This window comes from Thiohalorhabdus sp. Cl-TMA (assembly GCF_041821045.1).
Classification (GTDB): domain Bacteria; phylum Pseudomonadota; class Gammaproteobacteria; order Thiohalorhabdales; family Thiohalorhabdaceae; genus Thiohalorhabdus; species Thiohalorhabdus methylotropha.
Window position 1 is genome coordinate 1 of sequence record NZ_JBGUAW010000010.1, and the last position, 114,362, is coordinate 114,362.

General features: G+C 66.3%; 100 protein-coding genes, 2 tRNA genes and 1 pseudogene (1 of these 103 running past the window's edge). 50 read left to right on the forward strand and 53 right to left on the reverse strand.

Features of this window, described 5'->3' with window-relative positions; translation table 11 throughout:
• A partial coding sequence (locus ACERLL_RS14100) for a type II toxin-antitoxin system HicB family antitoxin (protein ID WP_373656744.1) occupies positions 1–351 on the forward strand: 351 nt, incomplete at its 5' end.
• Between the two features lie 1,052 nt (positions 352–1,403).
• Entirely contained in the window at positions 1,404–1,964 is a 561-nt protein-coding gene (locus tag ACERLL_RS14105) for a helix-turn-helix transcriptional regulator (protein ID WP_373656745.1), read from the forward strand.
• 124 nt (positions 1,965–2,088) lie between these two features.
• Here the strand turns inward: ACERLL_RS14105 and ACERLL_RS14110 are convergent, their stop codons facing one another.
• The 7 genes from ACERLL_RS14110 to ACERLL_RS14140 all read right to left on the reverse strand — a co-directional run bounded on the left by ACERLL_RS14110 (position 2,089) and on the right by ACERLL_RS14140 (position 5,780).
• Positions 2,089–2,415, reverse strand: coding sequence for a helix-turn-helix domain-containing protein (locus ACERLL_RS14110; protein WP_373656746.1), 327 nt, complete (start codon positions 2,413–2,415; stop codon positions 2,089–2,091).
• 43 nt (positions 2,416–2,458) lie between these two features.
• A complete protein-coding gene (locus tag ACERLL_RS14115) occupies positions 2,459–2,812 on the reverse strand; it encodes a type II toxin-antitoxin system PemK/MazF family toxin (RefSeq protein WP_373656747.1) in 354 nt (117 codons plus the stop codon).
• Positions 2,812–3,054, reverse strand: coding sequence for an AbrB/MazE/SpoVT family DNA-binding domain-containing protein (locus tag ACERLL_RS14120; RefSeq protein ID WP_373656748.1), 243 nt, complete (start codon positions 3,052–3,054; stop codon positions 2,812–2,814). The genes ACERLL_RS14115 and ACERLL_RS14120 overlap by 1 nt, the downstream gene beginning before the upstream one ends.
• A gap of 191 nt (positions 3,055–3,245) precedes the next feature.
• Positions 3,246–4,259, reverse strand: a complete 1,014-nt coding sequence (locus tag ACERLL_RS14125) for a site-specific integrase (RefSeq protein WP_373656749.1) — start codon at positions 4,257–4,259, stop codon at positions 3,246–3,248.
• A 174-nt stretch (positions 4,260–4,433) separates the two neighbouring features.
• A tRNA-Ala gene (locus tag ACERLL_RS14130) sits at positions 4,434–4,509 on the reverse strand.
• 75 nt (positions 4,510–4,584) lie between these two features.
• Positions 4,585–5,127 carry a hypothetical protein gene (locus ACERLL_RS14135; protein WP_373656750.1) on the reverse strand — a complete coding sequence of 181 codons (543 nt, stop codon included), beginning with the start codon at positions 5,125–5,127 and terminating at the stop codon, positions 4,585–4,587.
• Positions 5,127–5,780 carry a cytochrome b/b6 domain-containing protein gene (locus ACERLL_RS14140; RefSeq protein ID WP_373656751.1) on the reverse strand — a complete coding sequence of 218 codons (654 nt, stop codon included), beginning with the start codon at positions 5,778–5,780 and terminating at the stop codon, positions 5,127–5,129. The genes ACERLL_RS14135 and ACERLL_RS14140 overlap by 1 nt, the downstream gene beginning before the upstream one ends.
• A gap of 146 nt (positions 5,781–5,926) precedes the next feature.
• Here ACERLL_RS14140 and hpnD point away from each other — a divergent pair, with 146 nt between their 5' ends.
• From hpnD to ACERLL_RS14155, 3 genes are all read left to right on the forward strand, one after another.
• Positions 5,927–6,790: a presqualene diphosphate synthase HpnD gene (hpnD, locus tag ACERLL_RS14145; protein WP_373656752.1), complete on the forward strand. Its 864-nt coding sequence runs from the start codon at positions 5,927–5,929 to the stop codon at positions 6,788–6,790.
• Positions 6,791–6,806: 16 nt separating this feature from the next.
• Positions 6,807–7,562: an SDR family NAD(P)-dependent oxidoreductase gene (locus ACERLL_RS14150; RefSeq protein WP_373656753.1), complete on the forward strand. Its 756-nt coding sequence runs from the start codon at positions 6,807–6,809 to the stop codon at positions 7,560–7,562.
• Positions 7,563–7,923: 361 nt separating this feature from the next.
• A complete protein-coding gene (locus ACERLL_RS14155) occupies positions 7,924–9,150 on the forward strand; it encodes a YeeE/YedE family protein (RefSeq protein ID WP_373656754.1) in 1,227 nt (408 codons plus the stop codon).
• A 264-nt stretch (positions 9,151–9,414) separates the two neighbouring features.
• Here ACERLL_RS14155 and egtB read toward each other — a convergent pair whose 3' ends face one another.
• The 7 genes from egtB to ACERLL_RS14190 form a co-directional block, all read right to left on the reverse strand.
• The gene (gene egtB / locus ACERLL_RS14160; protein ID WP_373656755.1) at positions 9,415–10,698 is read right to left on the reverse strand and encodes an ergothioneine biosynthesis protein EgtB; all 1,284 of its coding nucleotides are present in this window, start codon (positions 10,696–10,698) and stop codon (positions 9,415–9,417) included.
• Between the two features lie 76 nt (positions 10,699–10,774).
• Positions 10,775–11,434: an endonuclease III domain-containing protein gene (locus tag ACERLL_RS14165; protein ID WP_373656756.1), complete on the reverse strand. Its 660-nt coding sequence runs from the start codon at positions 11,432–11,434 to the stop codon at positions 10,775–10,777.
• A 131-nt stretch (positions 11,435–11,565) separates the two neighbouring features.
• Positions 11,566–12,306, reverse strand: coding sequence for a pseudouridine synthase (locus ACERLL_RS14170; RefSeq protein WP_373656757.1), 741 nt, complete (start codon positions 12,304–12,306; stop codon positions 11,566–11,568).
• Positions 12,299–12,931: an SMC-Scp complex subunit ScpB gene (gene scpB, locus ACERLL_RS14175; protein ID WP_373656758.1), complete on the reverse strand. Its 633-nt coding sequence runs from the start codon at positions 12,929–12,931 to the stop codon at positions 12,299–12,301. The genes ACERLL_RS14170 and scpB overlap by 8 nt, the downstream gene beginning before the upstream one ends.
• Positions 12,928–13,704, reverse strand: coding sequence for a segregation and condensation protein A (locus tag ACERLL_RS14180; protein WP_373656759.1), 777 nt, complete (start codon positions 13,702–13,704; stop codon positions 12,928–12,930). Before ACERLL_RS14180 ends, scpB begins: the two co-directional genes overlap by 4 nt.
• Before the next feature lie 19 nt (positions 13,705–13,723).
• The gene (locus ACERLL_RS14185; RefSeq protein ID WP_373656760.1) at positions 13,724–14,947 is read right to left on the reverse strand and encodes a tryptophan--tRNA ligase; all 1,224 of its coding nucleotides are present in this window, start codon (positions 14,945–14,947) and stop codon (positions 13,724–13,726) included.
• Between the two features lie 10 nt (positions 14,948–14,957).
• Complete coding sequence (locus tag ACERLL_RS14190; RefSeq protein ID WP_373656761.1) at positions 14,958–15,641, reverse strand: site-2 protease family protein; 684 nt, start codon at positions 15,639–15,641, stop codon at positions 14,958–14,960.
• Positions 15,642–15,912: 271 nt separating this feature from the next.
• On the opposite strand from ACERLL_RS14190, the gene ACERLL_RS14195 reads away from it, so the two are divergent.
• A complete protein-coding gene (locus tag ACERLL_RS14195; RefSeq protein WP_373656762.1) occupies positions 15,913–16,287 on the forward strand; it encodes a DsrE family protein in 375 nt (124 codons plus the stop codon).
• A gap of 77 nt (positions 16,288–16,364) precedes the next feature.
• Here ACERLL_RS14195 and ACERLL_RS14200 read toward each other — a convergent pair whose 3' ends face one another.
• From ACERLL_RS14200 to mfd, 4 genes are read right to left on the reverse strand one after another with little or no spacing between them, the layout of a single operon-like run.
• Entirely contained in the window at positions 16,365–17,054 is a 690-nt protein-coding gene (locus ACERLL_RS14200; RefSeq protein WP_373656763.1) for a CsiV family protein, read from the reverse strand.
• Positions 17,054–18,763 carry a tetratricopeptide repeat protein gene (locus tag ACERLL_RS14205; RefSeq protein WP_373656764.1) on the reverse strand — a complete coding sequence of 570 codons (1,710 nt, stop codon included), beginning with the start codon at positions 18,761–18,763 and terminating at the stop codon, positions 17,054–17,056. Before ACERLL_RS14205 ends, ACERLL_RS14200 begins: the two co-directional genes overlap by 1 nt.
• Before the next feature lie 35 nt (positions 18,764–18,798).
• Positions 18,799–19,965, reverse strand: a complete 1,167-nt coding sequence (serB, locus tag ACERLL_RS14210) for a phosphoserine phosphatase SerB (protein WP_373656765.1) — start codon at positions 19,963–19,965, stop codon at positions 18,799–18,801.
• A 49-nt stretch (positions 19,966–20,014) separates the two neighbouring features.
• Entirely contained in the window at positions 20,015–23,518 is a 3,504-nt protein-coding gene (mfd, locus tag ACERLL_RS14215) for a transcription-repair coupling factor (protein ID WP_373656766.1), read from the reverse strand.
• Positions 23,519–23,705: 187 nt separating this feature from the next.
• On the opposite strand from mfd, the gene ispD reads away from it, so the two are divergent.
• The 3 genes from ispD (at position 23,706) to truD (ending at position 25,998) form a co-directional block, all read left to right on the forward strand.
• The gene (ispD, locus tag ACERLL_RS14220) at positions 23,706–24,413 is read left to right on the forward strand and encodes a 2-C-methyl-D-erythritol 4-phosphate cytidylyltransferase (protein ID WP_373656767.1); all 708 of its coding nucleotides are present in this window, start codon (positions 23,706–23,708) and stop codon (positions 24,411–24,413) included.
• Entirely contained in the window at positions 24,413–24,889 is a 477-nt protein-coding gene (gene ispF, locus ACERLL_RS14225; protein WP_373656768.1) for a 2-C-methyl-D-erythritol 2,4-cyclodiphosphate synthase, read from the forward strand. Before ispD ends, ispF begins: the two co-directional genes overlap by 1 nt.
• 65 nt (positions 24,890–24,954) lie before the next feature.
• Positions 24,955–25,998 carry a tRNA pseudouridine(13) synthase TruD gene (gene truD / locus ACERLL_RS14230; protein WP_373656769.1) on the forward strand — a complete coding sequence of 348 codons (1,044 nt, stop codon included), beginning with the start codon at positions 24,955–24,957 and terminating at the stop codon, positions 25,996–25,998.
• Here the strand turns inward: truD and ACERLL_RS14235 are convergent.
• Positions 25,988–26,551 (reverse strand): Smr/MutS family protein, encoded by a 564-nt coding sequence (locus tag ACERLL_RS14235; protein WP_373656770.1) that lies wholly within the window; start codon positions 26,549–26,551, stop codon positions 25,988–25,990. The genes truD and ACERLL_RS14235 overlap by 11 nt on opposite strands.
• Positions 26,530–27,465 (reverse strand): thioredoxin-disulfide reductase, encoded by a 936-nt coding sequence (gene trxB, locus ACERLL_RS14240; protein WP_373656771.1) that lies wholly within the window; start codon positions 27,463–27,465, stop codon positions 26,530–26,532. Before trxB ends, ACERLL_RS14235 begins: the two co-directional genes overlap by 22 nt.
• A 150-nt stretch (positions 27,466–27,615) precedes the next feature.
• Between trxB and ald the strand changes: the two genes are divergently transcribed.
• From ald to ACERLL_RS14285, 9 genes are all read left to right on the forward strand, one after another.
• Positions 27,616–28,722, forward strand: a complete 1,107-nt coding sequence (gene ald, locus ACERLL_RS14245) for an alanine dehydrogenase (RefSeq protein ID WP_373656772.1) — start codon at positions 27,616–27,618, stop codon at positions 28,720–28,722.
• Positions 28,723–28,848: 126 nt separating this feature from the next.
• On the forward strand, positions 28,849–31,071 hold the full coding sequence (locus tag ACERLL_RS14250) for an ATPase, T2SS/T4P/T4SS family (protein WP_373656773.1): 2,223 nt from the start codon (positions 28,849–28,851) through the stop codon (positions 31,069–31,071).
• Positions 31,068–31,529 carry a chemotaxis protein CheW gene (locus tag ACERLL_RS14255; protein WP_373656774.1) on the forward strand — a complete coding sequence of 154 codons (462 nt, stop codon included), beginning with the start codon at positions 31,068–31,070 and terminating at the stop codon, positions 31,527–31,529. The genes ACERLL_RS14250 and ACERLL_RS14255 overlap by 4 nt, the downstream gene beginning before the upstream one ends.
• Before the next feature lie 66 nt (positions 31,530–31,595).
• Complete coding sequence (locus ACERLL_RS14260) at positions 31,596–33,035, forward strand: methyl-accepting chemotaxis protein (protein ID WP_373656775.1); 1,440 nt, start codon at positions 31,596–31,598, stop codon at positions 33,033–33,035.
• Positions 33,036–33,044: 9 nt separating this feature from the next.
• Entirely contained in the window at positions 33,045–36,287 is a 3,243-nt protein-coding gene (locus ACERLL_RS14265; protein WP_373656776.1) for a hybrid sensor histidine kinase/response regulator, read from the forward strand.
• A gap of 75 nt (positions 36,288–36,362) precedes the next feature.
• A complete protein-coding gene (locus ACERLL_RS14270) occupies positions 36,363–38,741 on the forward strand; it encodes a DNA translocase FtsK (protein WP_373656777.1) in 2,379 nt (792 codons plus the stop codon).
• Between the two features lie 34 nt (positions 38,742–38,775).
• On the forward strand, positions 38,776–39,474 hold the full coding sequence (lolA, locus tag ACERLL_RS14275; protein WP_373656778.1) for an outer membrane lipoprotein periplasmic chaperone LolA: 699 nt from the start codon (positions 38,776–38,778) through the stop codon (positions 39,472–39,474).
• A gap of 9 nt (positions 39,475–39,483) precedes the next feature.
• On the forward strand, positions 39,484–40,623 hold the full coding sequence (locus ACERLL_RS14280; protein WP_373656779.1) for an OmpP1/FadL family transporter: 1,140 nt from the start codon (positions 39,484–39,486) through the stop codon (positions 40,621–40,623).
• Between the two features lie 12 nt (positions 40,624–40,635).
• Positions 40,636–41,979, forward strand: coding sequence for a replication-associated recombination protein A (locus ACERLL_RS14285; RefSeq protein ID WP_373656780.1), 1,344 nt, complete (start codon positions 40,636–40,638; stop codon positions 41,977–41,979).
• Positions 41,980–42,053: 74 nt separating this feature from the next.
• Here ACERLL_RS14285 and ACERLL_RS14290 read toward each other — a convergent pair whose 3' ends face one another.
• From ACERLL_RS14290 to recQ, 3 genes are all read right to left on the reverse strand, one after another.
• Positions 42,054–44,387, reverse strand: coding sequence for a helicase-related protein (locus tag ACERLL_RS14290; protein WP_373656781.1), 2,334 nt, complete (start codon positions 44,385–44,387; stop codon positions 42,054–42,056).
• 169 nt (positions 44,388–44,556) lie between these two features.
• Positions 44,557–45,819, reverse strand: a complete 1,263-nt coding sequence (locus ACERLL_RS14295) for a DEAD/DEAH box helicase (RefSeq protein ID WP_373656782.1) — start codon at positions 45,817–45,819, stop codon at positions 44,557–44,559.
• Between the two features lie 425 nt (positions 45,820–46,244).
• Positions 46,245–48,050 (reverse strand): DNA helicase RecQ, encoded by a 1,806-nt coding sequence (gene recQ / locus ACERLL_RS14300; protein WP_373656783.1) that lies wholly within the window; start codon positions 48,048–48,050, stop codon positions 46,245–46,247.
• A gap of 427 nt (positions 48,051–48,477) precedes the next feature.
• On the opposite strand from recQ, the gene serS reads away from it, so the two are divergent.
• Complete coding sequence (gene serS / locus ACERLL_RS14305; RefSeq protein WP_373656784.1) at positions 48,478–49,761, forward strand: serine--tRNA ligase; 1,284 nt, start codon at positions 48,478–48,480, stop codon at positions 49,759–49,761.
• An 8-nt stretch (positions 49,762–49,769) separates the two neighbouring features.
• Here serS and ACERLL_RS14310 read toward each other — a convergent pair whose 3' ends face one another.
• The 3 genes from ACERLL_RS14310 to ACERLL_RS14320 all read right to left on the reverse strand — a co-directional run bounded on the left by ACERLL_RS14310 (position 49,770) and on the right by ACERLL_RS14320 (position 51,205).
• The gene (locus ACERLL_RS14310; RefSeq protein WP_373656785.1) at positions 49,770–50,141 is read right to left on the reverse strand and encodes a DsrE family protein; all 372 of its coding nucleotides are present in this window, start codon (positions 50,139–50,141) and stop codon (positions 49,770–49,772) included.
• A 96-nt stretch (positions 50,142–50,237) separates the two neighbouring features.
• Positions 50,238–50,420, reverse strand: a complete 183-nt coding sequence (locus ACERLL_RS14315; protein WP_373656786.1) for a hypothetical protein — start codon at positions 50,418–50,420, stop codon at positions 50,238–50,240.
• A 110-nt stretch (positions 50,421–50,530) separates the two neighbouring features.
• The gene (locus ACERLL_RS14320; protein ID WP_373656787.1) at positions 50,531–51,205 is read right to left on the reverse strand and encodes a Bax inhibitor-1/YccA family protein; all 675 of its coding nucleotides are present in this window, start codon (positions 51,203–51,205) and stop codon (positions 50,531–50,533) included.
• 282 nt (positions 51,206–51,487) lie between these two features.
• Between ACERLL_RS14320 and ACERLL_RS14325 the strand changes: the two genes are divergently transcribed.
• A complete protein-coding gene (locus ACERLL_RS14325) occupies positions 51,488–52,519 on the forward strand; it encodes a ChaN family lipoprotein (RefSeq protein WP_373656788.1) in 1,032 nt (343 codons plus the stop codon).
• Here the strand turns inward: ACERLL_RS14325 and ACERLL_RS14330 are convergent.
• Positions 52,493–53,578, reverse strand: coding sequence for a hypothetical protein (locus ACERLL_RS14330; protein ID WP_373656789.1), 1,086 nt, complete (start codon positions 53,576–53,578; stop codon positions 52,493–52,495). The two genes, ACERLL_RS14325 and ACERLL_RS14330, sit on opposite strands and share 27 nt — an antisense overlap.
• Entirely contained in the window at positions 53,575–54,489 is a 915-nt protein-coding gene (locus ACERLL_RS14335) for an AEC family transporter (RefSeq protein WP_373656790.1), read from the reverse strand. Before ACERLL_RS14335 ends, ACERLL_RS14330 begins: the two co-directional genes overlap by 4 nt.
• 234 nt (positions 54,490–54,723) lie before the next feature.
• Between ACERLL_RS14335 and cysG the strand changes: the two genes are divergently transcribed.
• Positions 54,724–56,094, forward strand: a complete 1,371-nt coding sequence (gene cysG, locus ACERLL_RS14340) for a siroheme synthase CysG (protein ID WP_373656791.1) — start codon at positions 54,724–54,726, stop codon at positions 56,092–56,094.
• 93 nt (positions 56,095–56,187) lie between these two features.
• Here the strand turns inward: cysG and glgA are convergent, their stop codons facing one another.
• Together glgA and glgB are read right to left on the reverse strand one after the other, a co-directional pair.
• Entirely contained in the window at positions 56,188–57,648 is a 1,461-nt protein-coding gene (gene glgA, locus ACERLL_RS14345) for a glycogen synthase GlgA (protein WP_373656792.1), read from the reverse strand.
• 15 nt (positions 57,649–57,663) lie between these two features.
• Positions 57,664–59,850 (reverse strand): 1,4-alpha-glucan branching protein GlgB, encoded by a 2,187-nt coding sequence (gene glgB, locus ACERLL_RS14350; protein ID WP_373656793.1) that lies wholly within the window; start codon positions 59,848–59,850, stop codon positions 57,664–57,666.
• Positions 59,851–60,003: 153 nt separating this feature from the next.
• On the opposite strand from glgB, the gene glgC reads away from it, so the two are divergent.
• Genes glgC through malQ form a run of 3 tightly spaced genes read left to right on the forward strand, consistent with a single transcriptional unit; the run spans position 60,004 to position 64,517 of the window.
• Complete coding sequence (gene glgC, locus ACERLL_RS14355) at positions 60,004–61,305, forward strand: glucose-1-phosphate adenylyltransferase (protein WP_373656794.1); 1,302 nt, start codon at positions 60,004–60,006, stop codon at positions 61,303–61,305.
• Positions 61,295–63,004 carry a glycoside hydrolase family 57 protein gene (locus ACERLL_RS14360; protein ID WP_373656795.1) on the forward strand — a complete coding sequence of 570 codons (1,710 nt, stop codon included), beginning with the start codon at positions 61,295–61,297 and terminating at the stop codon, positions 63,002–63,004. Before glgC ends, ACERLL_RS14360 begins: the two co-directional genes overlap by 11 nt.
• A 31-nt stretch (positions 63,005–63,035) precedes the next feature.
• A complete protein-coding gene (malQ, locus tag ACERLL_RS14365; RefSeq protein ID WP_373656796.1) occupies positions 63,036–64,517 on the forward strand; it encodes a 4-alpha-glucanotransferase in 1,482 nt (493 codons plus the stop codon).
• Positions 64,518–64,699: 182 nt separating this feature from the next.
• Here malQ and glgP read toward each other — a convergent pair whose 3' ends face one another.
• The 4 genes from glgP to ACERLL_RS14385 all read right to left on the reverse strand — a co-directional run bounded on the left by glgP (position 64,700) and on the right by ACERLL_RS14385 (position 70,658).
• Positions 64,700–67,267, reverse strand: coding sequence for an alpha-glucan family phosphorylase (glgP, locus tag ACERLL_RS14370; RefSeq protein ID WP_373656797.1), 2,568 nt, complete (start codon positions 67,265–67,267; stop codon positions 64,700–64,702).
• 84 nt (positions 67,268–67,351) lie between these two features.
• Entirely contained in the window at positions 67,352–69,397 is a 2,046-nt protein-coding gene (locus tag ACERLL_RS14375; protein WP_373656798.1) for a M1 family metallopeptidase, read from the reverse strand.
• Positions 69,387–69,578 carry a DUF3330 domain-containing protein gene (locus ACERLL_RS14380; RefSeq protein WP_373656799.1) on the reverse strand — a complete coding sequence of 64 codons (192 nt, stop codon included), beginning with the start codon at positions 69,576–69,578 and terminating at the stop codon, positions 69,387–69,389. Before ACERLL_RS14380 ends, ACERLL_RS14375 begins: the two co-directional genes overlap by 11 nt.
• Before the next feature lie 63 nt (positions 69,579–69,641).
• Entirely contained in the window at positions 69,642–70,658 is a 1,017-nt protein-coding gene (locus tag ACERLL_RS14385) for a lytic murein transglycosylase (protein ID WP_373656800.1), read from the reverse strand.
• Between the two features lie 175 nt (positions 70,659–70,833).
• Here ACERLL_RS14385 and ACERLL_RS14390 point away from each other — a divergent pair, with 175 nt between their 5' ends.
• From ACERLL_RS14390 to ACERLL_RS14400, 3 genes are read left to right on the forward strand one after another with little or no spacing between them, the layout of a single operon-like run.
• Positions 70,834–73,263, forward strand: a complete 2,430-nt coding sequence (locus ACERLL_RS14390; protein ID WP_373656891.1) for a sucrose synthase — start codon at positions 70,834–70,836, stop codon at positions 73,261–73,263.
• A gap of 24 nt (positions 73,264–73,287) precedes the next feature.
• A complete protein-coding gene (locus tag ACERLL_RS14395) occupies positions 73,288–74,154 on the forward strand; it encodes a phosphate/phosphite/phosphonate ABC transporter substrate-binding protein (RefSeq protein ID WP_373656801.1) in 867 nt (288 codons plus the stop codon).
• Positions 74,151–76,604 carry a putative bifunctional diguanylate cyclase/phosphodiesterase gene (locus tag ACERLL_RS14400; RefSeq protein ID WP_373656802.1) on the forward strand — a complete coding sequence of 818 codons (2,454 nt, stop codon included), beginning with the start codon at positions 74,151–74,153 and terminating at the stop codon, positions 76,602–76,604. The genes ACERLL_RS14395 and ACERLL_RS14400 overlap by 4 nt, the downstream gene beginning before the upstream one ends.
• A gap of 36 nt (positions 76,605–76,640) precedes the next feature.
• Here the strand turns inward: ACERLL_RS14400 and ACERLL_RS14405 are convergent, their stop codons facing one another.
• On the reverse strand, positions 76,641–76,949 hold the full coding sequence (locus ACERLL_RS14405; protein ID WP_373656803.1) for a hypothetical protein: 309 nt from the start codon (positions 76,947–76,949) through the stop codon (positions 76,641–76,643).
• Between the two features lie 136 nt (positions 76,950–77,085).
• On the opposite strand from ACERLL_RS14405, the gene ACERLL_RS14410 reads away from it, so the two are divergent.
• Positions 77,086–77,952 carry a RibD family protein gene (locus tag ACERLL_RS14410; protein WP_373656804.1) on the forward strand — a complete coding sequence of 289 codons (867 nt, stop codon included), beginning with the start codon at positions 77,086–77,088 and terminating at the stop codon, positions 77,950–77,952.
• Positions 77,953–78,006: 54 nt separating this feature from the next.
• Here ACERLL_RS14410 and ACERLL_RS14415 read toward each other — a convergent pair whose 3' ends face one another.
• From ACERLL_RS14415 to ACERLL_RS14445, 7 genes are all read right to left on the reverse strand, one after another.
• On the reverse strand, positions 78,007–78,666 hold the full coding sequence (locus ACERLL_RS14415; protein WP_373656805.1) for an ERCC4 domain-containing protein: 660 nt from the start codon (positions 78,664–78,666) through the stop codon (positions 78,007–78,009).
• 107 nt (positions 78,667–78,773) lie between these two features.
• A complete protein-coding gene (locus ACERLL_RS14420; RefSeq protein ID WP_373656806.1) occupies positions 78,774–80,669 on the reverse strand; it encodes an ATP-binding cassette domain-containing protein in 1,896 nt (631 codons plus the stop codon).
• A gap of 28 nt (positions 80,670–80,697) precedes the next feature.
• Positions 80,698–81,330, reverse strand: coding sequence for a protein-methionine-sulfoxide reductase heme-binding subunit MsrQ (locus ACERLL_RS14425; protein ID WP_373656807.1), 633 nt, complete (start codon positions 81,328–81,330; stop codon positions 80,698–80,700).
• Between the two features lie 3 nt (positions 81,331–81,333).
• Positions 81,334–82,284 (reverse strand): protein-methionine-sulfoxide reductase catalytic subunit MsrP, encoded by a 951-nt coding sequence (gene msrP, locus ACERLL_RS14430; RefSeq protein WP_373656808.1) that lies wholly within the window; start codon positions 82,282–82,284, stop codon positions 81,334–81,336.
• A gap of 100 nt (positions 82,285–82,384) precedes the next feature.
• Positions 82,385–82,882 carry a Slp family lipoprotein gene (locus ACERLL_RS14435; protein WP_373656809.1) on the reverse strand — a complete coding sequence of 166 codons (498 nt, stop codon included), beginning with the start codon at positions 82,880–82,882 and terminating at the stop codon, positions 82,385–82,387.
• A gap of 6 nt (positions 82,883–82,888) precedes the next feature.
• Positions 82,889–83,434, reverse strand: a complete 546-nt coding sequence (locus ACERLL_RS14440) for a Slp family lipoprotein (RefSeq protein ID WP_373656810.1) — start codon at positions 83,432–83,434, stop codon at positions 82,889–82,891.
• A gap of 120 nt (positions 83,435–83,554) precedes the next feature.
• The gene (locus ACERLL_RS14445) at positions 83,555–83,890 is read right to left on the reverse strand and encodes a DUF3301 domain-containing protein (RefSeq protein ID WP_373656811.1); all 336 of its coding nucleotides are present in this window, start codon (positions 83,888–83,890) and stop codon (positions 83,555–83,557) included.
• A 117-nt stretch (positions 83,891–84,007) separates the two neighbouring features.
• On the opposite strand from ACERLL_RS14445, the gene ACERLL_RS14450 reads away from it, so the two are divergent.
• Positions 84,008–84,571: a macro domain-containing protein gene (locus ACERLL_RS14450; RefSeq protein ID WP_373656812.1), complete on the forward strand. Its 564-nt coding sequence runs from the start codon at positions 84,008–84,010 to the stop codon at positions 84,569–84,571.
• A 10-nt stretch (positions 84,572–84,581) separates the two neighbouring features.
• Here the strand turns inward: ACERLL_RS14450 and ACERLL_RS14455 are convergent, their stop codons facing one another.
• From ACERLL_RS14455 to ACERLL_RS14480, 6 genes are all read right to left on the reverse strand, one after another.
• Entirely contained in the window at positions 84,582–84,848 is a 267-nt protein-coding gene (locus tag ACERLL_RS14455; RefSeq protein WP_373656813.1) for an EF-hand domain-containing protein, read from the reverse strand.
• A gap of 216 nt (positions 84,849–85,064) precedes the next feature.
• On the reverse strand, positions 85,065–86,435 hold the full coding sequence (locus tag ACERLL_RS14460) for a sigma 54-interacting transcriptional regulator (protein ID WP_373656814.1): 1,371 nt from the start codon (positions 86,433–86,435) through the stop codon (positions 85,065–85,067).
• 24 nt (positions 86,436–86,459) lie between these two features.
• Positions 86,460–87,014, reverse strand: a complete 555-nt coding sequence (locus tag ACERLL_RS14465; RefSeq protein WP_373656815.1) for a hypothetical protein — start codon at positions 87,012–87,014, stop codon at positions 86,460–86,462.
• Complete coding sequence (locus ACERLL_RS14470; protein ID WP_373656816.1) at positions 87,011–88,459, reverse strand: HAMP domain-containing sensor histidine kinase; 1,449 nt, start codon at positions 88,457–88,459, stop codon at positions 87,011–87,013. Before ACERLL_RS14470 ends, ACERLL_RS14465 begins: the two co-directional genes overlap by 4 nt.
• Positions 88,460–88,550: 91 nt before the next feature.
• The gene (egtD, locus tag ACERLL_RS14475) at positions 88,551–89,528 is read right to left on the reverse strand and encodes an L-histidine N(alpha)-methyltransferase (protein WP_373656817.1); all 978 of its coding nucleotides are present in this window, start codon (positions 89,526–89,528) and stop codon (positions 88,551–88,553) included.
• A 30-nt stretch (positions 89,529–89,558) separates the two neighbouring features.
• Complete coding sequence (locus ACERLL_RS14480; RefSeq protein WP_373656818.1) at positions 89,559–90,743, reverse strand: pyridoxal phosphate-dependent aminotransferase; 1,185 nt, start codon at positions 90,741–90,743, stop codon at positions 89,559–89,561.
• Between the two features lie 123 nt (positions 90,744–90,866).
• On the opposite strand from ACERLL_RS14480, the gene uvrB reads away from it, so the two are divergent.
• The 5 genes from uvrB (at position 90,867) to ACERLL_RS14505 (ending at position 94,873) form a co-directional block, all read left to right on the forward strand.
• The gene (uvrB, locus tag ACERLL_RS14485; protein ID WP_373656819.1) at positions 90,867–92,879 is read left to right on the forward strand and encodes an excinuclease ABC subunit UvrB; all 2,013 of its coding nucleotides are present in this window, start codon (positions 90,867–90,869) and stop codon (positions 92,877–92,879) included.
• Between the two features lie 51 nt (positions 92,880–92,930).
• Positions 92,931–93,419: a low molecular weight protein-tyrosine-phosphatase gene (locus ACERLL_RS14490; RefSeq protein WP_373656892.1), complete on the forward strand. Its 489-nt coding sequence runs from the start codon at positions 92,931–92,933 to the stop codon at positions 93,417–93,419.
• Positions 93,406–94,266, forward strand: a complete 861-nt coding sequence (locus ACERLL_RS14495; protein ID WP_373656820.1) for a fructosamine kinase family protein — start codon at positions 93,406–93,408, stop codon at positions 94,264–94,266. The genes ACERLL_RS14490 and ACERLL_RS14495 overlap by 14 nt, the downstream gene beginning before the upstream one ends.
• Before the next feature lie 224 nt (positions 94,267–94,490).
• Positions 94,491–94,578, forward strand: a tRNA-Ser gene (locus ACERLL_RS14500).
• A gap of 22 nt (positions 94,579–94,600) precedes the next feature.
• Positions 94,601–94,873, forward strand: coding sequence for a hypothetical protein (locus tag ACERLL_RS14505; RefSeq protein ID WP_373656821.1), 273 nt, complete (start codon positions 94,601–94,603; stop codon positions 94,871–94,873).
• A 231-nt stretch (positions 94,874–95,104) separates the two neighbouring features.
• Here the strand turns inward: ACERLL_RS14505 and ACERLL_RS14510 are convergent, their stop codons facing one another.
• Together ACERLL_RS14510 and ACERLL_RS14515 are read right to left on the reverse strand one after the other, a co-directional pair.
• Positions 95,105–95,440: a hypothetical protein gene (locus ACERLL_RS14510; RefSeq protein WP_373656822.1), complete on the reverse strand. Its 336-nt coding sequence runs from the start codon at positions 95,438–95,440 to the stop codon at positions 95,105–95,107.
• Between the two features lie 90 nt (positions 95,441–95,530).
• The gene (locus ACERLL_RS14515) at positions 95,531–96,394 is read right to left on the reverse strand and encodes a DMT family transporter (protein WP_373656823.1); all 864 of its coding nucleotides are present in this window, start codon (positions 96,392–96,394) and stop codon (positions 95,531–95,533) included.
• Between the two features lie 137 nt (positions 96,395–96,531).
• Between ACERLL_RS14515 and ACERLL_RS14520 the strand changes: the two genes are divergently transcribed.
• The 3 genes from ACERLL_RS14520 (at position 96,532) to cysM (ending at position 98,275) form a co-directional block, all read left to right on the forward strand.
• Positions 96,532–96,846 (forward strand): MTH1187 family thiamine-binding protein, encoded by a 315-nt coding sequence (locus ACERLL_RS14520; RefSeq protein WP_373656824.1) that lies wholly within the window; start codon positions 96,532–96,534, stop codon positions 96,844–96,846.
• 106 nt (positions 96,847–96,952) lie between these two features.
• Entirely contained in the window at positions 96,953–97,279 is a 327-nt protein-coding gene (locus tag ACERLL_RS14525) for a tetratricopeptide repeat protein (RefSeq protein ID WP_373656825.1), read from the forward strand.
• A 108-nt stretch (positions 97,280–97,387) separates the two neighbouring features.
• The gene (gene cysM / locus ACERLL_RS14530) at positions 97,388–98,275 is read left to right on the forward strand and encodes a cysteine synthase CysM (protein ID WP_373656826.1); all 888 of its coding nucleotides are present in this window, start codon (positions 97,388–97,390) and stop codon (positions 98,273–98,275) included.
• 68 nt (positions 98,276–98,343) lie between these two features.
• Here the strand turns inward: cysM and ACERLL_RS14535 are convergent, their stop codons facing one another.
• The 3 genes and pseudogenes from ACERLL_RS14535 to ACERLL_RS14550 all read right to left on the reverse strand — a co-directional run bounded on the left by ACERLL_RS14535 (position 98,344) and on the right by ACERLL_RS14550 (position 99,598).
• Positions 98,344–98,613 (reverse strand): Rossmann-fold NAD(P)-binding domain-containing protein, encoded by a 270-nt coding sequence (locus ACERLL_RS14535; RefSeq protein ID WP_373656827.1) that lies wholly within the window; start codon positions 98,611–98,613, stop codon positions 98,344–98,346.
• A gap of 127 nt (positions 98,614–98,740) precedes the next feature.
• A complete protein-coding gene (locus ACERLL_RS14545) occupies positions 98,741–99,127 on the reverse strand; it encodes an SDR family oxidoreductase (RefSeq protein WP_373656829.1) in 387 nt (128 codons plus the stop codon).
• Between the two features lie 11 nt (positions 99,128–99,138).
• A pseudogene (locus ACERLL_RS14550) lies at positions 99,139–99,598 on the reverse strand (alpha/beta fold hydrolase).
• A gap of 400 nt (positions 99,599–99,998) precedes the next feature.
• On the opposite strand from ACERLL_RS14550, the gene ACERLL_RS14555 reads away from it, so the two are divergent.
• The 13 genes from ACERLL_RS14555 to gspL all read left to right on the forward strand — a co-directional run.
• Entirely contained in the window at positions 99,999–100,793 is a 795-nt protein-coding gene (locus tag ACERLL_RS14555) for a 3'-5' exonuclease (protein ID WP_373656830.1), read from the forward strand.
• Positions 100,783–102,114, forward strand: a complete 1,332-nt coding sequence (gene rlmD, locus ACERLL_RS14560) for a 23S rRNA (uracil(1939)-C(5))-methyltransferase RlmD (protein ID WP_373656831.1) — start codon at positions 100,783–100,785, stop codon at positions 102,112–102,114. The genes ACERLL_RS14555 and rlmD overlap by 11 nt, the downstream gene beginning before the upstream one ends.
• The gene (locus ACERLL_RS14565; protein WP_373656832.1) at positions 102,014–103,696 is read left to right on the forward strand and encodes an AbgT family transporter; all 1,683 of its coding nucleotides are present in this window, start codon (positions 102,014–102,016) and stop codon (positions 103,694–103,696) included. Before rlmD ends, ACERLL_RS14565 begins: the two co-directional genes overlap by 101 nt.
• Positions 103,697–104,254: 558 nt before the next feature.
• Positions 104,255–105,181: a type II secretion system protein GspC gene (gspC, locus tag ACERLL_RS14570; protein WP_373656833.1), complete on the forward strand. Its 927-nt coding sequence runs from the start codon at positions 104,255–104,257 to the stop codon at positions 105,179–105,181.
• A gap of 42 nt (positions 105,182–105,223) precedes the next feature.
• Positions 105,224–107,158 carry a type II secretion system secretin GspD gene (gene gspD, locus ACERLL_RS14575; RefSeq protein WP_373656834.1) on the forward strand — a complete coding sequence of 645 codons (1,935 nt, stop codon included), beginning with the start codon at positions 105,224–105,226 and terminating at the stop codon, positions 107,156–107,158.
• A complete protein-coding gene (gene gspE / locus ACERLL_RS14580) occupies positions 107,155–108,822 on the forward strand; it encodes a type II secretion system ATPase GspE (protein WP_373656835.1) in 1,668 nt (555 codons plus the stop codon). Before gspD ends, gspE begins: the two co-directional genes overlap by 4 nt.
• Position 108,823: 1 nt before the next feature.
• On the forward strand, positions 108,824–110,035 hold the full coding sequence (gspF, locus tag ACERLL_RS14585) for a type II secretion system inner membrane protein GspF (protein WP_373656836.1): 1,212 nt from the start codon (positions 108,824–108,826) through the stop codon (positions 110,033–110,035).
• 98 nt (positions 110,036–110,133) lie between these two features.
• Positions 110,134–110,598, forward strand: coding sequence for a type II secretion system major pseudopilin GspG (gene gspG, locus ACERLL_RS14590; protein ID WP_373656893.1), 465 nt, complete (start codon positions 110,134–110,136; stop codon positions 110,596–110,598).
• Between the two features lie 56 nt (positions 110,599–110,654).
• Entirely contained in the window at positions 110,655–111,164 is a 510-nt protein-coding gene (locus ACERLL_RS14595) for a GspH/FimT family protein (RefSeq protein WP_373656837.1), read from the forward strand.
• Positions 111,161–111,574: a type II secretion system minor pseudopilin GspI gene (gene gspI / locus ACERLL_RS14600; RefSeq protein ID WP_373656838.1), complete on the forward strand. Its 414-nt coding sequence runs from the start codon at positions 111,161–111,163 to the stop codon at positions 111,572–111,574. Before ACERLL_RS14595 ends, gspI begins: the two co-directional genes overlap by 4 nt.
• The gene (gspJ, locus tag ACERLL_RS14605; protein ID WP_373656839.1) at positions 111,571–112,203 is read left to right on the forward strand and encodes a type II secretion system minor pseudopilin GspJ; all 633 of its coding nucleotides are present in this window, start codon (positions 111,571–111,573) and stop codon (positions 112,201–112,203) included. Before gspI ends, gspJ begins: the two co-directional genes overlap by 4 nt.
• On the forward strand, positions 112,187–113,125 hold the full coding sequence (gene gspK / locus ACERLL_RS14610; RefSeq protein ID WP_373656840.1) for a type II secretion system minor pseudopilin GspK: 939 nt from the start codon (positions 112,187–112,189) through the stop codon (positions 113,123–113,125). Before gspJ ends, gspK begins: the two co-directional genes overlap by 17 nt.
• Positions 113,126–114,362 carry the 5' portion of a type II secretion system protein GspL gene (gene gspL, locus ACERLL_RS14615; protein ID WP_373656841.1) on the forward strand. It continues 29 nt past the right edge of the window, so only the first 1,237 of its 1,266 coding nucleotides appear in the window; its start codon is at positions 113,126–113,128; its stop codon lies off the right edge, out of view.

Here is a 114,362-nt window from a genome sequence, read left to right on the forward strand (position 1 = left end):
AGTAGGTATTCAATCACCGACCGCGCCTCAAAATACATCAGGCTCCGGGGAGGGAGACAATCACCCGAGTCCTTACATCTAGAGGGGATGCTGGCGGACGGGGATCCCATTCCGGGTCAGGCCCCCATTGCTGAGCACCAGAAGAATCCTGTCTATAAGGACGGAACCTGGGCGCTTGTTGAGGTTGACCTCTTCCACCTTTCTGGCGAGGTTCGCCGGATCAATGTATCCCTCCCCGAACGCATTCTCGCGATCATTGACCGGGCCGCCAAGGAAGAAGGGGAGAGCCGGTCTGGCTTTCTAGCTCATGCTGCCTTGGATTATCTGGGGCACCGTCCGCGAGCTCGTTAAGGTCATTGAGCGTCCGGATAGCCGTGAACCACGGGGATCAACCTAAGGTGTTGATGTTTAATAAACTTATTCTTATTGAAAGAAAGCCGAAGCAATCAGGGCCTTTTGCGAAAAATCGGATTTAAGGGGCCCTTCGGGCCCTCTTTATTTCGCCGAGGCTGCATAGCTAAGAGTCCGGATAGTGGGCAGTGGGGCGCTCCAGTGGCAATCTCCCATAATGCAGCTTAATCTCTCTCCAGTTCTACTGGTTGAGATAACTACACTTTTGGGATCTAACCGAGGTTCGTCCCGCACGAGACGGGGCCAAACGGCCGGCGGACCGTTCCGGTCTTTTCGCCGTCTTCCCCTCCTCGACCTCCCGGTTTTCCCAGAACCGTTGGGCTTGGCCCAGCGGATTCAGCTCGCTGTTCGGCGGGGCGAACGTGCGATCGCGTTTCTCTTGCTTCCTGCCTTAGCCGGTCGGCTTCCTGGGCAGCCCCTTCCGTCAATTTGTCGGTTTCCACCTGGGGCCGCTCGGGCCTGCTCCTGGGCAGTCCGTTCGTCCGCGGCCTGGGCGTGGGCCGCGGATAGACCAGACCCGTTGTTTGCACCTTCAGGTTTTTAGGCAGGGGGCAGCTCGGTGTCGGCATCGAAGGCGGACTCCTTGTGTATCTGGGCGCGTAGGAGGGGCTGCAACCAAGGAAACGAGGAGCCCGACAACCCCAGGGGTGGCAGCCCCCGCAGGCCTACAGGTTGTCGACTGACAACCCTGATGAGATGCTGTCAATATCCATCATCTAGGTGAAGGGTGGATGTCGAGGAAGAGGCATTCAAAAAACGAGGTGGGGTATGCCCTGCGTCACGCAGAATCTAGGGGCTGGTGAGTGGATGTGACGGAGGCCATGCCTGGGGGAAAAGGTAGTGCCCCTACAACCTGCAAGAATGCCGCTGCGGGGAGCACTGCATATCCTCTAGCTGGGGCACCCCCAAGAACCCGAACAACCATGCCAAGCAGACCCGGGTGGTGGTGGACTATTGCATTGGCGAAGTTGCTGAGACCAAGGGGTAGGGCCATGAAGGAATACGACTTCAGGTTGAAGTTCCGGCTCGGAAGCGCCAATGAGGATGCCGGGAAGTACCTGGAGGCGCTTGCGGAGGTGGGATGCGACGATGCCTTGGTAGGGGTGGGCCAGAATGGCCGGGTCTCGCTGCACTTCATCCGGGCGGCGGATAGCGCCATGGAGGCCCTAACCAGTGCGGTCGCCAATGCGCGCAAGGCCATCCCGGACGCGAAACTGATCGAGGCTGACCCCGACTACGTGGGGGTAACCGACATCGCCGACTTCTTTGGGGTGTCCCGCCAGAATGTGCGCAAGCTCATACAGAGCAAGGGGGCCTCGTTCCCCGATCCGGTCCATGAGGGCAATCCCTCCCTCTGGCATCTGGCGGATGTTCTGAGGTGGTTCCAAGAGGAGGGACAAAAAGGCTTCTCAAGCGAAGCCCTGGAGGTTGCTCAGGTCACCATGCAGCTAAACGTGCTCAATTGCTGCATGAAAGCTTCTGTGGCTTCTGGGAACGGCTTTTATTTCGATGCCCGGGCGCCTAGTGAAGAGCTACGAGCGGCCATGGGGTAAATCGCCGGCTTGGGTATCAGGAGAAGGGCACCCGCAAGGGTTCGGGTGCCCTTCTTTGTTTGGGCAGGGGAGGATAGGGTCGAGGGGCCAGCTGAGGTGCAAAAGGTGGGGCGCGCGGTGGCAGCTATGGACTTTCGGGCTGGGGTCGCTCCGCGCCTTGGGCTCGTTCATCGCTGGGTACCAGGCGTACCTCGAAGTGGGTTCCTGTGGCCTCCGCATAACGGCGAAGGGTTTTCCAGGTGGGCATTTGACGGCCACTTTCCAAGCGGGCCACTGCTGGCTGGTTGGTATGCATCCGTTCAGCCACTTCGCTCTGGGTGAGGGCGGCCCGTTGCCGCGCGGCGATCAGTTCCCGGGCCAGGGCGTATTCGGGCGCCAAGTCGTGGTAGTGCTCGCTAAACTCCTGGCCTTGGAGAAATTCCTCTTTCATTTCCAGGAGTTTCTTACCCATCATCTACCTCCTTGCTCCGCTCCTTGGCCAGTTTATAGCAGGATTAGTAGTCGACCGGCTCGAGAAGGGGCTGGATCTTGGCCACCATTTCCTCCCATAGGGCCTCTGGGATGCGGGTTATTGGATCTCCCGCGCGGGCGCGCCAGTCTAGAGAGCGCACCTGATCGGCGAGGATAACTCCGGAAAGATTAGGTACGGTATCCAAGGAAACCTCGAATGGATACCCTTTTGCCTGGTTTGTGACTGGGCAGATCAGCACCAGGCCGGTTTTGTGGTTGAAGGCTTGGGGGCTGACCACCACTCCAGGCCGCCAGCCTCGCTGCTCATGTCCGGCCTGCGGGTGGAATCGGAACCAAAGGGCATCGCCCTGCTGGGGCGTTGCAGGTTGGGGGGCCATTACAGCTCATTGCCTTCGGGTCCGCCCCAATCCACTTCCTTGTGGAGGTTTGCCTCGGTAATCCCGTCCAGGAGCGAATCCAGGGAATAGGACGGCCTGGAGCGGGCCGGACGGATTACCAAAGTATGGTCTTCTACCTCGATCTCCACCTCGTCTTTCAGGAGAAGCCCGGACTGCTCCAGCAGGGGTTGGGGGATCCGAACCGCCGCGCTGTTACCCCACTTGCTTACCGAAGACCGCATAGTGATACTCCGCGTTTTTGTTTCTACAATGTAGATCCTACCAACCCCAGCTAAGTTCCGCCAATAACTGATTCCCAAAAGCGGCATGCTGGGGCTTCTGAAGGCAGGACCCCGGGATGCAAAGGCCCCGCCAAGGGCGGGGCCATACCGGGTCAGGAACCCTTTACGGGCCCTTCGCCAGCTTCCCGGGCTTACCCCAGTTTCTGGGCCAGGTCGCTAGCCCGCAGGTGCGTATACCGTTTAAGCATCCGCAGGTCCTTGTGGCCGGTTACGCTCGCGATTTCCATCAGGCCCAGTTCGGTGCGCTCGAAAAACCGGCTAGTGGCCTCGTGGCGCAGGTCGTGGAAGCGCAGGTCCTCGATTTCCGGAATCCCCTTGTTCCGGGCTTCCCGGTTCGCACGTTTGATGCACCGCTTCCAGGCGAGCCGGGCCGCGTTGTCCGACAGGGGGATGACCCGCCCGTCCAGGGAGCGGGGCAGGGCCTGGAGCACCGCGAGCGCTCGGGTCGACAGGGGCACCGAGCGGGCCTCGCCGTTTTTGGTTTCGGGCAGGTGGGCGGCCCGGGTGGTCAGGTTGACGAGGTCCCAGCGGAGGCGCAGCAGCTCGCCGCGCCGCATGGCCGTCTCCAGGGCCAGCTGGATAAACGGTTTGATCCAGGGGCATTCCGCCTGGGCGGCGGCCCGCAGGATCCGCTCCTCTTCGCCGGGCTGCAGCCGCCAGTCCCGGCCCTTGGAGGGGCGGGGCATGCGGATATTGGCCACCGGGTTGGCGATCCCCGCGATGCTCCATTCCTTGCGGGCGACCTCGTAGAGGTTGGACAGCAGCGCCAGGTCGAGGCGGACGGTGTCGGGCCCCACCTCCTGGAGCCGTTCGTCGCGGTAATCGGCCACATCCATCCCCCGGACCTTGCCGAGCGGCCGTTCGGTGATCTTATGGCCCAACAGCTTCCCGATCCGGTAGCTCTCTTGCACCCGGCTCTTCTTCCCCGGGGTCACCTCCCGCCGGTAGCGCTCCAGCGCTTCGCCGAGGGTGGTTTCCTCGGCCTCCGAGGTATCCTCCCAGACCCCGGCGTCCATCTCCGATTCGATTTTTCGCGCCCACTGCTCGGCCTGGGGCTTTTTCGTGAAGGTCTGGGTCTGGTCGGGGTAGCCCCGCCGTCGAACGATGACCTGCCACCGGTTCCCGCGCTTGCGGATGCTTGCCACGGATCTTGCTCCTTTTGCTTTGGCCTGGTGTGTCTCCTGGGACACAGTCTAGGGCGCCGCAAGCCGCTTGGGAGCTACCCCCCTTTTTCGGCGGAGTGTGACAAGGCGGGGTGGGACCAAAAAAAAGGGCTTGCGGCGAAATCCGCAAGCCCTTGATTCAGCGGGGTTTTCATATGGTGGAGCCGAGGGGAGTCGAACCCCTGACCTCCAGAGTGCGATTCTGGCGCTCTCCCAACTGAGCTACGGCCCCGATAGCGGGCGGAAAACGCCCGCTGGAAGGCAGTACTCTAACGAAAGTCCTGGCCCTCCGCAAGCGAAGCGGTGCTCAGGTCTGTACCTGGGGACGCAGTCCCATGAGCGCGGCGATCCCCGCCAGGAACAGGCCGGCCAGCAGGGCGATGGGTCCGATGCCGGTCCCGAGCACGGTCATGGCCCAGCCCTGGTTGAAGACCACGCCCAGGTAGAGCATTCCCGAATGGAAGACGGCGGCGATGAGGAACAGCCAACTGATCACCTGCTTGAAGGCGGAGGGCACGGCCAGGAACATCAGCAGTATGCCGATGACGATATTGGCCATGGATTCCAGGTTGCCGTGAGCATGCGGCCCCCCTTTGATGGAATTGACGGCTTCTTCCTCCACCTTCATCAGGTTGTTCAGGGCCAGCAGTGCCTCTCCGGTCACCACCGCGGGCTCGTCGGCCATCATGAAGCCACTCTGCACCTGCTGTTCCAGGGTGGAGAACCGCTCGGCCTTCTGGCCCTGGGCCTCCGCCACCGGACCGGACAGGTTGCTGCTCATGACCAGCCCGAGGGCGGCTGTGGCCACGAAATAGATCAGGCCGAAAACGATGTTCTTCTTGCCTTCCATCAGCGGATCTCCTCCTCATTTCGGGCTTCCGGATGCGCTTCGAGCTCTTCGGCGGTGAAATACTTCCGCCCGTGGATCATGGCGGATACCAGCGAGCGGCGTTCGGTGACCTCGTGCACGGCCACCATCACCAGGTGGAGTACGACGAAGCCGAGAATGATCCAGAATCCGGTCTCGTGCACTGCTTCCCAGAGCTCGCCGAGCTCCGACGGGCTGGTGAACATGGTGGCGCCGGTGGTTACCTGGCTGAGGCCGACCACCAGGAAGGCCGCATAGGCCAGGCCGGCGAGGGGGTTGTGTGCCCGGTAGAAGGGACGTTCTCCGCGAAAGCCGCGAAGGTAGTGCCGGATGGTGGCGCGAGCCGTCTGCCATTGGTCGGAAGTGTGGGGCAGTACGTCGCGCCAGGATCCGCTGCCGGGCGCGATGAACAGCCACAGGATCCGGGCCAGCAGGCCGGCGCCGAACACGTAGCCGATGCTCGCGTGGATAGTAACCAGGAGATGCTCGCCGTCCTCGGAAAGGCCGAGGGTGTGCTCGCCCATGATCATGGCGCCCAGGGCGAACTGCGCGAGGACGGCAAGGGCGATCCACCAGTGCAAGATCCGCACGACCGGATCCCAGACGCGGCGTCCATAGACAGGCGTGTCCTCCACGGGAGCTCCTTGAGATGGCAGCGAAAATCCCTTCGGGGAAGTATAGGCAGAAGGCGCCGAGCATTGTCCAGCAAAGGTGGACGCCGCCCGAGGCGCGGGCTACCATTGGGCCGATTCCAACCCGCCCCACGGCACCACAGCACCCCATGAATCCGCACCAATACTGCGCCGAAAAGGCCGCGTCCAGCGGCTCGAGCTTCTATTACGCCTTCAAGTTTCTGCCCCCCCGCAAACGGGAGGCCATCCAGGCCCTGTACGCTTTCTGCCGGGAGGTGGACGATGCGGTGGACAACGTTTCCGATCCCGCGGCGGCAGCGGCCCGCTTGGCCTTCTGGCGCGGTGAGGTGGAAGAGGTGTTCGGCGGGCGTCCCCAGCACCCCGTGGGGCAGGCCCTTGCCGAGGCGTGCACCCATTTTCAGCTCGACAAGGCCTATTTCCTGGAGATCATCGACGGCGTGGAGATGGATCTTCATACCCACCGCTACGAGTCCTTTTCCGACCTCCAGCTCTACTGCTACCGCGTCGCCTCCGTGGTGGGACTGCTTTCCATCGAGATCTTCGGCTACGGCGATCGCGGCACCCGGAAATACGCGCACAAGCTCGGCATTGCTTTCCAGCTCACCAACATCCTGCGCGATGTGGGCGAGGACGCCGGGCGCGGCCGGATCTATATCCCCCAGGAAGACCTCCGGGCGCACGGCGTGGCGGAAGGGGATATCCTGGAAGGACAGCCTTCGGAGGCCTTTTCCCGGCTGATGGATTTCGAGATCGACCGGGCCCTGGATTACTATCGACAGGCGCTCGAGGAGCTTCCGGAGTGCGACCGGTACAATCAGCTTCCCGGCCTGATCATGGCCGCCATCTACCGCAAGACCCTGCAGGAGGTGGCGGAGGCCGAGGAGAGTGTCCTGAGGCACGAGATCCGGCTGACCCCGCTGCGCAAGTTTTGGATTGCCTGGCGGACCTATCGCGAGGAGCGCAAGCGGGCCAAGCGGGTGGCAAAGCATTGAAAGGCAGGAGGGTATAGTGACAGGGGAAACGGGAGGCTCCCAGGAAGGCGCCCTGCGGGGGCGGGTCTATCTGGTCACCGGCGCCGGATCGGGTCTCGGCCGGGCAGTGAGCCTGGCCTTCGCGGCAGCGGGGGCCACCATGGTTCTGCTGGACAAGGAGGTGGCCCACCTGGAGGCGGTCTACGACGAGATCGAGCAGGCCGGGGGACCCCAGCCCGCCATCTTCGCCGTGGACCTGGCGGGCGCACAGCCCGAGGATTACAGCAAGCTGGCGGAGACCCTTGAGGAGGAGCTGGGCCGGCTGGACGGCGTGGTGCACGCTGCGGCCATCCTGGGCGCCCTCGCGCCGCTCGAGCACTTCTCCCCGGAGACCTGGGACAAGGTTCTGCGCGTGAACCTGACCGCCCCTTTCCTGCTCACGCAACCGCTCCTCCGCCTCCTCCAGCAGGGGCAAGACCCCACCGTGACCTTCGTCAGTGATTCGGTTGGCAGCGAGCCCCATGCCTATTGGGGCGCCTACGGCGTGTCGAAGGCGGGGGAGGAGGCCTTGGCCCGGATGCTCGGCGAGGAAACCGAAAAGGCCGGCATCCGGGTGAATATCGTGGAGCCCGGTCCCATGCGGACTCCCCTCCAGGAGGAAGCCTTCCCCGCCGCAACGCCGGAGGAGCTGCCCGATCCCGCCGAGCTGACCCAGCTGTTCCTTGAGCTTGTCGCTCCCTCCGGCGCTCCAGCCCACACGCGGCGCCTGACTCCCGGGGATCTGCCCGTCTAAATCTATCCCGCGGATGGGCCCGGTCTCCCGGTTTTTCGGGGGAGCGTTCCAAACGGGCCAACGGTCGGCCGGGATTGTCCGGTTTGGCGCACTCGGCGGGCCTGCGGTTCCGGGAACTCCCGGGCCACTGCCTAGTCAGCGCTGGTATAGGAATTGCAGCTAGGTGCGTGGAGCCTCTCCATGAAGCGGGCGCGTCTTTCTGAACCGGCGGCCCCTTCGCGGCGGGGTTGAATCCCGGCGGCATTCTCGACTGAGCAGGGTTCCGTGGAGAATGCCGATGGGTTCGTGGAAAACAGGTCGCACCCATGCGGCCCGGCCGGCCGGGCCGGAAAACCTAATCCCGGTTTTGAGGTAAAGACGAATGGATCTGTCGCTAACCCAACAAATCCTCCTATGGGGATTTCTGGTGGCCGTGGTGATCGGAGCGGTTGCCAACAAGACCAACTTCTGCACCATGGGCGCGGTGTCGGACTGGGTGAACATTAATGACACCGGCCGCATGCGCTCCTGGCTGTTCGCCATGGCCGTGGCCATTACCGGGGTGCTCATCATGGGCATGACCGGCGTGATGGATCCGGCCATTACCGCCGACGGCAACCAGACCTTTCCCCCCTACCGCACCGCCAACTTCGCCTGGCCCCGCTACCTCCTGGGCGGGCTGCTGTTCGGCGTGGGCATGACCCTGGGCAGCGGTTGCGGCAACAAGACGCTGGTCCGGATCGGCGGCGGCAACATCAAGTCGGTGGTGGTGCTGGCGTTCCTCGGGCTGGGCGCCTATCTCATGATGTTCAACACCACCGCGCAAAAGCTGCTTATCGTGCCCCTGCAGCCTGCCTCCTTCAATTTCGCCGCCATGGGCGCCCCGGACCAGTCCCTGGGCGGCATCGTGGGGGCCTTGCTGGGCGTCTCCGGCGCCACCATGAACTACGTGCTGGGCGCCATGCTGGTGATCGGCCTACTGGCCTTCGTGTTCAAGTCCGTGGATTTCCGCGCCCGCTTCAACAACATCCTCGGCGGCGCGGTGATCGGCCTCGGCGTCCTGGCCGCCTGGTTCGTGACCGCCGGCCCCTTGGGCAAGAAGTGGATGGAAGAGCTGATGTTCGCGGTGCAGCCGCCCGTTCAGCACGCCGCCGCCCAGTCCTACACCTTCGTCTCGCCGGCGGGGGATCTGGGCCGGTGGATCACCGGGGGCTTCGGCACCAACCTCCTCAGCTTCGGCCTGATGGCCCTCGCCGGGGTGGTGGTGGGCTCCCTGGTGTGGGCCCTGGTAAGCCGGACCTTCCGCTTTGAATGGTTCGCCTCCTGGAAGGACGCCGGCAACCACGTCATCGGCGGCTTCCTCATGGGAATCGGCGGCGTCATGGGCATGGGCTGCACCATCGGTCAGGGCGTGACCGGCATCTCCACCCTGGCGCTCGGCTCTTTCCTGACTTTTGGCTCCATCGTCATCGGCGCCGCACTGACCATGAAAATCCAGTACTACAAACTGGTCTACGAGGAAGAGGCCACCTTCGGCAAGGCACTCGTTGCCGGCCTGGCCGACATGAAGCTGCTCCCCAACGGGATGCGCTCTCTGGAGCAGATCTGAAACCGGGCGAACCGGTATAGCATCCTCTCAGCAGGTTGCTCGTGCCAGCCCCCGCTTTTCGCGGGGGCTTTTTTGTGGAAAGACACAGAAAAAAGAAAATGCCAAACCGCCTAGAAAACAACGGCAGGAGTGCCCCAGACCTTGGAGGAGAAGGCGGCACTATTCGCCGTAGGCAGGCTGGAGCCCGCCTCCGGCTCTAGGATTTTGTTTTCGCCGTCCTTGTCGTTTCTTGGCGCGCTTGGCTACTTGATGTTGCTTTTTGGGTTATGAAGCTGAGCGCGCCAACCGGAAGCCCGTAAAAGGCCAGCGGGCGTCGGTGGGGAAGAAATTGCGGTAGGTGGTGCGGATGTGGGAGCGGGGAGTGGCGCAGCAGCCCCCGCGCAGGACCATCTGGTTCACCATGAACTTGCCGTTGTATTCCCCCACGGCCCCTTCCGGGGGCTGGTAACCGGGATAGGGCAGGTAGGCGCTGCCGGTCCATTCCCAGACGTCACCGAGCATCTGCGCGGGCGCCCGGCTGCCCTCCGGTGCCGTAACCGGATGGAGGTGGCCGTCCTCCTGAAAGGCCCCCTGCGGACCGGGGCACTCCCGGGCCGCCACTTCCCATTCCGCCTCGGTGGGAAGCCGGGCCCCGGCCCAGCGGGCATAGGCGTCGGCCTCGAAGTAGCTGACGTGACACACGGGCTCGCTCGGATCCACCGGGCGCTGGCCGCCCAGGGTGAAGACCGTCCAAGAGCCGTCGCCGTCCTTCCGCCAGTACTGAGGGGCCTCCCAACCTTCCCGGCCCACATGGGCCCAGCCTTCCTCCAGCCACAGCTCCGGACGTTGGTAGCCACCGTCGGCGATGAAAGTCAGGAATTCCCCGCAGGTCACCGGACGCGAGGCGATTCGGAAGGGCTCCAGAAAGACCCGGTGCGCCGGTCCCTCGTTGTCGTAGTGGAAGGCGCCGCCGGGATGGCCGATCTGTCGGATCCCCTCCGCAAAGTCGATCCAGACCTGTTCCGGGGCCGTGCGCTCCGGGGCGGTAGCAGGCGTCTGATAGACCGGATCCAGCGGGCTGCAGCTGAACAGATGCTTGAGGTCCATGAGGATCAGCTCCTGATGCTGCTGCTCGTGGTTGAGTCCCAGCTCCACCAGGTCGGCGATTTCCCCCGCCTCGTCGGAGTCCAGGAGGGTGGTCACCGCCCGGTCGACATGCCGTCGGTAGGCATGGACCTCGTCGAGGCTCGGTCGGGTGAGCAGGCTGCGCTGCGGCCGGGGATGCTGCTCTCCGATGCCGTTGTAATAGGAATTGAAGAGCACCCGGTACTGTTCGCCGTATGGCTGGAAGTCCGGCTGGTGGCCCTCCAGGATAAAGGTCTCGAAGAACCAGGTAGTGTGCGCGAGGTGCCACTTGACGGGGCTCGCCTCGGTCATGGACTGGGCCAGGCAGTCCTCTGCGGACAGCGGTGCGCAAAGGGCCTCCGTAGCCTCCCGGACGGCGTGGAAGCGGCCAGCGAGTGTGTCGGAGGCTTGGCCGGAGGGGAAGGGTTCTTGCAGGTTTTCCATGGCTTCCTGATCCGGGACGGGAAAGGGAACAAACCTAAATACAAGGTCTTAGTAATGCAAGAGCAGGACGTCCCGGTCAATCCGGGACTTCTGCAGCGGGGCAGGAGGCGCGCAGGGGGCAGGCGCCACAGCGGGGCTTCGGCTTGCAGTAATCCTTGCCCAGGGCGACGATCAGGGCGTGGTATTCGTTGTACAGTGCGCGATCCGCGGGCAGCGCCTCCTGAAACCGGGTCTGTATGGCGGTATAGGAAAGCCCGGACTCCAGCAAGCCCAGGCGCTCGAAAATCCGGCGGGTATAGGCGTCCACCACGAAGATGCGGTGCCCCAGGGCGTACAAGAGGATGGAGTCGGCGGTTTCCTCCCCCACGCCCTTGACGGCGAGGAGGCGCACCCGCAGCGATGCGGTGGGCTCCCCGGCCAGATGGGCGATGTCCCCATCCGGACATTCCCGGAGCAGGAAGCGGCACAGGGCCTTTAGCCGCTGGGCCTTGACGTTGAAATAGCCGGCCGGACGGATGTGGGCTGCCAGCGCCTCGTCGGGCGTGTCGAGGATGGCGCGTGGCGCCAGGCAGTCCGCCTCCCTGAGGGCGGCAATGGCGCGCTCCACGTTGGTCCAAGCGGTGTTCTGCGTGAGCACGGCCCCCACGGCCACCTCGAAGGGGGTGTCCGCCGGCCACCAGTTCTGGGTGCCGAAGGCCGTGTACAGGGTGTCGTGGATGTCGCGGAAGCTCGCCATGGGATTGAAGTGCCAGCCCGGTTGCAAAAGGGAATACGGACCGGACCCGCAGAGCGGGGTAGGGTACGGTCAGGGGCCCATTCCCGCCCAAGGCGGTCCGGAACCGAAAGCGTGCCGGTACCCGGCGCGTTTCAGCGGTCGTCCTGGCCCGCCGCCCGGCGCAGCCTCGTCACTTCGCCCTCGTCGAGCTCGCGCCACTGGCCGGGCTTCAGGTCCCGGGGCAGGGAAACGGGGCCGTAGCGGGTGCGCAGGAGCCGGCTGACCGGATGGCCCACGGCTTCCAGCAGCCGGCGCACCTCGCGTTTGCGCCCTTCGGTGAGCACCACCCGCAGCTCGGCGTTTTTTCCCCGCGTCGGCAGAAGCTCCACCCGCGTGAAGCGGGCCGGACCGTCCTCCAGCTCCACGCCGCTTTGCAGCCGCTCCGCGACCGCCGCATCGGGGGCGCCCCGCACCCGGACCCGGTATTCCCGCTCCACCTCGCGAGCGGGGTGCATGAGGGCGTTCGCGAGCTCCCCGTCGGTGGTAAGGAGAAGCAGGCCGTTGGTGTTCACGTCCAGACGGCCCACCTGGATCCAGCGGCCTGCTCCGGGATCGGGAAGGCGGTCGAAAACGGTGGGGCGGCCCTGGGGGTCCGAGCGGGTACAGACCTCCCCTACGGGCTTGTGATAGGCCAGGAGGCGGGTCTCGCCGTCCGCTTGGCGGCGGGAGAGCGTTTTCCCGTCAATGGCCACGTTGTCCTCTGGGCCCACTTGATCGCCGGGCGCCGCCACCTGGCCGTTGATGGTAACGCGCCCGGCGACCACCCAGCGGTCGACCTCCCGCCGGCTTGCCACGCCGGCTCGGGCCAGGGCCTTCTGGACCCGCTCAGCCATGGTCGTCCACTTCCGGAGTGCCGGGATCGTCGGTGGATGCCTCGTCTTCCGCGCCGCCGTCCGGATCCAGGTGGGCCGCGAGGGCGGCGATATCGGCCTCCTGGACATCCTTGAGGGGCGGCAGCTCGTCCAGGCTGCTCAGGCCGAAATAGCCGAGAAACTGCCTGGTGGTCCCGTAAAGGGAGGGACGCCCGGGGACTTCCTTGCGCCCCACCACCTGGATCCATTCGCGCTCCGTCAGGGTCTTGAGGACCCCCGAGCTGAGGCTGACGCCGCGGATGTCCTCGATCTCCGAGCGGGTGGTGGGCTGTCTGTAGGCGATGATGGCCAGGGTCTCGAGAACGGCCCGGGAAAAGCGCGGCGGCCGGCTCTGATGGAGACGGTGAATCCAGGGGGTGGTGTCTGGATGGGTCTGAAACTGGTAGCCCCCGCTTGTGTCCACCAGATGCACGCCCCGGTCGGCGTACTCCGCCTGCAGCTCGCCGAGGACCGTCTCGAGGTCCTCCCGCCCGGGGGCGGTTTCTTCATCGAAGAGACGCTGGAGCTGCGCAATGGAAAGGGATTCCTGCGCGGCGAACAGGGCGGCTTCGACGATCTGGCGCAGCTTGGCGGTGTCCCGGGTCATGGCACGCGAATATAGAGTGGGTGGAGCGCCTCCACTTGGACCAGCTCGATCATCTGTCCCTTGGCCAGCTCCAAGAGGGCGAGGAAGGTTACCACCAGGCCCTCTCGGCCCTCGTGGTCATCCAGCAGCTCGGTGAAGCGGTAGGCGGTGGCACCTTCCAGGCGGGCGAGCACTTCGCTCATGCGCTGGCGCACGGTGAGTCCCTGGGGACCCACCTCGTGCTCCTTGTGCAGCTGGCCACGCTGCAGGACCCCCTGAAAGGCCTCCAGGAGGTAGAGCAGGGAGGCCTCGGCCCTGGGGGCTTCGGCCTCCGGATCCACGGGGGCGCGGGCAACGAAAAAGTCCCGTTCCCGGCGGGGCAGCCGATCCAGGGCCTCGGCGGCCTCCTTGAAGCGCTCGTATTCCTGGAGCCGTCGTATCAGCTCGGTGCGCGGATCCTTCTCCTCGTCCTCCTCGTCGGACGGAGGGCGGGGCAGCAGTATGCGGGACTTCATCTCCGCCAGCGTGGCCGCCATGACCAGGTACTCCCCGGCCAGATCGAGGCGGTTCTGGCGCATGAGCTCCACGTACTGCATGTACTGGTGCGCCACCGCCTGGATGGAGATCATAGAGATGTCCAGGCGGTGGCGGCGGATCAGGTATAGCAGCAGGTCCAGGGGGCCCTCGAAGGAGTCCAGGAAGACCTCCAAAGCCTCCGGTGGGATGTAGAGGTCATCGGGGAGCTGTACCAGCGGCTCCCCGTGTACCCGCGCGACGGCCTCGCTGTCGCTCATGTACATGTCCGTCCGAGGCTCAGCGGCCGAGCCCCATGACGGAGCGCGTCTCGGCGAGGGTCTCCTCGGCGACGTACTCTGCCTTGCGGTTGCCTTCCTCCACCAGCGCCCAGACCCGCTCCGGGTCCGCGGCAAGGCGTTCGGCCTGCTCGCGAATGGGTGCCTGCTCGGCGAGCACCGATTGAATAACCGGTCCCTTGCAGTCGATGCAGCCGATTCCGGCGGTGGTGCAGCCTTCGTGGGCCCAGGCCCGGGTTTCCGTGTCGGAGTAGACCTGGTGGAATTCCCAAACCGGGCATTTCTCCGGGGTGCCCGGATCCGTGCGCCGCACCCGGGCCGGATCGGTGGGCATGGTGCGGATCTTCTCCTCCACCGCGTCCGGAGCCTCGCGCAGCCCGATGGTGTTGCCGTAGGATTTGGACATCTTCTGCCCGTCCAGGCCCGGGAACTTGGCGTCGGGTGTGAGCAGCGGCTCGGGCTCGGGCAGGATCTCCCGGCCCCGTCCCTCCAGGTCCCCCAGCAGGCGCTCGAAGTCGTCGCGGCCGAGGTTCGTCTGCTCCTCCAGCAGGACGCGGCCCTGTTCCAGTGCCTCCTCATCGCCGGATTCCCGCCAAGCGGCGCGCAGCTTCTTGAACCGGCCCGCGGCCTTCTTCGCCATCTTCTTGATTCCCGACTCCACCAGGGCCTCGTGGTCGGGCTCCCGGCCGTACAGCCAGTTGAAGTGGCGGGCGAGATGCCGGGTGACATCCAGATGGGAGAGCTGATCCTCGCCCACGGGTACGCCATCGGCCTTGTAGATGAGGATGTCGGCGCTCTGGAGCAGGGGGTAGCCCAGGAAGCCGTAGGTGGCCAGATTGCGGTCCGCCAGCTTCTGCTGCTGGTCCTTGAAGGTGGGAACCCGCTCCAGCCAGGGCAGCGGAGTGATCATGGAAAGCAGCAAATGCAGCTCGGCGTGCTGCTTTACCGCGGACTGCACGAAGAGCACGGCCTTCCCGGGATCGATTCCCACGGCGAGCCAGTCCACCACCATCTCCCAGGTGGCCTCGGGAATGCCGCGCGGGTCCTCGTAGTTGGTGGTCAGGGCGTGCCAGTCCGCCACGAAGAAGAAGCAGTCGTTGGCCTCCTGCAGCGCGCGCCAGTTCTTGAGCACGCCGTGGTAATGGCCCAGATGGAGGCGGCCGGTAGGCCGCATGCCGGAGAGGATCCGCTTGCCTTGAGGCTGTTCCTGAGAGGTGGTGGTCATTTTCGGTTCGTTAGGAAAGGAATTGCAGCAGGGTTCGAATGTCCATGCCCGCCAAGCCCATGAGGGCATTGGACACGTAAAAGATGGGGCCGCCGATGATCAGGCCCAGCATGCCGGTGAACAACAGCACCAGCAGGATGGGCAGGCCGAAGGGCTCCAGGTAGGAGACCCAGCGGCTCGCCGGGCTGGGTAGCAGTCCAACCGCTACCCGGCCCCCGTCCAGGGGCGGAATGGGGACCAGGTTCAGGATCATGAGCACGGTGTTGATGAGGATGCCCGCCGCCCCCATGAGCATGAGGGGCTCGGCCAGATACGCCATCCCCGGCAGCATTCCCAGGGCGATGGCCGTTATCATGGTCCAGAATAGCCCCATGGCCAGATTGGCCACGGGTCCGGCCAGGGCCACGTAGACCATGTCCTGCTTGGGGTTGCGGAGGTTGCCGAAGGCCACCGGCACGGGCTTGGCCCAGCCGAATATGAACGGTGAGCCGAGCAGAACCAGGGCGGCGGGCAGGGCCACCGTGCCGATGGGGTCCACATGCCGGAGGGGATTGAGGGTCAGCCGACCCATGACATAGGCGGTGTCATCCCCGAACAGGCGGGCTACCCAACCGTGGGCCACCTCGTGCAGGGTGATGGCTAGGAGCACGGGCGGGGCCCAGACGACGATCTTCTGAATCAGGGTCAGTTCCATCGCGGAAGTATAGTGGTTGGCCGTGCTGCGGGGCAAACTGGGGCCGGCGAGAACATTGGGCCGCCAAAGGAAGTCCAAGCGGACCGGGAGGTGTTGACCGGCGGGGGAGGCCGCGTGCGGCGGCATGTCGGAATCGGGCAGTAGGTAGGATTTATGGGCGGATCAAATATCCTGTTTGCCCGGGTTGTGCGCATATGGAATTATCCCAGAATTCTAATTTACCCAGTCGAACAGGCGACCGCATACGCAGGAGCGCCAGGAGGAGGGCCTCATGGAAAAGCTGCTTATGGTAATGGTGAATACCGATCCCCGGCATGGGTCCGAGCTTGGTGCGCCGTTCTTCCAGGCTACCGTGGCCGCGGCCATGGAGTTCGAGGTTGAGGTGGTCATGACCGGTGGGGCCGGCGAGCTGGCCAAGAAGGGCGTTGCCGAGAACCTCTACGTGCAGGAAGGCAGCGACAAGACCGTCTATGACTTCATCAAGGACGCCCACGAAGCCGGCGTGAAATTCATGGCCTGCACCCCCACCCTGGATCTTCTGGGCGTGGACAAGGACGGTCTGATCCCCGAGGTCGAGGACATCGTGGGCGGTGCCTATGTCATTACCCAGGCGATGGACGAAGATACCTGCGTGATGACCTACTAGGGCATCCTCTCCGCATTACAAGGCCCGCCGCTAGTCGGCGGGCCTTTTTGCGTCGGGCGGAAAGAGCGGTCCGGCGGCTACTCCATGCGCTCGATGCGCGCGATCACCCCGAAGCGTGGATGGTCGAAGTAATAGAAGCGGTTGGGGAGCAGGCGCCGGCTCTGCTGCAGGGTGTGGTGCCGGACGTCGATTCCCCAGGGCATCCAGCGGCGCTGCTCCGTGAATTCCAGGTTCACCTCCAGGTGGGCATAGCGACCCTTGTAGAAGGTGAGCGAGCCCTGGATGCGGTCGCTGTCCCAGTCCCCGGCCATCCCCGGGGGAAGCCAATCACCGCCCAGGGCGACCCGTATGGGCCGGTCCACCGCTTCCCCCAAACCGGCGAAGCCGGAACGGATGCTGGCCGGCCAGGCGCCGCGCAGGGGAATGGGCTCGGCCTCCTTCCTAGGCGCGGCGAAGGGAACCGCGAGACCCTGGATGAGGGGCCGATAGTCCGCCGATTCGCTGAGCCGGTCCCAGAGCTTGTCCATGGGGTCTTCGCCGGCGGTGGGATCGGGGAGGCCCTCCCCCTCGGATTCCGGCTCCTTCTTGTCCTTCACCGGCCCGGCCACCCGCAGCGGATCGTCCCAGTAATCCTGGTGCTGGAACACCAGGTACCGCACGATGTAGGGGATCCGGTCCTCCCGGCTCAGATCCTCGGAGGCCCCCCAGGCCGCTCCGGCAGCCAGGGCCGAGCCCAACGCCAGCACCAGCAGGGAAAAATGCCGCACTATTCGCTCGCCTCGCTCTCTTCCGCTTCCGGTTGAACCGCGCGGACGGTGGCTCCTTCGAGCCATTCGAGGAAATCGCCGCTCCCCGGAACCGGGTGCGTCTCTGCCAGGGAGCGCAGGGACGCCACGCCCTGGTTGTGAATGGTATCCGGGTCCGCAGTGACCTGCAGGGCCTGATTGTACATCTCCGTGGCCTCCGCGCGCCTCCCCTGGGCGAGCAGGGAGAGGCCGAGGGCGAAGAGGAGATCCGCGCGGTTGTCCTGGTTGGTCAGTGCCTGGCGGAAATCGGTCTCCGCGGCGTCGAAGCGGCCTGCCTGCAGGTTGATCCGGCCCCGCAGCACCATGCCCTCCACGGATTCGGGATCCCGCTCGAGTAGGGCGGCCACATCGTGGGCCGCCCGGTCGAGATTGCCCCGCTGCAGCTCCATGGCGGCGACCTCGCCCAGCAGCTCCGGCTCGTTGGGGTTGACCTGGAGGGCCTGGCGGTACCGCTCCCCCGCTTCCTCCCAGCGCCCCAGACCGCGCAGCAGCCGCGCATAGGCGCTCAGCAGGGAGCTGTCCTCCGGGTGCGTCTCCAAAGCTTCCCGCAGCAACCGCTCCGCCTCCTCGGTCTGCTGACGCCGGGCGAGGAAATTGGCGTACTGGCTTATGGCCCGCAGATCGTCGGGCCGCCGCTCCAGGACGTTCTGCAGGATCCGCTGGGCCTCCTCGGGGCGGTTCAGGGAGTCCAGCAGATAGGCGTAGTACCGGGCGATGTCCGCTCGCGCGGGATCGGCCTCCAGGGCTCGCTTGTAGTGGGCCTCGGCCTCTTCAACGCGGCCGGTGTGCTCCAGGATCCAGGCGAGGTTGGAGAGCCGGTCGGCGGTGCTCGGGTGGCGGCGCAGAAGCTCCCGCGCGTAGCGCTCCGCCTCGGCATAGTTGGATTTGCTGTCCGCCTCCAGCATGGCGTAGTACAGCTCGTCGTCGGTAAGCAGCTCGAGGCTGCGGTCGCTCACCGCCGTGGCCACTTTCTCCAGGTAGGCGCCGGCTTCCGGAGAGACCGGGGACTGGAGGTCGAGGTGCTCTTCGCGCAGCCGCTTCAGGGCGTCCTGCTCCTCCTGGACGGCCTGCTCGATTCGGGTGCGCTCCTCGGTCAGGAATTCATCGATAAGCTTGCGGGTAAGCTGCCGGGTTTCCTCCTTGCTCTCCTCAAGAATGGACTCCCGCTCCTCCTCGGCCACCTGGCCCACCGCCTCCGAGAGGTTCCTCGAGAACTCCTCGCTGCGCAGGTGACTGTTGGTGGCCCGCTCGATGATGTCGCGGAGCATGGTGTGGATGTAGCCGAAGCCGAATACGCCGAGCAGGATGAGGATGAAAGTGCCCACCCGCATATAGAGCGCCAGGGTCGATTCCAGGCTGGAGGTCTCGTCGGCGAGGTGCTGCTCCAGGCTCTCGATCTGGGTCTGGTACTGCTCACGGATGTGGGTAAGGTCGCTCTCCAGTCGGGTAACCCGCTCCCGCAGCTCCTGGGCCTGCCGCCGAAGCTGGGAATTGTTCTCGCGGAGGATCTGCACCCGTTCCTGCAGGGCGGGATTGGAGCCGCCGGGTGCCCGTAAGTCGGGTCGGTCGGGTACCTGCTGGGCCAGACTGGAGGCGGCGCCCGCAAGGGCCCCGACCGCTAGGAAGAGGGCGGCAAGGAATTGAAGCAAGGCCCGGCGGAAATTCGGCAAGGACGGCTCCCCCCTAGGAACGGCGCATCTTGGAATCAGTGGGCGGTGGGCGGATGATGGGCGGCGATATCCGCGTCGGATAATCCCAGGATATAGAGCACGCCGTCCAGGCTGCTGTGAATGAGGTTGTAGGGGGCCTGCGCCCGCACCACCGGCTTGGCGTGGAAGGCCAGTCCCAGTCCCGCCTCGCCGATCATGGAGAGGTCGTTGGCCCCGTCGCCCATGACCATCAGCTGTTCGCTACTCAGGCCCAGCCGGTCCCGCAGCTCCCGCAGGGTGGCGGCCTTACGCTCGCCGTCGACGATATCCCCCAGTACCCGTCCGGTGAGCCGGCCGTCCGCCACCTCCAGGACGTTGGCGTTGGTGAAGTCGAGCTGGAAATCCTCGGTGAGACGGTCGGTGAAATAGGTAAAGCCCCCGGATACCACGGCCACCTTGAAGCCCAGGCCGCGTGCCGTTTCCACTAGGCGCCGCGCCCCGGGATTGGGGACGATCCGCTCCCGGTATACGGAATCGAGCACGGACTCGGAGAGCCCCTCCAGCATCTTGACCCGTTCCACCAAGCTGCCCTTGAAGTCCAGCTCGCCGTTCATGGCCCGCTCCGTGATGGCGGCCACCTGCTCCTTGACCCCGGCGTGCTCGGCGATCTCGTCGATGCACTCGACGGCGAGCAGGGTGGAGTCCATATCCATCATGAGCAGACCGGGCTCGGGGGTCACGGCCAGAGGCGGGAGAACGGCCAAGTCCACGCCCGCGCTTTCAGCAGCCGGGCGCAGCGCACGGGTCAGGTGCCGGGGATCGGCGGGCGCGCCCACCAGGGAGAGCTCCACCGCCGCGAAGGTGGGCGACAGCACCCGCATGGACGTGATCACCAGCCCCTGGCCATTGAGCGCCGCGGCCATCCCGGCCAGTCGGTGGCCGTCCAGCTGTCCGCCCAGGACCACTGCCCGGTAGCCGCGGTCCTCGGCACGCACGGTCCGCCATCCTCCTGCAAGGGCCCCCTCCATGGCCCCCCGCAGGGCCCGGTCCAGGCCTTCTCCGACGGGGCTGTTGGCGCCTTCGGCCGTGGCCGTGGCGAGTCGAAAGGTGCCGAACGCGTATTCCTCCGGCGCACCCATAAGCCCGGGCACCGCATCAAGGGCGTTACATGGACTCTCGGCAGCCGTGGAAAAGACGTTGATCCGGTAGGCGGTCTGGGCCATGTGGGTCTCCGTGGCGTGTCCGGCAATGCAGAGATGGTTGGGGGAGCGTTCAGGTGGCCTGCTGGGCCTCGGCGGCGCCTTCGTCCACTCGGGCGTCGCTTTCGAGCAGGGTCAGGACCTGGCGCACGCCTTCGATTCGGGTGGCCGGGTCACTCCAGTCGGCCTTGACGCGCAGCTCTCGGTCGCCGTGCAGGGCGAATCGCTCGGGGTCCTCCTGCAGGAGGGCCACCAGACGCTCCGGCCCCACATGGGGCCGGTGGGAGAACACCACCCGCCCGCCCACGGGGCCCGCCTCTAGACGCTCGATGCCGAGGCCCCGGGCGCGCAGCTTCAGCTGGGCCACCTCCAGGAGGTGGTGGGTGGAATCGGGAAGCCGGCCGAAGCGGTCCACCATTTCCTCGCGCAGGCCCTGCAGGGCTTCCCGGTCCGTAGCCGAGGCAATGCGCTTGTACAGCACCAGGCGCTCGTGCACGTCGGGCAGGTAGTCCTCCGGGATCAGGGTGGGGAGGTGGAGGTTGACCTGGGTGCCGTGCTCCTCTTCCTCCAGCTCGGTCTCCACCTCCACGCCGCGACCGGCCTTGAGATCCTCAATGGCCTCGTTGAGGAGCTCCACGTAGGTCTCGAAGCCTACCGCGTCGATGTGGCCGCTCTGCTCCTCGCCCAGGATCTCGCCGGCGCCCCGGATCTCCAGGTCGTGGTTGGCGATCAGGAAGCCAACCCCCAGGTCTTCCAGGGACTCGATGGTCTCCAGCCGTTTCTGGGCGTCAGCGGTGAGGCCTTGCCGGCTGTTCACCATGAGGTAGGCATAGGCCCGGTGGCTGGAGCGGCCTACCCGGCCCCGGAGCTGGTGGAGCTGGGCGAGGCCGAAGCGGTCGGCGCGGTTGATGACGATGGTATTGGCGCTGGGAATGTCGATGCCCGACTCGATAATGGTGGTGGTCACGAGCACGTTGAAGCGCTGGTGGTAGAAGTCGGACATGACGTCCTCGAGCTCGCGCTCGCGCATCTGGCCATGGGCCACGCGCGTGGTGGCCTCGGGCACCAGCTTCTCCAGCTGCTCGCGGGTGCGCTCGATGGTGCGCACCTCGTTGTGCAGGAAATACACCTGCCCGCCGCGCCGGATCTCGCGCAGGATGGCCTCGCGGATCAGGCCGTCGTCCCATTCGGAAACGAAGGTCTTCACCGCCAGCCGCTCGTCCGGCGGAGTGGCGATGATGGAGATGTCGCGGATGCCCGCCATGGTCTGGTTGAGGGTGCGCGGGATGGGGGTGGCGGTGAGGGTCAGCATATCCACCTCGGCGCGCCAGCGCTTGAGCCGCTCTTTCTGGCGCACGCCGAAGCGGTGCTCCTCATCCAGGATCACCAGGCCCAGGTCCTTGAAGGTGACGTCCTTCTGCAGCAGCCGGTGGGTCCCCACAGCGATGTCCACCTTGCCCGCGCGGATCCCCTCCAGGGCCTGGTTGACCTCCTTCTGCGACTGCATGCGCGACAGCAGCTCGATGCGCACGGCGGAGTTGACGAACCGTTCGCGCAGGCTGTCGTGGTGCTGCTGCGCGAGCAGGGTGGTGGGGGAGAGCAGCAGCACCTGCTTGCCGTTCTGTACCGCAAGGAAGGCGGCGCGCATGGCCACCTCGGTCTTGCCGAAGCCCACGTCGCCGCATACCAGGCGGTCCATGGGCTGCGGTGCCTGCATGGAGGCCAGCACTTCCTCGATGGCCTTTTCCTGGTCCGGGGTCTCCTCGAAGGGGAAATCGGCGGCGAAATCGTTGTAGGCGCTATCGGGCGGCGGGAAGGCATAGCCCTCCTTGGCGGCACGTTTGGCGTAGAGCTCCAGGAGCTCTGCGGCGGTGTCGCGGGCCTTCTTCTTGGCCCGGGCCTTGGCACGGCGCCACTGGTCACCGCCCAGCTTGTGGAGTGGCGCCTCTTCCTCCGCGGAGCCGGTGTAACGGCTGATGCGGTCGAGGGCGTCCACGGGCACGTAGAGCTTGTCGCCCCCGGAATACTCCAGCACCAGGTAGTCGCTGTCGAAGCCCTCGCCGCTGGGCAGGCGGGTGAGCCCCTGATAGCGCCCCACGCCGTGGTCCTCGTGCACTACGGGGCTGCCGATCTCCAGCTCGCCCAGGTTACGGATCACCGCCTCCGGGTCGCGCTGGCGCTTGCGGCTCTCGCGCCGGGGGAGACGGCCACCGAAGATCTGCGCTTCCGGAATCACGCGGACGGCCGGATCGCGCAGCATCAGCCCGTGCTCCAGGCTGCCCACCGTGAGCGCCAGGTTGGTGGTGGATGCGCAGAACGCTTCCCAGCCCGATACCTCGTTGGGGACCAGGTGCCGTTCGCCGAGCAGTTCCCGCAGGGTCTCCCGGCGGCCCGCGCTTTCCGCCACCAGTAGCGTGGGGGTGCCGCCGTGCTCGTTAAGGAAACGGGCCAGCTGGTCGATGGCCGCGTGCCGCTCGCGGGCGGCGGGGAAGGCCTGGGGCTTCTCCACGGGGGCGTCGCATGCGGCATCGCCGGCGGGCTCCTCGGAAAGCTCGATGCGGGCGAAGCCGCCGAGGCGGCGCTCCACGGTATCCGCGTCCAGGAACAGCTCCTCCGGGGGCAGGACCGGTCGCAGGGGATCCTTGGAGCGCACGGTGAAGCGCTCCCGGACCTCGTTGTCCCATTCCGCGGCTATCTCCGCCCGGTTCCCCGGGAGAGCGACGACGGCAGAATCGGGCAGGTAGTCCAGCAGGGTGACGGTGCGCTCGAAGAACAGCGGCAGGTAGTACTCGATACCGCCGGGCGCCAGCCCCTGTGACACGTCCCGGTAGAGGGGAATTTTGTGGGGGTCGCCTTCGAAGCGTGTACGGAAGGCGCTGCGGAAGTGCTGGATACCCTCCTCGTCCAGTGGAACCTCACGGGCCGGCAGGAGGCGGACCTCCTCCACCTGGCCGGTGGTCAGCTGGGACTCGGGATCGAAGTAGCGGATGCTGTCGATCTCCTCGTCGAACAGGTCGATCCGGATGGGCTGCTCGGTTCCTGCGGGGAAGAGGTCCACGATGCTGCCCCGGACGGCGAATTCGCCGGGCTCCTTGACCTGGGAGACGGCCTGATAGCCGGCCCGGTCGAGGCGCTCGCGGAAAGATTCGGGGTCGAGGGTGTCGCCCACGCGGGTCCAGAGGGCGAAGCGGTCGAGGAACTCCGCCGGCGGCAGGGCCTGGGAGAGGGCGGCCCAGGGCGCAAGCAGGATGCCTCCCCCGCCGTTGTGAAGGTGATAGAGCGTGGTCAGGCGCTGGTTCACCAGATCGGCGTGCGGGGCGAAGGTGTCGTAGGGAAGGGTCTCCCCGTGTGGAAACAGGTGGATGTCCCCGGACAGCTCCGCCCCGCCGTAGAAGCGCAGCTCCGCGGCGAAGCGCTGCATCTGGGAAATGTCCCGGCAAACCACCAGCATGGCCCCGTCGTGGCCGCGATAGGCGGTGAGCAGGGCGAGGGCGGCTGCTCCGCCCCGCAGGTTGCCCCAGGTTTTCGGGTGTCCCGGTTCGGGTAGCGGTAGGTGAATGGCGCAGGACCGGTGCATGGACGCTCTAGGTTGTTGTTGGTGACGGTACGGGTCGAAGACAATAGGCCGGCACCCACCGGGTAGGGGCCGGCGGGAAAAAAGGGCTATTTTCCCGCAATGGTCGCACAAGCACAATGCGGTTCCCGGTCCCGATGGGCTATACTGATCGCCCCAATCTCCCACAGCCCCCAGCAGGACGGATTACGTGCCCGATACAGAAGCGCGTCGCGTATGGGCGATCGTGCCCGCAGCCGGAATAGGCAGCCGCATGGGCAGCGAACGGCCGAAACAGTATCTGGAGCTTGCCGGACGGACCATCCTGGAGCACACCCTGGAACGCTTGCTGTCCCATGGGTCCATCCATGCGGTCCTTCCGGTCATTCGTCCCGACGATCCTTTCTGGCCGGAGGCGCGGACACGGCTGGCGATGTTCCCCAACCTGCTGCCGGAGGCCCCCGGCGGCGATGAGCGGCAGGAGTCTGTTGCCAACGGTGTGGAGGCCTTGAACCTTGGGACCACGGAGGACCTGGTTTTGATCCATGATGCTGTGCGTCCTTGCATCGGGGACGAGGAGATCCATAGTGTCGTTGCGGCCGCCGATGAGTGCGGCGGGGCCATCCTTGCCGTGCCCGTGGCGGATACACTCAAGCGGGTCGCCGCGGACGGGTGCATCGAAGATACCGTGGACCGGAGCGGTCTTTGGCGGGCGCAGACGCCACAGGTGTTTCGTCACGGGGAATTGGAGCACGCCCTGGAGGTCGCCCGGACGCACCCGGAGCCGGCCACTGACGAGGCCAGCATCCTGGAGCGGGCGGGCTACCCCGTCCGAGTGGTGCCCGGACGGGATGACAACCTCAAGGTGACCCGTCCGGAGGATCTGGCGCTGGCCGAGCTGTTCCTGGGGGCCCGGTGATGCGGGTGGGACAGGGGTTCGACGCGCACGCCCTGGTGGCTGACCGGCCGCTGGTCCTGGGCGGTGTCCGGATTCCCAACGATCTCGGCCTGGCGGGCCACAGCGACGCGGACGTGCTTCTGCACGCCGTCTGCGACGCGCTCCTCGGCGCGGCCGGCCTGGGGGATCTGGGAAGGCACTTCCCGGACACCGACAGCGCCCACTCCGGGCGCGACAGCCGGGAGTTCGTGCGCGAGGTGGCGGAGCAGCTGACCGAAGCGGGCTGGGAGGTGGGCAACGTGGACGCCACGGTGGTTGCCCAGCGTCCCAAGCTCGGACCGCACGTGGCCCGGATGGAGGCCAACCTTGCCCAGGACCTCGGCGTGGAGGTGCCCCGCGTCAACGTCAAGGCCACCACCACCGAGCACCTCGGATGGACCGGACGCGGCGAGGGTATCGCCGCCATGGCCGTGGTACTGCTGGGGCCCGCCGAGTAGGCGGATGAACAGCCAAGCGCGTGAAGAACGGGTTGGCGCTTTTTCTACTTCTTTCGTGAGCTGCCGTGACCATATCCCCCGAACCTGAATCCCTGCCCCACGACCCATGGCCCGTTGCCCATGCCCGATTTCGCCCCGAAGGGCGCTTCCGCCTGGAGGCCGAGGACTTTCGGGTCACGGAGATCCTCCCCTTCGAGGCGGAGGGGTACGGCCACCACTTCCTGCTGCGAATCCGCAAGGTCGGGGTTAACACGGACCGGGTGGCCCAGGATCTGGCGCGCTTGGCCGGCTGCCGTGCCAGGGACGTGGGCTACGCCGGCCTGAAGGACCGCAAGGCGGTGGCCGTCCAGCATTTCTCCGTGCCCGCCGCCGGGGTGGAGGGTGACCCGGGGCGGTGGTCCGGAGAGAGCTGGATGGTGGAGCGGGTCGATCGCGCCCGCAAGAAGCTCAAGCGGGGGGCTCTCGAGGGCAATGCGTTCCGGCTGCGGCTGCACCTTTCCGAGGAGGACGCCGAGGTTGCCGCGGCCCGGTTCGAGGAGCTCCTGGCGGCGGGTGTGCCCAATTATTTCGGCCCGCAGCGTTTCGGTCGGGAGGGCGGCAACCTGGTCGGAGCGCGGCAGCTATTCGGGGGAACGGCCAGGCCCAACCGGGGACTGCGGGGGATCTATCTTTCCGCGGCCCGGAGCTACCTGTTCAACCGGGTGGCCGCCACCCGGGTGGTGGATGGGACCTGGGATCGGCTGCGGGAGGGGGAGTATGCCGTTTTTCCGGACGTGAACAGCGGCTTCGTGGTGAGCGATCCAGAGCGGGAAGCCCCCCGGGTGGCCTCCGGCGACCTGCATCCCAGCGGCCCGTTACCGGGCTTAGACGGTGCCGGGCCAAAGGGAGAGGCGGCGGAATTGGAAGGGCGGATCCTGGCAGAGGAGACGGCGCTGGTCGAGGGGATCCGTGACCAGAAGGTGGAGGCGCACCGCCGGGCCCTACGGGTGCTGCCCCGGGACGGACTGGCGGAGGCGGACTCCCGGGGACTGTGGATCGCCTTCCGGCTGCCCGCGGGAAGCTTCGCTACTTCGGTGGTGCGGGAGCTGGTCCGGCCGATTACTTCTTGAGCAGGACGTAGAGGGCCCCGGTACCCCCGTCCACGGGGGTGCAGGAGGCGAATGCCAGCACCTCCTTGCGCCGGGAAAGCCATTTCTGCACCTTGCCGCGCAGGACCCCCTCCCCGCCGGGAGAACGCCGCCCCTTGCCGTGGACCACCCGGACGCAGCGGAGGCCGCGCGTCAATGCCTGGTGGAGGAACACCCCCAGGGATTCGCGCGCTTCCTCTACCCGGAGTCCGTGCAGGTCGATGGTTCCCTCCACGGGGATCTGCCCGCTACGCAACCGCTTGCGCAGCCGGTGCTGGAGCCCCTGGCGGCACCAGAAGGCCTCCTCTCCGGTCTCCGCGGGCTCGGGATCCGCGGCTCCGGTGGCCAGGTCCAGCCGGGCCTGCTCCACCTCCCGCTGCCGCTGGACGGCCACGGGCGGCGGCGCCGGCTGGTCGGGAACCGCCCGGTTACTAACCAGTGGCTCCACGTCCGCCATCGCCTCTCGGAACGCCTCCCGGTCCTCCGGGTCGAGGCCGGGCGCCGCCTCACCGTCTAGCTGTTCTTCTCCAGCCATTTGTCGGCCTCCATGGCCGCCGCGCAGCCAGTGCCGGCGGCGGTTACCGCCTGGCGGAAAACCTTGTCCTGAACGTCACCCGCGGCGAACACGCCCGGAATGTTGGTGGCCGTGCTGTCGGGCGCTGTGTTGATGAAGCCGGCATCGTCCTTGTCCAGCTCGCTGCCGAACATGTCCGTGTTGGGCTTGTGGCCGATGGCGATGAACACGCCCTGCAGGTCCAGGTCCTCTTTCTCGCCGCTCTGGTTGTTCCGCACCCGGGCGCCAGTGACCCCCATGTTGTCGCCGAGCACCTCGTCCAGCTCGGTGTTCCAAAGGACCTCGATGTTGTCCTTCTCGAACAGCTTCTGCTGCATGATCCGCTCGGCCCGGAATTCGTCCCGGCGGTGGATCACCGTTACCTTGTCGGCGATATTGGCCAGGAACAGGGCCTCCTCCACGGCCGAGTCGCCGCCCCCCACCACCATGACCTTCTGGCCCTTGTAGAAGAACCCGTCGCAGGTGGCACAGGCGGAAACGCCCTTGCCCTTGAACTCTTCCTCGGAGGGCAGGCCCAGGTACTGCGCGGAGGCCCCCGTGGAGATGATCAGGGCGTCGCAGGTGTAGGTGCCCTGGTCCCCGGTAAGGGTGAACGGACGGTTGTTCAAGTCCGCCGCGCTGATATGGTCGAAGACGATACGGGTATCGAAGCGCTCGGCCTGGCGCTTCATTTTGTCCATGAGCTCGGGTCCCTGGATGCCCTCGGGCTCGCCGGGCCAGTTGTCCACGTCGGTGGTGGTCATAAGCTGGCCGCCGGGCTCGATTCCCTGGATCAGTACCGGGTCGAGGTTGGCGCGGGCGGCATAGATGGCAGCGGTGTAGCCGGCCGGCCCGGATCCCAGAATGATCAGGCGGTGGTGTTGGCTTTCGGGCATTCCAGAAGGCTCCAGAACAGTTTTGGGGTGGTTGCTTGGCCCGCACTGGGAACGGCGTTAGAGTGCTTTGGTGTGCGGAATTAGAAAATACTACGCAGGCCACACAGCGTAAAGCTGAGGGGCGGTGTAGGGTATTGGCCGGGAGGCTACGTGGCGCAAGGAATCGATATCGGTATCCCCCGTGAGCGCAAGCCGGAGGAAAGGCGCGTGGCTCTGGTTCCGGAGGCGGTGGGGGAGCTGGTCCGGAACGGCCATCGGGTCCGCGTGGAAAGCGGGGCTGGGGAGGGCAGCGGCTTTGCGGATGACGCCTACCGCAGCGCCGGTGCCGAAATGGTCGCCGGAACGGGGGAGCTGTATGCCGAGAGCCGATTGATCCTCAAGGTAAAGGAGCCCATCCCCGAGGAGTACGGGCACTTCCGCGGCGACCATGTACTGTTCAGCTTTCTGCATCTGGCCGCCGTCCCGGATCTGGCAGCCTTCCTGCGCGAGCGCGGCGTTACCGCATTCGCCTTCGAAACCCTGGACGACGGAACCGGGCACCTGCCGCTACTGGCCCCCATGAGCGCCATCGCGGGCAAGGTGGCCGCCCAGAACGCCCTGACCCTCCTCCACGCGCCCCGGGGCGGGCGTGGACTGCTCCTGGGCGGGGCGCCCGGGACCGAGCGGGGCCGCGTGGTGGTCCTGGGCGCCGGCGGGGTGGGTGGGAACGCGGCCGCCCTCCTGAGCGCTGCCGGGGCCCGGGTCGACGTGCTCGACCTCGACGTCGATCGGGCCGAGCATCTGGCCGCTTACGGCCCCGGGCAGATCAGCGGGCTGTACCCTTACCGGGACACGGTGGCCGACTTGGTGGCGGGAGCCGATGTCGTTATCGGCGCCGTGCTGTCCGCAGGCGCCCGCGCTCCCACGGTGGTGACCCGTGATCAGGTGGCCGCCATGAGCCCCGGCTCCGTGATCGCCGACGTGGCCGTGGACCAGGGGGGCTGCATCGAGACCACCCGCCCCACCGATTACACCCATCCCACCTATACGGAAGCCGGGGTTATCCACTTCGCTGTGACAAATATGCCCGCCGCCGTCCCGCGGACTGCCACAAAGGCGTTGTCCGCCCGCTTGTTGCCATATGCCCAAAAGTTGGCAAGAATGCCCTTTGAGGATCTAGAGGGGGCTTTGCAGAAAGCCCCGGACATGGACTCCGCGCTTAATGTTGTCCGCGGAGGCATCCACCACCAGGCGGTGGCCGCCTCCCTGGCCCAGTAGCCGGAGCCTCGATGAGGGGGGGTCGGGAATTCGGGGAATTCCCGGAGCGGGGCCTTGGCGCGGATCAGGATGGATGGGTGTATGGAGACGGCCAAAAAAGGGAAAAGACCGAATCTCGGCGAAAAATTGCTGGAAAAGGGGCTGATTGCCGAGCAGACCCTCGCGGACGCCCGTTCCCAGGCAGGGAAGACCAAACAGGCCTTCGAAGAATTCCTGGTGACCCAGGGCTACGTCCGGGAGGAGGATCTCCTTCCGCTCCTGCCGGAGCTGTATCACATCCCGCTCGTCGACCTGAACGACCTCACAATCCGCTCGGATGCGGCCAGCCTGCTGCCGTACGAGATCGCCAACAAATACCGCGTCCTGCCCCTTGGACAGCGACGGGGAACCGTGGTGCTCGCCATGCGCGAGGCCCACAACATCCGGTTGGTGGACGAGCTGCGCTTCCACGTGGGCCGTCCGGTGCAGACGGTGTACGCACCCCTCAAGGACATCGAGGCCAAGCTGGGCGATCTCTACGGAGCCGGCGATGCGGCGCTCGTAAGCGGCGACGACAGTAGCGCCTTCTCCGAGGCGCTCGAGGACATGGAGGTGGAGGAGGGGCCCGGCGAGGAAGACCAGCCGGAAGAGGCCGCCGTGCGCGAGGAGAGCAGCTCCTCGCCCATGGTCAAGCTGGTGAACGAGATCCTGCTGCGCGCAGTCCAGAAGGGCGCCTCGGACATCCATCTGGAGTCCGCCGAGAGCTCGTTGGTGGTCCGGTTCCGGGTGGACGGCGTGCTTCAGGTGATCCGGCGTCTGCCCAAGAAGGTGCAGAACGCCGTCATTTCGCGCATCAAGGTCCTCGGCGGCATGGATATCTCCGATTCCCGCCGCCCGCAGGACGGGCGCCTGAAGATGCGCCTGAAGGAGAAGAACCTGGACGTGCGCATCTCCACCCTGCCCACCTTCTGGGGCGAGAAGGTGGTGATGCGCATACTGGACCAGTCCGGGGTGGGCCTGGACCTGGATGTGCTCGGTTTCCTGCGCGCCGAGCGCGAGCAGATCGAGAGCATTATGCGCCAGCCCCAGGGGATGATGCTGGTGACCGGGCCAACCGGCTCCGGCAAGACCACCACCCTGTATTCGGTCTTATCGGCCATCAACACCGAGGACATCAACATCATCACCGTGGAGGATCCGGTGGAGTTCCAGCTCCCCGGCATCAACCAGGTGCCCGTGAACCCCAAGGCGGGCATGACCTTCGCGGCCGGCCTGCGTTCCATCCTGCGCCAGGACCCCAACGTCATCATGGTGGGCGAGGTCCGGGATCAGGAAACCGCGGAGATCGCCCTGGAGGCCGCGGAAACCGGCCACATGGTCTTCTCCACGCTGCACACTACCTCCGCGACCGGGGCGGTGACCCGCCTCATGGACATGGAGGTGCCCGCCTATCTGCTCGCCTCCAGCCTTTCCGGGGTGGTGGCCCAGCGGCTGCTGCGGCGCAATTGCCCGGACTGCAGCGAGCCGGTGGATATCGGAGAAGGCCTGCGCCAGAAGTACAACATCCCCGAGCACATCACCTTCTACGAGGGCCGAGGGTGCTCCACCTGCGACGGCCAGGGCAAGAAGGGCCGCATGGGCGTCTACGAGATGCTCATTCCCAACCGGGAGGTGATTGACGGCATCTATTCCGAGGCCACCGAGTCCGAGCTGGTGGAGCGGGCGCGCCGCTCCGGCATGAACCTGATGTTCGAGGACGGTCTAGTGAAGGCCATGCGCGGCGCCGTGGCCTTCAGCGACGTGCTCAATACCGTCGGTGCGCCCACGGGCGTGAACATTGACGCGGAACGCCTGCTGGAGCAGGCTGACCTGCCCTGGGAGGATCGGGGGCTCACAGCGGTCCGGAAGAAGAAGCGGGAAGCGGACGAGCCCGACACCATCCTGGTGGTGGACGACTCCCGCACCATCCGCGACATGAGCCGGTTCGTCCTGGAGAGCGAAGGATTCCGCGTGATCCAGGCCGAGGACGGCAAGGAAGGCTTCGAGGTCCTTTGCAAGGAGATGCCCGACCTCGTCCTCACCGATATGCAGATGCCGAACCTCGACGGCGACGAGCTGATCCAGAAGATGAAGAGTGATCCCGGGCTCGCCCGGATTCCCGTAGTGGTACTGACCTCCAAGGAAGGAGAGGAGACCGAAGCCGGAGTCCTGGGGCACGGAGCCGACGATTTCATCAACAAGCCCATCGAGCCCATGACGCTCACGGCCCGGGTCAAGAAGATCCTCGCCACCTACCACCAGTTCTACGGCGAGGAGGGGAAGGGCTCGGGCTCGGACGATGACCTGCCCAAGCAGGTGGTCTCCCAGTGACTCCCCCAGAGGCCTCCGTATCCGCCGTACCCCCCGAAGCGGGCCAGGGAGAGGGCCGCTTCACCATCATCGGGCTCGCCGGCTGGTATTTCGCCGTGCCGCTGGAACGGTCCGCCGGCTCCATGGAAGCCGTCACTCTGACGCGGGCCCCCATGGCCCCCGAGGCGGTTCTCGGCCTGACGCACCTCCAGGGGCGAATCCTGACCGTGCTCGACCTGCGTCACCTGCTCGGGCTGGGGCGGGGCGGTCCGCCCCGGAGGTTCTTCCTGGTGAACGACGAGGACGAGCAGGTCGGCCTGGTGGTGGATTCCGTCGAGGATATTGTCCTGGTATCCCCCCTGAATCTTGACTCGATACAGGTGGAGCTGCCGCCCGGCGTGCGGGCCAACGCCTCGGGCTTCTTCCGCTGGCGGGGGCATCCGGTTGTGAACCTTTCCGTGGAACGGCTCCTCAAGTAACTCGGGGACGGTGGAGGCGGTGTACCGGGCTTCGCCCGACTGGGGCTCATCAAAAAGGGATGATGCATGTCCACGCTAAACATCCGGCAACGAATCCTGCTGGGTATCAGCGCCATCCTGGTGCTGTGGATCCTGATCGTTGCCGTCACCTACATCGTGCAGAACCGGCAGGCGGAGCTGCTGGAGCAGTACTCCCAGGCGAACCGGCAGGCCGAGGCGGTCACCCGGATGCAGCTCGCTCTGGTGGGTCTGCTGCCGCCCATGAACGGTTTCCTCCAGTCCCTGGACTCCGAGCACCAGTCCGATTTCGAGGCCGAGCTCCAGAACTACAAGAAGGCCATGAATCGGGTGGAGCAGATTCCGAGCCTGCCCGAAAAGGCCCGGACCAACATCAAGGAGATCAAGGACCTGGTTGGCAACATCCGCTCCACCGGATCGCAGGTCTTCAAGGTGGACGAGATCACCTCCACCGAGGAGTCCATGACGACCATCGCCGAGTCCCTGGTCTACCTCGCCAAGGAGAAGGGGGATCAGCTCCGGCGGACCCTGACCCGGCGCGCGGAGAATCTGCAGGAGGCGGCGCGGGACCAGTCCCGGTTCGCCATTCTCGTCAGCCTGGGGGTCACAGGGGCCGCCGCGCTGATCGCCCTGCCGCTGACGTTCATCATGATGCGCTGGATCCGGCGCACCGTGGATGATCTCCGCTCCCGGGTACAGGAGGAGTCCTCGGGCATCCTGGAGTCGGTGGAGAGTCAGGTATCCTTCGCGGCCCAGCAGGAACAGGCCATGGGCACCATGACCCAGTCCATGGAGCAGATGAGCGGCGTCTCACGCGACATCGCCCAGTCCGCCTCCTCGGTGGATGAGGTAGCCCGCGAGACCCGGGAGACCGCCCGCAATGGCGCCAAGGATGTTGAGCGGGTGGTGCGCTCCATGGAGGAAATCCGCAACGGCGTCCGCGACATCAACAACAAGATCACTCATACGGGCACCAAGGCCCAGCAGATCGCCGATGCGGTGGCCTCCATCGACGAGATAGCCGACGAGACCCACATGCTGGCCCTGAATGCCGCCATCGAGTCGGCCGCTGCCGGCGAGTACGGCCAGCGTTTCGGCGTGGTGGCGGCCGAGGTGCGGCGCCTCGCAGAGCGCACCCGCGAATTCACCGACGAGGCCAACCGCCTCATGCAGGAGGTGCGCGCCTCCACCCAATCCTCCATCGAGGCCACCGAGGCGGGGGTCCAGTCGGTGGAGCAGGGCGTGGACATGACCAAGCAGGCCGGGCAGGCGCTTTCCGGGATCCTGGACATGACCGACCGCACCGCCCAGGCCACCCAGCAGATCGCCACCTCCACCGAGGAACAGGACGCTTCCACCGCCGAGGTCCGGCAGCAGCTGGAGGATATCTCCATCAAGCTCAAGGAGAGCGCGCAGGGCCTGCAGCGCTCCAAGGAGATCGCCTACCGCCTCAACGAGGTCTCCGACCGTATGAGCCAGGAGCTCTGAGGCGTCCGCATGGCCTCTGGATTTGACTTCTCCGCGTTCATCGCCGGATTCCAGGAGGAGGCCGAAGAGCGTCTCCATGCAATCGAGTCCACTCTGGTGGACCTGGAAAAGGGCGGGGTGGACGCCGATCAGCTGGAGCGCTTGCGCCGGGACGCCCATTCGGTGAAGGGCTCGGCGAACATGCTTCAGCTACGGGACATCGGGGAAACCGCTCATGTCCTGGAGGATGCCTTCGCCCACCTGCGCGACGGCACCGCCGCGCCCCACCGTGGCTACATGGAGCTCATGTTCGAGCTCCTCGATGCCCTCCGCTCGCGTATCGGCAATGCAGAGGATCCGGAATCGGAGCAGCTCGACCCCGAGGCCCTGCGGGCGCGCCTGGAGAGGCTGGATGCCGAGGGCGAGGCTCCTTCGGAGTCCGATGCGGCCCCCGTGGCGCCGGAGGCTACTCCCGAGCAGCCGGATGTGGATACGCAATCCGAGGAGATGCAGGAGTCTGCGGAAGCCGGTGTGCACCAGATGGACTGGTCCGAGCTCATCCCGGGCCTGCGGCAGGACGCCGAGCCGGTCCTGCACGGTATTCAGGAGGTGCTGGGCTCCGACGACCCCATGGCCGCGGCCTCCGATTCCTTCCTGGACCAGACCGAATCCCTGGCTATGTCCATGCGCCAGGTGGGACTCGAGGACGCTGCCGAGGCCCTGGATCTGGTGGCCGCTGTCCTGGAATCTCCGGCGGTCGGTGGCCTGCCGGCCTCTCTGGGAGAGCTTCTGCAGAATCTGGTGCATCGGGTGCGGCGGCGGCTGGAGCATGCCGACCAGCCGGATGCCCAGTCCTTGGACCGGAAGCGGATCCGACAGGCGCGCGGTTTGCTGGAGCAATGGGGCATGGTGCAGGGCCCGTCCGGGGAAAGAGCGCCGTCGGAAACCCTGGCGCAGCCCCCGGACCCTTCGGAGACGCCGGAGTCCGTGGAGAAGGACGGGGAGGTGCCTGCCATTGCCGAGCCGGGGGCCGCGTCCGCCCGGAGCGCGGCCCGAAGCGGCTCGGGCGTTGACGTCTCCGCCTTCCTGGAAGGCTTCCAGGCCGAAGCCCTGGAAGAGCTGGCCGTGATCCAGGACGGCCTGCTGAAGGCGGAGCAGGCGGCGCTCCCGGCGGAGGATCGGGACGAAATGCGGCAGAAGGTCCACAGTCTCAAGGGCTCGGCCAATATGCTCGGCCTGGAGGACATCGGTGGGGCCGCGGAGATCCTCGAGGACGGGGTCGCCCGCCTGGATGATAGCGGCGGTGTCGGGGTTGAAGCCCTGCTTTCGCTCCACGACGCGCTCCGCGCCACGGTGGAGCAAGTCCAGGATGGGGAACGGACTCCCCTGGATGTCTCCGCCTGGGCGAAGCGCATGGAACAGGGCGCGTCGGAATCGCCGGCGCAGCCGGCTTCCGCGCCCCGCGAGCCGGAACAGCCGGGAACGGCGCCGGGCGGAGGGCAGAAGGAGGCCGGTGACGGACGCAGCGCCGGCACCAATCGGGGGACTCTGCGCGTCAGCGCCGATCGCCTGGAGCGCCTCAGTGAAGGGGTGATCGGTCTGGCCATGGACCGGGCCACGCAGGAGGACCGCCGCGCCGAGATGGACCAGATCATCGCGGATTTCCGGGCCTTGCGCCGGCAATGGGAATGGTTCGAGGGGATCCTTCCGGAATCCGGACCCCTGGTGCAGCAGCAGAAGAGCTTCTCCAACCAGCTGGACAACCTGTCCCAGTCCCTGAACCGGTTCCGGCAGGAAACCGAGCTGGAAATGGCCGCCCGCCACGGGCTTTACGACGAGATCCACGAGCGGGTCATGGCGCTCATGGTTTCCCCCCTGGGCACCATCTTCTCCGTGCTTCCCCGTTCCGCCCGGGATCTCGCCCAGCGATTCCAGAAGCGCGTTGAGCTCTCCATCGAGGGCAGCGAGATCGAGCTGGAGCGGAAGAACGTGGATGCGCTCCTCGAGCCCCTGGTGCATCTGGTGACCAACGCTATCTCGCACGGAATCGAGGCGCCCGAGGAGCGCGAGGCCGCCGGGAAGTCCCCGGTTGGCCGGATCCGGGTGCAAGCGGAGCACGTGGGCGGCGAGGTGGCCATCTCGGTGACCGACGACGGCAGGGGTATCGACTACGAGAAGGTCCGGGAGACCGCTATCCGTACCGGGGTCACCACCGCCGCCGAGGCGGAGAGCATGCTGCCCTACGATCTGCTGCAGATGCTGTTCCGCCCCGGCTTCTCCACGAAGGAGGAAGTGAACCAGATCTCCGGCCGCGGTATCGGCATGAACGCGGTGCGCGACGCGGTGCAGCGCATGACGGGCTCCATCCAGGTGGACTCTGAAGTGGGCAGGGGGACCACGTTCACCCTGAACATCCCGGTTTCGACCGCCGTCCAGCGGGTGCTCAAGTTCCGGGTGGGAGAGGAGGTTTTCGGGGTTTTGGCCAACCAGGTGGAGCGTATCCTCGGACTCCACGAGGTGGTGCTCACGGAAGCCCGCGGACAGCGCTTCTTCCACTATCAGGGCAACCAGGTTCCCGCCACCTGGCTGAGCGAGCTCTTTGGCACCGGGGACGAGGGAATCCGGGACACCAAATCCCTCCGTCTGGTGGTGGTGCGCCACCTGGAAGGCTATATCGGCCTGGTGGTCCACGAGGTGCTGGAGGAAGCGCAGGCGGTGGTCAAGGATGTCACCAACTACCTGCGGCGGCACTCCGTGCAGGGGCTGATCGGCACCACCATCTCCGGGTCGGGGGAGGTCCAGCTACTGCTGGAGCCCACGGGCATCAAGGAGATGGAGCGGACCTCGCCGCTATCCCTGCACATGGGCGAGCGTTGGCTGGAGGATCCCCTGCGCGGCCTCCGGGTGCTACTGGTGGAGGATTCGCCGCTGGCGCGGCAGATGGAGCGGGCGGTCCTGGAGAACGCCGGGATGGAGGTTGATACGGCCGTGGACGGCCTGGACGCCCTGGACCGTATGGAGGTGCGTTTCCCGGACATAGTCATCACAGACGTGGAGATGCCGCGCATGGACGGCTACGACCTCCTGCGGAAACTGCGGGACGACAATCAATATCGCGGGGTTCCGGTGTTCATGGTCACCTCCCGGGACAGCGAGGAGGATCGGGGGACCGCCCAGCACTTGGGCGCCGACGGCTTCCTCAACAAGATGGACCTGCAGTCCGGTGACCTGATTGGAGAGATCCGCAATCGGCTTGAGCAGCTCTATGCCTGATTTCTTTCAGCGCCTTCCTATCACGCGACCGCCTGCAGCGGGAATGTCCGTTCCCGGAATCGGGGGGTAGCCGCTATGCGTACATCCCTGCTTCGCGACAGTATCGCCATCGTCCTGCTCGTTGCCGCCGGATTCGCCGCCCTGGCCCTCCTCACCTTCCATCCCGAGGATCCCGGCTGGTCCCTGGCGGCCGGCGCCGAGGTGCGCAATGCCGCGGGTCCGGTAGGCGCCTATCTGGCGGATCTCCTCTATCGGTTCTTCGGCCTCGGCGCTTACCTCCTGGTGGCGGGCACGGTTCTGCAGGGAATCCGGCAGCTGTTCGGGAAGTGGGAGCGCGGACAAGCAGCCATACGATGGGGCGGAGCCCTGCTGGTCCTGCCGGCGGCGGTCGCCCTGCTGCATATGCTCTGGCCGCAGCCTACCCCCTGGCTCGGAGGTACCGGCGCGGGCGGGATCACCGGTCTGCTCCTGACCTCCCTGCTGGTGCCGTATCTGAACATTCCCGGAGCCGGCCTGACCCTAACGGGGCTGCTGGTAATCGGCCTTACCGCCGCGTCCGGCCGCTCCTGGACGGAGGTGCTGGAGGCCACCGGACGGGGTACCGTGGGCGCGGCCCGGGCCTCCCGGCGGGGGCTCGCCCGGGCGGGGGCACTCCTGGCCGCGGCCGCCTCCGGGCCGGTGCGCGTCCTTCGGTCGATGGGCCGTCGACCCCGGGTGTACCGAGCGGAGGGTCCGGAGGTTCGGGCGCCCCGGGTCGAGCCCCGGACTACTCTGGAGCACGCCGATTCCCGGGATTCGGTCCCCGATATAGAGGCGGAGGAAACCGCGCAGCCGGATTCCTTCGAGCCACCCGCCCTGGAGGCGCTGGAAGCGGAGGTGCCGGAGGAAATGCCGGAGCCGGAAGCACCCCCGGCCACGCCCAAGCAGGAGAAGAAGGCCCGCAAGGCCTCCACCAAGGTGGACCGGGGTATTCCGGAGTCCCCCTTCCCCGCGCTGGATCTGCTGGATCCGGTTACGGCGCGGAAGGAGGGCAACCGGGAGGACGGCCTCGAGGATCAGGCTCGGCTGCTGGAGGAGCGCCTCGCCGACTTCAACGTCTCCGCCACGGTTACCGAATACCACTCCGGGCCGGTGGTGACGCGCTTCGAGCTGGAGCTGGCGCCGGGGACCAAGGTCAACAAGGTCACCAATCTCTCCAAGGACCTGGCGCGCAGCCTCTCCGTGCAGAGCGTGCGGGTGGTGGAGAACGTCCCCGGCAAGCCGGTGATCGGCCTGGAGGTCCCCCGGGCCAAGCGGGAGATGGTGCGGATCCGCGAGGTGATCGAATCGGAGGCCTTCAGCGAGGCCGAATCACCGCTGACCCTGGCCCTGGGCGCCGATATCGCCGGCACCCCGGTGGTCACCGACCTCGGCTCCATGCCGCACCTCCTGGTGGCCGGAACCACCGGCGCCGGCAAATCCGTGGGCATCAACTCCATGCTCCTGTCGCTGGTCTACAAGGCCTCGGCCGAGGACGTGCGCCTGATCCTGGTGGACCCCAAGATGCTGGAGCTGTCCGTCTACGACGGCATCCCGCACCTCCTGGCGCCCGTGGTGACGGACATGAGCGAGGCGGCCAACGCCTTCAAGTGGTGCATCGCGGAAATGGAGCGGCGCTTCCAGCTCATGGCCCACGTCGGGGTGCGCTCCCTGGCCGCCTACAACCAGCGCATCCGGGACGCCAAGGAGGCCGGGGATCCCCTGCGGGGACCCTCCACCGACGGCATTCACGAAGGCCCCGAGCTAGAGCCCCAGCCGTGGATCGTGGTGGTGGTGGACGAGCTGGCCGACCTCATGATGGTGGCCGGCAAGCAGGTGGAGGAATCCATCACCCGCTTGGCCCAGAAGGCCCGGGCCGCCGGTATCCATCTCATCCTCGCCACCCAGCGCCCCTCGGTGGACGTTCTCACCGGACTGATCAAGGCGAACATTCCCGCCCGTATCTCCTTCCAGGTGAACCAGCGGGTGGATTCCCGCACCATCCTCGACCAGGGCGGCGCCGAACAGCTGCTCGGCAAGGGCGACATGCTGTTCTTCCCCGCCTCCTACAGCGCCCCGCGACGGGTGCACGGCGCCTTTGTGGACGACAACGAGGTGGAGCGGGTGGTGGGCCACCTCAAGACCGTGGGGGCCCCGGAATATGATGAAGCCGTGCTGTCCGATCCGGAGGAGGGCAACGTGGCGGGCGAGGAAAGCGGCGGCGAGGACGCCGAGACCGACCCCCTGTACGATCAGGCGGTACAAATCGTCACCGAATCGCGCCGGGCTTCCATATCCAATGTGCAAAGGCGGCTGCGTGTGGGCTACAATCGGGCGGCCCGGCTTATCGACGCCATGGAGCGTGCGGGCGTGGTCGGACCGCAGCAATCCAATGGCGGCCGGGAAGTGCTGGCGCCGCCGCCGGTGGAGGGCTGACATCCGGCCCGGTGCCGTCCCTTCCCTTTCCCGCTTGGCAGGAGGAATAGGTATCACTTCCCCATCGGCACATACCCGAGGTATTTTCCGGCGCGCAGCCCGGACGGCCTGCCTGGCGGGCCTGCTCACCACCGTCCCCGCCGCGGCCGCCGAGCTGTCGGGACTGGAGCGGCTGCAGCGCTTCTATAAGGAAACCCGGGCCCTGCACGCCGACTTCACCCAGCGGGTTCTGGGACCCGAGGGCGAAGTGCAGGAGCGCAGCCAGGGACAGGTCTGGATCGATCGGCCCGACCACTTCCGCTGGGACTACAGCAAGCCCTATCCGCAGAAGATCATCGCCGACGGCGAGACGGTGAAGTTCTATGATCCCGAGATGGAGCAGGTAACCATCCGCGATTATTCCAGCGGCATGGGCCACACGCCCAGCACGGTGCTGGCCGGCGGCGGGGATCTGCGCCGCCAGTTCCGGTTGGAGAACGCCGGCATGAGTGAGGACTTGGCGTGGGTGAAGCTGGTGCCCCGGAATAAGGAGCAGGCGGGCTTCCAGTCCGCCAAGGTGGGCCTGGCCGCGGATCCGGTCCGCCTGCGCGCCTTCGTGTTCACGGACGCCTTCGGTAACCGCACGCGGCTGCGCTTCGGCAACATCCGGGTTAATCCCTCGCTCGAGGCCGATCTCTTCAAATTCCAGCCGCCGGCCGGCACCGACGTGCTCGGCGGCGGTCGTAACGAGTAACCGCCACCAATGCAGCAGAGCTTTCTCGGCAAGGGCACACCGGTTCGCCTTTTTTTCCGCTCCGGACTCGCGCTTATCCTGGCCGGTGCCATGGTTCCGACCGTCTCGGCCACCGGGTTCAAGCGCTCCACCTACTCGGCGGAAGGACTCGGGGTCGCCAACGCCCTCGGCGCCGACGCCGAGCACGTCAGCAGTATGGCCTACAACCCGGCCGCGCTGGCCTTCCAGGAAGGCGCCCATCTGCAGGCCGGCCTCATGCGCTCCTACCTCAAGGTGGAATCCTCCGGCGGCGGCGTCAGCCGCCCGGACCAGAAGCTCTACGTGGACGACCTCTACGCCACCTACCGCGATCCTGCCTGGTCCTTCGGCACCGGACTGGCCATCAACCGGCCCTTCCGCATCGACAGCAAATGGGACTTCGAACAAACGGGGGCGGCCACCCGGACTGAGCTGAACCTGGTGGACGTCAACCCGACCGTCTCCTACCGCCTGCGTCCCGGGCTGGCCCTGGCCGTGGGTGCGGATTACTACCGGGCCCTGGATTTCGAGTATTCCGAGGTCGGAACTGTCCGCAAGGGGGACGGCGACGGCTGGGGCGGCACCGTGGGCCTCATGTTCTGGCGCGAGTCCTGGTCCGTGGCGGCCACCTACCGCTCCGGGGCGGACCTGGAAATGACGGGCCAGAATCTGGACGGCAGCACCTTTCATCTGCCCTCCCGGGCCCGCATCGGCTTCAAGTTCCGGCCCTCGCTGGGCTGGTCCATCCACCTCGATGCCGTGCGCACGGGATGGAACGAGTACGAGGGTCTGGAGGGCGTGGACCCCGGAAAGGACTGGGAATCCACGGTGGGCTACAAGGCCGGGGCCATCCTTCGCCTTTCGGACCGTTCCGATATCCGGTTCGGCTACTCCTACGAGCCGGATCCGAAGAACCAGGCCACCTTCGACCCCCGCTCGAACAGCGGCAACCGCCACATGCTCACGGTGGGCACCGGCTGGGAAGGGGACAACTTCACCTTCGATCTGGCCTACGGATACGCCATCTCTCCCACCCAGGATCTGGATGGGGCGCCGGTGGATGCTTACAATGGCCGCAACCGGACCAATGCCCAGTACCTGATGTTCTCCCTGGGCTACTCCAACTTCTAGCATTCGAGCGCCATGAGCGAGCCGGACCTCTTCTCCGCCGCCGGGGCCGATGATCCCGGCCGGCCGCTGGCCGACCGGCTTCGTCCCGGAACCCTGGAAGAATTCGTCGGCCAGCAGCACCTGCTGGGCCCGGGGATGCCCCTGCGCCGCGCCATCGAGTCCGACCGCCTGCACTCCATGATCTTCTGGGGGCCGCCGGGTACCGGTAAGACCACCCTGGCGCGGATCGTCGCCGAGCGGACCGGCTATGCCTTCCTGCAGATCTCCGCGGTATTTTCCGGGGTCAAGGACATCCGCAACGCCATCGAGGAGGCCCGGCGGGAGCGCCACGAGCAGGGACGTCCCGCGGTGCTCTTCGTTGACGAGGTGCACCGCTTCAACAAGTCGCAGCTGGACGGCTTCCTGCCGGCGGTGGAGGACGGCACGGTGACGCTGATCGGTGCCACCACGGAGAATCCCTCCTTCGAGCTCAACGCGGCGCTGCTCTCCCGGTGCCGGGTCTATGTACTCAAGCCCCTGGAGGCCGACGACCTGCGGCGCATGCTCGATCGGGCCCTGGCCGACGCCGAGCGCGGCCTGGGGAACCAGGCGGTGGAAGTGGGCGCGGAGGAGCTGGATCTGCTCGCGGCGGCTGTGGACGGTGACGCCCGGCGGGCATTGACCCTGCTGGAGCTGGCGGTGGAGACCGCGCGCTCCTCGGGGGACGGGGGCGCGCGTGTGGACCGGGAGACCATGGAGGCGGTGGTCGGCGGCCGGGTGCGGCGTTACGACAAGGCGGGCGATCAGCACTACGACCTGATATCGGCGCTGCACAAGTCCATCCGCGGCAGCGATCCGGACGGGGCCGTCTACTGGCTGTGCCGCATGCTGGACGGGGGCGATGATCCGATATACATCGCCCGGCGCTTGGTGCGCATCGCTTCCGAGGACGTGGGCAACGCCGATCCCCGCGCCCTGCAGGTCACCCTGAACGCCCGCGACGCCTACGACTTCCTGGGCACACCGGAGGGGGAGCTGGCCCTGGGGCAGGCCGCCATCTATCTGGCGGTGGCACCCAAGTCCAATGCCGCCTATCAGGCCTTCAACGCCGCCTCCGCCGAGGTGGCGGACAGCGGCAGCCTGGAGGTGCCTTCGCATATCCGCAACGCGCCCACGCGGCTCATGAAGCAGCTCGGCTACGGCGAGGGCTACCAGTACGACCACGACTTCTCCGGAGGGGTGGCTGCGGAGCAGACCTTCCTGCCCGAAGAGCTGTCCGACCGGGTCTACTACCAGCCCACGGAGCGTGGACTGGAGGGGCGCATCCGGGAGCGGGTGGAGGAGCTTCAGCGCCACCGGCGTAAGGGCGGGGGCTGATTCGGTACGAGAACGAAAAGAGAACGTAAGCGTTCACTGCCGCCCTCCCGTCCGCCACAGCCGGGCCGTTTGGGCTAGGAGACCGGGACCAGCCGCGATCCGTCCCGATATTGCACCTTCCAGCCCTGCCACGCGGGCAGCTCCGTACGCCGGGGCACGGTGGTCCGGGCTCCACCGACCTTCTCGACGGTTACCCGCTTGCGCCGCGCCTCGTAGTGCACCACGGTGTCGATTCCTTCCAGGTTCAGGCGTCTCGGATAATGGCGATCGAAACGGGCCCGTTCCCACTCTGGGATTCCCCGGGGCTCCAGATCCCTGACCTCCACTAACTCCAGGTCGGACCCCTGCTCCACCCCCAGGCTCTGGAGGCGCTCCACCAGCCACTCCCGGGGCTCCGGAAGCGGCTCTCCCTCCCCGAAATCCAGCGCGACGTAAAGGTTCCACGCCTCGATCTCCTCCCGGAGACGATCCCCCGCGCCTTCCAGGAGCTTGCCGCTCAGAATCAGGTCCGCAAGCGCCGCCCGCAGGGCCGGGCCTTCGGCCTCCACGCTTTCGGAGGCGATGGTGCGCTCGGCGTACACCCGGCGGGCGGTCACGGTGACGGTCTCACCGTCCCAGGCCGGGTCGTCGTGCTCGACGACGCCTAGATCCCGCCTAGCCAGGGTCTCCAGAGAGACCGGTGCCATGCAGGTGCCCAGGTTCAGGGTCCGGGTGGTGCCCTTGCCCGGGATGCTGTGCTGGTCGAAGACCAACGCCGCTTCGGCCTCCTCCGGGAAGCGCGACTCCTCCGCGGGCTGGATCTCGGCTTGGCCGTTGCCCAAGGCGCTGCGCCGCTTGGCGCGACGCACATAGGCCAGCTCGGGAGCGGCGGCGAGGGCGGCCTCCAGGAGGGACTCGCGGGGCAGGGGGAAGTCGGGATTGCGCTCCGGCAGGTCCAGCGCCTGGCGTATCTGATCGGCCATGCGGCGGGCCTCGGCCAGGGCGCCACGGTTGGCGGGAACGGCTCGCGGCGGATCGCCGCGCACCAGGCGGATTCGGGTGGTGGCGTCGCAAGGCTCGGGCGCCCATTCCAGCAGAGCCTGCCGTTCTTCCTCCCTGCGCATGGGGCGCAGGAGCGGACGATCCGTGCTAAGAGCCGCGGCCAGGTCGGTCATGGCGGCCCGGGTATCGGCATCGGGCATGGCCGTGATCAGATGGGCGAACAGCGGGTCCAGGGGTAGCGGAAACAGCCGGCGACCGTGGTCCGTCAGATAGCCCGCCTCGTCGATGGCGTCCATAACGCGCAGACGCTGCCAGGCGCGCTCCAGGGCATGTTCGGGTAAGGGGTCGGGGAATTCCAGCTCGGTTACGGGCGTTCCGCTGGCTGCAGCGGCGAGCAGCAGGTCGTCCAGTTCCTCGCGGGCCACCTCGGGCGGTGTGTAGTCCTCCAGGCGGGCTTCCCGGGCCCAGAGCCGCAGACACCGTCCCGGTCCCAGTCTCCCCGCGCGGCCGGCGCGCTGGTCGGCGGCGGCCTGGGAGATGGCCTGCAGTCCCAGCACCGTGCGGCCGCCGCGGTGGTGGGTGCGCCGCTCCAGGCCGGAGTCCACCACCACGCGGACCCCCGGCAGGGTCAGTGAGGTCTCGGCCACGTTGGTGGCCAGGATCACCCGTCTGTGATCGGCGGTGCGCAGGGCCCTGTCCTGAATAGCCGTGTCCACGCCGGCGTGGAGGGGGATCACTTCCATGTCGGTGCCGGACAGGGCCTGCTCCGCCGCCCGGATCTCGCCTCGTCCGGGCAGGAACACCAGGATGTCGCCCTCGGCGGTCTCCTGGAGCATGCGCCGCACGGCATTGGCCACACGCTGCTCCAGGTTCTTGGTGGAAGGCAGGGACGGCTCTCCGTTGTAGGCGATGTCCACCGGATGGGTGCGCCCTTCCGCCTCCAGGCGCATGCCGCCCAGATAGCGGGCCAACCGCTGTCCGGCAACGGTGGCGGAGGTGACCACCAGCCGATGGCGTCCCGCGCCCTTGAGCTGTGCCGCCAGCAGGTCCGTGTCCCAGCGCCGTTCGTGGAATTCGTCCAAAACCACGCTGGAGAATCTGTCGAGCCCGTGGGCCGCCAACCAGCGAAGCGCCACGCCCGGGGTGACGAAAACGATTCGCGTGTCTTTGCCGTGACGGGCGTCGAAGCGCACGGCATACCCAACCTCTTCCCCCAGGTCGCAGCCGCGCAGCTCGGCTACGTGCCGGGCCAGAGAGCGGGCCGCCATGCGCCGCGGCTCCACCATCAGAACGGGCCCCTGTTCGGCGCACCACAGGGGGAGGCGGGTGGATTTGCCGCTGCCGGTGGGGGCCTCCACCACAACGTGGCCGCTAGCCAGGGCGCCGTCGAATTCGTCCCGGAGCTTGTCGATGGGCAGTGCTTGCATGGGTACAACAGGGTGAAATGGGGAGCCGGATAGGATAGCGCAGGAGAGGGGGGTGCGCCCAAGGGGGTGTGCTCGGAGGGAGCCACAAAAAACCGGCCTCCGATGCATCGAAGGCCGGTACGTTTCCTGCTTTACGGCTGGGGCCGCCCCGCGCGGCCCTGCGGCGGGGCTAGGCCCGGCGGCGGTCTTGGCCGCCGCGGGAGCGGTCGCCGTTGTTACGGCCGCCGCTTCCGCCCCGACCGTTGCCGCGATTCTGCCCCTGGGGCCCCTTGTTGGGCCCGTTGCGGCGGGGGCCGGAAGATTGCTTGGCGGTAGGCTCGAAGCCGTCCTCCACGTTGGTGGTGATCCGGCAATCCACCACCCGCTCGATGGCGTTGAGCTGACGGCGCTCATCGGCGCATACCAGGGAAACGGCATTGCCTTCGGCGCCGCCGCGACCGGTGCGGCCGATACGGTGGACGTAGTCCTCGGCGTTGTCGGGGAGCTCGTAGTTGACCACGTGGGGCAGGCTGTCGATGTCCAGGCCGCGGGCGGCCACGTCGGTAGCCACCAGGGCCTGCACCTTCTGCCGCTTGAAGGAGGAAAGCGCCTTGGTGCGGGCGCCCTGGGTCTTGTCGCCGTGAATGGCGGTGGAGCGGACACCCTGCCGTTCCAGGTGCTCGGCCAGCTTGTCGGCACCGCGCTTGGTGCGGGTGAAGACTAGCACCTGACCCCAATCCTGGCTGTCGATGAGGTGGGTGAGCAGGTCGCGCTTGCGGTTTCCGTCCACCAGGTAGGCGGACTGGGTGACGCCCTCGGCCGCCGCGTTGGGGCGGGCCATCTCGATGCGCTCGGGCTCGTTCAGGAAGCGTTCGGCCAGCTTGCGGATGGCCTTGGAGAAGGTGGCCGAGAACAGCAGGGTCTGGCGCTGGCTGGGTACGGCCTGCAGGATCTTCTCGATGGGCTGGATAAAGCCCATATCCAGCATGCGGTCGGCCTCATCGAGGACCACCGTTTCCACCTTGGAGAGGTCCACGGTGCCACGCTCCATGTGGTCCATGAGGCGGCCCGGAGTAGCAACGAGCACGTCCACGCCGCGCTTCAGGGCACCGATCTGCTTGCCGATGGGCATGCCGCCGTAGACCGAGGTGGTCCGTACCTTGGACTGCTTGCCGTAGGTGCCGATGCTTTCCACCACCTGGCCCGCCAGCTCGCGGGTGGGGGTGAGCACCAGGACGCGGGGAGAGCTGCCCTGGGGGCCGCCGAGGTTGTGGAGCACGGGCAGGGTGAAGGCGGCAGTCTTGCCAGTGCCGGTTTGCGCGGTGGCCATCACGTCCTTGCCGGCCAGCACGGCGGGAATGGCTTCTGCCTGGATGGGAGTGGGCTCGCTGTAACCTTGTGCCTCGACGGCGCTAAGAATCCCGGCGGAAAGGCCGAGGGAAGAAAACGACATAGATTTCGCTCCTGGTTGGACCCGTCCGGACCATGGAGGTCCCGGATCCCGATCATGTTCCCGCCCGGCCATCGGCATCGGACAGCAAAAAGCCGTCCCGGATCAGCGCGACATGGCCGACGGGTAGGAATGCGGTAATCACCTGATGACAGGGACAAACCGCTTATGGTTTGCGGGTACCAGCCAAGAACGCGGGGAAGGACTTCTGCGGGTACGCCTGGGCGAAGTGAAGCGATGCCCGTTACAAACACGAGGCACATCCTAATACAGGAAAATAGAAAACACCATGGCACCAGGAAGCCAAGAACTACAAAAAGGGCCGGAAAAGCCTTTCACGCAAGCCTCCTACCAAATTCCGGGGCTTGCACGGGAAGGGGTTTTCGGTGTCCTGGCCTCCTGGCGCTTTGACTTTTATTTTCAGGTGCTTATCCGGCGTGGGCACGCAGCACGGCCAGGAAGTCCTGGGCGAATTCGTCCAGCTTGTGCTCGCCGACGCCAGGCAGCTCGGCGAAGTGGCCCACCGATGTGGGGCGCATCCGCACCATTTCCTGGAGGGTGGCATCGTGGAAGACCATGAAGGGCGCGATTCCGCGCTCCTCGGCAACGGCCCGCCGGCAGTCGCGCAGGGCCTCCCACAGCGCATGGTCCTCGGGAGCGTCGAACCGGATCCCCTTGCGCTTGCCGGAAGCTGCGCGGGCGGCGCGTGCCTCCCGGCGCAGGTGCAGGGTGGTCTCGCCACGGAGCACCGGACGGCTGGCCTCGGTGAGGCGGAGACCGCCGTTGCCCTCGGGGTCCACCGCCAGCAGCCCCCGGGCTAAAAGCTGGCGGTACAGACCCTTCCACTGCGTGGCGTTCAGCTCATTGCCGATGCCGAAGGTGGAAACCCGGTGGTGGCCGAAGCGGCGAAGACGCTCCCCCTCCTTGCCGAGGAGGACGTCGGTCAGGTAACCGACGCCGAAGCGCTGACCCGTGCGATGCACGCACGACAGGGCTTTCTGGGCGGCCACCGTGGCGTCCCAGGTCTCCGGGGGCGACAGGCAGGTATCGCAGTTGCCGCAGGGCTCCGGGAGCTCGTCGCCGAAGTAGCGCAACAGGGCCTGGCGACGACACGTGGTGAGCTCGCAAAGGCCGAGCATGGCCTCCAGCTTCTGGCGCTCCACCCGCTTGCGCGCCTCCGCCGCCTCGGAGGTATCCACCATCTGCCGCAGGGTGATGACATCCTGAAGCCCGTAGAGCATCCAGGCATCCGCCGGCAGGCCGTCGCGCCCGGCGCGCCCGGTCTCCTGGTAATAGGCCTCGATGCTCTTGGGGAGGTTCAGGTGGGCCACGAAGCGGACATCCGGTTTGTCAATCCCCATGCCGAAGGCGATGGTGGCGACGATAACCACCCCTTCCTCATTGACGAAGCGGCGCTGATTCAGCGCGCGCTCCTCCGCCGACAGGCCGGCGTGATAGGGCAGGGCGGTGGGGCCGCGCTCGGCCAGCCAGGCGGCCACCTCCTCCACCCGTTTGCGGCTCAGGCAGTAGACGATGCCCGATTCCTCGGGATGCTCCTCCTGGATGAAGCGGAGGAGCCGTTCCCGGGGGCGTCCGTCGGCCTGGTCAATGCGGTAGCGGATATTGGGCCGGTCGAAGCCACCGATGAACCATTGCCCCCGATCCAGGCCGAGCCGTTCGGCGATCTCCCGGCGGGTGGGCTCGTCGGCGGTGGCGGTAAGGGCCGCCATGGGAACGGCAGGGAAGCGCTCCTTGAGGACCGAGAGCTGGATGTAATCCGGACGAAAGTCGTGGCCCCACTGGGAGACGCAATGGGCCTCGTCGATGGCGAACAAGGCCAGTGGTGCCCGCTCCAGCAGAGCCAGCGTGCGGGGTGCGTTAAGTCGCTCCGGGGCGATGTAGAGCAGGTCCAGCTCACCGGCGACCAGGGCGCTTTCCACCGCCTGGGCCTCCGCTGGATCCAGGGTGGAGTTCAGGTAGGCGGCGTTCACCCCGGCCTGGCGCAGGGCGGCGACCTGGTCGCCCATGAGAGCGATCAGCGGGGAGACCACGATGCCCACACCCTTCCGGGCAATGGCGGGAACCTGATAGCACAAGGACTTTCCGCCGCCGGTGGGCAGGATCACCAGGGCGTCGCCGCCCTCCATGAGGTGGTCGATGACCTCCCCCTGGAGAGGACGGAATTCTCCGAAGCCGAAGATTGACTGCAGGACGTGGCGGGCGGGGTCGGCCATGCCTATAAGGGTGATCCGGTGAAACGGCAAGTGGGGCGGCCTTTTATAGCCCAGCTGCCCGCAAACCTCAAGCAGGTCCGCCGGTGCCGCGGTCGCAAAAATCCGGACACCGGGTCCCGCGGTGCGGGGCCGGGTCTCCGGAGTCCAAGGGAGCCCTGCCCTTCGGCGATGCCTTCAGTCGCCCTCCGACCCATCCCCCCGCCGTGGGATTCGCCCAAAGGCTTATCAATTCCCGGCACTCCCCGCCTCTTCGTGCCGCTTCCGCTTCCCAAACCCCGGGTTCTCTGGCATCTTTTCGGTTCGGGGCTCCCCTGCACGCGCACGCCGGGGAGCCCCTGTGCTTTTCCGCACCCTTCCCCTTCCGGTCCGACACAGCCTGCGCGGTCCGGGGTGGATCGTCGAAACCGTCAAGCGCGAGGAAGCTCCCATGCTGGATTCGCACCTCCTGAGAGAGGACCCCGAAGGGGTCGCCGAGGCCCTGGCGAAGCGCGGCTATACCCTGGATGTAGCGGCCTGGCGGGCGCTGGAGTCGCGTCGCAAGGAACAGCAGACCCGCATGGAAGACCTCCAGGCAGAGCGCAAGCAGGTATCCAAGGCGGTGGGCGAGGCCAAGAAAGCGGGGGACGAGGCGACGGCGGCAGAGCGCAAGCAGCGCGCCGAGGCCATCGGCAGCGAACTGGAGGAGCTGGAGAAGGCCTTCCAGGCAACCAAGACCGAGCTGGACGCCTGGATGCTGGAGATGCCCAACATTCCGGACCCGGGGGTGCCGGTTGGGGAGGACGAGACGGGCAACGTCGAGGTGCGACGGGTGGGCGAGCCGCCGGCCTTCGATTTCCCCGTGCAGGACCACGTGGACCTCGGCCAAGGTCTGGGTATCCTGGACAGCGAGGCGGGGGCGAGCCTGGCCGGCTCCCGGTTCACCGTGCTGCGCGGGGCCGGGGCGCGGCTGTCCCGCGCCCTGGGCCAGTTCATGATGGATCTGCAAACGGATGAGCACGGCTACACCGAGATCGCGCCGCCTCTGCTGGCCCGCGGGACCACTCTGGAGGGGACCGGCCAGCTACCGAAATTCGGCGAGGACCTGTTCGCCACCGAGGGCGAGGACCCGTTCTACCTGATCCCTACCGCCGAGGTACCCCTCACCAACCTGCACCGCGATTCCATCGCCGAGACGGCGGATCTTCCCGCCCGCTACGTGGCTTGGACCCCGTGCTTCCGCCGGGAGGCGGGCTCCTATGGCAAGGACACCCGGGGCATGATCCGGCAGCATCAGTTCGACAAGGTGGAGCTGGTGCAGGTGGTCCATCCCGATGACGGTCCGGTGGCCTGGGAGGTCATGTGCGGCCACGCCGAGGAGGTGCTGAAGCGCCTGGAGCTGCCCTATCGGGTGGTGGAGCTGTGTACCGGCGACCTGGGCTTCGCCGCGCGCCGCACCTACGATCTGGAGGTGTGGCTGCCCGCCCAGGAGGCCTACCGGGAGATCAGCTCCGTCTCCTGGTGCCACGATTTCCAAGCCCGCCGCATGGGTGCCCGATTCCGGCCGGAAGGGGAGAAGCGCCCCCGCCTGGTGCATACGTTGAACGGGTCGGGCGTCGCCGTGGGCCGAGCGCTGGTGGCCCTGCTGGAGAATGGCCAGCAGGCGGATGGCTCGGTGCGGGTTCCGGAGGCCCTGCGCCCCTATCTGGGCGGTCGGGCGAGCATCAGCGGCTAGGGGGCGGCCTAGTAGGAGATGACCAAGTCCGCCGCTCCGGCTTCCTCGATCATCCAGGCGGCCCCCACCGCGCCCGCGCACTCCGGGATCAGATCCGCCTCGTCGATGCCCTGGGCCACCAGCGAGCCCGAGCAGACATAGAGCTCTGCTCCGGCGGATGCGGCGTCCCGGATGAAATCAATGATGGGGCGGCCGCCCGGCAGGGCGGCGAAGCCGTCGGCCGTACCGGGCACGAAAAGGCGGACCGCGTCCATCTGCAGGGCCATGATGGTGCGGTATTCCAGCGCCGCCGCCACGCTGGCCATGTAGAACGGAGTGGCGCAGCGCTCCGGACTCTTGACGGGGCTCGCGCTCATGAACAGGAAAAGGGTTTCTTCCACGGCTCTTCTCCACCGGACGGCGGGCCGCCCGCGTTCCACATCCAGGGGGCATCCCGGTCCGGAAAACGGCGGAGTGCCCGTGCTTCCACTACGAGGCTAGTTCCGCAGGAACAGGATCATGAGCAGGATGAAGCCGATCACCGCCGCCATGATCTTGATGAAGGTCCACCAGTCCTCCCGGCTTCCCGAAGGGCTCTGTTCGGTCATGCGCTTGACCCCGGGACCGAGGAAGAGCACCACGGCCACAGCCAGGCCGATCAGGGCCAATTGCTGCCACATCCCCATAGACGATACGCCTCGCGTTGAATCGTGTAGCGCCCGGCGTCCACCGGGCAAGAAAAAAGGCCCCATCCAGGGGATGGGGCCCGAAGCGTGCGGCCTGGAGCCCGTTAGCGCTCCTGACCGGCGAAGGCGGCCAGCAGCTGCAGCAGGCTGAGGAAGAGGTTGAAGATGGCCACGAACAGGGAAACGGTGGCCATGATGTAGTTGTCCTCACCGCCGTGGATGATCTGGCTGGTCTCCCAGAGGATCAGCCCGGACATCAGCAGGATGAAGGCGCCGGAAACCACCAGGGACAGGATGGGCATGCTGAAGATGGCCGCCGCCAGACCGGCCAGGAAGGCCACCATGATGCCGACGAAGATGAACCCGCCCAGGAAGCTGAAGTCCTTCTTGGTGGTTACCGCGTAACCGGACAGGCCCAGGAAGATGGCACCCGTGCCGCCGAAGGCGGTGAGGATCAGCTCGGAACCGTTGGAGAACACCTGCAGATAGGTGCTGAGAATCGGTCCGAGGGTAAGTCCCATGAAGCCGGTCAGGGCGAACACGGCCGCCAGTCCCCAAACGCTGTTGCGCAGGGCATTGGTGAGGAACAGCAGGCCGAAATAGCCCACCAGGGTCAGGATCAGCCCGGGGTGGGGCAGGTTCATGGCCATGGAGATTCCGGCCGTGGCGCCGCTGAACAGCAGCGTCATGGACAACAGCAGATAGGTGTTCCGGAGCACCTTGTTAGTCGCGAGGGCACCGGCCGTCTGTTGCGCCGCCGCGTACTGATTGTTTGCCATTATTGCGTTCGCCTCCGCTTACGGGATCATGGGGTTGGGGAAACCGAATTCGTGCTTAACAGGGCGGATTTCCAGATTCTGCCCTGAGCGGGACCGCCCATCAACCCGCATGAGAAAGGTCTTGTAATGCGCAGAATGCTGATCCGATCTCCTCTGGGTACGGCTTTCGATGCTCTGGTTCTGTTCGCTCTACTGGCGGGTGCGGTGGCCGCCGCGGAGCAATCGGACTTCCGACAGTCTATCATTCGACTATCGGACGGGGAGGAGGTTCCATTTTCTTTAATGATCCGGGACTTGGAGGAGGCCGACATCGTCCTGGTTGGCGAGGAGCATGACAGCCGCGCACACCATCGCGCCCAGCAGGTGATCCTGGCGGCCCTTCTGGGCCGCGGCAGGGTGGCCGTGGGCATGGAATCCTTCCCCTCCAGTAGCCAAAAAGCCCTCGACCATTGGTGGCGGGGCCGAACGGATTCGTTCCGTGCCTTCCTCAGGGAGGTCCGATGGTTCCAGGTATGGGGAATCGATCCCGCCCTGTACCGATCGCTTCTGGAGACGGTGCGCATGCACCGGGCCCCGCTGTTCGGCATCAATGTCCCCCGCCAGTGGATTTCCAAGGTGGCCCGGGAGGGGCTGGAAAGCCTGGATGAGGGGCAGCGGGACCGAATCGGTCCGGTGGCGCCCCCCTCGGAGGCCTATCGCCAGGTCCTGCGGGAGAGCCTGGCATCCCACGGTGGCGATCATGGCGCCGAAGGGTTCATAGAGGCCCAGACCGCCTGGGACGCCGCCATGGCCGGCGGGCTGTTGAAGGCGGCGCGCCGGCATTCGGATTCGGTGGTGGTGGGTATCGTGGGCAAGGGGCATATCCAGGGGGGACACGGCATTTCCCGCCAACTTCGCGCCCGGAACGGGGATCTGGAAGTACGGACCGTGGTGCCCTACGCGCCCGAAGCCGAGGAGCGGCCACCGAAATCGAGCGCCGATTATGCCTGGCCCATGAATCCGGACCGGGCCGGAGAGATCGTCCGGATCGGCGCGGTGCTGGATACGAGCGAGAGCGGCCCGGGCGTTGGGGTGAAATCGGTGCAAGCGAGCTCACCGGCGGACAAGGCGGGACTCCGGGCCGGGGACCGTATCCTGGCCATCAATGGAATGGAGGTCTCCGGGACCACCCTGCTGATCTACAATATACGTCGGCAGCAGTGGGGTGGCTGTCTACGGCTCCGGATCCGCCGCGGGGAGAAGCAGCGGCAGCTCATGGTGACCCTGGCCCGCCCGTCGCAAGACGGCTCACCCGGGAGCCATGCCCGGGAGTAGCCCCAGGAGGATATCCGCTCCTTCCTCGGCCCCCGTGGGAGCGGGTCGGGGCAGGGGGGCCTGGCGGGCCACGTGCTCCAGGGCACCGGCCAGGTGGCCCCGCTCCAGCTCGTCGCGCGTGATCTCCCGACAGCGCGCATGGGCATGCAGCCAGCCCAGGAGGTAGGGCTCCTCCGGCCAGTCACCGCGCGGCAGGTACAGGACATCGACCCCGTGGCAGGCCGCCTCCACCAGGGTCCCGTAGCCGGGCTTGGTCACCACCACGTCGCACGCCGCCAAGGCCGCCAAGTGGTTCAGGCCCAGGCCGTCGAGGCTCTGAAAATCCGGCCGGCTCGGGGCCGGTCCGGGGGTCAGCCAGTGCACCCCCGGGAGGCGCGGCCAGCCTTTCGGGGCAAGCTCGAAGGGCAAGCCACCCAGGGTTACCAGGCCGAGCCGCGCCCCAGCGGGGACCCCCAGGTGCGTTCGCAAGGTGGCCGGGTCGTTTCCCGCGCGCTCCGCCAGTGGCCCGATTTCCCGCCGGTTGCTTAGATAGGACATGGGCATGTGCGGCACCGGCTGCAGGAAGCAGCAGGCGTCATTGTAGGCCCGAATCATGTCCGCATGGATCTCCGCGGCGCCGGGGAAGGCCCCGCAGTAGGCGGAGAAGACGCCCGCCCAGTCCAGGGAGCACAGCACCGCCGCAGGGATGCCGGCGAGACGGGCGGCGGCCGGGCTCAGGTAGGGGGCGTCCGCAAGCACGAGGTCCGGGGCCAGGGCTTCGATCCGTCGGGCCTGTTCGGCCACTCTGTGCTCCCAGTCCCGATGGAAATGCGCGTAGGCGCGGATACTGGCTTTCCGGTCAACGGTCAGCGCGTCCTGCATGGCCATTCCTGGGTCCAGCTGCACCCGGTGCTGCTCGAAGGGCACCTGGAGCCGCTCCCGCAGCAGGCGCTCCGGAAGGTCGGCCCGAACCATGACCTGCAGCTCTGGGAGCCGATTCTCCAGGGCGTTCACCACCGGGGCGGCCTGGGCCAGGTGCCCGAACCCGTGGGCGGAGATGTCCAGGAGCAGTCGGGTCATTGCAGTATCAGGAACCAGAGGGGCGTGGTCAGGAGGCTGACAGCGGTACTGAGAGTCACGGCCTTAGCGTAGAGCGGCGTATCGAGCCCGTACCGGTCGCACAGGACCACGCCCAGGAGCATGGAGGGCATTGCCCCCTCGATCACTACCGCCTGCAGGATGCCACCCTCCAGGCCGAGGCCCGAGGCCGCACCGAGCACCAGAAGGGGCTGGGCGCCCAGCTGGAGGACCAGGACCAATAGCGGTAGAGAGAGGCCGCGGGTGGGGCTCCCGGTCCAGGTCAGGCTCATGCCCAGGGCCAGGAGCATGAGCGCCGGGACGCTCTCACCCATGTCCGCCAGCAGATTCATCAGGAGCGGTGGAGGCTGAACGCCGCCCGCGTTCAAGAGGATGGCCAGCAGGGCGGCCCACAGGGGCGGAACCCGGAGCAGTCCCCGCAGAGCCCCCTCGGATGCTTCCCGGTTCCCGTAGTGGCGGGCGATCAGGATGCCCAGGGTAAGGAGAAGCGGAAAGCAGGCGAAGAGGTCGAACTGAATCGCCACGCGGCGGGCCCACTCGCCGAAGGTGGCGGCAAGAATGGGCAGGCCCAGGTAGGTGGCATTGGGCCAGGAGCCGGCGAGGATCAGGGCGCCACCGGTGGCGCCCGGCAGGCCCAGCAGGCGCACGGCCAGTACGGTAACCGCCAGCATGCCGAGGACACCCGCCAGGGCGGAGGCGGCAATGCCCACGGACTCCATGCCGAGGGGCGCCTCCCAGAGAACGGACAGGATCAGGGCGGGAAGCAGCAGGTAATACACCAGATTGGCGACGGCATGCCGCATGAGGTCGGCGTGGAGCCCGCCTGGCTGCAGGACGCGCCAGAATACGCCGATGGCCACCAACGCCGCCATCTGGCCCATGGTTTGAATCAAGGCCTACCTCCCGTTCCCGGAGCGACAGGGAACGGGATTCTACAGGTTCGTGGCGCTGCGCTTTAGCCCGTTTCCCCGGTCGGTGAGAGCAGGCGGTTTGCCCCGACTGTATAATCCCGGCACGGAGCAGGGGTCGCCCCATCGCCGGATCCTGACGGGCCGGCCGTCCCGGTCCCCTATTTTCGCCCCGCATCGCGGCATTCCCGAAGGCCCCCGGTGGATCAGGAGTACGCCATGGATTATCTCCCTATCTTCATGAACGTGACGGATTCCCCTGGTCTCGTGGTGGGCGGGGGCCAGGTGGCGGCCCGCAAGGTGGAGCTTCTTCGGCGGGCCGGCATGGCGGTGCGGGTGGTGGCACCGCGCCTGTGCGAGACCCTCCGGGCGGAGCGGGCCGAGGGAAACATCGAGCACCGCGAGCGGGAATTCCGAACTATGGATCTGGACCCCTGCCGGGTGGTCATCGCGGCGACAAACCACAGGGCGGTGAATGCGGAGGTTTCGGAGGCCGCGCGGGCGCGGAATATCCCCGTGAACGTGGTGGATTGTCCGGAGCTCTCCACCTTCATCGTACCGGCGGTGATCGATCGCTCCCCCCTGGTGCTGGCTCTCTCCACCGGCGGCGCCGCGCCGGTGCTGGCGCGCTTGCTGCGCGCCCGGCTGGAGACGTTCCTTCCCGCGGCCTATGGGCGGCTGGCCGCCCTGATGGGCGGATTCCGGGCAGCGGTGAAACAGCGGTTCGCGCAGTCCGAGGAGCGCCGGCGCTTCTGGGAGCGGATTCTGGAAGGCCCTATCGCCGAGCGCGTCCTGGAGGGCGACGAGTCCGGCGGCAAACAAGCCCTCGAGGAGGTCCTGGAGGCGGGGGCCGCACCCGACCCGGTGGGGGAGGTGGCACTGGTGGGTATCGGGCTGGGCGACCCGGATCTGTTGACCGTGAAAGCGCTGCGCATCATGCAGCAGGCGGACGTGGTGGTCTATGACCGACCGGTTTCGGAGGCACTCATGGACCGCGTCCGCCGGGATGCGGAACGGGTATTCGTGGGCAGGACCGCCGACGGCCATGCCTTGCCGCAGGAATCCGTAAACGAGCTCCTGGTCCGGTACGCTTCGGAGGGCCAACGGGTGGTGCGCCTCGAAGGGGGAGATCCCTTCGCTTCCGGACGGGGTGCCGAGGAAATCCGGCACCTCCAAGAGGCGGGAATCTTCTGCCGGGTGGTCCCGGGGATCACGGCTGCCTTGGGCTGTGCGGCTTATTGCGGCATTCCGCTCACCCATCGGGAGCACGCGCAGGCCGTAGTGCTTGTGACCGGGCACCTCCGAAACGACGAACTGGACCTGCCCTGGACCACGCTGGTACAGCCCCGGCAGACCGTGGTGGCCTACATGGACCTGGAAACATTGCCGAAGCTCTGCGCCGGGCTGAGGGACCACGGACTGCCCGATGATTGGCCGGCGGCGGTGGTGGAGCAGGGTGGCGGGCCGGATCGGCAGGTCGTCGCCGGCACCCTGGCCGATCTGCCGGGCCGGACGGCGGAGGCGGGAGCGCGGTCGCCAGCCGTGGTGGTCGTGGGACAGGTGGTGTCGCTCCGCGGTCACTCGGAGTAAGAGGCGCAAGCCGCGGATCCATGGACGGGAGCCCGGACCGAGCCTTGGCTCCAGCCCTTCCATCGGCGCCTGACCTGCCAGCCAGGGTCCGAGCTATCCCTCCGACGCCTCCAGGGCCGAACGGTATATCTCCACATAGCGCGCCGCGCTGCGCTCCCAGGTGAAATCTTGCCCCATTCCGGTGACCTGGATACGGCGCCAACGGTCCGGGGTTTCGTAGAGCGTAAGTGCCCGGCGGACGGCGCCCGCCAGGGCGGCGGGTGTATCGTCCAGGAAGGTTATGCCGGTGGCCCGCCCCGCCGCCAGGTTCTCAGAGTCGGCGTCCACCACCGAGTCCGCCAGTCCCCCCACCGCCCGGACCACGGGCACGGTTCCGTAGCGTAGGCCGTACAGCTGATTGAGCCCGCAAGGCTCGAAGCGGGAGGGCATGAGCAGCATATCCGCCCCCGCCTCCAGGCGATGGGCCAGGGCCTCCGAAAAGCCCAGGTGGAGGCCCACCCTGCCCGGATGGTATTCCGCCAGCCTGCGCAGCGTGGTCTCGTAGTACCGGTCGCCCGTTCCTACCACGGCGAGCTGCGTCCCCTGGGCGAGGAGCTCGTGGGAAGCGCCGAGGATCAGGTCGATACCCTTCTGGTCCGCCAGTCGCGAGACCACGCCCAGCAAGGGGGTATCCGGCTCGGGGTCGAGGTCCAGCTCCGCCTGCAGGGCCTCCTTGACCGTTCGCTTGCCGGAAAGGTCCTGGCTGGAGTAGTGGGCCGGGAGGAATCGGTCCGTTTCCGGGTCCCACTGGCGGTGGTCGATGCCGTTGAGTATGCCGGTCAGCTCCGCGGCGCGGTGGCTGAACAGGCCCTCCAGGCCCCAGCCGTGTGCCGGGGTCTGGATCTCCCGAGCGTAGGTGGGGGAAACCGTGGTCAGACGGTCCGCAAAAACGGCCCCGCCCTTCATGAAGGAGAGGTGGTCGTAGAATTCCAGGGCGTCCGGATGCCAGAGCCAGGGCGGGAGCCCGAGCTCCTGGAAAGTGGCGAAGGGGAACAGGCCCTGGTAGGCGATATTGTGGACGGTGAAGACCACCGCCACCGGGACACGATTCAGCAGCATGCGCACGGGGACCAGCCCGGTCTGCCAGTCGTTGCAGTGAATCACGTCCGGCATCCAGCCGAGGCCCGCCCGGTCGCCGGCGATTGCGGCTGCCGCCCTCGCCAGTCGGTCGAAGCGCCGGGCATTATCCGGATGGGGGGCGCCGTCCGGACCCACATAGGGGTTGCCGGGGCGGTCGCTGAATCCCGGTGCGTCCAGCAGCCAGACCGGAACGGTTGAATCGGGCAGGCGGGCTTCCAGGAGGTCCGTGGCTCCGTCCAGCCGCGCGCCGTTCCAGCCCGGAACCGGAGGGGGCGCTTCCAGCTTGCGCAGGGTATCCGCATAGCCGGGCAAGAGGATGCGGACATCATGGCCCAGCTCCGACAGGGCGAAGGGCAGGCTGGCGGACACATCCCCGAGCCCGCCGGTCTTGACGAAGGGATGAACCTCGCTGCTGACGAACAGGATCTTGAGCATGGGCTCTCGCCCGCCTTACTGGGAATCGGACGGACGGAGGATGATCCCGGCGAGCGGCGGGAGGGTAAGGGTTATGGAGTAGGGATGCCCCATCCAGGGCGCTTCCGAGGCGGTGACTCCCCCCGCATTGCCCAGGTCCGAGCCGCCGTAGAAGGCCGAATCGGAGTTGATCAGCTCCCGGTAATGCCCGCCGCGGGGAACACCCAGACGGAAGGGGGCACGCGGCACCGGGGTGAAATTGAAGGCGCCTACCACCAGCCGGCCCCCGTCGTAGCGGAGGAAGGAGAGGGTGGACTGGTCGGCGTCGTGACAGTCGATCCAGGCGAAGCCTTCCTCGCTGAAATCGTGGCGGAACAGGGCCGGCTCCTCGCGGTGGACGCGGTTAAGGTCCGCCACCAGGGATTGCAGGCCGTTGTGGAAGCCATGCTGCAGGACCTCCCAGCGCAGCCCGCGCTCCTCGCCCCACTCCTCCCATTGGCCGATTTCATTGCCCATGAACAGGAGCTTCTTGCCAGGATAGGCGTACATATAGGTATAGAGCAGGCGCAGATTGGCGAACTTCTGCCACTCGTCCCCGGGCATCTTGGCCACCATGGCGCCCTTGCCGTGCACCACCTCGTCGTGGCTGAAGGGCAGGACGAAGTTTTCCGTGAAGGCGTAGATGAGCCCGAAGGTAAGATGGTCGTGGTTGTAGTGCCGGAAGATGGGATCCAGGGCCATGTACTCCAGCGTGTCGTTCATCCAGCCCATGTTCCACTTCATGGAGAAGCCCAGGCCGCCCACGTAGGGTGGACGCGTAACCTGGGGCCAGGATGTTGACTCCTCAGCGATCACCAGGGCCCCCGGATGGCGCTCGTGAACCACCCGGTTGAGCTCGCGCATGAAATCGATGGCCTCCAGGTTCTCCCGGCCGCCGTAGAGGTTGGGGACCCAATCGTCGGCGCCGCGGGAGTAGTCCAGATAGAGCATGGACGCCACCGCGTCCACCCGCAGGCCGTCCACGTGGAATTCCTCCAGCCAGAAGAAGGCCGAGGAGAGCAGGAAGTTGCGCACCTCCGGGCGGCCGTAATTGAAGATCAGCGTGCCCCAGTCGCGGTGCTCGCCCTGGCGCGGATCCTCGTGCTCGTAGAGGCCGGTGCCGTCGAACCGTGCCAGTCCGTGGGGGTCCTTGGGGAAGTGGCCGGGGACCCAGTCCAGCAGCACGCCGATGCCGTTGCGGTGGCAATGGTCGACGAAATACCGGAACCCGTCCGGATCGCCGAAGCGGCTGGTGGGGGCGTAGAAACCGGTGATCTGGTAGCCCCAGGAGGCATCCAGGGGATGCTCGGAGACGGGCATGAGCTCCACGTGGGTGAAGCCCATGCGCGTTACGTAATCCACCAGCCGGTGGGCCAGCTCCCGGTAGTCCAGGAAGGAACCGTCCTCGGCGCGCTGCCAGGATCCCAGGTGTACCTCGTAGGCGGCCAAGGGGGCATGGAGCCACTCCCATTCCTCCCGGTCCCGCATCCAGTCGTCGTCCCCCCATTCGTACCGGCAGGGGCCTTCGATCACGGTGGCGGTGTCCGGCCGGACCTCGAACCGGCGGCCATAGGGGTCCGATTTGAGCAATACTTCCCCCGTGACGCGGCTACGGATCTCGAACTTGTACAGCTCGCCCGGATGCAGGCCGGGTACGAACAGCTCCCAGACGCCGCTATCGCCGCGGGCCCGCATGGGATGACGGCGGCCATCCCACTGGTTGAAGCTGCCCACCACGCTGACGCGCTCGGCATTGGGTGCCCACACGGAGAACAGGACGCCGGTTTCCCCGTCCGCCTCGTGGACGTGGGCGCCCAGGAAATTGTAGGCGTGCCAGTGGCGCCCTTCCCGGAACAGGTGAAGATCGAAGTCGGCGAGCCGGGGGCCGAAGGTGTAGGGATCGATGACCGAATGCTCGGCGCCCTCGGCATCGACCCAGGTCAGGCGGTAGTGGACGGGCAGGTGGTCGCCGATGCCGTACCATTCGAACAGGTCGGTGTCCGCCACCCGTTCCAGCTCCGCTCCGGTCTCCTCGATGCGCACGCTACGGGCACCGGGAAGCAAAGTCCGGATGACATCCTCGGGACCCTCCCGATGGCGGCCGAGCACGGCGAAGGGGTCCGAATGGCGGGCCTCGAGAAGCTCCCGGAGGCCGGGATCCATGGTGGGCGATTCCTGTGGCATGGGGTGTCCTGTGGCCAAGCTGGTGCGGAAAGGGCGGCCGGGGGGAAGCCATGGTCTTGGACGGCTGCCCCGGTCAATGGTTAATTGGAATTACACAGCCAATGTAACGCACTGCCTCCGAACTAGGTGCGCCAGGGAGCCTGCAAGAATCTTATGAGCGATCGAGAGCATGGAGCCGCCCCCCTCCGGGAAAACACGGAAAATCCCCGTTTCGTCAGCCTCCTGACCAAGGAAACCCTGGCCCTGATCCTGGCCGGCGGGCGCGGCTCCCGCCTGGGACGCCTGACCCTGTGGCGGGCCAAGCCCGCCACCCCGTTCGGAGGGAAGTTCCGGATCGTGGATTTCCCGCTGTCCAATTGCATGAACTCCGGAATCCGCCGCATCGGGGTGCTTACCCAGTACAAGGCCCATTCCCTGATCCGCCATGTACAGAAAGGGTGGAATTTCCTGCGCGGCGAGTTCAACGAATTCGTGGAGCTGCTTCCCGCGCAGCAAAGGATCACAACTTCTTGGTATCAGGGAACCGCCGATGCCGTCTATCAGAATCTGGACATCATCCGGGGACACCACCCGGAGTACGTCTTGATCCTGGCCGGGGACCACGTCTACAAGATGGACTACGGCCCCATGATCGCCCGTCACGTGGAAAGCGGGGCGGACATGACCGTGGGCTGCATCGAGGTCTCCCGCGAGAAGGCCAAGGCCTACGGCGTGATGACCACCGACCCCGACGGCCGCGTGGTCAAGTTCGCGGAAAAGCCCGAGGAGCCCGATCCGGTGCCCGGGGAAACCGAGGTTTCCCTCGCCTCCATGGGCATATACATATTCAACACCCAGTTTCTCTACGAACAGCTCATCCAGGATGCCGACGATTCCTTCTCCTCCCATGACTTCGGCAAGGACATCATTCCGAAGGTGATCGAGCGCCAGAAGGTCATGGCCTATCCCTTCCGGGATCCGCAGACCGGGGATCAGGGGTACTGGCGGGACGTGGGAACCATCGATGCCTTTTGGGCGGCCAACCTGGAGCTCATCGGCATCACCCCCGAGCTCAACCTCTACGATCAGGAATGGCCCATTTGGACCTATCAGGAGCAGCTTCCCCCCGCCAAATTCATCTTCGACGACGAGGACCGGCGTGGGATGGCCGTGGACTCCATGGTCTCCGGAGGCTGCATCATCTCCGGCGGCGTGGTCCGGCATTCCCTGCTCTTCTCCAACGTCTACGTCCATTCCCGGGCCTACGTGAAGGATTCGGTGATCCTTCCGGACGTGGAGGTGGGCGACCGGGCGGTGGTGAAACGGGCGGTGGTGGATCGGGGCTGCCGGATCCCCGAGGGGATGGTGATCGGCGAGGATCCGGAGGCCGATGCGGAACGATTCGACGTCAGTCCCGGGGGCGTCGTCCTGGTAACCCCCGAAATGCTGGGAATGCAACTGCACCATGTCCGATAACCGCCCGCTGAAGGTCGTTCTCTGCTGGCACATGCACCAGCCCCAGTACCTGGACCCGAGCTCCGGGAATTACCAGCTGCCCTGGACCTATCTCCACGGCATCAAGGATTACGTGGATATGGCCGCCCACCTGGAGGCGATTCCCGAGGCGCGGGCGGTAGTCAACTTCGCTCCGATCCTCCTCGACCAGCTGGAGAGCTACGCCCGGCAGATTCGGGATCACCTGCGCGAGGGAGCGCCCATCCGGGATCCGCTGTTGGCGGCATTGGACAGTCCGGTTCCTCCTGCGGGAAACGATGAGCGACTGACCCTGATCCAGGACTGCACCCGGGCCAACCGGAAGAATGTGGTAGACCGCTTCCCGGCCTTCCGGAGGCTGGTGGGCATGGCCGAGTGGCTGGAGGGGGACCCCGAGGCGCTGCTCTATATCGACGACCAGTTCATCGCCGATATCCTGACCTGGTACCACCTGGCCTGGATGGGCGAGACGGTGCGTCGGGAGGATCCCCGGATCCGGGGCCTGCAGGAGAAAGGAGGCGGTTTCACGGTGGAGGACCGGCGCCATCTGCTGTCCATCATCGGCGAGCTGCTCGAAGCCATTCCGGAGCGATACCGGCGCCTGGCGGAGAACGGCCAGGTTGAGCTTTCGGTTACCCCGTACGCCCATCCGATCCTTCCTTTGCTGCTGGATTTCCGTTCCATGCGCGAGACGCTTCCGGAGAGTCCCTTGCCGGAACGGTCCACGTATCCGGGAGGCGTGGACCGGGCACGCTGGCACTTGCGGGAGGGGGTGGAAACCTTCCGGCGCCACTTCGGTATCGCACCGAAGGGGTGCTGGCCCTCGGAAGGGGCGGTGAGCGAGCAGAGCCTGCAGCTCCTCACGGAAGCTGGCTTTACCTGGGCGGCCACGGGAGAGGGAGTGCTGGGCAACAGTCTGGGCAAAAAATATGAGAAATATGGCGACACCGCAGGCGCCAGTCTCTGCCACCCGTATCAGCTACGGGGGACGGGTACCCCTTGCTTTTTCCGCGACGACGAGCTGTCGGACCTGATCGGCTTCCAGTACTCCGACTGGCACGCCGACGACGCGGTGGGCGATCTGATCAACCGCCTGGAACAGATAGGCGAGGCCACGGCGGACCAGCCGGATCCGGTGGTGCCCATTATCCTGGACGGTGAGAATGCCTGGGAGCACTACCCGGAGAACGGCTACTACTTCCTCAGTGGGCTCTACCAACGTCTTTCCGAGCATGCCGGTATCGAGCTGACCACCTTCTCCGATGCCCTGGAGCGGGAGGTCCCGGTGAACGATCTGGAGCACCTGGTGGCCGGAAGCTGGGTCTACGGGACCCTCTCCACCTGGATCGGGGACAAGGACAAGAACCGCGGCTGGGAGATGCTGGTGGACGTGAAGGAGACATACGACCGGATCGTCGAGGAAGGACGGCTGGATGAAGCCGCCTTGAGGGAGGCCACCAACCAGCTGGCGACCTGCGAGGGCTCCGACTGGTTCTGGTGGTTCGGGGACTACAACCCGGCGGACGTGGTGCGCGATTTCGAACGGCTGTACCGGCTGCATATCAGCCGGTTGTACCGGACCCTGGGCGTGGAGCCCCCGGAATACCTCGCCCATACCTTCGCCCACGGCAGCGGACGCCCCGCCCATGGCGGCGTCATGCGACCGGGCCAGGCGCAGTGAGCAACCTCCACACCGCGAAGGGACCTTCCCCATGAGCGTGCAGCGCGGCCCCGTTGCCCGGCGCCGAGCCGGCATCCTACTCCATCCCACCTCGCTACCCGGTCCCCGGGAGAACGGTGACCTCGGCCCCGATGCCCACCGTTTCGTGGATTTCCTCGCGGAAGGGGGGCTCAGCGTCTGGCAGACCCTCCCGCTAGGCCCTACGCACGACGATGGCTCCCCCTACCAGTGCCTGTCCGCCCATGCGGGGAATCCGCGTCTGGTGGCCCTGGAGCCCCTGGCGGAGGCGGGTTGGCTGGACGGCGTTCCGGAACCGCCGGGCGATCGGGAGGATGCGGAGGCCCATACCTGGAAATGCCTGCGCAGCGCCCACGCCGGATTCCTGGAGCGCGCGGACGGTGCGGCGTGGGAGGCCTTCGATGCGTTCTGCCGGGAGAAAGCCCACTGGCTGGAAGCCTACGCCCTGTTCATGGCCCTGCGCGGTGAAGGGGAGCGGCCCTGGTGGGAATGGTCGGCGCCGCTGCGGGACCGGAGGTCCGATGCCCTTGAAGAGGCCGCCGGCAGCCGATCCGGGGAGATGGCGCTCCATCGGTTCGTACAGTGGCAGTTCTTTGAGCAGTGGCGGGCGCTCAAGGACTACGCCAACGAGCGAGGCATCCTGCTTTTCGGGGACCTGCCCATCTTCGTGGCCCACGACAGCGCCGAGGTGTGGGCCCACCGGGAGCTATTCGACCTCGACCAAGCGGGGAGCACGGCCACCGTAGCCGGAGTGCCCCCGGACTATTTCTCCGAGACGGGGCAGTACTGGGGCAATCCCCATTACCGCTGGGACCGTATCGCCGCGGACGGATACGCCTGGTGGATCGAGCGCATGCGTACCCAGCTGGAGCTGTTCGACTGGGTGCGTATCGACCATTTCCGCGGCTTCGTGGCCTTCTGGGAGGTCCCGGAGGGACAGCCCGCCACGGAAGGGCGCTGGGTACAGGGGCCGGGAGCGGATTTCTTCCGCGCCCTGGAGGAGGCCCTGGGCGATCTTCCCTTGGTGGCCGAGGACCTGGGGGTGATCACCCCGGAGGTGACCGGACTCCGGGAGCGTTTCGGATTGCCCGGCATGAAGATCCTGCAGTTCGCCTTCGGCGGCGGCCCGGACAATCCCTATCTGCCGCACCACCACCAGCGGGACTTCGTGGTCTATACCGGAACCCACGACAACAACACCACCCTGGGCTGGTGGCAGGAGGAGGTTTCCGGGGAGGTTCAGGAGGAAGTCCGGGAGTATCTGGGTTATCCCGGGGAGCCCGTACCCTGGCCGTTAGTGCGTGCCGCCCTGGCCTCGGTGGGACGGACGGCGGTGGTGCCCATGCAGGATCTCCTCGGGCTGGATGGCCGACACCGTATGAATCAGCCGGCGACCATGGAGGGCAACTGGCAGTGGCGCTTCCGCTGGGAGTGGGTCCCGGAAGGGCTGGCTTCCCGGCTGGCGCGGCTGAACCGCCTTTATGACCGCACCTAAGGCGGAAGCCGAGACGCGTGGCTCCGGCGCTGTCCGCGCCAAGCGGCGTAAAATTTATTGACAACCATGGTCTGTCGTTGATAAGTGACAGACACGGGCTGCGACCTCCCCAGATCCCGCAGTAGGGAAGTCCGCAAAGGGGTGGGGAGGTCGCCTTTTTCGTGGCCCGGAAGCCCCGGGGGCTACAGCCAGAGCATGCGTCCGGTCTCGTGCAATTGCGCGAGATCGGGGTGATAGGGATACATCCGCAGCTTGTAGAACTGCAGCCCGGGCAGGGTCGGCTCCAGGTCCAGATGGAATAGGGTGGCGCCGTCCGGTCCCTTTTCCTCCAGATGCGCCAGTCCGTGGCGCTCCTGCGTATCGAAGCCGCCCAGCGCGTTCTCCCGGCCCACCAGGCATTCGACCCGCACGTCCTCCGGCGACAGTCCGTTCAGGTGCACGGCGACGGTGATGGGCAGCTTGTCGCCGCTGGTTAGCGTGTGCGGAAACCAGTCGAGCCGCTCCATCCGCACGCTGTCCCAGGCTTCGTTCACGCGCCGTTTCCAGCGCGCCAGCGCGCGGGCGGATTCCCCTTCGTTGCGCGCCAGGCGCCGCTGCTGACGGCTCGCCGGACCGTAGAAGTCCCGGACGTAGTCCATGAGCATGCGCTGGGCGTTGAAGCGCGGAATCTGGGACTTGATGGCGTTCTTGGACATCCGCACCCATTCCTGACTGTAGCCGTGCCCGTTGCGCCGGTAGTACCGCGGCACCACCTGGTCCTCGAGGAGCTCCATGAGCTCCTTGGACTCCTCCCGGTTGCGGTAGTCGCTGCTCATCTCCGGGTCGTGGGGCGTGATCGCCCAGCCGTTCTCGCCGTTGTAGCCCTCGCCCCACCAGCCATCGAGCACGGAAAGGTTCAAGCCGCCATTGATGCCGGCTTTCTGGCCCGAGGTGCCGCTGGCCTCCTTGGGATATTCCGGGGTATTGAGCCAGACATCCACACCCGTCACGAGCTTCCGGGCCAGGGCCACGTCGTAGCCTTCCAGGAAGATGATCTTGCCCTCGAACTCCGGGCGCCGCGAGAACTCGTGGATCACCTTGATGAGGTGCTGGCCGGGCTGGTCATTGGGGTGCGCCTTGCCGGAGAACAGAAACAGCACGGGGCGATCCGGGTCGTTGACCAGTCGCGCCAGACGGTCCGGGTCGGTGAACAGTAGGGTGGCCCGCTTGTAGGTGGCGAATCTGCGGGCGAAGCCCACCGTCAGGATATCGGTGCGATCCGGGGAAAGGTGCTCGGTGAGCCGCTCGATCTGGGCCTGCGTGGCACCGTTGCGGCGGTGCCGATGGATGAGTCGTTGGCGGGCCTCGGTGAAGAGCTCCGCTTTCAGGGTCTGCCGCAGACTCCAGAAGCTGTGGTCCTGGATCTGGTCCATGCCCTTCCAGAAGTCCTCGTTGAGGAGCTCGCTCCGCCACTGTCCGCCGAAGTGGAGATCGAAAAAGCTCACCCATTCCCGGGCCAAGAAGGTGGGGACGTGTACGCCGTTGGTGACGTAGCCGATGGGGTTCTCCTCCATGGGAACCTCGGGCCAGATATAGCCCTCCATCTCCGAGGCCACCCGGCCGTGAATCCGGCTCACCCCGTTCTGGTAGCGGGAGGTACGCATGGCCAGCGCCGTCATGTTGAAACCGCCGTCGCCGTGCAGCCCGCTCCGGCCGAGCCCCAGGAGCCAGTCCATTTCCGCGCCCAGCTCCTCCTCGACATAGGAGGCGAAATAGGTGCCCATGAGCTCGGGGTCGAATATATCGTGACCCGCGGGTACCGGGGTGTGGGTGGTGAACACGGTGGCGCTCGCCGCGCGCTCCAGGGCGGTGTCCAGGTCCATGCCGCGGGCCAGGAGCTCGCGGCAGCGCTCCAGGGCCTGAAAGGCGGCATGCCCCTCGTTGATGTGCCAGACGGAGGGATTCAGCCCGAGGGCGCGCAGGGCACGGACACCGCCGATGCCCAGGACGATCTCCTGCTGAATACGGACGGTATTGTCGCCGCCGTACAACTGATAGGTGATGGACCGGTCCTGATCGTCGTTGTCGGGAAGGTCGGTGTCCAGCAGATAGATGGAGACGTGTCCCAGGCTTCCGCGCCAGATCCGTACCCGCACTTCGCGCCCGGGTAGCGGGGCGGTGATGTGGATTTCCTCGCCGTCCTCGTTGTGCACCGGCTCGATGGGCAAGTCGGCGAAATCGGTGGGGTTGTAGTGGGCCACCTGGTTGCCTTCCGCATCCACCGTCTGCACGAAGTAGCCCTGCCGGTAGAGGATCCCCACGGCCACCATGGGCAGGTGCATGTCGCTGGCGGCCTTGACCAGGTCCCCCGCCAGGATGCCCAGGCCGCCCGAGTACAGGGGCAGGCTCTCATGGAAGCCGAACTCGGCGCAGAAGTAGGCGATTAGGTCCTTGTCGTGGCTCAGATGCTCCTGAAGCTCGGAGCGCATGGGCTCCTTGTGGTAGCTGTCGAAGCTGGACAGTACCCGGTTGTACTCCTCCAGGAAGACCCGGTCCCGGGCCGCCTGCTCCAGACGGGACTGGCTGACACGGCGCAGGAAGATCTTGGGGTTGTGCCCGCAGCTCTCCCAGACCTCGTGGTCCAGCTGGTAGAAGAGTCCCCGGATGCGGCGGTCCCAGGTGTATTTGAAGTCGTTCGCCAGCTCACGCAGCCGGGCGAGATTCTCCGGGATTCGGGGCTGGACTTCCAGGCGGTAGCGGGTTCCGGGCATTTATGTGATTACCTGGCAAAAGGAAATTGGTTACGCGGAGCCAAGTATAGGGCCCCGGCGGCGGGTGAAAATACGGAAAGACCCCTAGTCCCCGTCATGCGTCTCCTTCCGGTCCGGGGGGCGTTCCAGGGAACGCCGCAGGGGATGCCCGGGAACGGGCCAGCGTCCCTTCGCGGCATTTTCGGCCCCCCGGAACGCAAGCCAGCCGTAGCTCCCGTAGTGGGGGAGGGGCCGGCTCAGGGCGGCCAGAGCCTCCGGGGATCGGGCCGCGACGAGCAGGCTGGGGGGCTCGCCGGGACCACTACGGCCCACAAGGACGCGGGCCGTGGACTCCCGGGGGAAATCCGGAAACGACCGATGACCGTCCAGGTCTCCCCAGGCTCCCGCCAGCTTGTCCGGCGGCACGATGCGGATCGTGGGCCTTCCTTTCCCATCCGCCGCGGATTCCTGCTCCCCCCGGCCGAGGGCTCGTCTCACCTGCCGCGCCGCGGAGCGCCAGTCCTTGCCGGAAAGCCCGGGGTCAAGACGGAGGCGGGCGGGTGCCTTGGCCAGGACGGCGGAAAGCCGCGGCGGTACCTCGGCCGGGGCCAGACTGCGGAATACCCGGTAGTCGGGGTCGACGGCAACCCCGGTAACCCGTTTCTCCGGCACCGGCCAGCGGAAAGTCTGACGGCGCTCGTTCAGCAGCGCGGTCACCTTACGGACGGAGCCGTCCGCATGCTGCAGGTGAACCGGAAGATGGAGGGGGTAGGGCGGGACTTCCTGGGCCAGCGTCAACCGAACCTGGTCCCCGTCCGAACGGACCGCGGCGATGCGCAGGCTCGGGGCGCCCGGGCGGTCGAGCCAGGCCTGGAAGAAGCGGCCCAGCTCGCGCCCGCTGGCGCCCTCGAAGGCCTGCTGGAGATCGCCCCAGGACGCGCGCCGGTAGCGGTGCTCCCGGTAGAAGCGACGCAGGGCGGCATTGAAGGACTCGCCGCCCAGCCGGTCGCGCAGCATGATCCAGAGGAAAGCCGCCTTGTTGTAGCCCACGGTACGGGAGACCTCGTTCACCCGGGCGCCGAAATCCCGCAAGGCCGGCGCCGGTCCGTCCCGGTTGTAGGTGGCGAAATCCTGCAGCCAGCGCAGGCGCATCCTGCGGGCGGCCTCTGGAGAGGATCGCGCCCGCAGGCGGTAGTCCGCGCCGAAGGTGGTCAGGCCTTCCGCCCAGTTGCCGCTACCGGGTGCCACGTAGACCCCGTTTCCCCACCAGTTGTGCAGCACCTCATGGGGCAGCGACTGCTGGCGGATGAAGGGCAGGGGCAGGATGCGGCGGCTGAGATAGGCGATGCCGGGATATCCGAATCCGGTGGGCCAGGGACTGCTGACCACGGCGAAACCGGCATGGGGATACCGGCCGTAGCGCTTCTCGAACAGTTCCATGTACCGCGCGGAGTCGGCGAGATAGGCATCGGCGAGCCCCTCGAGTCCCTGGTGGAAGAAGGTCGCCACCGGGATTTCCCGGGAGGCGGAGCGCCGCTGGACCGTGTAGGGGCCACCCAGGACCACCGCCGCCTCGGCAGGGTGCTCCACCCGGAATCGGGTGACGCGGCGGGATTCGGTGACGTGCCCGGTTTCCCGGTTCCCCGGTGCCGCAACCCGGATTGCCCGGGGCGCATTGACCGCCAGCTCATAGGTGTGCAGGCGATTGCCGAGGCGGGGATACCAGCTCCCGCCGCCCAGGAAAACGCCCTTTCCTCCCAATCGCGGACCGAAGCCCCTGAGTACAGAGCGAGAGGTGGCCGTATCCCGGCCCGTAAGCGTGCCTGCGAATCGCACATCCGCCGTATGGTCCCCGGCTTTCAGGGAGCGGTCCCCGGTCCATAGGCGGGGGCTCCCGGGTTTTCGCCCACCGGGGTACTCCCGGCCGTCCACCTGCACGGACCGGACCGCCAGATCGGGGTGGAGCCGGAAGGAGAAGGGCCCCTCGCCCTGCCAGCGGATGCGGTCCACACCCTGAAGGCGGCTTGCCCCGGGATCCAGGGTGACCCGGATGTGGTGGTCTGGAAGCACGTCGCTCTCGGCTGCTCCGGACTCCATCCCCGTGACAATCAGTAGGGGGACGAGGAGCAGGGGCAGGAGGCTACCCCTCATCCCCGGCATCCCCCCTTCGGGGCTCCGCTTCGGCCACCCACTGGTCATAGCACCCAAGCCCGCAAAAATAGAGTACGTACTCCTGACTTTCCAGGCTCTTGGCCTCGTTGCGGGGGATCTCGGCCAGGCAGACCTCGCAGGATACCCGCTGGTGCTGCCCAGGCTTTCCTGGATCATTCATCTCCGCCTCCGGTGCGGCCTCGACCTATTATTAAAGAGAATGCAAAAAAAGTGTATTAACGGTTCATAAGCTTTCTTTCTCTTCCATTAGCGTGTTGACGCGGTTGGCGATCTGCAGGACCCCCAGGGCGTAATCGGAGGAGTAGTTGTATCGCATGATGGCGCGAACATAGCTTCCGACATATTCCACATTCGGAATGTCAGAGTGGGCCTTGTCGAAACGGCGCAGCTCCTGGCCGTCGGCGTTGCTGGCCATGGCGAAGCTGGCCCGGCCGTCATCGAATTCCAGCCAGGCCTCCACGATCCGGTCCAGGTTATCCAGGCGGCCGAAGTCCACTTGTTCGTCGGGCCAGCCGAATTTGTTGCGGATCAGGTTGGCGGCGGAAAGGATGGCATCCGGGAGCTGGGTGAGGTCGGGGGGGGCTTCACCGGCACTCACCGCATGGTCCATGTTCGCGGGGAGGAATTGGGGAATACCCACTGCCCCGGCGTAGCTGGCGCGAATGGGGGTTTCGGCCAGCTTGATGCCCTGCCGCTCCGCGTAGAGAACCAGGGCCACCAACTGCTCGGCGGCCATATCCAGCAGCCGCGGCACCCTGCGCTTCATGCGCAGCGAGGCATCGGGACCCACGGCCAGGCTGTCCAGAAGGCTGTTGAAGACGACAAAGGCGTCATGGCCGAAGCTGTCGTAACGGCCCAGGGCGCTCTCCTTGAGCAGAATGGCCCCGATGATCTCCTTGCGGATTCCATATTCCTCTTCCATGCGCTCGTAGACGGGGGCGTACTCGCGCAGGTTCTTAGCGAGCACCTTGGCCTCGTACACGTAACGCCGGTTGGCCTTGCGCTCCGCGGCCTTGTGCTTGGGGATCTGGGAGATGTCCGTCCGCAGGCGGACCGCCTTTTCATCCCGCAGCCCGGCTTTCTCGGAGCTGAACAGGTCCTCTATGCGCTCGGGGGAAATACCCCGGTCGATGAGGCGACTGAAGAGCACCCGGTAGCGGTCGGGGTGCTCGAATTGGCGGGCGGTCCCCTCCAGGTCGGTGGCTACCGCAAGGGCGGGAGCCAATCCGAAAATCAGCATGACAACAATCCGGAGCACGGCATAACCTCGGAATAAAGCTGGAAAAATTCCTGTCCGATTCCTTTTGGTCCAGGATGGGTGGATACTGAATTCGATTTGGAATGGGCTTGGACTGGGTGGCAACCTGCCTATTTGGGCTGTCGAGGCGCCTGTCGGGCGCAAAGGTGAGTGATTGGTGGATTCCCGGGTCAGAAACGGCATCCCCGTTGGGGCGCTCCCCCAATATCTGCATGAGCAGCGGGAGGACGTCTACCTCCTCCTGCGCCATTACCTGAGCCTGGAGCGCTCCTTTCTGCTTCATTCCGATCTGTGGGACGAGCTCGCGCAGTTCGCGGCGAGCACTTCCCCGGGAATGGAGAAGAGCCCCCTGGCACGCATCATAGCCGTCGCCCAGGAGGCCGTGCTGGAGGCCCCCTGGATCTGTCTTTCCATCCGCCCGGCCATCGCGACATGGGAATACCTGCGCTTCCATGTGGAAGAGGTAGAGTTCGAGGTCATTTCCGTGTCGGAGTTCCTCAAGTTCAAGGAACGGCAGGTGACCCGGCGGGATCCGGAGGAGGATTGGTGCCTGGAGGTGGACCTGGCGCCTTTTTCCCGGGAATTCCCCAAGCTGCAGGAAACCAGGTCCATCGGCCGGGGGGTGGAGTTCCTGAACCGGCGGCTTTCCAGCCAGCTGTTCCAGGACCTGGACGGGGGAGATCAGAGCCTGTTGCGCTTCCTGCGCCTCCATCAGTACCGCGGGCAGCAGCTCATGCTGAACGGCGGTATCCAGACCGTGGACGAGCTGCGGGCCGCGCTGCGGAGCGCGGAGCAGCGGCTCGCCAGGGAGGACCAGAGCGCGGGCTGGGCGCAGGTGGAGCATTACCTGTGGGATCTTGGTTTCGAGCCCGGGTGGGGCCGCGACGTGGCGCGCATCCGTGACACCCTGCACCTGCTCTCGGATATCCTGGAGGCCCCGGAGCCCGCCACCCTGGAGCGGTTCCTGGGCCGCATCCCCATGATCTTCAATCTGGCGGTAATCTCCCCGCATGGCTTCTTCGGCCAGTCCAATGTGCTGGGCAAGCCCGATACGGGGGGCCAGGTGGTCTACATCCTGGATCAGGTGCGCGCCCTGGAATCCGAGATGCGGCAGCGCATCTGGGAGCAGGGCCTGGACATCGAGCCCAAGATCCGCATCCTGACCCGCCTCATCCCCGAGGCGGAGGGAACCACCTGCGACCAGCACCGGGAGCACGTCCTCTCCACTAAGTATACCCACATCCTGCGCGTTCCGTTCCGAACCGAACAGGGTGAAGTGGTGCCGCACTGGGTATCACGGTTCGAGGTATGGCCCTATCTGGAGCGGTTCACGGTGGAAGCGGAGAAGGAGCTCCTGGCGGAGCTGGGGGGCCGCCCGGACCTCATCATCGGCAACTACTCGGACGGCAACCTGGTGGCGACCCTGCTGGCCCAGCGTCTCCACGTGACCCAGTGCAATATCGCCCACGCCCTGGAAAAGCCCAAGCACCTCTACTCGGACCTGTTCTGGCGGGAAAACGAGGGCGAGTACCATTTCTCCGCGCAGTTCACGGCGGATTTAATCGGCATGAACGCCGCTGATTTCATCATCACCTCCACTTACCAGGAGATCGCCGGGGATGGTGAGTCCATGGGTCAGTACGAAAGCTATGAATCCTTTACAATGCCCGGCCTGTATCGAGTCCTGAACGGAATCGACATCTACGATCCCAAGTTCAATATCGTCTCTCCGGGGGCGGATTCCGAGGTGTATTTCCCCTACACGAATCGGGATCACCGGCTCACCGGGCTCCACGAAGAGATCCGGGAGCTGGTGTACGGCGGGGAGCGGGCCGATGCTCGGGGCAGCTTCGTGGATCCCGAAAAGCCCGTCCTGTTCACCCTGGCGCGGCTGGATCGCATAAAGAACATCACTGGCCTGGTTGAGTGGTTCGGGAGCAGCCCCCGGCTCCGGGGAGCGGCCAATCTGCTGGTGATCGCCGGACATGTGGATACCGCCCGGTCCGTGAATTGGGAGGAGCGGGCCCAGATCGAGCAGATGCACCAGCTCATGGACACCCACGATCTGGACGGCGAGGTGCGCTGGCTGGGTACGCACCTGGACAAGAATCTGGCCGGGGAGCTCTACCGGTACATCGCCGATAACGGCGGGGCCTTCGTGCAGCCCGCCCTGTTCGAGGCCTTCGGCCTCACCGTGATCGAGGCCATGACCTCCGGCCTACCCACCTTCGCCACCGCCTACGGCGGGCCCCTGGAGATCATCCAGCACGGCCATTCCGGGTTTCACATCAACCCCAACCATGGGCAGCAGAGCGCTGACATCATGGCCGATTTCCTGGAGCAGTGCGTCGCGGAGCCCGGTTATTGGACGCAGGTCTCGGAAGCGGCCATGGCCCGGGTCAAGGCCCGGTACACCTGGGAGCTGTACGCGGAGCGGATGATGACCCTTTCCCGCATCTACGGATTCTGGAAGTACGTGACCAACCTGGAGCGGGACGAGACGCGGCGGTACCTGGAGATGTTCTACGGTCTCCAGTTCAGGCCCCTGGCTCGGCATGTGGGGGAGGCCCGTGCCGAGGAGGAATGACCGCTGAACGGGAGTGCGCGGGCGATGAGGCCTGGTAATGGGGCCCGGCTATGCCGGATGCTCGGTGCCTTCCTGGTGCTACTGCTCATCCAGGCGCGTCCGGGATGGGCCATGGAGACACCTCGCGGGCCGCTGGTGTTCGGGGTCCTTCCCTATGCCGCCCCCGGCGCGCTGTTCAAGCGCTTCGCGCCGCTCCGGAACCATCTGAATGACCGCCTGACGACCCGCGTGGAGCTGGAAACCGCCCGCAATTTCGCCACCTTCATAGAGCGCACCGACGAGGGCCAATACGGCATGGTGCTCACCGCGCCCCATCTGGCCCTCGCGGCCGAGGCCCGCGGACCCTATGAGATCGGTGCCCGGACGACGGGCGCCATGCGTGCCGTTGTGGTAATTCCCTCGGTAGCCGGCGCGAAGCGTGTCGAGACCCTGCCGTGCGCGACCATCGCCACGCCCCCGGAAACCGCCATCGCCACCCTGATGGGACGGGATCTGCTGTTGCGGCGCCTTCCTCCGGAGGGAGAGCTGCCCACCTTCCGAGTGCAGCCCACCCACGCCTCCGTCGTGCATGCGGTGCTGGACGGCGATGCCTGCGCGGGCGTATTGAGCGGTCGGATCTGGCGACAGTACCGGCACCGGGGAGCACCCCTGCGCCCCCTCGCATGGTCGAAACGGGTGCCGGGCCCCGCCGTCCTCCTGCACCGGGCGCTTCCCGAAAGGGTCCGTGAACGGATCCTGCGGATCCTGGTCGCCCTGGAGCGGGAGCCCGAAGAGCGTGCGCCGCTCCGGCGCACCACCTTCCAGGGCTTCCACCGGGCCTCCCGGGCGGACTTTGTCGGCCTGCGCCCGTACCTGTACGGCATCACGCTGCCGGCGCGATCCGGCCCATGAGCATGCTGGGGAAGGGGGGGATCGACGGACGCGGGAAGAACGGCACCAAGGGCAGGCGCCGCTCTACCTGGTTCATACTTTCCATCCTGGCCATCGAGGTGGTCTCCCTTTCCGCCCTGGTCTGGAATTCCGTTCGGATCATCACCACCAGTCACGCGCAGCTCATCGAATCCTCCGCGGTCCAGGTCAACGACCTCCTCAGCCATTCGGTGGCCCGGGGGCTTGCCGCCGACGATCCAGCGCTGGTCCAGGATGCCCTCAACCTCTTGCACAACAACGACAACCTGGTCTACGTGACGGTGCTGGACCGGAGTGGCCGGGTGGTGGGGGCATTGGGTAATCCCCCGGAGCGCTTCCGGGAGGATCCCGGGGTACGGGAGTCGGGCGGGGACGGGGTATACGATACGGCCAGCCCCATCCGGCTCTACGGTCAGCGCCTCGGCACCCTGCATACGGGCCACTCCCTGGAGCGCGGCCGGGCCTTCACCGCGCAGACCCGGCTGCAGAACACCGTGATCGCCGGTATCGAGATCGTGCTGACCATTCTGGCTACGCTCCTGCTCGGGCTGTTCTTTACCCGCAATCTGCGGCGATTGGAGGAGGGAGCCCTTGCCCTTTCCAAGGGGGATTACGGCTACCGCATTCCGGTAAGTGGGCAGGACGAGTTCGCCCACGTGGCCAAATCCTTCAATCAGATGGCCGAGAACCTCACCACCGCCCAGGCGGAGCTGGAGGAGAAGAACCGGGCCCTGGAGCGCCAGGCCCGGCACTTCCGCACCTTGCTGGACGGCGTGGAAGCGGTGGTGGTGGAAGGCGATCCCACCACCCGCCAGCTCACCTACGTCAGCCAGGAGGCGGGCAATCTGCTCGGTCATCCGGTGGCTGAATGGTTCCGCCCGGGGTTCTGGCTGGATCATATCCATCCCGAGGACCAGGAGGCCTTCCTCGCCGAGCTGTCCGGACACCAGGGCGAGCCGGGGTCCTTCACCCACGACTTCCGGATGCTCCACCACGACGGCCACGCCATCTGGGTGCGGGCCATCAATGCCGTGGACCGGGATGAGGACGGTGCGCTGATCCTGCGTGGGCTTCTCCTTGATGTGACCGAGGAGAAGCGCTCGGCGGAGCGGATCATCTACCTGGCGGACCATGATCCCCTCACGGACCTTTTCAACCGCGGCCGGTTCCAGGAAGAGCTGGAGCGCAACGTCACCTACGCGCAGAGCTACGGGCACGAGGGGGCGCTGCTGGTCCTGGGACTGGATCGCTTCAAGTACATCAACGATACCCTCGGCCACGGAACCGGGGATTACTATCTGCGCCGCGTGGCATCGGCCCTGAACAGCTTGGTGGGTGATGTGGACATTCTCGGGCGCCTCGGCGGGGACGAGTTCGCGGTGATCCGTCCGCTCGCCACCGCGGAGGAGATCCGGGAGCTGGCGGAGCGCATCCGAGCCCGTCTGGCCCGGCCACTTCTGGAGTCTGAGCAATATACCTCCGCCATCACCGCCAGCATGGGGGTGGTGTTTTTCCCGAGACACGGTGTGCACGCCGACGATCTCCTGGCAAAGGCGGATGCGGCTCTCGGTACCGCCAAGGAAGAGGGGCGGGACCGGCTCCACGTCTACCACGAGGGCGACGAGGCCATCGGCCGCATGCGGGCCAAAATCAAATGGGAGGACCGCATCCGCCGGGCCCTGCGGGAAGACCGGTTCCTGTTCCACTACCAGCCGATCATTCGCCTGGATTCGCGAATCGTCAGCCACTATGAGGTCCTGCTGCGGATGGAGGCCGAGGGGGGGGAGCTGGTGGGGCCCGGCGCTTTCCTGGACACGGCGGAGCGGTTCGGCATGATCGGGGAGATCGACCGCTGGGTCCTGGAGAATGCCATTCGGGTGCAGGGAGAGTCGCGGCGCGTGGGAAGGCCGGTGACGCTTGCCGTGAACCTCTCGGGCCGCCACCTTGGTCGGGCGGATATCCTGGAGCTCATGAATACCGCCATCGAGAGCCATGGCGCTGATCCCCGGGCCTTGATATTCGAGGTTACGGAGACCGCCGCGGTGGAGAACATCTCCCATGCGCGGCAATTCATTCACAGCCTGCAGGAACGGGGATGCCGTGTGGCCCTGGACGATTTCGGCGTGGGCCTTTCCTCCTTCCACTACCTGAAGAATCTGCCCGTGGACATGGTCAAGATCGACGGCAGCTTCGTGCGGGCCCTGGATCGGGACGATTTCGATCGCCGTTTCGTGCGGGCCATGAGCGATCTGGCGGAAAGCCTCGGAATCGAGAGCGTGGGAGAGTTTGTGGAGAGCCAGCGGATCGCGGACCTGCTCCGGGAGCTCGGGGTGGACATGGGGCAGGGGTTCCACCTGGGACCGCCCACCTCCGGATTCCTGGGGGATTCCCGCCAGCATCCCAATGCCGGCAAGGGTGGCTGGGAGGAATAACCGGGGCGGCGCGGCCCCGATCCGGAACGCCCGGGCTCAGTCCTCCCCGGAATGATCCGGCTTCCAGCCGGCCTCCCGCGCCTTGCGGAGGCCTTCGGAGTGGATGCGCTCGTGGCGTTCCCGCAGCTCCGGGGGAAGATTGCTGACGAGATGCCCGTAGGGCTCCCAGGCCTCCGAGACCTGCCCATAGAGGTTCTCCAGGCGTCCGTAGTCCCACCCCTCGCAGGTCTCCGTCTCGGGAAGGATTTCGAATACCCAGGCGTCCCGGATGATCAGGCCCGCGTCCGTCATGCCGCCGTAGCGGTCGTTGTGGATTCCGGGGTAGAGGTTGCGCTTTTGAGCCATGTTCCGGTCCCTCCGTGGTCCGGCTCGCTTTCATGTATTTCTCTAGAAGCCAAGTATACCGTCGTATTCCGGGAAGCCGCACAGGGTGTGGCCTATCCGGCGCTCTTCGGCTAGCGTCGTAGGAGGGCGTCACGGAATGGAGGCCTGCCCCGTGGCCGAACCGTTATTGCGCTTCCATCCCGGCCCGCCGCGGGAACAGCCGCTGGAGGGCACCTTTCTCGCACATGACCTGCGGCGGCGCGGGAGTCCGGTTCAGCCATTCGTGTATTCCAACTTCATAACCAGCCTGGACGGGCGGGCGGCCCTCCTTGATCCGGCCACCGGGAAGCGCGGTATCCCGCGCGGGGTGGCCAACGAGCGGGACTGGCGCCTGTTCATGGAGCTGGCGATCCAGGCTGATGCGCTGCTGACCAGCGGGCGTCACCTCCGCGCCGTGGCCCGGGGCTGCCAGACCGAGCTTCTGGATATGCAGAACGAGTCCAACGCCGACCTGGTCGGCTGGCGTCGAAAGCGCGGCCTGGTCGGCCAGCCCCTTGTGGCCGCCATAAGTCCCGATCTCGACATCCCGGAGGACCTCGCGGAGCGTTTCCCGATCGCTCCGATTCTTATCCTGGCGCCGGCGAGCGCCCCGCCGGAACGCGCCGCGCGCCTGGGAAGGTGCGGACTGGAGGTGGTCCGCCTGGATACCCAGCCCTACATCCGGGGCCAGGATGCGGTACGTCTGCTGGCGGAGCGGGGAAACGGGATTATCTACTCCCTGGCGGGCCCGCGGATCCTCCATACCCTCCTGAGCGACACCCAGCTGGACCGGCTGTATCTGACCACGGCGCTGACCGCGCTGGGCGGAGAAGGGTACGACACCCTTCTCAAGGGCCCGCTTCTGGAGCCGCCCGCCGCCTTCGGGCTCGAAGAGCTGTATCTGGACTGGTCGGCCCCGCGGGGCGTCGGACAGCTTTTCCAGGTCCTCACAGCGGGGCGGAAAGCCGCCGCGCAGGCTCCCTGATGGCACCGTTCGTGAACAAGGATGTCCGCCCGACGGCCAGAAGCGCGGGCGGGGCTATTTACCCTTCTTGCTGTCCAGCAGATCGCTGATCCGGTCTGCCACCTTCTCGCGCATGCCTTCCACCTCCAGCAGCTCCTCCCGGCCGGCCTGGAACACGGCACGGGCGGTTCCGAAGTGACGCAGCAGCGCGCGCGCCATTTCCGGATCCACGCCCGGTAGCCCCTCCACAAGGAAGCGAATGCCCTCGCGCCGGGTTTCCGGCCGGTTGGGGCGCAAGGGCTGCTCCGCGTCGCCGGCCTTCTGCTGGGCTTCCACGGCGAGCGTGTAGAGCAGCATGGCCGAATCCTTGGGCGACGGGCTGTACAGCACAGGGATCTCCAAGGCCCCCGTGAGATGGCCGATGGCCCAGTGCACATCGAAGGGGGTCTGGTGGAACCGGGCGGTGAAGTGGTCGCCCTCCACGAGGAAAACGGGGCGGCGGTAGTGGGCCTTCATGCGGTTGGCGGTGTCGAAGACCTCCTTGTCCACCACCGCGAGGATGAAGTCGGTACCCGACTTGTATTCCACCACCGTTTCGCCGTCCAGGAGGAAATCGCCTACATCGAGCTCTTCGAATTCCAGCTCGGCCCCCTGGATCTCCTCGAGGTGCTCCGCCAGGCGGCCGCGCTGGGCGGGGTCGGCCGTGATCTTTGCGGATGTTCCGAGCCGGGACATGAGGACCTCCAAGCATTGGGGGGAAGGACGGCGGCAAAGTCCGCTGGAAGCTGTAAAGTATTAGAGCTCACTGAAATACGAAAGCGGTACAGCCGCTTCCGGCCTCCTTAGGCCTGGGCTTCCTCGAGCCGTTCACTGGCCTCGAGCCAGGCTTCCTCGGCCTCTCCCAGCTCCTTCTCCACCTGGCCCTGCTGTTGCAGAAGCTCGCGCAGGCGCTCCTTGTTCTCATCCGCGTAAAGTCCGGGATTGGCCAGGGCCTGCTCGAGCTCTTCCTTCTTCCGGGTCAGGCGGTCCATTTCCTTCTCCCATTTGCGGATCTCGTCGCGCAACGGCTTGAGCTCCTTGCGCCGATCGGCGGCGGCACGTCGGCGCTCCCGATGGCTATCGGTCCCTTTCTCCGGGCCAGCGGAGGGCTCCGATCCCCCAGGAGAAGCGGTCCGTTCCAGGAGCCATTTCCGGTAATCATTGAGATCGCCGTCGAAGGCCTGCACCCGGCCGCTGTCCACTAGCCACAGGCGGTCGGTAACCGAGCGGAGCAGATGGCGGTCGTGGGAGACGGTGACCAGGGCACCCGCGAACTCCTGGAGGGCCAGGGTGAGGGCGTGGCGCATCTCCAAATCGAGGTGGTTGGTGGGCTCATCCATAAGCAGGAGATTGGGCCGGCGATAGACCAGCAGGGCCAGTGCCAGACGGGCCTTTTCCCCGCCGGAAAGCGGCGCCGTCGGCTCGAGCGCGGCGTCACCCCGGAATCCGAAGCCGCCGAGGAAATCCCGCAAGTCCTGGGGCTGAGCAGCCGGATCCAGACGCTGCAAATGGAGGAAGGGGCTGGCCTGGGGATCCAGGTGGTCCACTTGGTGCTGAGCGAAATAGCCGACGGTAAGGCCCTGCGCCGGTTCCCGCGACCCGTTCTGGGGGGCGAGGTCACCCGCCAGGACCTGGATCAGGGTGGATTTGCCTGCCCCATTGGGGCCGAGCAGGCCGATCCGGTCGCCTGGATGAAGCTCCAGGCCGACGCCGCGCAGGATCGGATCACCACCGTAGCCGGCGGAAAGCTGCTTGAGGCTCAGCAGGGGATTGGGGAGCCGCTCCGGTTCCGGAAAGGAGAACTGGAACGGATCGTCGGCGTGGGCCGCCGATACCTGCTCCATTCGCTCCAGGGCCTTCAGACGGCTCTGGGCCTGGCGGGCCTTGGCGGCATTGGCGCGGAAGCGCTCCACGAATCGGTGGATGCGGGCCACCTCCTTCTGCTGCTTCTCGTAGGCGGCCTGCTGCTGGGCCCGCTCCGCGGCGTACTTGTCCTCGAAGGCGGAGTAATTCCCGGTGTAGAGCTTGAGTGTCCCCTGCTGGAAGTGGACGATCCGGTCCACGACGGCATCGAGGAAGTCCCGGTCATGGGAGATGAGCAGGAGGGTGCCGGGATGGGCGGCCAGCCATTCCTGCAGCCGCAGGACCGCATCGAGGTCGAGGTGGTTGGTGGGCTCGTCCAGGAGCAGTAGCTCCGCCCGGGCCATGAGCGTGCGGGCCAGGTTCAGGCGCATGCGCCAGCCCCCGGAGAAGGCCGACACGGGCTCGTGCTCCTCCTCGGGGGAGAACCCGAGCCCGTGGATCAGCCGGGCGGCGCGGGAGCGGGCGGTGTAGCCCTCGAGGGCGTGCAGATGGGCGTGCAGCTCCCCCATGCGCATGCCGTCGCCAGCGGCTTCCGCTTCGGCAAGCGCGGCCTCGGTGCGGCGAAGCTCCTCGTCCCCGTCCAGCACGTATTCGATGGCCGGTTGGGCGAGGGCTGGCACCTCCTGGGCCATCCAGGCCACCCGCCAGTCACCGGGGCAGGAGACGGAGCCCGTATCCGGGGACAGCTCTCCGCGCACCAGAGAGAATAGGCTGGTCTTCCCGGTTCCGTTGGCGCCGACCACCCCCACCTTCTGGCCCGGATGAATGGTGAGGCTGGTTTCACGCAGGAGCTCCCGGGTACCCCGTCGCAGCGTGGTATTGGTCAGTTCGAGCATGGGCCAAGTCTAACAGCCGTGAAGAGCCTTATCTGCGGGGCGCCGCCTGCGCCTGGGCCCGGCCTCGGCGGGTGGGGTTCATCCGGCGCAGCCAGGAACGGGGGAGCATGCGCAGCCCGAGCAGGATCCCCAGGATCAGGGCGTAGATGAGCGGCTCCCGAATGTCCGCCTTGACCAGCAGGTAGTAGTGGAGCACGGAAAGGACCGCCAGCAAATACACGGAGCGGTGTAACCGCGGCCACCAGGCGCCCATCCGGATCATGGCGGCGGTGGTGGAGGTTGCCGCCAGGGGAATCAGTCCGATCATGGCCACGAAGCCCACGGTGATGAAGGGCCGGTCCCAGAGATCCAGCCATATGGCACTGAGCCGCAGCGACTGGTCGAAGGCGGCGTAGGCGGCGAAATGCAGCAGGGTATAGAAGAAGGCGAACAGACCGAGCTGGCGGCGCACCTTGCCGGGCCAGCGCCAGCCGGATACGCGGCGCAGCGGGGTGACCGCCAGCGTGATCAGCAGCAAGTGCAGGGCCCACTCCCCCGTACGGTCGATAAGCGCACTGGCGGGGTTGGGTCCGAGCGTCCCCTGGAAGGTCTCGAGGATCAGCAGGCCCAGGGGCACCAGCGCTGCAGCGAAGACCAGGCTCCGGACCGGGAATCCGGGCATGCCTCAGAACCACCGCTTCAGGTTCATACCCTTGTACAGATGCGCCACCTGGTCGGCGTAGCCGTTGAACATCTCCGTGTCGCGCTTGAAGAATTCGCCGATGCGCCGTTCCCGGGCCTGGCTCCAGCGGGGGTGCGGGACATTGGGATTCACGTTGGCGTAGAAGCCGTATTCGTCGGGGGCCGCCTTGTGCCACGTGGTGACGGGCATCTCACGGGTGAGCCGGATGCGGACGATGGACTTGATGCTCTTGAAGCCGTACTTCCAGGGCACCACAAGCCGGAGGGGCGCGCCGTTCTGGTTGGGGAGGGGCTTCCCGTACACGCCCACAGCCATGATGGTTAGGGGATGAACGGCCTCGTCCAGACGCAGACCTTCCACATAGGGCCAGTCCAGGACGCTGCGCCGCTGTCCGGGCATGTGCTCGGGGTCGTAGAGCGTGGTGAATTCCACGAACTTGGCCTGGGAGGTGGGCTCGAAGCGCTTCAGGAGCGCGGCCAGCGGGAAGCCCACCCAGGGAATTACCATGGACCATCCCTCCACGCAGCGCAGGCGATATATCCGCTCCTCGTAGGAATGGGGGCCGAGTAGGTCCTCCAGGCCTACCTTGCCCGGTCTGGCCACCTCTCCGGTGATCTCCACGGACCAGGGGTCCGTAGGGAGCTGATCCGCATACTGGGCGGGATCGGACTTGGCGGTGCCGAACTCGTAGAAGTTGTTATAGGTGGTCACCTCTTCCCAGGGCGTCAGGTCCTCTTCGGTGCTGAAGCGGCTCTCCTCCGTATCGCCGATGCGGATGCCGGACCGAGCGAGGTGAGCCGGCCACAGGACGGACCCGGCGAGAGCCGCCAGGGAGCCCGCGGCCGCGGCACGGAGGAACCGGCGGCGGCCATGGAAAAGGTTCTCGCTGGTGACCTCCCGGGACGGAATGGGGTCGGGGCGCTTGATGAGCATGGGCGATTCCCTGAATGGAGGGGTTTCGTCTACATACGGGGCCGGGACCCGCTCGGATTCAATGGAGTGATCCCAGGAACGATTAACAGGCCCGGAGGCGTCATCCCCCGAATATGACTCCGATACCGAAACGGAAGTTGGAGCCGGGAGCGGAGCCCCGATCCTCCTTCCAGAGCTGGATGTCGACGACCTCCACCACCGGATAGGAGTAGGCGGCCTCGCCGATCATGCCCTCGCGGAGCCCGGTAAGCCGGCCACTGACGGTAACCTCTCGGCCTGGGGCATAGCTGGCGGTCTCCAGGTACCCTTCCTCCAACGCGAGGAAACGGCCTTGGGGCGGTTCCTCCAGGTCGGGCCGCTGGTCCCCGTCCAGGGGGTAGGCGAGGATCTCCAGCCGGGTGCTGTCTTCCTTGTTCGTGGCGTTGACGATAGTGCCGCCCCAGAGCACCCGGGTGCCCTCCAGCCGGCTCATGTCCGCCTTGGCCTGACCCGGCGTCACGTCGAGAGCGATCTGCTCGGTGGGAAAGCGCGGGGTGGCGCAAGCGCCGAGGGCCAGCACCCAGAGAACCAGGAGCAAGGTACGATAGGAGGTTCGCATTACTGCCTACCAATAGGGATAGTAGGGGGAGCGATAGGGGTACCAGGGGTCATAGTACCAGGGCCACGGATCGTACCAAGGGTCGTGGTAGCGCCTGCGCGTCTGCGGCTCCTCCTTGGCCCAGAGGTAGTGTCCCGCGGTATCCACCAGGGGGAACCGATATTCGTATTCCTCGATCTTGCGCTTCACTATCTTCTCGAAGGAGCCGGTAATCGTGATCAGGCGGCCCGGAGAATAGACCGCCGGATCCAGGAATCCCTCGATCCGGGCGATAAAGCGGCCTTCGCTGGTGTCTCCTTCCTCCGGTCGGCCATCGGTTTCCAGCGGTTTGCCGACCACCTGGATACTGGTGGTCTCCGGATTGTTCCCTACCTGGACGATCCGTCCGCCCCAGCGCACCCGGGCGCCCCGGTGGGCCTCCGGATCGGAGCGGACTTCGGCGAGGCTCGGGCCGCCGGTTTCCGGCTCCCGTATGGGCTCGGGGATGTTGGTGGCGCAGGCGGCCAGGAACAATGGGAACAGAGCGGCGGAAAGGGCGCGAAGCACGTGCATCCCCGTCTCTCCTTTGCGTTTGCCGATCGGGCAGGGTGATCGGCCCGCCGGAGTATCGGGTGGGGCCGATACTTCTTGGACAAGGACGGGGGCCGGAAAGGTTGCATGCCGGAGGGCCGGCTATCCCCGCGCCGAAGGCTCCCTCGCGGAATCTTCCACATCGGCTCGGAAGCCCAGGGATTCGAGCTGACCGGCGAACAGAACAAGCCATCCGGGCTCCCGGGTCCGGCCGTCCCGGGTGAGCTCGAAGGCATACCGCCGCCGCAGGCGGATGCGGCCTCGGGGGTCGCGGCCCATCCCCAGGCCGCGCAGCTCCACGGTCTCGTCGAGGAGCTGGGATTCCCGGCGCCGGCAAGCGCTGTCGGCTATGCGCACGGCACGCTCCCGTGCCCGGAGGAAGTCGGCCCACAGGAGGATGCAGACGGCGATCAGGGCGATGGCGTACAGGGGCATCATAAATCCATGGTACTAGACAGACACCCATAGGTCCCGGTGTGGGAACCGCCGGTCTTGCGTCCTGGGTGCGGAAATCCCATCCAGGGCTGGGGGGGGTCACGGGAAAGGAGGGACGTCATGCGAAGCTGGTACCAGGACTGGTGCCTGGAAATCGAACGGGGCGATATCACTGCCCAGGAAACGGAGGCTGTGGTAAATGCCGCCAACCGGGAGCTTGCGCCAGGTGGCGGCGTGGCGGGGGCCATACATCGGGCCGCCGGGCCGGGGCTCTGGGAGGAGTGCAAGGGTCTTGGCGGCTGTGCCACCGGGGAGGCGAAGATCACCGGGGGGCATGCTCTTCCCGCCCGCTACGTGGTCCATACGGTGGGGCCGGTTTACGACAATGAGCCGAACCCCGCGGACCTTCTGGCACGGTCCTACCGCAACAGCCTATTCGTCGCCGATGAGAACGGGGCGGGCTCGGTAGCGTTTCCGGCGCTGAGTACCGGGGCGTTCGGGTATCCCATGGGCGAGGCCGCGGAGATCGCCGTGCGAACACTGATGAAGACCCTGCCCGCGCTCCAGAGCGTACGCCTTACCCGGCTGGTGCTGCGCGGTGCGCGGGAGCACCAGGTGCACATGGATGCGGCACGCCGGATTGCGGCGGAGCTGGGCTGGGCGGTGGCGGAAGAGGGCGGCTGATCCCGCCGGATCAACCGCGGCCCAAGCCACCGTGCACGTAGCGGTGGAGCTCCTGCCGGTCCACCTTGCCGTCCCGGTCCGTATCCGCCCGGGTTACCAGACCGGGCAGATCCAGGGCGCGCTTCGCCTCTTTGGGGGAAAGATAACCGTCCCGGTCCAGGTCCAGCCGGTCGAATCCCAAGGGCTGGGCCCGGGCGGCGATGCCGGGATCGATCGGTTTTCCGGTGCAGGCCACGAAGGGCGCCAAAAGGACCAAGCTCCAGAGCAACCGGGCCATGGAAGCCTCCTTTACGGCCTAGTCAGGCGGCAGGATGCGCAGCCTTTCAACCGGAGGAGGCAATTTGTGTGCCGTTATGTGATGGCCCGGTTTACGGCGCATGTCCGCGAGCGGGGCGAAGGTAAACTGTTGCCGATCAGCGACAGCTCTCCCGCAAAACCAGGGAGAATCCTAATACCGCTCTCCGGAGCTTGTCGCCTCCCGGCGACATGACCGTCAACTTTCGCTACGCGCCGATTGCTTGAACAGAGTCGGGTCGAGGTGGTGACGGTTGAGCAGCTTGTAGAACTCGGTCCGGTTTCTTTTGGCCAGTCGGGCCGCCTGGCTCACATTGCCGCCGGTCATCTGCAGGACGCGGGCCAGGTACTCCCGCTCGAACTCGCGGCGAGCATCGGCGAAGGAGGGCAGCTCCTCGGGGTCCTCGTTGAGGGCCTTCTGGACCAGATCCTCGGAGATGATCGGGGTGGGGGAGAGCGTCACCACCTGCTCCACCACGTTGAAGAGCTGGCGGACGTTGCCGGGCCAGGGGGCGCTGACCAGCCGCTCCATGGCCTCGGGTGCGAAGCCCTTGACCGATTTCCGGTACTTCTCCGCCAGCTGGGAGAGGAAGTGGGTGGCCAGGAGGGGGATGTCCTCGCTGCGATCGGCCAGGGGCGGGAGCTCCAGGGCCACGACGTTGAGCCGGTAATAGAGATCCTCCCGGAAGCGGCCCTCGGACATCTCCTCGGCCAAGTCACGGTGTGTGGCGGTTATGATGCGCACATCCACCGAGATACCTTCCGTGGCCCCCACGGGCCGAACCAGTCGCTCCTGCAGGACGCGCAGGAGCTTGACCTGCAGGGTCAGGGGCATATCGCCGATCTCGTCCAGAAACAGGGTGCCGCCGTGGGCGGCCTGGAACAGGCCCTTCTGATCCTGGGTGGCCCCCGTGAAGGCGCCTTTCTTGTGTCCGAAGAGCTCGGATTCGAGCAGCGTTTCCGGGATGGCACCGCAGTTGATGGCCACGAAAGGCTGCTCCGCCCGGGGGCTGGCCTTGTGGACGGCCCGTGCCATGAGCTCCTTGCCGGTACCGCTGTCCCCCTGAATGAAGACGCTCGCGTCGCTGTCGGCCACCATGCGCGCCCGGCCGAGCACGTCCTCCATCAACGGGCTGCGGGTAATGATCTCCTCCCGCCAGGGGGCCTGCCGGCCGTCATCCCGCCCCTCCTCGGAGCCCCCGGACAGGTTAAGGGCCTTTTCCACCTGCTCCATCAGGTCGCTGCTGTCGAAGGGTTTGGTCAGGAACCCGAATACGCCGCGCTTGGTGGCTTCCACGGCATCCGGGATAGAGCCGTGGGCGGTCAGAATGATTACCGGAAGGGTGGGGTGGCGCTCGCGGATGTTGTCGAAAAGGGCCATGCCGTCCATGCCGTCCATGCGCAGGTCGGTAATGACCACGTCAGGCCGTACGGCGGCCAGATTGGCGAGGGCCTCATTGCCGCTTTCCACTGCGGCCACCTGGTAGCCGCCGGATTTCAGGCGTATGGAGAGCAGGCGTAGCAGTCCCGGATCGTCGTCCACCAGTAGGATACGTTGGGCGCGGTCCATAGTTTATTCCACTGCTCCGGGGAATCAGTCCCGTTGTTGAATGCTGCGCTCGATGTCCTTGAGGGCCTCGAGCTGTTCTTGCAACGTTTTCAGGCGCTTTTCCAATTCCCCTTTTTTCTCCGTCAGCTCCTGGCGCGCTTTCCGCTGCTCGGACAAGGACCCCTCCAGATGGTTCACCCGGCTCCGCAGCTCGTGGGCGTGCTTGGCCAGGTCGCGCCGCTTCCGGATCTGGTCCTCCAGGAGGAAGGCCATATTCCGTAGGCGGGGAGGCGGTCGCTCGGATCCCCCCAGACAGGGGCCCAGCACCACGCTGGGGTCGGCCTTGCTGGCGGGGCCGGATTCGGCCACCAGGGTGAGGATCGCCAACCTAAGCCGGTCGGGCGTGCATCGGCTTCCCGTTACCCAGTTGCGGAAGTTCCGGTATTCGCCCGTGAGCGTGGCCTTGTCAAGGGCCGCTGCATAGCGGTAATACGATGCGAGGTCATCCGCGCCACCGGTCGGACCGGACCGGTTCAGCGTACCGCACCCGGCGAGGAGAATCAGCACCAGGACGGTTCCGGCCGGACGTAAACCGCTCATGCGGCCTCCTTCTGGCCATCGAGGGGCAGGGTAACGCGGAGGTGGCCGCCCGGCTGCTCGGCATTCACCACGTGGATACTGCCGCGATGGGCGTTGACGTATTCGCGGGTAATGGACAGTCCGAGCCCGGAGCCCTTGATGTAGCCTTGCGCCTGGACGCCGCCCTGGAAGAAGGCCTCGAAGACGCGCTGGGACTCCTCGGCGGTAATTCCGGGGCCGCTGTCAACCACATCAAGGGTGGCCTCGTCCTCGGACCGCGCTGCCGCTATCCGCAATTGCCCCCCCTCAGGGGAATATTTGACCGCGTTGGAAACCAGATTGTCCACTATCGTTCGAAGCTTTTCCCGGTCCGCGGTCAACTGAATGCTTTCATCCAGATGAATATCCAGGGTCAGGTGCTTAGCCATGGTGGCCGGCTTGTGCGTCTCCACCACCTCGCGGACAAGGTCTCCAAGATGCACGGAGGTGAGGTTCAAGGCCGGGGGGCCGATCTGCACGGTGCTGAAGTTCAGCAAGTCCTCGATGAGCCGCTGCAGCTGGCCGCTGCTGCTGCGGATGATACGCATAATCTCAAGCTGGTCCTCGTTGAGCTGTCCCACCGTGCGCTCATCCATGAGCTCCGTGCCCTCCCGGATGGCGGTGAGCGGGGTCTTCAGCTCGTGGGAGACATGGCGAAGGAATCGGGTCTTTTCCTGCTCCAGCTCCCGGAGCCGCTCCCGGAGCCAGTCCAGCTGCTCGCCGATGTGCTTGAGGTCCTGCGGTCCGCCCACGTCGATGGTCTTGTCGAAATTGCCGTCGCCGAGCTGCCGGATGGAATGGTCCACCTCCCGGATGGGCTTGGAGATGAGCACGGTGAATAGCGCCGCCGAGGCCAGGGACAAAGGAATCAGCGAGGCTGCCAGCCAGAACAGCACCTCCTGGGCTTGGCTCGCGTCCTTGCGGAGGATATCCACTTCCCGGTTGATCAGGTCGTTACTTCGGGAGAGGAGGCTTTCCGCCTTTTGGGTCAAGCCGATGAAGGCGTTGGCGATCTCCTTCTGGTTGCGCTCTGAGGGCTTGGCCTGGCTTACGTGCTTGAACAGGGCCGATTCCGCCAGCAGGAGCTCGCTGGCGAGCTGGTACTGCTTGCTGCTAAGGGGTAGGTCCTTGAGGCGCGTTACCGTGCGCTGAAACTGCTCGTGGGTCTGCTTGTAGGTCTGGTAGAGGGCCTTGTCCTGGAGCACGAGGTACTGACGTCCCGTACGCTCCATGGAGGTGACCTGCTCGATGACCTTGTTGCTGTGCTGGATGGCGCGCACGGCCTGGTGCACGGCGTCCTGGCTCTGTTCGGCCAGGCGCTCCACGTGTACCGCGCCGTACGTCAGAGCCCCGATCAAGGGCAGGGAAACGACCCCGAACCCATACAGGATGAGCATGGGCAGGGATTTTGGGTGCTTAATCGCCATCGGCCGGACCTGACCTTACCCCCTTTTTGCCGCGCCGATTGCGGGCTGGCGAGCCCAGCTTACTGGGTCCGCGAAAAAAGCTCCACCCCTGCTAGACCACTTCCAGATACTGCACGCTGAAGTAGGCGGCCGGGTCGGTCCAGACCTGGGCCACTCGGAAGCCGGCGCGCTCGGCGAGGGTGCGGAACCCGTCCAGCGTGTACTTGTAGGAGCGCTCCGTGCGAATGGTCTGCCCGGTCTGGAAGGGGATCGCGTGGCCGCCTATGCGGACCTCCTGATCCGTAAGGCTCTCCAGATGCATCTCCACGCAGCCCAGCTCCTCGTTGAAACGGGCGCGGTGGGCGAAAGCTTCGATATCCAGATCGGCTCCGAGCTCCTTCCGCAGCCGTTGCAGCAGGTTGCGATTGAACGCGGCGGTGATGCCCTCGGGATCGTCATAGGCGCGCAGCAGCACGTCCACGTCCTTTTGCAGGTCCAGACCGAGGACCATGCCCCCTCCGGATCCCGCCTGTTCGGCTTGGCGCGCCAGGAAGTCTTCGGCATCCGGCAGATCGAAGTTGCCCAGGGTGGAGCCCGGAAAGTAGAGCAGGGTGCGCTCCGCGGGGCACGTCGGCCGCGGCAGCGGGAAAGGTCGCGTATAGTCCGCGGCCACCGGGAGCACCTCCAGCTCGGGGTAAATGCCGTCGATCCGGGCGGCGGCGGCCTCGAGATGCTCCCGGGAGATGTCCACGGGGACGTAGGCAGCGGGCTGGGGAAGCCTGTCCAGCAGGGCCCGCGTCTTGTTGCTGCTGCCGCTGCCCAGCTCCACCACCAGGGCCTCGCCGCCCACCGCGGAGGCGATCTCGCCGCCCGATTCCTCGAGGATGGAAAGCTCCGTGCGGGTGGGGTAATAGGCCTCTAGGTCGCAGATGCGGTCGAACAGCTCGGAACCGCGCTGATCATAGAGATATTTCGGCGACAAGGCGTAGGGGGGCTCGCTCAAACCGCGAAGCACGTCGGCGAGGAGCTCGTCGCTGTCCGGCCGCGCTTGGTCCAGGGAAGCCGGGCTTCCTCGGGAGTCTGACACCATTGGGTCCTTATTTCGGGTCGGGCTTTGTTTTCAACCTGCCAGAATGCGGCCGAGCCGATCCATGGCGGTCCGGAGGGACTCCATGTCGGTGGCGAAGGACAGCCGCATGTACCCGGGGGCGCCGAAGGCGCTGCCCGGCACCAGAGCCACCTGGGCCTGATCGAGCAGATGGGTGGCCAGGGAAACATCGTCCGCCAAGCCCAGGGCCTCGATGGCGTCGTGGAAGGCGGGAAAGAGATAGAAGGCCCCTTCGGCACGCCGGCAGGAGACGTGGGGGAGGCGGTTCAGGGCCTCCGAGACATAGTCGTGCCGCTCCCGGAAGGCCTCGACCATGGGACGGATCAGATCCGGATCGCTCTGCAGGGCGGCAACTGCGGCGTGCTGGCTGATGGAGGCCGGATTGGAGGTGCTTTGGGACTGCAGCTTTTTCATGGCCGCGATAACCTCGCGGGGACCGGCGGCGTAGCCGATGCGCCACCCGGTCATGGCATAGGCCTTGGAGACGCCGTTGAGGACGACGGTTCGGTCCTTGAGGTCGGGGGCCACGTTCACGATGTTCCGGAATGTCTTCTCCCCGAGCAGGATCTTTTCGTAGATGTCGTCGGTCAGGATCACCACCTGCGGATATTGCCGGAGCACCTCGGCGAGGTCTTTAAGCTCCTCGGCTGAATAGACGGCGCCGGTGGGATTGGAAGGGCTGTTCAGGATCAGGAGTCGGCTGCGCTCGCCCAGCGCCTCCTCGAGCTGTTGCGGGGAGATCTTGAATCCGGCCGTATCATCGGTTTCGATGGAGACCGGTTGGGCCCCGGCCAGTTTCACGATATCCGGGTAGGAGACCCAGTAGGGGGCGGGGATGACCGCCTCGTCGCCTTCCTCGAGGAGCGCCTGGACCAGGTTGAACACGACCTGCTTGCCGCCGCTGGAGGCGATCACTTCCTCGGGCGTGTACTCCAGGGCGTTGTCGGTCCGGAACTTTTCGCAGATGGCCTTTTTCAAAGAGGCCATGCCGTCCACAGGGGTATATTTGGTGTGCCCGGCGTCAATTGCGGTCTTGGCGGCCGCACGGATCGGCTCCGGGGTAGTGAAATCCGGTTCCCCGGCCCCGAGCCCGATGACGTCGTGGCCCTGCTCGCGCAGCTCCGCGGCGCGGGCGGTGACCGCCAGGGTGGGGGATGGCTGGATGCGCTGTACTCGGTTGGAGAGGCGAAGTGCCAAAGTGTCCCTTCTCCCGTGGAAAGCGATTGAAAGGCTTAAAAACTAGCATAACTGCGGCCATACCGCCATTTGGGGAATCCCTGGGGCGGTCGGAGCGCGGTTCAGACTTGGTACAATTACCCTATGGAAAGCAGACCCTTCAGGCTCAATAGCGACTACGAGCCCAGCGGCGACCAGCCGGAAGCGATCCGCCAGCTTGTGGAGGGCTTCGCCGACGGCGAGGCCTATCAGAGCCTCCTGGGGGTTACCGGCTCCGGAAAGACCTACACCATGGCCCAGGTAATCCAGCAGCTGGGCCGCCCCGCCGTCATCATGGCGCCGAACAAGACGCTCGCCGCGCAGCTCTATGCGGAGTTCCGGGGCTTTTTCCCCGATAATGCGGTGGAGTACTTCGTATCCTACTACGACTACTATCAGCCGGAGGCCTACGTCCCCTCCAGCGACACTTTCATCGAGAAGGACGCCTCCATCAACGACCACATCGAGCAGATGCGGTTGTCGGCCACCAAGTCCATCCTGGAGCGCGAGGACGCCATCATCGTGGCCTCGGTGTCCGCCATCTACGGCCTGGGTGATCCCTCCGCGTATCACGGCATGATCCTGCATCTGCGCCAGGGTGACCGGGTGGACCAGAAGGACATTCTGGCCAAGCTCACGGAAATCCAGTACCAGCGCAACGAGATGGACCTGCGCCGCGGTACCTTCCGAGTGCGCGGAGACACCATCGAGGTGTTCCCGGCGGAAAACGAGTCGGAAGCGATCCGTATCGAGATGTTCGACGACGAGGTGGATGGGCTGTCCACCTTCGATCCCCTAACCGGGGAGGTTACGGCGCGGCTGCCGCGGATCACGGTCTATCCCAAGACCCACTACGTGACCCCCAGGGCGACGCTCCTGGAAGCCATCGAGCAGATCAAGGCGGAGCTCAAGGAGCGGCTGGAGGAGCTGCGGGCGGACAACCGCGAGCTGGAGGCGCAGCGCCTGGAGCAGCGCACCAAGTTCGATATCGAGATGATGCAGGAGCTGGGCTACTGCTCGGGCATCGAGAACTACTCCCGCTATCTTTCCGGGCGTGATCCCGGCGACCCCCCGCCGACCCTTTTGGACTACCTTCCCAACAACGCCATCATGGTCATCGACGAGTCGCACGTGACCATTCCGCAGATCGGCGGCATGTTCAACGGCGACCGGAGCCGCAAGAAGACCCTGGTGGAATACGGCTTTCGGCTGCCGTCCGCGCTGGACAACCGGCCCCTGAAATTCGAGGAGTTCGAGCGGCTCATGCCGCAGACGGTATTCGTCTCCGCCACCCCGGGCCCCTATGAAGAGGAGCATGCCGGGCAGGTAGTGGAGCAGATCGTCCGGCCCACCGGTCTGGTGGACCCTCAGGTGGAGGTGCGGCCCGCCACCAGCCAGGTGGAGGATCTGCTGTCGGAGGTCAACGAACGCATCGAGGTGGGGGAGCGGGTGCTGGTGACTACCCTGACGAAGCGCATGGCCGAGGACCTCACCAGCTATCTGGAGGAGATGAGCATTCGGGTCCGCTACATGCACTCGGACGTGGATACGGTGGAGCGCTCCGAGATCATCCGGGACCTGCGCCTCGGCAAGTTCGATGTGCTAGTGGGAATCAACCTGCTGCGCGAGGGGCTGGACCTGCCCGAGGTCTCCCTGGTGGCCATCCTGGACGCGGACAAGGAGGGCTTCCTGCGATCCGACCGAAGCCTCATCCAGACCATCGGGCGCGCGGCGCGCAACGTCAACGGCACGGCAATTCTCTACGCCGACACCATGACGGGGTCCATGCGCCGCTCCATAGATGAGACCGAGCGCCGACGCGAGAAGCAGCAGGCTTATAACGAGGCACACGGCATCACCCCGGAGACCATCCGCAAGGAGGTCACCGACATCCTGGAGGGCGTGCCGGAAAAGGGTGGATATACCGGCCCCGCACCCAAGAAGGTGGCCGAGGGCCAGGGCGAGTACGGTACGCTGGACCCGGAAGAGGCCGACAAGGAGATCAAGCGGCTTCGCGAAGAGATGTTCGAGAAGGCCCGCAACATGGAGTTCGAGGAAGCGGCCCGCCTTCGGGACCAGATCCAGAAGCTGGAGACCAAGGCCCTTGGCGTGGGCTAGGCGGTGTTCTTACCAATGAGATCAGGATAGCGAATGAGTGATTCGAATATGGTGCGGATCCTGGTGGTCTGCCTGGGCAACATCTGCCGTTCGCCCACGGCCCACGCCGTGCTGGAGCGGAAATTGGCGGAGGCGGGCTTTGCCGGCCGGGTTCAGGTGGACAGCGCCGGTACGGGTGACTACCACATCGGCGGCGTGCCCGATCCTCGGGCCTGCGAGGCGGCCGCCGAGCGCGGCTATGACCTCACCCATCTGCGTGCCCGCCAGGTGGAGCCCGCCGATTTCGTCCGCTTCGACATGATCCTCGCCGCCGACAGCGAGAACTTCGCGGATCTGGTGGCACTGGCGCCCGGAGCCGCCGAACGGGCCAAGGTGAAGTACCTGCTGGACTACGCAGGCTCCCCCGAACAGGAGATCCCCGACCCGTACGAGGAGGAGGCGCAGGCCTTCGGTCGCGTTCTGGACCTGGTGGAGGAGGCCGCCGACGGACTGGTGGAAGCCCTGCAGTCGGGAGATTGGACCACCCATGCCTCTGCCTGAAGCCCTGCGCCAGCGGAGCGAGGAGATACTCGGGGCCCCGTTGGAGGGCGGCGCCCCCCTGAGTGGCGGCTGCGTCGGTGAGGTGTACGGCGTGGAGGCCGGCGGCAGCGAGTACGTGGTCAAGGTGGAATCCCCGGCCACCAACCTTCTGGAGACCGAGGGCCGCATGCTGCGCCATCTGGCCGAGCGCAGCCCCCTGCCGGCACCCGATCCCCTGCATTTCGAGCCCGGATTGCTCGTCATGCCCAGGATCGACGGCGACCACCACTTCACCCCAGCCGGTGAGGAGCACGCGGCGGATCTGTTCGCCGCTCTGCACGCGCAGCCGGCCCCGTATTTCGGCTTCGAATACGACACGGTTATTGGCGGTCTCCCGCAGCCCAATCCGCGCTTCGAGCGCTGGTCGGCGTTTTTCGCCGACGCCCGCCTGCGGGAAATGGCCGGTCAGGCCCGCAACGCCGGACGATTGGACGATTCCCTGTATCAGCGCATCGACCGCTTCGCCGCGGACGCCGCAGACTGGTTCCCCGAGCCCGAGCATCCGGCGCTGGTGCACGGCGACGCCTGGGACAACAACATCATGGCCCTCGGCGACCGGATCACGGGCTTCATCGACCCGGCCCTGTACTGGGGGCACCCGGAGGTGGAGCTCGCCTTTACCACTATGTTCCACACCTTCAGTGACCGGTTCTACGACCGATACCACGAACAACGGCCCATCGATCCCGAATTTTTCGAGGTGCGCCGGCCCTTGTACAACCTCTACCCGCTCCTGGTGCACGTCCGCCTATTCGGGGGAGGTTACCGCGCCTCCGTGGATCGGACGCTCAAACGCTTCGGCTACTGAGGGCGGCACCGCCCTTAGCCACAGGCTCCCTACTCCCTACTGGCCGGGCACCGGGTCGGGTATTGAGGCTCGCGCGTGCACGGGCGCCCGGTTCCGTCCCGATGACATTTTCGGTAAGGTTGCGGAGTTTCCGGCGGTGCTTTGTTCCCCCTACGGCAGACAACCGTAAGCCGGTCGGGAGCAGCCGGACGTTCGGTTACGTCCGACGCGGAAAGCGCCAAGTTGGAGGGGTGGCAGAGTGGACGAATGCGGCGGACTTGAAATCCGCTGACCCTCCGGGGTCCGTGGGTTCGAATCCCACCCCCTCCGCCATGCATGCAAGCGAGGGAAGCCCATGATCGAAGTGAGCCGCCTCGGCGACGGCGACCCCATGGAGCTCGAGGTTACGGTCCAGGAGGGTGGCGGCCAGTCCCGGCACCGGGTGACGTTCTCCAGCGAGCAGCAGCGGCGTATCTGTGGCGGGAAGGAGCCTGAAGCCTGTGTGGAGGCGGCTTTCCGGTTCCTCCTGGACCGCGAGCCCAAGGAAGCCATTCTGAGCAATTTCGACGTCAGCGTGATCTCCAAGTACTTCCCCGACTTCGAGCAGAAAATCGGAAGCTACTTGTAACGCCGGGAAAAGGCAGTGGCCCGATAAGGCCGACAACGGCTGGAGCCGGTCTCCGGGGGTTTTGTATCGGCGCCCGTATTCCGCCCCGGCGACCTCGTTCTTTTTCCAGCGGAAGCGCCGTCATTCCAGGATCAGCCAGGTCCTGTTCCGGGTGGATGCCGCGCGTCATCCTGGTGCGCAATCCGTGCACGGGGCTTTCCCCGCGGCGCCCCGCCGCGAATAGGGGAATCGCTATACCTGGATTTCGTATTGCCAGAGGAAATTGCGGATCTCCTTCTGCTCCATTTCCTCCAGGTAGCTGAAGGGCCACATGGTGCTGGTGTCGTCCACGCCGTCCTCGTAGGCGCGACGCAGTACCCAGAGATTGTCCCGGTGATCCCAGAACAGCTCGATGAAGGGCTCGGGCGGGCGGTGCTCATAGTCGCGCGGCCAGCTGACGGTATATTCCACCGGGTACAGACCGAAATCGTGGTACCGCTCCTGGATGTCATCCTCGGGAAACGGGTTGTCGAAGGGCACCCGGTCGCGGATGTGGCGCTGGATCTCGCGGTCCTCGGCATCGGCCATGGCGCTTACCTCCTGTTCCCGGCGGCGGCCCGGACTCTGCAACGACCCTTCCTGGCAACATAACCCCCTCCCCCAGGGCTGGCAAACCGCTCAGCGGGAGCGCTTCGCCGGACTCCGTCGCCGGATGGCGAGGGCGCCGGCGAGGATGACCAGCACAGCCCCCAGGATGGCCAGAGAGCCGGGAACCTCCCCCCAGACCGCCCATCCGAGCAGCGCCGAGAACACCACCACCGAATAGGTAAAGGGCCCCACTTGCGCCGCGGGGGCGAAGGCATAGGCGCGGGTCAGCAGCAGTTGGCCGCCGGTTGCGCACAGGCCCATGGCCCCGAGCAGGGTCCAGAGGGCGTACTCGGGGGTCTGCCAGGTCCAGGCCAGGGGGACGGCAGAGCCCACCGTGGATATTACACCGAAGTAGAAGACGATGCGGGTGGTGGGCTCGCTGGAATGGAGGCGTCGCACCGCCACGAAGGCCACGGCCGCCAGGATGCCGGCGGCCAACCCGAGCAGCGCCGCGGGCTCCAGCATGCCCATCCCGGGCTTGAGGATCAGGGCAATGCCCACGAAGCCGAGGGGGATGGCCCAGCGCAGCGCCCGGGGGACGGGCTCTCCCAGCCAAAGGGCGGCGATGAAGGGGATGAACAGCGGAGCGCTGTAATTGAGCAGTACGGCGGTGGCCAGCTCCAGGTGCCCGAGGGCGTAGAAGAAGCAGTACATTGCAGCCAGGCCGGCGAAGCCTCGCAGAAGATGGAGCCCTGGACGTCGGGTGCGGAGCCCCGAGATCCCGCTTCGGATAAGCCAGGGGGTCAGCGCGATCAGGCCAAGGAAGCTCCGGAAGAACACTACTTCGGTATGGGGAAGCCGGGCCGAGGCCGCCTTGACGGTCGCGCCCGTGAGGGCAAACATGAAAGCCGAGGCCACGATATAGCCGGCGGCTCGCCGGGGATCGTGCTCCATGCCGGTTCTGCCGATCCTGGTGGAAATTTGGATTGGAGGCCGGTGTGCCAGCCGCCGGGATGAAAACCATCCATTCTACAGAATCCGCTCCCCGGAGACAGGAGGCGTCCCGGGAATTCCGATGAGGAAATGCGCAAATGGCATATACCGTCAACTACTCTGTAATCCCGCTGACCCATAGCGGCGGCCACGTGGGGGACTTGGTGGCCAAGGTGGTGGATCGCGTGGAGAAAAGCGGCCTGGAATACCGTCTGACTGCCATGGGCACCCAGATCGAGGGGGATCTGGATGAAGTGCTCGACCTCGTCAAGGAGTGCGAACGGCTGGTGGAAGCGGACAGCGACCGCTTCTACACCGTCCTGACCATGGATTACCAGAAGGGCAAAGGGGGAGCCCTGAGCGCCAAGGTGCAGTCCGTGGAAGACCGGCTCGGGCACACGCTCAACAAATAGTCGGCAGGGGCCGTTCTCTCAGGCTTCGGCGGCCGGCGGCGCATGCGGCAACCGCTGGATGGATGGTGTAGGATGCCGGCCCGCGGAAATCGACAGGACGACAGGCATGGCCCTGGGGAACGACGAGGAAAAGGTCCGCCTGCTCCAGGCGGATGCCGAACGAGGAGAGGCGCGAGCCCAGCGACACCTTGCAAACCGCTATCTGCGCGGCAAGGGCCTTCCCGCCGATCCGTCCCTGGCAGCCTTTTGGATGGAACGGGCGGCGCGGCAGGGACTTGCCCCTGCCCAGCGGAGTTTCGGTGAATTCCTGGAGCAGGGCGTCGGCCTGGACCCGGATCCCGAGGGCGCGCGGACATGGTATGCCGCTGCGTCGGAGCAGGGGGACCCTGTGGCGCGGCGTCATCTGCAGCGCCTGGAACAATCGGATCCCTGACCGGGAACCCTCCGCCTACCCGGCGGCCGAATGATCCAAGCGGGTTCGTTAGCCCGTCCCTCCGCGGCCCGGTACCCTGTGCAGCCCCCATCCCTACGTGAGGACCCCATGGCAAGACTGGAAGAGCTGATCGGGAATACCCCCCTGTGCGAGCTGCGCCGTATCGGACCCGGCGGCAAGCCTGTGCGGTTGCTGATCAAGCTGGAGGGGAACAATCCCGCGGGGTCCGTGAAGGACCGGCCTGCTCTCTCCATGATCCTCCGCGCCGAGGAACGGGGGGAGCTGAAGCCCGGCTCTCGAATTATCGAGCCCACCTCGGGCAACACGGGCATCGCCCTGGCCATGGTGGCGGCGGTGCGCGGCTACGGGATCACGCTGGTGATGCCGGAGAATGCCAGCGAGGAGCGCAAGATGCTCATGCGCGCCTACGGCGCCAAATTGGAGCTGACTCCGGCGGAGCGCAGCATGGAGGGCACCATCGACCGCGCCCGGGATATGATCGAGGCCGATCCCGGGGCGGTGATGCTCGATCAGTTCGCCAACCCCGACAATCCGCGCGCTCACTACGAGGCCACGGCCCCGGAGATCTGGCGCGACACGGAGGGCCAGGTCACCCATTTCGTCTCCTCCATGGGCACCACCGGGACCATCATGGGCTGCTCCCGCTACTTCAAGGAGTACGCCCCGCATGTGGAAGTGGTGGGAGCCCAGCCCACCGAAGGCTCGCGCATTCCGGGCATCCGCGCCTGGCCGGAGGCCTACCTGCCCAGGATCTATAACCGGGAGGAGGTGGACCGGATTATCGGCGTGGACCAAGCGGCTGCGGAGGAAATGGCGCGCCGACTGGCGCGGGAGGAGGGCCTTTTCCTGGGGCTTTCCGCCGGCGGCGCGGTGGTGGCCATGCTGGAGGTGGCGGAGTCCATCGACGAAGGCGTGGTGGTGGGCATCGCCCCGGACCGCGGCGACCGGTATCTCAGCACCGGGCTGTATGCCTGAGCTGAGCTGCGTTACACCTGTGCCTCATCCGGCTGCTCCCGGTATGGAGTGCGGCGCGTACGGGAATATTAGGTTGAATGGGATTTGAAGGCGTCCGCGTGGTCGCGGGCGAATTCCGTTACTTCCCGGGGCGCCCTTCCGGTAATCTCCCGTACGGTGTCCTGTATCCCCGCAGCCTCGCCGCGCGCATAATGCGCATAGTCTTCCCACAGGCCATCAGCCTGCCACCGGGGTACTCCCGCGTTTTGCAGCGCATGGGTGAAATCCTCGGAAGAAACGTCCACAAAAACAAGTTCCTGCCAGGTAGCCTCTCCTATAGCCTTCGCGATCTCGGCCACGTCGCCACATCCACCGCGCTGATACGCGCTTCGCCGATGGGCGCAAATAGGCGGCCCGTTTCCGCCATCGGGCTGCAAAAGGCCGGAAAGCTCTGGAAGAAGAGATTCGGCCGTAGAAAGGTATATTCTATTCCGAGCTCGCGGATCCGCCGCTCCACCTGGGCGTGATAGCGGAGGAAGCGGACCGGGGACGTTTCATCGGCGGCGAGCTGCGACAAATTGACCAGATGCTTGACGCCAGCTCCGAGAACCGGATCTGACGGAATGCGGCTTCTGGTGAGGACGGGGTCACGAGATAGGCGGAGTCGACCCCGTCTAAGGCCTCCTCTAGGGCACCCGGATCATCGAAATCGCCTACCATCACGGATGCCGAAGTACTGCCCAGTCTGGCTACCCCGCCCTCGTCGCGGACCATGGCGCGCACGGCGACGTTACTCTTTTCAAGGAGGCGCAGCAGGGCCGAGCCGGTTTTCCCCGTAACCTCGGTAAGAAGAACGGTGAACGCGTGCGCCATGGACCGTCCCTCTATCCCCGGATGAAGTCCAGGAGATCGGCGTTCAGCCGCTCCTTATGCGTATCGATCAGGCCGTGCGGGGCGCCGTTATAGACGATAAGCTCCGACCGCTCCACCAGCTGGTGCACGGAGCGCGCCGCGGCGTCGATTGGCACGATTTGGTCGTCATAGCCGTGAACGATCAGCGTCGGCACGTCGAAGCGCTTCAGGTCTTCCGTGAAATCCGTCTCGGAGAACGCCTGGATACTGTCGTAGGCGTTCTTGTGTCCCGCCTGCATTCCCTGCATCCAGAACCAATCGATGAGACCCTGTGAAGCCTCGATGGCGGAAGCCCCGGGAGGCCAGGAAGAACATCTGCGACTCCCAGCTATCCGAGGACAACGGCCAGCCGTGGCTGAAGACCACGGGACGTCCCCGGCCCCAATACTTGTGATAGAGCCGCGTGCCATCGCTGGCGGTAATCGTGCTCATGCGATATTCCCTGGAATTTTGAGGTTGCATATCCATGAGAACGGTTTCCGGAAAAGGTGGTTCGGTGGGCTGGTGATGGCGGTATCCGGGGCTGGGATTTCCCGCTCCCGGAAACCCCCAAGCCCATAATGGCAGGCCGGCCATCGGTAATGCCCCGGGGCGGGGCAAACGACGGGCCGGTGGTGCCGGGAAGCCCGGTCCGCACGGGGCGGGACACTTGGGGGGAGCCTCTATTCATGGATTGTCTGGGTGGGGAGCGGGTGGCAACGGGCCCTTCTGGTGGCATAATTCCCCTGTCGGTGAACCACTTCAGATAGAGGTAGCGCCCACAGGAAGGCGATGGCCTCCTGTCCCCGGGACGCTGATCCGCAAATCCAAGCCACTTCCCGGTATAGATACCTTGAACGTCCTGGTCTTCGATATTGAAACCGTCCCCGATATAGAAGGCGGCCGGCGTCTGTTCGGTCTCGAAGGGCTATCGGACCCCGATACCGTACGGGCCATGCTCGCCCTGCGCCGCCAGGAGAGCGGCGGCAAGGAATTCCTTCGTCACCATCTGCACCGCGTGGTGGCCATCTCCGTGGTCTTCCGCCACCCCCGTCTGGAGGAAGGGGTGAAGGTCTGGTCTCTGGGTGATCCGGATTCCACGGAGAAGGAGCTCATCCAGCATTTCTACGACGGTCTGGAGCGGTACACCCCCACGCTGGTGTCCTGGAATGGGTCGGGCTTCGACCTCCCCGTGCTGCACTACCGTGCCTTGGTCAACGAGGTGGTGGCGCCGCGCTACTGGGAGGAAGGCGAGGGCGATCGGGAGTTCCGCTTCAACAATTACCTGAACCGGTTCCACAAGCGCCACACCGATCTCATGGATGTTCTTGCCGGATACCAGGGCAACGCCAACGCGCCGCTCGACCAGGTCGCCACGCTGCTAGGGCTGCCCGGGAAAATGGGCATGGACGGCAGTCAGGTACTGGACTCCTGGCTGGAGGGAGATATCTCGGGGATCCGCGACTATTGCGAAACCGATGTCCTCAATACCTACGGTGTCTACCTGCAGTGGCTCGTGAACACCGGACAGCTGAGCCCGGAGGAGCGGCAGGAGGAATGCCGCATCCTGTCAGACCATCTGGCGGCCTCGGGGCAGCCCCATCTGGAAGCCTTCAGCGAAGCATGGACGGGAGCACATGGGCGCTAAGGCGGCCAACGGAGCCGTAGTGGAGGTCCGCATCGACGACCTGGATCACGAGGGACGCGGCGTAGGGCGCGTCGATGACAAAGTGGTCTTCGTTGATGGTGCCCTGCCCGGGGAACGCGTGTCCTGCCGGTACATCAAGGAGGGCCGGCATTACGATCAGGCTCGCCTGGAAGCCGTCCTGGAGGCGAGCCCCGACCGGACGGCACCGCCGTGCCCGGTTTTCGGGATTTGCGGAGGGTGCTCCCTACAGCATCTGGTCCCCAAGGCCCAAGTGGCCGCCAAGGAGCGGATGCTCGCGGAGAATCTGTTGCGCACCGGCGGCCTGCGCCCGGATCAGTGGCTTGCGCCCATCGATGGTCCCCAGTGGGCCTACCGCGCCAAGGGGCGTCTGAGCGTGCGCTCCGTGCGCAACAAGGGGCTCCTGGTGGGCTTCCGGGAACGGGCGAGCAGCTATGTCACCCAGATGGACGCCTGCCCGGTTCTGTCCCCGCGCCTGGAGCCCCTCATACCCGCTCTGAAGGAGCTGGTGGCGGGTCTGAGTCGGCCGGACCGCATCCCCCAGGCGGAGGTGGCGGATACAGAAGGGGATGCCGTGGTGGTGATCCGCCATCTCACCGAGCTAACCAGCGAGGACCGGGACCGACTGCGGGCCTTCCAGGCGGAGCAGGGCGTGGTGGTGGAGACCCAATCCAAGGGCCCCGAGACCGCCGCGCCAATCCATTCGGACCGTCCGGCGGACCTGCATTACGGCCTCTCCGAGTTCGGGGTGACCCTGCGCTTCGGGAGTACCGACTTCATCCAGGTCAACGCCGGAGTCAACCGCCAGCTGGTGAGCCGGGCCATCGCCCTGCTGGAGCCGGAGGAAGGGGAGAGGGTCCTGGACCTCTTCTGCGGGATCGGCAACTTCTCCCTTCCCGCGGCGGTGCGCGGCGCGACCGTGCTCGGTCTGGAGGGGGAAGCGGCGCTGGTCGCGCGGGCCGTCGCCAATGCCGAAGAAAACGGCGTGGCGGAGCGCACCCGCTTCGCCACCGCCGACCTGGGCGAGGTACGGCTGACTGATCTTCCCGGGACCCGGGAGTGCGACAAGGTTCTGCTCGATCCGCCGCGTAGCGGCGCCGTGGAGGCCGTGAAGCAGATCGCGGAGGACCTGCGTCCCCACCGGGTGGTCTACGTATCCTGCAATCCGGCTACTCTTGCCCGGGATGCGGCGGTGCTCGCTCATGGGGGCTACCGGCTCAAGGAAGCCGGGATCGCCAACATGTTCCCCCATACCGCGCACGTGGAATCCATGGCCCGCTTCGAGCTGGAGCAGGCGGGCTGATGGGGGCCGTCCCGGGGGTTTAGGCATCGCGGCACAGCATTCCAACGGGCAGGGGGCTTGGCTGCAATGGCTTGAACGGACGGGAAATCGCCTCCCCGACCCCGCCACCCTGTTCCTGATGGCCACCCTGCTAGTGCTCCTCCTTTCCCAGTTGGCGGAGTCTGCGGGATGGACGGTGGAAAAGGCCGTCCTGGGGGAGGCAGGAACCACCACCGAAACCGTGGCCGCCCGTGGCCTCCTGGACAGCCAGGGACTCTGGTGGCTCGTATCGCATCTGGTGGAGAACTTCGTTTCCTTCCCGCCCCTGGGCATGGTCCTGGTGGCCATGCTGGGTATCGGCCTGGCCGAACGGGTCGGGCTTCTCCCCGCGCTCATCGAGCGCTCCATGGCCCGCATTCCCCCGGTCCTGGTTACCCCGGTCCTGCTGCTGGTTGGGATCCTTTCCTCCCTGACCCTGGACGCCGGATACGTTGTCCTACCGCCCCTGGCAGCCGCGTTGTATGCCACTCTGGGACGCTCTCCTCTCACCGGAGTCGCGGTGGCGTTCGCCGGGGTCTCCGCAGGGTTCTCGGCCAACTTCGTGATTACCGGTCTCGATCCCCTGCTGGCCGGGTTTTCCACAGCGGGAGCACGGATTCTGGACCCCGACTACCGGGTGGCCGTTACCGCCAACTGGTGGTTCATGATCGCGTCGACCATCCTGCTCCCGCTGGTGGGCTGGTGGGTCACCCGGCATTGGGTTGAGCCGCGCCTGGGAACGCGGGGTCTGGAGGATGCCGAGCGGGTGGCGGGAGAGCGCGCTCATCGCGCCGATCCGGCGGTGGAAGGCCGGGCGTTGGGCGCGGCGGGCTGGGCGCTGGGCCTGACCCTGGTCATCATCGTCCTGTGCGTGGCCTGGCCCGGCGCGCCCCTGCACGGTATTGGGGCCCGCTTCGCCCGCTGGGTGGAGGCTATCGTTCCGGTGATACTGATCCTGTTCCTGGTGCCGGGGCTGACCTACGGCATCCGGGCGGGGGCCATCCGCTCCGACCGGGATGCGGCGGGTCTGATGGCCCGGACCATGGCGGACATGGGGCCCTATATCGTCCTGGCCTTCTTTGCCGCCCAGTTCATCGAGGCCTTCCGGTACTCCCATCTCGGCGAGATGCTCGCCATCGTCGGGGGCGACTTCCTGGCCGGTTTGAGTCTACCGCCCTCCCTGCTCGTTGCGGCGTTCGTGCTGGTGACCGTGGTAGGGAACCTGTTCATGGGCTCGGCCTCCGCGAAGTACGCCTTTTTCGCGCCCGTGTTCGTGCCCATGTTCATGCAGACGGGAATCAGCCCCGAGCTTACCCAGGCGGCCTATCGAGTGGGGGACTCGGTCAGCAACATCATCACCCCACTGAACCCCTACATGGTGGTTATCCTCTCGCTCATGCAGCGTTATGCGCGGGAGGCGGGCCTGGGCACGCTGGTGGCCACCATGCTCCCTTATTCCCTGGCTTTCCTGCTCGCCTGGCTGGTGCTGTTGACGTTGTGGGTGGCGGTCGGCTGGCCGCTCGGCCCCGCCGGCCCGTTGACCTTTTCATCCGCCGCAGGCTGAGCAGATTCCATCCGGCACTCCCCGGAGCCCTTTATCGGCGGCTCCCGGAAATTATTCCGCCCGGCCCCATGGGGCGTTCCCGCGCCTCCCCCGACCTCCCGAATGCCCGTCATGATGCCTTCCCATTAAGGTGGTGATTTTAAAAGTTTCCTGCGAGAGTGGAGGTATGGGGTTCGACTTCCGAGAAGCGGTTTTAATTCTTTTCGGGAATAGTTCCCTCGGTCGTGAATTTTTTCGGCAAGCCCGAAACCGAATCCTTTTTTGTCGCAAAACAGCAACACGAATCCGGTACAACCCGCGCACTGACCGATGAAAATTAGGGGAGGCCATTGCTTCATCGGGATTAGCCTTTACACTATGTCGCGTGCTTACCCGCAGGCTTGGTATTCCTTGAATGCCTAGGCCGGCTCATGTTGGCCATTCCCGGAGGGATAACCCCTAGGAATTCGGCCCCCCATATTATGTTCCCGGCGTTTTGGCCGGCTCCCGCAGCCCCCGCACTGGGTCGCCTCCGTGCGGATCTTTGATCGCTTTGCTAAGAGTACGTACCCGTAACCCATGGCGCATCTTTCCCTGCCCGGCGTCCCGCACCTCTTTTCCCGATTCTCGGCCAGCTCCGGGATCCGGATGGCCGAGACCGTGCTGGTGCTCGCCCTCTCGGTGGCCCTGGCCGATTTCACCTGGGACCTCTTGCCCGGTCCCAGCCGGGACGGGAAGGGGCCCGGTGCGATGGCGGCCAAGCCCTCCGCCGGAGCGCCCCGGGACCGTAGCGCCGCGGAGAGGGGAGCCTCCGGAAACCTCCGGACCGTTCCCGAATCGGTCCGGAGCCTGTTCGGAACGCCGCCCGAAGCCCAGGCGCAGGCCGGCCGACCCGTTCGCGAGACCCGGCTGGACCTGACCCTGAAGGGCATCCTTGCCAATCAGCGGGAAGGTGGACGGCAGCTGGCCATAATCGCCAGCGGGAAGGAGGAAGAGAAGGTCTACCGGGTCGGGGATGCGGTACCGGGCGGTGCCGAGATCGTGCGCATCGAATCCCGCCGGGTGATCCTGCGCCGCAACGGGGTCACCGAGGCATTGACCCTGGAGGTAAAGGAGCTGGAAGGCCAGCGAACCGGGCTGGCCTCCTCCTCACAAGGAGGCGGGAATGGTGTCCGCAAGGTGGGCCAGAACCGCCGCGTGGTGTCGCAGAGCGCTCTGCGGAGCAACCTGAAAAACCTGCCTTCACTCCTGCGGCAGGCCAAGGCCGTCCCGCATTCCCTGAACGGCCACCGGGCGGGATTCCGTATCGTCAATATCCAGCCGGGCAGCATCTATGAGGAGCTGGGGCTCCGGGAAGGGGACGTGGTGCAGTCCGTGAACGGCAAGGATATCCGCACTCCGGGCCAGGCGCTCAATGCATATCGCGAGCTGAAATCCGCGGAAGAATTCAAGGTCCGCCTGAAGCGAAACGGGCAGGACCGCACCCTTACTTACTCCGTTCGGTGATTGGTGGGCATGGAACAAACACACCCAAGCTTTGACGCCCGGTTGCGCACACTGCTCGTGACCGTAGCCGCAGTCCTGGCCCTTTGTGCGGGAGGTGTCGGCACCGCCCAAGCGAAGGTGAATTTCGATTTCGAGAACGCCGACATCCGGGCCGTGATCCAGGCGGTGGCCGAGTTCACCGGCCGGAACTTCCTTGTGGACCCGCGAGTTGAGGGGAAGGTCACCGTGGTGGCCCCCACGGCCCTCACCGAGAAGGAGGCCTACAAGGTCTTCCAGTCCGTGCTCGAGGTGAACGGTTATGTGACCGTGCAGGGCGAAGGGGTGACCAAGATCGTCCCGCAGGAAGAGGGGAAGCATCGTGCCATCGGGGTGGACAAGGGCGCGGAGGGCGACCAGATGGTGACCCAGGTGGTGCGCCTTGACCATGTCTCGGCGCAGCGCATGGTGCCCATCCTGCGCCCCCTGGTTCCGCCCTACGGTCACTTGGTGGCCTATCCGGATACCGCGTCCCTGATCCTCACCGACCGGGCCTCGAATATCGATCGTCTGGTGCAGATCATCGAGCGCCTGGACCAGAAGACCGAAACCGGCGAGCTGGAGGTCATCCCCCTTTCCAACGCCTCGGCCAAGGAGCTGGCCGATATGTTCGGGCGGCTCTACTCGGGCAAGGGCGGTGACCAGGGCAAGGGCCGGGTGGCGGTGCTCGCCGACCCCCGCACCAACAGCCTGATCGTCCGGGCCAAAAAGGCCATTCGTGACGAGATCGCCAATCTGGCCAAGGATCTGGACGCCCCCACCGGCACCGGCGGCAATACGCACGTGATCTACCTGCAGAACGCCGATGCCGAGGAAATGGTCAAGGTGCTGGAGAGCACCATCAGCGAGAAAAAGAAGGGAGGGCAGCAGCAGGGTGGTGCCGGGGCGGTGGCGGGCGTCACCATCAAGGCGGACCCCCAGACCAACGCCCTGGTGGTCCGCGCCTCCAAGTCCGACTATCGGACCATTCAGCAGGTGGTGGAAAAGCTGGATGTCCGACGCCTCCAGGTCTACGTGGAGGGCCTGATCGCCGAGGTCTCCGCGGACCAAGCGCGAGAGTTCGGCATCCAGTGGCAGGCGGCCGACAATCTTGACGGCGGGACCGGCGTCATCGGCGGCACTTCCTTCACGGTGGGCGATAGCATCCAGGCCACCACCCAGAACCCGCTGGGCATCGGCGCCGGTCTGAGCGTGGGCTACGTGAACGGTACCCTGACCCTGCCCGGCGGCACCGAGATCATCAACATGGCCGGGCTGCTGCGGGCCCTGCAGAGCCGCACCAGCACCAACGTCCTCTCGACGCCCAATCTCCTTACCATGGACAATGAACAGGCCGAGATCGTGGTCGGTCAGAACGTGCCGTTCGTCACCGGATCCTATAGCTCGACGGATTCGGGTACGGCGGTGCAGAACCCCTTCCAGACCATCGAGCGCAAGGACGTGGGTCTGACCCTGCGGATCACCCCTCAAATCACGGAGGGGAGCGCCATCAAGATGAAGATCTACCAGGAGGTATCCAGCGTCGCCCAGAAAGGCGAGGCGCAGGACATCGTCACGCGCAAGCGCTCCCTGGAAACCACGGTGGTGGCCGAGAACGACCGCATGATCGTGCTCGGGGGCCTCATCCAGACGGATAACCAGAAGAACGTCCAGGAGGTACCGCTCCTGGGGCGGATTCCCATTCTTGGCAATCTGTTCCGGTACGAGCGCCGCTCCAAGCGCAAGACCAACCTCATGATCTTCCTGCGCCCGCGGATCATCCGCGGTCCCGGCGACATGGCCAAGCCCACCCGGCGCAAGTACGGTTACATCGAGAAGCTGCAGAAGACCGAAGGGCTGGACCAGAAGAAGACGCCGCCGCCGCTGAAGCAGTGGGAGCGGATCACGCCGAAGAAGGATTTGCCCTCCGGCTCGGAGAACGGAGACGGGAGCGCGGAATGAGCCTTCCCCCGCCTTCCACCATCACCCCCGAGGAGTGGCGGGAAGCCCTGGAGGCCCAGGACGGCGACCCGGTGGCGGCCGCGCGGCAGCTGATCGAACGGGGCAGCCTCAGCCCTGCCACCTGGGCCGCGGAGCGCGCCCGCCAGTTGGGCTGGCCGCACGAGGCCGACCCGGACCTGAGCGGGCTCGATCCCGAGGTGGCCGGCCTCCTCGGTTTCGGGCAGGCCCGGCGCATGGGCGTGCTGCCGGCCTACGAGGCGGAGGGACGGACCGTGATCTGGGTCCGCCCGGACGTGGCCTGGGAAACGCTCCTGGAGCTGCAGGCGGAGCTCGGGACCGATTTCCGGCCGGTGGTGATCCCCGAGGAGCCTTTCAACCGAGCCCTGCAACGTGCTTTCGAGCGTACCGGGGCGGCGGCGGACGCGGTGGAGGATCTCGGCGAGGCCGTGGATCTGGATGCCGCCTCGGCGGGATTGCCGGAGTCGGCCGACCTGCTCGACAGCCAGGACGACGCCCCCATCATCCGCCTGCTGAACGCGGTAATGACCCAGGCCATCGAGGAAGGGGCCTCGGACGTCCACATCGAGCCCTTCGAATCGCGGGTCATGATCCGCTACCGTGTGGACGGGGTGCTGCGGGACCTGGTGGAGCCGCCGCGCGGTCTGTCGGGGCGGATTGCCGCCCGCGTCAAGGTCATGGCGCGCATGAACATTGCCGAACGCCGCGTGCCGCAGGACGGTCGCATCAGCCTGCGCCTGGCGGGACGCACCGTGGATGTGCGCGTTTCCACCCTGCCCACCCAGTACGGCGAGCGGGTGGTGATGCGTATCCTGGAGAAGGAGCAGGGTCCCCTGACCCTGGCACAGATCGGCATGCCGGAGGAGATCCGCGGCCGGTTCGAGGACCTGATCCGGTCTCCCTACGGCATCTTCCTGGTTACGGGACCCACGGGGTCGGGCAAGACCACCACGCTCTACGCCGCCCTCCAGCAGGTGCGTAGCGCGGAGATCAATATCATCACCGTCGAGGACCCGGTGGAGTACGATCTCGAGGGGGTGGGTCAGATCCCGGTGAACGCCAAGACCGGCATGACCTTCGCCCGCGGCCTCCGAGCCATCCTGCGCCAGGACCCCGACGTGATCATGGTGGGCGAGATCCGCGACCTGGAAACCGCGGAAGTGGCGGTACAGTCCAGCCTCACCGGGCACCGGGTCTTTTCCACCCTGCACACCAATGATGCCGTGGGCAGCATTACCCGGATGGTGGACATGGGCGTGGAGCCCTACCTGGTGGCCTCCAGCCTGCTCGGCGCCATGGCACAGCGGCTGGTGCGTAAGCTCTGCCCCGATTGCCGGGCCCCCAGGGAGGCCGACGACGGCGAGCGGGCCCTGCTGGGTATCCCCGCCGGGGAGTCCGCGGCCATCCACCATCCCGTGGGCTGCGATGCCTGCGGGCATACCGGCTATCGCGGCCGGACCGGCATCTACGAGCTCATGACCGTGAACGAGGAGCTTCGCCACCTGATCCATGACGGCAAGGGCGAGCAGGCCCTGCGCCAGGCCGCCCGCGAGGGGGGAATGCGCACCCTGCGCGAGGACGGCATTCGCCTGGTCCTCGCCGGGGAGACCAGTCTCGAGGAAGTCCTACGCGTGACCCAAGCCTGATATGGCCGCCTTCGAATACCAAGCCCTGGATGCCCGAGGACGATCCCGCAAGGGGATCCTGACCGGAGACTCGCCGCGCCAGATCCGCTCCCAGCTCCGCAACCAGGGCCTGTACCCGGTGGAAGTGCAGCCGGTGGCCGAGCAGAGCGGCAAACAGGGTCGCCCCATGCTCGGCGGCCGAGTCTCCGCCGCCGGTCTGGCCCTGCTGACCCGGCAGTTGGCAACCCTGGTGCGCGCCGGCATGCCCCTGGAGGAGGCCCTGCGCGCCCTCGGCGAGCAGGTCAACGGCCGCCAGCTCCAGTCCGTGGTGGCCGGGGTACGGGCCCAGATCACCGAGGGATCCACCCTCACCGAGGCATTGGGTACCTTCCCGCGCACCTTCCCCGAGCTGTACCGGGTCATGGTGGAGGCGGGAGAGGCCTCCGGCCGGCTGGAGGAAGTGCTTGACCGGCTGGCCGATTATACGGAGCAGCGCCAGGCCATGCGCCAAAAGCTGGGCGTGGCGCTCATCTATCCCATCCTGGTGACGGTGGTGGCCATTCTGGTGGTGGTGGCGCTGCTCACCTATGTGGTTCCCGAAGTGGTACGCGTCTTCGAGAGTACCGGCCAGTCGCTGCCGCTGCTGACCCGCGGTCTGATCGCCTCCAGTGACTTCCTGCGCGCCAACGGGCTGATCCTGGCCTTGCTGCTCGGCGGAACCGGCTTGGTCACCGGCTATGCCCTGCGCAGACCGCGCATCCGGTACGGCTTCGACCGCCTGCTTTTGCGGCTGCCCTTCATCGGCCGCCTGTCCCGGACGATCAACTCCGCCCGACTGGCCCGCACCCTGGCCATTCTTACGGAGAGCGGCGTTCCCCTGCTGGAAGCCATCCGCATCGGCGGCCGGGTGGTGAAGAACAAGCCGATCCGGGAGGCGGTGGAAGAGGCTGCGGTGTCCGTCCGGGAGGGCGGCCGCCTGCATGCGGCGCTCGGCCAGTCCGGCTATTTCCCGCCGCTCATGGTGCATATGCTCTCCGCCGGCGAGGAGAGCGGCGAGCTGGAAAAGATGCTGGAGCGGGCCGCCTCCAACCAGGAGCGGGAGCTGGAATCGGCAGTATCAGCGGCAACGGCACTGATGGAGCCCGTTCTGATCCTGGTGATGGGCGGTATCGTGCTGGTGATTGTGCTGGCGATCCTGCTGCCTATCTTTGAGATGAACCAGATGGTGGGGTAGCCGGGGAAGCGGTGTTTTGCAGTCTTGCAACATTCCCGTAACAGACTGCCATTACAGGCAGGGACCGAAACCACGAGGAGATTGACGGCTTGCAGCGTATACCAGACAGGGGCGACTTCAGGGAAACGCCGGAACGGGCCGGACTGCCCGGACGGGAAGCGGGCTTCACGCTCATCGAGCTCATGGTGGTGGTGGTGATCCTGGGCATCCTGGCCGCCGTGGTTGTGCCGCGGGTCATGGACCGGCCCGAACAGGCCCGTATCACGGCGGCCAAGAATGATATCCGAGCGATCCAGTCCGCCCTGGATATGTACAAGCTCGACAACCACCGCTACCCGACTACCGACCAGGGGCTGCAGGCCCTGGTGGAGGAGCCCACTTCCGAGCCGCAGCCGCCCAATTGGAACGGTTATCTGGATCAGGCGCCCAAGGACCCGTGGGGGAACCCCTATCAATACCTCAATCCGGGAAAGCACGGCGAGGTGGACGTTTTCAGCCTGGGCGCCGACGGCCGCAAGGGCGGCGAGGGCACCAACGCCGACATCGGCTCCTGGGAGCTGTAGGCGGCCGCCCGGCTTTCCCGGCAACGCCGGCCCGGGCCGGTAGGGTGCAAACCGTCATGACGAAGCGGTCCGCTTCCCCCGCACGTCCGGGATCACTTGGCAGCCGGGGATTCACCTTGCTGGAGCTTCTGGTGGTGGTGGCCCTGGTGGCGATCATGATGGGCCTCGTGGTTCCTTCCCTGGGCCTCAGCACTGGACGCAGCCTTTCCGAGGCCGCCGACCGCATGGTTCTGCTGGTGAATCGTGCCCGGCAGGAGGCGGTGCTCTCCACCCGGACCTGGCGGGTGGTGCTGGAGCCGGAGGAGGGCTCCTACCGCTTCCAGAAACGTCGCGGTCAGGAATTCGACCAGGCCAAGGAGTCCCCCTTCGCGGCGGTCCGGCGGGATCCGGGACTCCGATGGGAAAAGCTGGTCATCAACGGCGCCCCCGCTTCCGGATCGGGGGAGGTGTACCTCTACCCCTCCGGGGAGCAGGATACCTTCCGTCTGACGCTGCGCAATGGCGACAAGCGGCGCACGGTGGTGCTCGGTCCGGTCGGGCGGGCGCGGGTGGAACGGCCCGAATGAGGCGAACGGTACGTACCGATAACGGCGGATTCACCCTGGTGGAGGTGCTGGCCGCGCTCGCCGTGGTGGCGTTCGCCCTGGCCGCCCTGTGGAAGGGGCTCGGCCAGGGGATCGCGGTCTCCCAGGGACTTCCGGACCGGCAGATGGCCCGCTGGGTGGCCCAGAACCGGATCGTCCTCCACCAGGCGCGCCGGGATTGGCCGGAAACCCGGACCTACGAGGGCAGCACCGAAATGGGCGGTCGCCAGTGGTTCTGGCGGGAAGAGGTGGCGGAGACCAAGGAGGAAGCGCTCCGCCGGATCACCGTGCGGGTGGGGACCGCCGAGGAGGACCCCGGATTGGTCTCCCTGGAGGCCTACCTCAAACGGCCCGAGTCCCACAGCCAAAACGGCGGAGGTGGCGGGCAGTGAGCGCCCCCGGGAACCGCGAGGCCGGTATGACCCTATTGGAGGTCCTGATCGCCCTGGCGCTTTTCGCCCTGGTGGCGGCGGCCGGGTACACAGCCCTCCGCCAGGGCATCGCCACCGAGGAGCGGCTGCAGGAAACGAGGGCATTCTGGCAGCGGCTCGAGTCGGTGCTCAGCCTGATTCGGCGTGACCTGGGCCAGGCCCGGGCGCTGGCCCCGCGCGCGCCCGGCCGGGAATGGTCGCTGGCCTTCCAGGGGGGCGAAACCGGGGCGAGCTTGGGCGAGGGGGTCCTGTTCCGCTTCACCCGCGGCGGCAATACGTCCTTCCGCGAAGGCCCGGCTAGCCCCTATCAGAGAATCGCCTACGGGCTAAGGGAGGACACCCTGGTCCGGCGGTCCTGGTCCCGTCTGAACGCGCCCGCGAGCCTCGAGCCCCGGGAGGCGGACATCCTGGAGAACGTGGCCGAGGTGCGCGTGCGGTACCTGAACGGAGAGACCCTGGAATGGGCTTCCAGTTGGCCGCCCGGTACCACCACCGCCGAGGGCCCGGGGCTTCCGCGGGCCGTGGAGGTCAGCTTCGAGCTTGAGGACCATGGTCGGTTCAAGCGTTTATTCCATGTCGGCGCCCCGTGACGAACGAGGGGTGGCCCTGATCACCGTGCTGTTGGTGGTCACGGTGCTGACGGCCATCGTTGCCCGGCTCAGCCTGTCCAACGAGGTGTGGGTCCGGCAGGTGGAAGGTGCCGCCGCTCTGGCGCAGGCGGATCAAGTGTCGCGGGCGGCGCAGCAATGGGTTGGGCTCCTCCTGGAGAGGGACCGGAACAGCTTCGATGGCCGCACCGACCTCTGGGCGCGTCCCATTCCGCCGCTACCGGTGGGCTGGGGAAAGCTGAACGGCCGGGTGGAGGACCGTCAGGCGCGGTTCAATCTGAACAACCTGGTGACCGGCGACGGCGAGGTGGATCCCACGGCGGTGGAGCGATTCCAGCGGCTCTTGCGCATCCTGGGGCTCAACCCTGCCATCGCCGACGCGGCCGTGGATTGGATCGATCCCGATCAGCAGCCCCACGGGTCCGGGGGCGCGGAGGACGGCCTGTATCAGGGCCGGCGTCCGCCCTATCTGGCGGCCAACCGCCCCTTCGGAGACCCTGCGGAGGTTCGCCTACTCCGCGGTGTGGACAGCGAGGCTTGGCGCAAGCTCAAACCGCATATCGCGGCACTTCCGGAGGCTACCGGCATCAATCTGAACACCGCCACCCCGGAGGTGCTCGCCGCCGCCATCCCGGCCTGGGGCTCGCCGAACATGGCCCTCGTCAAGGCGGAGAAGTGGGCTGAGCGGACCAACAAGCAGCCCTTCACCGACGTCCAGAGCTTCGCCGCCCAGGCCCTGGGTCGAGGAGGCGGTCAGGCGCCCTCGGGACTGACGGTGCAAACCAATTATTTCCTGGTCCATACCCGGGCGAACTTCGGCTCGGTTTCCCGCGGGCTTGCCACCCTGTACCACCGCACCGGTGGTAAAGCCCGCATCGTTCGGCACAGCACGGAGATCCGATAGGTGGCTTTACGCGGAGAGTACTGGTGGGTCCGCCCGCACGGCGGCGGCCTGGATTGGGCGCGCTGCATGAGTGGCGAGGAGGCCCCCCGGCAGGAGGGTGGCTGCCGGGAATGGTCGGAGCTGCCGGCCCCCTCCGGCGCCCGCCTTATGCTCTGTGTGCCGGGCGAGCGGGTCCGGGTGCACACCGTGCGGCTGCCCGCGGGCAGCCGGCGGCGGTTTCGCGCCGCGTTGCCCTTCGCTCTGGAGGATCAGCTCCTCCGCGATCCGGAGGAATACCACTTCGTTCCACTCCCGAGCCCCAAGAGCCAGCCGGAAACCCCGGTGGCGGTGGTGGAGCGCCGATTCATGGATCAGTGGCTGGAAGGCTTGGAGGAGCACGGATGGCGTCCCCGGGTAATGGTGCCGGAATTCCTGGCCGTGCCCGCTCCTGAGCCCGGAAGGTGGTTCCTGGACCTGGCCGAGTCTCCGTTCCTGCTCCGCATTCCCCGGGGCGGCGGCGGGGCGGCCCTTTCCGGCGAGCTCGGCACCCAGCCGCCCGGGGCCCTGATGCTGGCCCTGGAGCAGTCCAAGATCGCCCCCGCTATTCTGCGGGTGCGCGTCGCGCACCGGGAGCAGCGGGAAGTCCTGTCCGCGTGGCAGCCCTGGCTGGATGCCCAGGGCCTGGACCTGGAGGTGCAGGAGGACGGGCGGAAGCGCTCCGCCTGGCTCGCCCGGCAGCCGCAGCCGGAATCCGGCTGCAACCTGCTCACCGGTCCCTATGCCTCCCGGGAGGATCCCTGGGTGTGGGCCCGGCGCCTCGCCCCCGCGGCGGGCCTGGCCCTGGGGCTTTTGGCCGTGGCCGGCGCCCAGTGGACGCTGGAGGGTCGGCGCATCCGCGCCGAGCACCAGCGACTGGAGTCCGCCATCGAGTCCACCTACCGGAAGGCCTTCCCCGGGGCGAAGAACCTCGTGGATCCCCGGTATCAGATGGAGCAGCGCCTGAAACGCCTGCAGCGGAACCGGGAGGAGCCCTCCGAACAGGAAGGCAGCCTGCTGGACCGCATGGCCGGCTTCGCGGAGGTGGTAAGTGGCGGTTCCGGACAGTTGCGGCTGAAGGCGCTCGTTTATACCCAGGGGAACCTGGAACTGGAGGTCAGCGTGGCCGATTATGAAGCCCTGGAGCGCCTACAACGCCAGCTTTCGGCCAAGGGCGCGGTGGAAGTGGAAAAGGCGGAGCTGAAGGAGGGCCGGGTACAGG

Coding starts and splice junctions, on each gene's coding strand:
- ACERLL_RS14270 (WP_373656777.1), top strand. CDS start 36,363: ATGCGTACATCCCTGCTTCGCGACAGTATCGCCATCGTCCTGCTCGTT.
- glgC (WP_373656794.1), top strand. CDS start 60,004: ATGAGCGATCGAGAGCATGGAGCCGCCCCCCTCCGGGAAAACACGGAA.
- ACERLL_RS14400 (WP_373656802.1), top strand. CDS start 74,151: ATGAGCATGCTGGGGAAGGGGGGGATCGACGGACGCGGGAAGAACGGC.
- ACERLL_RS14155 (WP_373656754.1), top strand. CDS start 7,924: ATGGATCTGTCGCTAACCCAACAAATCCTCCTATGGGGATTTCTGGTG.
- ACERLL_RS14260 (WP_373656775.1), top strand. CDS start 31,596: ATGTCCACGCTAAACATCCGGCAACGAATCCTGCTGGGTATCAGCGCC.
- ACERLL_RS14170 (WP_373656757.1), bottom strand. CDS start 12,306: ATGGCTGAGCGGGTCCAGAAGGCCCTGGCCCGAGCCGGCGTGGCAAGC.
- trxB (WP_373656771.1), bottom strand. CDS start 27,465: ATGCCCGAAAGCCAACACCACCGCCTGATCATTCTGGGATCCGGGCCG.
- uvrB (WP_373656819.1), top strand. CDS start 90,867: ATGGAAAGCAGACCCTTCAGGCTCAATAGCGACTACGAGCCCAGCGGC.
- glgB (WP_373656793.1), bottom strand. CDS start 59,850: ATGCCACAGGAATCGCCCACCATGGATCCCGGCCTCCGGGAGCTTCTC.
- ACERLL_RS14445 (WP_373656811.1), bottom strand. CDS start 83,890: ATGATGCCCCTGTACGCCATCGCCCTGATCGCCGTCTGCATCCTCCTG.
- ACERLL_RS14235 (WP_373656770.1), bottom strand. CDS start 26,551: ATGGCTGGAGAAGAACAGCTAGACGGTGAGGCGGCGCCCGGCCTCGAC.
- ACERLL_RS14435 (WP_373656809.1), bottom strand. CDS start 82,882: ATGCGAACCTCCTATCGTACCTTGCTCCTGGTTCTCTGGGTGCTGGCC.
- serB (WP_373656765.1), bottom strand. CDS start 19,965: ATGGCCCAGACCGCCTACCGGATCAACGTCTTTTCCACGGCTGCCGAG.
- ACERLL_RS14425 (WP_373656807.1), bottom strand. CDS start 81,330: ATGCCCGGATTCCCGGTCCGGAGCCTGGTCTTCGCTGCAGCGCTGGTG.
- ACERLL_RS14290 (WP_373656781.1), bottom strand. CDS start 44,387: ATGCAAGCACTGCCCATCGACAAGCTCCGGGACGAATTCGACGGCGCC.
- ACERLL_RS14460 (WP_373656814.1), bottom strand. CDS start 86,435: ATGGACCGCGCCCAACGTATCCTACTGGTGGACGACGATCCGGGACTG.
- hpnD (WP_373656752.1), top strand. CDS start 5,927: ATGAATCCGCACCAATACTGCGCCGAAAAGGCCGCGTCCAGCGGCTCG.
- ACERLL_RS14115 (WP_373656747.1), bottom strand. CDS start 2,812: ATGGCCCCCCAACCTGCAACGCCCCAGCAGGGCGATGCCCTTTGGTTC.
- ACERLL_RS14195 (WP_373656762.1), top strand. CDS start 15,913: ATGGAAAAGCTGCTTATGGTAATGGTGAATACCGATCCCCGGCATGGG.
- ACERLL_RS14410 (WP_373656804.1), top strand. CDS start 77,086: ATGGAGGCCTGCCCCGTGGCCGAACCGTTATTGCGCTTCCATCCCGGC.
- ACERLL_RS14105 (WP_373656745.1), top strand. CDS start 1,404: ATGAAGGAATACGACTTCAGGTTGAAGTTCCGGCTCGGAAGCGCCAAT.
- serS (WP_373656784.1), top strand. CDS start 48,478: ATGCTGGATTCGCACCTCCTGAGAGAGGACCCCGAAGGGGTCGCCGAG.
- ACERLL_RS14395 (WP_373656801.1), top strand. CDS start 73,288: ATGAGGCCTGGTAATGGGGCCCGGCTATGCCGGATGCTCGGTGCCTTC.
- gspF (WP_373656836.1), top strand. CDS start 108,824: ATGGCCGCCTTCGAATACCAAGCCCTGGATGCCCGAGGACGATCCCGC.
- ACERLL_RS14375 (WP_373656798.1), bottom strand. CDS start 69,397: ATGAGGGGTAGCCTCCTGCCCCTGCTCCTCGTCCCCCTACTGATTGTC.
- ACERLL_RS14565 (WP_373656832.1), top strand. CDS start 102,014: ATGGGGGCTACCGGCTCAAGGAAGCCGGGATCGCCAACATGTTCCCCC.
- ACERLL_RS14320 (WP_373656787.1), bottom strand. CDS start 51,205: ATGGCAAACAATCAGTACGCGGCGGCGCAACAGACGGCCGGTGCCCTC.
- glgP (WP_373656797.1), bottom strand. CDS start 67,267: ATGCCCGGAACCCGCTACCGCCTGGAAGTCCAGCCCCGAATCCCGGAG.
- cysM (WP_373656826.1), top strand. CDS start 97,388: ATGGCAAGACTGGAAGAGCTGATCGGGAATACCCCCCTGTGCGAGCTG.
- ACERLL_RS14135 (WP_373656750.1), bottom strand. CDS start 5,127: ATGGAAGGCAAGAAGAACATCGTTTTCGGCCTGATCTATTTCGTGGCC.
- gspE (WP_373656835.1), top strand. CDS start 107,155: ATGAGCCTTCCCCCGCCTTCCACCATCACCCCCGAGGAGTGGCGGGAA.
- ACERLL_RS14505 (WP_373656821.1), top strand. CDS start 94,601: ATGATCGAAGTGAGCCGCCTCGGCGACGGCGACCCCATGGAGCTCGAG.
- ACERLL_RS14315 (WP_373656786.1), bottom strand. CDS start 50,420: ATGTGGCAGCAATTGGCCCTGATCGGCCTGGCTGTGGCCGTGGTGCTC.
- egtD (WP_373656817.1), bottom strand. CDS start 89,528: ATGGTGTCAGACTCCCGAGGAAGCCCGGCTTCCCTGGACCAAGCGCGG.
- ACERLL_RS14510 (WP_373656822.1), bottom strand. CDS start 95,440: ATGGCCGATGCCGAGGACCGCGAGATCCAGCGCCACATCCGCGACCGG.
- ACERLL_RS14440 (WP_373656810.1), bottom strand. CDS start 83,434: ATGCACGTGCTTCGCGCCCTTTCCGCCGCTCTGTTCCCATTGTTCCTG.
- cysG (WP_373656791.1), top strand. CDS start 54,724: ATGGATTATCTCCCTATCTTCATGAACGTGACGGATTCCCCTGGTCTC.
- ACERLL_RS14515 (WP_373656823.1), bottom strand. CDS start 96,394: ATGGAGCACGATCCCCGGCGAGCCGCCGGCTATATCGTGGCCTCGGCT.
- ispF (WP_373656768.1), top strand. CDS start 24,413: ATGCGGGTGGGACAGGGGTTCGACGCGCACGCCCTGGTGGCTGACCGG.
- ACERLL_RS14495 (WP_373656820.1), top strand. CDS start 93,406: ATGCCTCTGCCTGAAGCCCTGCGCCAGCGGAGCGAGGAGATACTCGGG.
- scpB (WP_373656758.1), bottom strand. CDS start 12,931: ATGACCCGGGACACCGCCAAGCTGCGCCAGATCGTCGAAGCCGCCCTG.
- ACERLL_RS14465 (WP_373656815.1), bottom strand. CDS start 87,014: ATGAGCGGTTTACGTCCGGCCGGAACCGTCCTGGTGCTGATTCTCCTC.
- ACERLL_RS14525 (WP_373656825.1), top strand. CDS start 96,953: ATGGCCCTGGGGAACGACGAGGAAAAGGTCCGCCTGCTCCAGGCGGAT.
- ACERLL_RS14325 (WP_373656788.1), top strand. CDS start 51,488: ATGATCCGGGACTTGGAGGAGGCCGACATCGTCCTGGTTGGCGAGGAG.
- recQ (WP_373656783.1), bottom strand. CDS start 48,050: ATGGCCGACCCCGCCCGCCACGTCCTGCAGTCAATCTTCGGCTTCGGA.
- ACERLL_RS14380 (WP_373656799.1), bottom strand. CDS start 69,578: ATGAATGATCCAGGAAAGCCTGGGCAGCACCAGCGGGTATCCTGCGAG.
- ACERLL_RS14180 (WP_373656759.1), bottom strand. CDS start 13,704: ATGAGCGACAGCGAGGCCGTCGCGCGGGTACACGGGGAGCCGCTGGTA.
- mfd (WP_373656766.1), bottom strand. CDS start 23,518: ATGCACCGGTCCTGCGCCATTCACCTACCGCTACCCGAACCGGGACAC.
- ACERLL_RS14415 (WP_373656805.1), bottom strand. CDS start 78,666: ATGTCCCGGCTCGGAACATCCGCAAAGATCACGGCCGACCCCGCCCAG.
- ACERLL_RS14120 (WP_373656748.1), bottom strand. CDS start 3,054: ATGCGGTCTTCGGTAAGCAAGTGGGGTAACAGCGCGGCGGTTCGGATC.
- msrP (WP_373656808.1), bottom strand. CDS start 82,284: ATGCTCATCAAGCGCCCCGACCCCATTCCGTCCCGGGAGGTCACCAGC.
- ACERLL_RS14470 (WP_373656816.1), bottom strand. CDS start 88,459: ATGGCGATTAAGCACCCAAAATCCCTGCCCATGCTCATCCTGTATGGG.
- ACERLL_RS14185 (WP_373656760.1), bottom strand. CDS start 14,947: ATGACCACCACCTCTCAGGAACAGCCTCAAGGCAAGCGGATCCTCTCC.
- gspI (WP_373656838.1), top strand. CDS start 111,161: ATGAGGCGAACGGTACGTACCGATAACGGCGGATTCACCCTGGTGGAG.
- egtB (WP_373656755.1), bottom strand. CDS start 10,698: ATGGAAAACCTGCAAGAACCCTTCCCCTCCGGCCAAGCCTCCGACACA.
- gspC (WP_373656833.1), top strand. CDS start 104,255: ATGGCGCATCTTTCCCTGCCCGGCGTCCCGCACCTCTTTTCCCGATTC.
- ACERLL_RS14385 (WP_373656800.1), bottom strand. CDS start 70,658: ATGCTGATTTTCGGATTGGCTCCCGCCCTTGCGGTAGCCACCGACCTG.
- ACERLL_RS14190 (WP_373656761.1), bottom strand. CDS start 15,641: ATGGAACTGACCCTGATTCAGAAGATCGTCGTCTGGGCCCCGCCCGTG.
- ACERLL_RS14520 (WP_373656824.1), top strand. CDS start 96,532: ATGGCATATACCGTCAACTACTCTGTAATCCCGCTGACCCATAGCGGC.
- ACERLL_RS14455 (WP_373656813.1), bottom strand. CDS start 84,848: ATGGCCCGGTTGCTCTGGAGCTTGGTCCTTTTGGCGCCCTTCGTGGCC.
- ACERLL_RS14295 (WP_373656782.1), bottom strand. CDS start 45,819: ATGTCGTTTTCTTCCCTCGGCCTTTCCGCCGGGATTCTTAGCGCCGTC.
- ACERLL_RS14450 (WP_373656812.1), top strand. CDS start 84,008: ATGCGAAGCTGGTACCAGGACTGGTGCCTGGAAATCGAACGGGGCGAT.
- ACERLL_RS14420 (WP_373656806.1), bottom strand. CDS start 80,669: ATGCTCGAACTGACCAATACCACGCTGCGACGGGGTACCCGGGAGCTC.
- malQ (WP_373656796.1), top strand. CDS start 63,036: ATGAGCGTGCAGCGCGGCCCCGTTGCCCGGCGCCGAGCCGGCATCCTA.
- glgA (WP_373656792.1), bottom strand. CDS start 57,648: ATGCTCAAGATCCTGTTCGTCAGCAGCGAGGTTCATCCCTTCGTCAAG.
- gspK (WP_373656840.1), top strand. CDS start 112,187: ATGTCGGCGCCCCGTGACGAACGAGGGGTGGCCCTGATCACCGTGCTG.
- ACERLL_RS14165 (WP_373656756.1), bottom strand. CDS start 11,434: ATGGCGAGCTTCCGCGACATCCACGACACCCTGTACACGGCCTTCGGC.
- ACERLL_RS14360 (WP_373656795.1), top strand. CDS start 61,295: ATGTCCGATAACCGCCCGCTGAAGGTCGTTCTCTGCTGGCACATGCAC.
- ACERLL_RS14110 (WP_373656746.1), bottom strand. CDS start 2,415: ATGGGTAAGAAACTCCTGGAAATGAAAGAGGAATTTCTCCAAGGCCAG.
- ACERLL_RS14285 (WP_373656780.1), top strand. CDS start 40,636: ATGAGCGAGCCGGACCTCTTCTCCGCCGCCGGGGCCGATGATCCCGGC.
- ACERLL_RS14265 (WP_373656776.1), top strand. CDS start 33,045: ATGGCCTCTGGATTTGACTTCTCCGCGTTCATCGCCGGATTCCAGGAG.
- rlmD (WP_373656831.1), top strand. CDS start 100,783: ATGGGCGCTAAGGCGGCCAACGGAGCCGTAGTGGAGGTCCGCATCGAC.
- ACERLL_RS14330 (WP_373656789.1), bottom strand. CDS start 53,578: ATGACCCGACTGCTCCTGGACATCTCCGCCCACGGGTTCGGGCACCTG.
- ACERLL_RS14405 (WP_373656803.1), bottom strand. CDS start 76,949: ATGGCTCAAAAGCGCAACCTCTACCCCGGAATCCACAACGACCGCTAC.
- ACERLL_RS14545 (WP_373656829.1), bottom strand. CDS start 99,127: ATGGCGCACGCGTTCACCGTTCTTCTTACCGAGGTTACGGGGAAAACC.
- ACERLL_RS14280 (WP_373656779.1), top strand. CDS start 39,484: ATGCAGCAGAGCTTTCTCGGCAAGGGCACACCGGTTCGCCTTTTTTTC.
- ACERLL_RS14595 (WP_373656837.1), top strand. CDS start 110,655: ATGACGAAGCGGTCCGCTTCCCCCGCACGTCCGGGATCACTTGGCAGC.